Source organism: Rhodanobacter sp. 7MK24, assembly GCF_014842995.1.
In the GTDB taxonomy this organism is placed as follows: domain Bacteria; phylum Pseudomonadota; class Gammaproteobacteria; order Xanthomonadales; family Rhodanobacteraceae; genus Rhodanobacter_A.
The window spans coordinates 1-115,343 of the sequence record NZ_JACYXL010000004.1 but is presented as its reverse complement, the minus strand read 5'-3'; the positions used below and the strand labels follow the sequence as shown (position 1 = coordinate 115,343).

Below are 115,343 nucleotides of genomic sequence, written 5' to 3'. Positions count from 1 at the left end.
GTGCTCCAACCGCAGTACGAAGCGCTGCACGCCACCGTCCCGGATCGACAGGCAGGTGCACAGGTCGCCGATCATCCGGCGCAGCGGGAACAGCAGCGCGGTGTGGCTCTCCACCTCACACTCCAGCTCGATCCGGCTGTCGAAGCGGTCGGGTGGCGCGTAGTAAGCCAGCGGATCATCCGCATTGCCGTACAACCGATCGAGGTGCTGGAGCAGGAGCAGGCCGAATCGGCGGCGCACACTGTCGGCGGGCAGCGCCCGCACGGCGCGCAGCTCGCGCAGGCCCATCCGATGAAGCCGCTCGCCCGCGTCATCGGGCAAGAGCGCACGACGCGCCGGCACGCGATCCAGCAAGTCATGCAGGGCGGCGGGATCGACAACCGCCAATCCATCGCGGAGCCCGGCCAGCACGCGCGCAGCACGTGGCGTTGGCGCCATGGCGATGCGATGCGTGAAACCCAGCGCGTCGAGTTCCTCGCGCAATCGCGCCTCGATCCGCGGCCAGGGTCCGAGCAGGCCGAAGCTCGCACGCACCTCCAGCACGATGCAGCCCGGCCACTGCGCACTGACCTGCGAACTGTGGCGATAGGCCCAGGCGGCGAGGAATCGTTGCCAGCACGCCTCGGCCTGCGGATCGTGATCGACCATCGCGACATCAGGCAGCAAGGCGTGGGCCGCAGTCAGACGCATGCCCGCGCGCAGGCCGGCCGCGGCCGCGGCCGGATTGACCGCGTGCAGCGTACGCAGCTGTGCCGGCCCACCGATCAGCGCCAGCGGCGCGGAAGGATCAGGCAGACGGCGAAGGACAGCGTCCAGCGCCAGCTGCGGCAACAGTATGCAGGCCCACAACATGCGCGCGCCTCACCACGCCCCCGCGGCGAAGGCCTGCGCCGGCACCGGGCCGCCGCGGCACTTGCGCACATGCCAGGCACCGGTGCGCTGACCGTCGCGGCTGTATTCCAGGCGCAGTGCCGCAGGCGACGGGTTGTCCGCATGCGAGCGATCGCGCAGTGCGAAGCCCACGCAGCCACCGCTGTCGGCCGCCACCTGCAGGCGGCGCAGCGCCGCGGCGTCGGCCTGCAGCGGCCAGCCGACGACCGCTGCACAAGCGCCACTGCGCAGGCATTGCTCGAACGCCCATAGCGCATCGCGCGGTGTCGCATCGATCACTTCCAGTTGCAGCAGGTCCACACCGGCGGCCTGCCAAGCCGGGGCATAGGGCAGATACGGCGGCGCGACCAGGACGACTGTGGCGCCGGCCCGGGTGAAGCGCGCCAGCGTGGGCAGCAGCAGCGACAGCTCGCCGACGCCGTCGGCCGGCAGCAGCAACTCGGTGAGCGCGCGCCGCGGCCACCCGCGTTGTGGCAACAGCACGTCGAGATTCGCATGGCCGGTAGACTCGCCATCCGCGGTGCCGGCCGTGGCGCGACCGGCATGCCACAAGGTCTGCGTGGCCAACAGGGATTCGAGCACGGCAATACCCGCCATGTCAGCCCCGACGCACCAGGCCGCAGTAGATGCCTTCGATCGCGAAGTCCTGGCTGGGCGAGACCACGATGGGTGCATAGGCCGGATTGCGCGGCAACAGCCGGATACCGTCGCGCTTGCGCTGCAGGCGCTTGATCGTCATTTCGCCATCGACGCGGGCGACGACGACCTGCCCGTCCCGGGCTTCCGGCGTGCGGTGCACGCCGACGAGGTCGCCATCGAAGATGCCATCGTCGATCATCGAGTCACCCTGGACCCGGAGCAGGTAATCCGGGCGCCGGGCGAACAGGCGTCCATCCAGCCAGAGTTCCTGGCCCTGGCCGGGGTCCGGTCCGATCGGGGAACCCGCGGCGACGCGGCCCAGGATCGGCAGCGCCACCACGTCCGGCCGCCCCGCCCCAGGCAGGCGGATACCGCGCTTCTGATTCGGCACCAGCTCGATCAATCCGGCTTCGGCCAGCGCCAGCACGTGTTTCTGCGCGGCGTTGCGCGAGGCGAATCCGAACGTTTCGGCGATCTCCGCGAGGCTGGGCGGCTGCCCGACAGCGATCCGGCGCTGGATAAAGGCGAGGATCTGATGGCGTCTGGAGGTTTCGGGGGACATGGTGGACATTTGTACACCTCGCCGTGACGAATTGCGAGTCCCCTTCCGCCCGCGTCCACCTCATTCCACGTCGACACCGGATGGTTACGGTATCCCGTTGACCTCCTTGATCCCGACGTGGCGCTGCCGGACAAGAACGGATGACAGCTCGCCGGGCTGTTCCGCAAAAGGTATCCGTCCGTCCCGATTCTCTTCGTGACCGGACATGCGAATGCTCGTCCAGGATGGATGACTTGGATGGGTGACTTGGCATTTGGACGTCCATCCCATCGCCCGGCAAACGGCAGGCGCCCTATAACCAATGGCTATATGAACGGCCTGAATCTTCATGCCATCCGGCCTTTAAACCGATTCAAAGATGCGATTACATCGACATCCAGCCCGGCACCTCGCGACGTGACGCGAGGCAAGCCGGCAGGCCGCCAGGAACGGCTCCCTCCCCTCTTCCTGGCATGGGGTCATGCATTGCCAACCCAGCCTGCACCCTGCGCATGGATGCGCCGGGCGGCCCCCACGTCCCGTCCCCTCGAGAGAAATCAGCCCTTGAATCGCTCCAGCCTTCCCCGACTTCGTCTTGGCGCCCTTGCCGTGGCCACCTTGCTCGCGCTCAATGCTGCGCCCGTACTGGGCCAGTCCACCACCGGCAGCATCTTCGGCCAGGTGCCCGATGCCCGCGGCGACAGCGTGCTGATCAAGAGCAGCACCGGCATCAGCCGCACCGTGACGGTGGACAGCCATGGCCATTACAACGCGACGGAACTCCCCCTGGGCACCTATGCGGTGTCGCTGCTGCGTGGCGGCAACGTCGTGGACACGCGCAATGACATTTCACTGCGCGTGGGTGCGGGCACCGATGTGTCGTTCGAGGCGGCCAGGAACCTCGGCGCGGTCAACGTCACGGCCAATGCCACGCCCGCCATCGACGTGACCACCGTGGACTCGCGCACCGTCATCACCTCGCAGGAACTGGCCAGCCTGCCGCTGGCCCGTTCGGCCGAAGCGATCGCCCTGCTGGCGCCCGGCGTGGTCAACAACAGCGGCGGCTACACCGGCCCCACCGGCCAGTCGCTGGCGACCTTCGGTGGCTCGTCGGCCAGCGAGAACGCGTATTACATCAACGGTTTCAACACCACCGAGCCGCAACGCGGGCTGGGCGGCCTCACCCTGCCCTACGGCGCCATCGAACAGCAGGAAATCTATACCGGCGGCTACAGCGCGCAGTACGGGCGGTCGGACGGCGGCGTGATCAACGTGGTCGGCAAGCGCGGCACCGACGAGTGGCACTTCGGTGCGCAGGTGCTGTGGCAGCCGGAGTTCGCCCAGGCCAATGGCACCAACACCTACTACACCAACGGCCTGCCCGCCTCGCCCATCGCCGGCAGCCTGTACGACCCGAACAGCAAGAACCGCGAATGGACCACCACCTACGACGCCTACCTCGGCGGCCCGTTGATCAAGGACAAGCTGTTCCTGTTCCTGGCAGCCGAAGCATCGAGGCAGGAAGGCGACACGGTGAACAACGTGAGCAGCGCCTCGCCCTACGTGAGCTACCACTACGACCTGCCGAAGTGGTACGGCAAGCTGGACTGGAACATCACCGACAGCAACATCCTGGAAGTGACCGCCGCGTCCAACAAGGACGAGACCTCCGGCAGCATCTACAACTACGACTACAGCACGCTGGCGCGCGGCAGCTTCATCAACGACGCGGACAACACCAAGACCGGCGGCAACCTGTACACCGCCAAGTTCACCAGCTACGTCACCGACGACCTCACCTTTTCGGCGCTGTACGGCAAGATGAACCTGGCCAACTACGACGTGCCGGGCAACTACGACAGCGACCTCACCTACGTCACCGGCACGCAGAACCAGAACCCGGCCTACCTCGGCGGTGGATCGCCCATCGGCAACAGCCAGGTCACTTCCTCGCTGTACAACCCGAACCGCCACGACACCACCAACAACCTGCGCATCGACCTGAGCTACCAGTTGGGCCCGCATACGCTGTCGGTCGGCATCGACAACCAGAACTCGCGCGCCATCGACCAGGGCAGCCAGACCTCCGGGCCCGGCTATTACTGGGACTACGCCTACACCACGACACCCACCGTCGCGCTGATCCCCAATCTCGGCGTGGGCGCGCCGGCCAATTACCCGGGCGGTGCGTCGGGCTATTACGCCATCAAGTATGTCGACAGCTCCATCGCCAGCGTGCGCTCGGCACAGCGCGCGCAGTACATCGAGGACAAGTGGCAGCTCAACGACCGCTGGCTGCTCTCGCTGGGCCTGCGCAACGACCAGTTCACCGACTACAACGCCGATGGCCAGCCCTACATCCGCCAGCGCAGCGCGCAATGGGCGCCGCGCCTGGGCTTCAGCTGGGACGTGAACGGCGATGCCAGCTTCAAGGTCTACGGCAACGCCGGCCGCTACTACCTGGGGCTGCCGCTCAACCCCGCGTTGAACGCCGCGGGCGCCTATGTGGCGACCCAGCAATACTTCACCTACAGCGGCATCGCCGCCGACGGCACGCCCACCGGCGTCACCGCGTTCTCCAATCCGGTGTCGCCCAACAACACCTACGGCGTGCTGCCCGACCCGAAGACGGTGACGGCGCAGAACATCAAGTCGGAGTACCAGGACGAATTCATCCTCGGCTTCAACAAGACCCTCGGCGAGGCGTGGACCTACGGTGCCAAGCTCACCCGGCGCGTGCTGCGCAACGGCATCGACGACTACTGCGACGTGGCCACCATCGAAGCAAAGGCCGCGGCGCTGGGCTACGACGTCAGCGCCACCAATAGCTGCTATCTGATCAACCCGGGGCGCGCCAATACCTTCACCGTGGTGGATACCAGTGGCGCCTATCGCAGCGTCACGCTGTCCAATGCCGAGTTCGGCTTCCCGCAGCTCAAGCGCCAGTACGACGCACTGGAAACCTTCCTGGAGCATCCGTTCGACGGCCACTGGTACGGCAAGATCGACTACGTGCTCTCGCACAGCTACGGCGACACCGAGGGCCAACTGCGCTCGGACATCCAGCAGACCGCGGCGTCCACCAGCATCGACTGGGATTTCCCGGAACTGATGTCCTACAGCAACGGCGCGCAGAGCAACGACCACAGGCACCAGATCAAGCTGTTCGGCTACTACCAGTTCACGCCGGAATGGCTGGTGTCGGGCAACCTGTCGCTGGTGTCGGGCAACCCGCGCAACTGCCTGGGCTTCTACGGCCCGAACCAGACCGACCCGGACGGCTACGGCAGCTATTACCACTGGTGCGGCGGCCAGCCCTCGCCGCCGGGCACGCACCGCCTGCCGTGGAACAAGCAGGTGGACGTGGGGGTCACGTATCGCCCGGCCTTCGCCGACCACAAGCTCGGCCTGTCGCTGAGCGTGTTCAACCTGTTCAATTCGCAGGCCATACTCAACGCCTATCCGTACTACCAGATTTCGCCGAACACCCCTGACCCGCTGTATGGTTCGGCCGTGGTACGCCAGCAGCCCCGCTTCGCACGCCTGAGCGCCACCTATGATTTCTGACGCCACCACCCGCAAGGCCATTCCCATGCGCTTCCCAAGCTTGCTCCGCCAGGCGACGCTGGCGTTCTCCTTCGTACTGCTGGCTCCGGCGCTGGCCCACGCGGCCGACGAACAAGCGCCCGCCACCGTCGCCGACGCACTCAAGGAAGCCGCGCAGCAGCATCGTCCGGTCCTGGTCGATTTCTCCGCGGTGTGGTGCTACTCCTGCTACTACATGGCCAGTCACGTGCTGACCGGGCCGGAATGGAATGCGGTGAAGCACAAAGCCATCGTGGTGGAATCCGATGCCGATTCGCCTGATGCGCAACTCTGGATGAAGAAGCTCAACATCAGCTTCCTGCCCAGCTACGTGGTGCTCGATGCCAACGGCAACGAGCTTGGCCGCATCGCGGCAGAACAGCCGCGCGACAAGTTCTACGCACGCATCGACGCCATCCTTGCGCACGGCGATACGCTGCAGGACTTCGAGAAGCAGGCCAGGCAGGGTTCCGTCGATGACGTCGCCAACGCACTGGAGGCTTACCAGGCCCGCAACGACGGCGTGGCAGGCCTGGGCTGGTTCGCCAGCCTGCCGGCCGCCACGCAAAAAGCCGCGCGCAAGCAGCCCCGCGTCACGCTGGCGCTCGACCAGCTCACCCTGCTCAAGGCAAGCGACGCCAACAACGACCCGGCCGTGATACGCAGCGCGCAGAAAGTGCTGGCGCAGAATATCGGCTGCCAGCGTCCCTATGTGCTGGACAACCTGCTCGAAGCCAGCGCCAAGCTCCCCGAGGCCAGGCGCAAGGCGCTGCTGGCACCGCAGCGCGCGGCACTGGACGATTACGTCAACACCCAGGTGCTGGTCCCTTCACCCGCCTGCGCCGACCAGCGCAGCGCCGTGCTCACCAGCGCCGACGTCGACAAGCTGCTGGGCGACAGCGCCGCCGAAAAGGCCGTGCTCGACCGCGCCATCGCACTCACCCGCCAGCACCTCGGCACCAACCTCGCCAGCGATCGCAACCAGGCCGACAACCTGCGTGCCTATCTCGTTCGCGCCGGACGCAAGGACGAACTGGATGCCGTGCAGCGGCAGCTGATCGCCGCCTATCCCGACGATTACGTCTACGCCTACCGCTATGGCCGCAGCCTGCTGGATGGCGGCAACCCGGCGGAAGCGCTGCCCTATTTGAACAAGGCGGCGGACAAGTCCTACGGTGCCAACCGCCTGGCCGTAACCTTGCAGCAGGTACGCGCGCTCAAGGCACTGCACAAGGATGCCGAGGCCAGGAAGCTCGCCAGCGACGTGCTGGCTGCCAACGGCCCGTGGTACCCAAGGCAGGCAGCCGCACTGAAGGCGGAGCTCCAGTCGTAACGTGATGCCAACGGACAGCCACGTCGCATAGGCGTTTTCTCGTCTCCGCATGGGAGAGAAAGCGCCTTGGTCGTGGAAGCACCGGCCTCAGTTCTTGGGTGCGCGTAAGGCTGGCGCCAGGACCTTGAGTTCAGTCCATGACTGAGGCGTTCTCTCCGTCCATGCCGCCCCGCCCTTGTTCCAGGAGTCCGTTCAAAATCTTCTTTCCAACGTGCGGAAGAGGGTGTGGAGCCTTGCTAGCGGTGCGAAGTTCGTGACAGCCGTTGCGCCGACCTTGTTCTTGCACAGTACCCGCTTCCGAAGATCGACCATTCCGCGCAGAAACGCGCCGACGCCCGATTTTTCGCGCAACTACGCCCGCCGCCGACGTTGTCGCTCAACTTTCCGCGGGAGCCGGATTGAAGAAGATCTCCCGCACCTCGGCCACGCCAGGAATCACCTTGGCGCCTTTGCGCACCCACGCCAGCACGTCGTCCAGACTCTCGGTTTCCAGTATCGAAAGACCTCCCACGAACTCTTTCGCCTCCGCATACGGTCCATCGGTAACGACCACTTCACCGTCGGGCTGCGATCGGATTGTTACGGCCTTCGGGCTCAGGCCGCACGCGAACTTCCTGACGCCAGCCGCAATCATTTCCCGATTGAGCGCGTGGATGGCATCGATGGTCTCTTTGGTGACAAGCGACGGATCGAAGTCATCGGGAATGTAGGTAGAGATCAAATATTGCGGCATTTTCGTCTCCTGACAGGGCATCGACCGGACGGGTAACCAACCTTTGCCATAGCGACGAACGGCGCGGCCGGAATTCGACAAGCTGCCCGGAAAAATCTCAGCTATTTCGCATCAAAACGTGGATCGGCTGCCCGGCCATCTTTCCGATTGGCCATTGGGCTTCTCTGTCGCCTCTGGCGCCTTCAGGATTTCCCGTCGGCTCCTTGCAAGATTTCCGAACCGGGCGGTTGGATCACACGCCCGGACCTGCTCCGGAGAAGGCGCCTCGTCGCCGCTTCAAGCCACGTCCTGGACGCCGGTCTTCGTTGCGACCGGAAGAGCGTACTGCGCCGCCTCTTCCAGCAAACCGGTCACGGCATCGACATGCGGGCATTCGGACAAGTCGAGCGGGTTCGGGGCCAGCAACCCGGGGAGGCACAGGACAATGATGCGGGCCCCGGGCATGCGCTGGCGCAGTCTCGCGGCAAGCGCATCCACGCGCTCGCGCATCGCCTCGGTTCCGGTATCGACCAGATAGATCAACGCGACCGCACCGGGGGTGAGATCCGGGTGCGGCTCGTCGTCGAAGTTCTGCAGATCGTCGATTGCCAGATGGCGCGCATCGACACGCAATCCGCGCAACACGCGCGTTAGCAACTCCGTGGTCAGGTCGTCGTAAGCTGTTCCCATCCCCATGCAAATCGCGATCGAACCGGCGGGCACCGCCAGCGAGCCCTGCCAGCGCCCATGCGTCTCCTCGCGGCGTTGCCGGAGCTGGCGCCCGATATTCGCCTCGTTGAGGACACCCGGGCGACGCCGGCGCCATGACCGCGTCCGCCCTTCCCCGCTCAACGTCTCGATCACCGCCACGATGGTTTCGCGCAGGATCCTCAACTGCTCGGCGCGAATCACCCCGCGTTCGAGATCCATGCGACCGAACTGCAGGGCCGGCAGCACGATGGCGTCGCAATAGGCACCGAAGGTTCTGCTCCTGAGATAGCGGCGTGCCTCGTCCAGGATTTCCTGGGCGTCGCCGGAAAGCGCCCTCTGGTAGAGCCGCTGCGGCATCGTCAACGCAGGCGCGTCGCCCAGCAGAATGGTCAACAGATCCAGGGCTTTCACGTGCCGGCCTGCCGCCACCAGGCACAAGGTCAATGGCGTGGACATCACCAGCCCGATCGGCCCCCACAACCAGCTCCAGAAAATCGCGGCGACCACCACCGCCAGCGGCGACAGTCCCGTGGTGTGTCCGTAGAGCAGCGGCTCGATCACTTGCGACACGATCAGTTCCACGACGGCGAACAGGATCGCCGTCATCGCCACCAGCGACCAGCCCGGCACCACGGCGGCGGCAAACAGCACCGTCAATCCGGCCACCAGCCACACGCCCACATAAGGCACAAACCGGAATATCGCCGCCAGCGCCCCCCACAGCAGCGCATTGGGCAAGCCGATCCACCACAGGCCGGCCCCGATCGCCACGCCGACGGCCGTATTCACCGAGAACGTCGATATGAAGAAGCGGGAAAGGCGCTCCGCCGCATCGTTGATCGCCATGGTGGTGGCGCGCAGGTCGGCGCCCCCGGCCAGGCGGATGAAGCGGTCGCGCAAGGATTCGTGTTCCAGCAGGACGAACGCCAGAACCACCAGCACGATGCCGCCCGTCTGCAACGGCACCCATGCCACCGTCAGCAGGTGCGAAAGCATGGTCAGCGACGTGCCCGGAATGGCGGCCGATGCATCGGAAGTGACGACCGCTGGGCTAGGGGCTGTCGCGACGGCAGCAGTCTGCTCCGGTCCGGCAGGCAAGGTCGCCGGCTCGATGACGCGGCCCAATTCGCCTTGCATGCTTTCGAAACGGTCTACCGTCAGGCCACGCAGGGTTTGCAACTTGGCGTGGATGGTGGACTGATACTGCGGCAGGCTTCGCGCCAGGTGCGTCGCCTGCGAACCGAGCACGAGAGCCATACCGAGCGTGATGCCCAAGGTGACGAGCACCACCAGAAGGACGGAGAGGCCATGCCCGAGCCCAAGCCTCAAGCCAAGCCGCACCCATGGGTTCAGCAGCGCGCCGAGAAACAAGGCAAGCATCACGGGAACCAGCACTTCGCGCCCGAAGTACAGCAGAGCAAGCATCGCGGCGGTGGCCAGTATCCCCATCGCCTGCAACCTGGGTGCGGCAACCTCGTTCGTTGACATCTTTGCCCCTTTGGCCGGACACCGAGAGCAGCTTAGCCTCCGCCAGCGCCGTTTGCTTCAATCGCGCCTTTACTTTCCCCCGGTTCCCAGACGCGGCGCAGCGCATCGTCTGTCGCACGGGCGAAAGCAATCCCCAAATCCACGACACAACGCGCCGGCAGTCCCGGCGGCTTGAAGCCAAGCCGCTTCTCCGGCTTGCTTCTCTTTGGTCAGAGCATCCTGCTCTCGACCCATCGGCCTGCCTCGCCGTTCGCCATCGCGCCCGCGGCGGCATGGGCCAGCAAAGAGAAGAAAACCTGACGCCGGTAGGCATCTGAAACCACCTTGTTCCTTGCAATGACACAGACGTCCGCGCCGCAAGCTCGAAAGAATGGACAGGAAAGGACGGCTGGATACCCGCCCCATCGCGATGGCCCCACCGCAAGAAAATTCATCGTTGCCGCGCCTGCCATGAGGGAATATCTTCAGCGACTTGTGCTCGCTCGAGGTGCCTGCGACAAGCAGCGCCGGGAGCTTGCACCTCTTGATCCGGTCCTGAGCTTTCTGCCGCACGCAATGCATCCAAGCGATGTCCGCGCGGCGGCGGCGTCCAGAGTCGAAGCATGAGGGGACGCGGAGTTCGTCTTTCGCCAAATTCAAGCGGCCATGCCGCTTGGCAGAACAATGCATGAGGAGAGTACGGGTTCGCCATGGTTGCCTTGCCGTTTGTCCGCATCCCCGTGGCGCAAGCCCTGCGATTCACCGTGCCGGCCGCCGCCATGCTGCTTGCGGCTTGCGCGGTGGGCCCGAATTTCAAGGCGCCTGCGCCACCAGCCGTCAGCAGCTACACCCCGCATCCCGTGGCGGCGACGGCTGCCACGCCAGGCGTGGCAGCCGGCTCGGCCCAGCATTTCGAATCGGGCGCGGACATTCCCGGCGACTGGTGGACCCTGTTCCATTGCGCGCCACTCGACGCGCTGATCAAGCAGGCGCTGGCGCACAACCCGGACCTGAAGGCCGCGCAGGCAGCCCTGCGCGTGGCGCACGAGAACATGCTGGCGCAACGCGGCGCATTCTTCCCCAGCGTGTCGGCGAACCTGTCGGCCAGCCGCCAGCGCCAGGCCGGTTCGCTGGCTCCCGTGCCGGATTCCAATGCCTTCCTGTACAACCTGTACACGCCGCAGCTCTCGATTTCCTACACGCCCGACGTGTTCGGCGCGAACCGGCGCTCGGTCGAGTCGCTCAAGGCGCAGGAGCAGTCCGCACGCTTCCAGATGATCGCGGCCTGGAACACGCTGGCCTCGAACGTAGCAGTGGCGGCGATCCAGTTGGCCGCACTGCAGGCGCAGATAGACGCCACGCGGCAATTGGTCGACGAGAACACGAAGATGCTCGACATCCTGCGCTACCAGTTCGCCAAGGGTTACGCGAGCCGGGTCGATCTGGCCGCGCAGGAATCCCAACTGGCGCAGACCGAGGCAACACTGCCGCCACTGGAGAAGCAACTGGCGCAACAACGCGACCTGCTGGCGGTGCTGGCGGGCCGCTTCCCGTCGCAGGCAGCCGGCGACCAGATCACGCTGGACAGCCTGCACCTGCCCGAGGCTCTGCCGCTCTCCCTGCCTTCGGCCCTGGTGGCGCAACGGCCGGACGTGCGCCAGGCGCAGGCCAACCTGCATGCCGCCAGCGCCGAGGTCGGCGTGGCCACGGCTGCGCGGTTGCCTAACCTCACGCTCACCGCCGACACCGGCAGCACCTCGCTGGAGTTTTCCAAACTGTTCACCGGGGGCACCGGCTTCTGGGACATGGCGGCAGGCATCACCGCACCGATCTTCGAGGGCGGCACCCTGTTGCACCAGCAGCGCGCGGCGAAGGCCGCCTTTGTCGAGGCCGACGAGCAATACCGCAGCACCGTGCTTGCGGCGTTCCAGAACGTCGCCGACACGCTGGTCGCACTCGATCAGGACGCGAAGGCACTGCAATCCGCGGCAAAGGCCGAGCAGGCCGCGAAGCTGACGCTGGACCTCACCGAGCACCAACTCAAGGCCGGTTATGCCAGCAACCTGCAATGGCTGACCGCCGAACAAACCTGGCAGCAGGCACGAATCACCCTCGTGCAAGCCCAGGCCAATCGCTTCGCCGACACGGCCGCGCTGTACCAGGCGCTGGGTGGCGGCTGGTGGCACCACTCCGATCTGAGCACGCAGTGACGATGAATAAACCTGCCTCGCCCTTCCCTGCCTCCATGCGCCATGGCGCTGCGCTCGCGGTCCTGCTCGCGGCTGCCGCACTTGGCGCCTGCTCGTCCAATACGGGCGAACCGGAGTCCGCTGCGACGACGCCGCAGAACGTCACCCTGACCCAGGCGCAGCAGCAGAGCATCCATCTGTACACGGTCGAACCCTCGTCCTACCAGACCGTGATCAACACCACCGGCATGGTGGATTTCGACCACAACCGCTCGACCGACGTGCTCGCGCCGATCTCGGGGCCGGTCGCGAAACTGCTGGTGACGCTGGGCCAGACGGTGAAGCAGGGAGAGGCGCTGGCCCTCGTGGATTCGCCCGACTTCGCCGCCGCGATAGACACGTACCGCAAGAACCTGGCCGCGGCCAAGGCGGCCGACCAGATCGCCTCGACCGACCGCGACCTCTACGCACACCAGGCGGTGTCGCAGCGCGAATACGCGCAGGCGCAATCCGACGCGGCCGGTGCCGATTCCGACCGCGACGCCGCGTTGCAGGTGCTGGTCGGCTTGCACGTCGACCCGAAAACCATCGCCGACATCCAGGCCGGCCGGCCGGTCACAGGCGGCTCCGGCGTGATCCGCGCCCCGATCGCCGGCACCGTCGTCGTCAAGTCGATCACGCCCGGGCAATTGCTGTCGGCGGGAACCACCGACTGCTTCACCATCGCCGATACCTCGAAGATGTGGGTGATGGGTCAACTGTTCGACCGCGAATTCGGTGCGGTGAAGGTAGGTGATCCCGCCGAGGTCGAAATCGGCGACGGCGACAAGCCCATCGCCGGCAAGGTCACCAACGTCGGCTCGGTGATCGACCCGAATACGCGTTCGGCGACCGCCCGCGTCGCGGTCGACAATGCGGACGGCGTATTGAAGCAGCAGATGTACGTCTCGGTGCGGATCCGGTCGCGCGACGCACGGACGGGCATCCTGGTCCCCGTGTCGGCGGTGTTGCGCGACGACGAGAACCTGCCCTTCGTCTACGTGGTCGCGCAGGACGGCGGCTATGCACGCATGCCCGTTACGCTGGGCGAGCGGATCGACGACCGTTACGTGATCCCGCAAGGTCTCCATACCGGCGACAAGGTGGTCATGGACGGCGCGATCTTCCTCAATTTCATCCAGACCCAATGATCGCCGCCCCGCCCCCCGACGCAGCGAAGCGCGACGCTTCGATCATCAACCGCATCGTCGCCTTCGCGTTGCAGCAGCGCTTGCTCATCGTACTGCTGTCGTGCGCGCTCACGGTCGCCGGCATCTGGGCCTACAACTCCCTGCCGATGGATGCGTATCCGGATCTGTCGCCACCCATGGCGGAAATCATCACCCAGTGGCCCGGCCATTCGGCTGAGGAAGTCGAACGCCTGATTTCGGTGCCGGTGGAACTGGGAATGAACGCGATCCCGGGCCTGGTGACCAAGCGCTCGATCTCGCTCTACGGGCTGTCGGACGTCACGCTCACCTATGCCAACGGCGTCGACGACTATTTCGCGCAGCAGCAGGTGTACAACCGCCTGCCTGGCATCACCCTGCCCAGCGGCGTCACGCCATCGCTCTCGCCGATGTCGCCGCCATCTGGCCTGGTCTACCGCTACGTGCTGCAGAGCTCCGACCGCTCGCCGATGGAGCTGAAGACCCTGGAAGACTGGGTGATCGCGCCGCAGTACCGGTCGGTGCCGGGCGTCGCCGACGATTCCGCGTTCGGCGGCGGCAACATGCAATACCAGGTGCTGCTCGACCCGGTGAAGGTCGCTGCGCTGGGCCTCAGCGTGACGCAGATCGAAGCCTCGCTCACCGCGAACAACAGCAACGCCGGCGGCGGCTTCTACCAGCAAGGCGGCCAGTTCTTCTACGTGCGCGGACTCGGGCGGATGGTGACGCTGGAGGACATCGGCAACGTGGTGCTGGCCGTGCACAACGGCACACCCGTGCTGGTGAAGGACGTGGGCAAGGTCGAGATCGGCATTGCACCGCGCCTGGGCGAGTTCGGCTACATGGGCCAGGACGACGCGGTCGAGGGCGTGATCCTGACGCTGACCGGGGCCAAGACCCAGAACGTGCTGCAGCGTGTCGAGGCCAAGACCAAGGAACTCAACGACGAGATCCTGCCGAAAGACGTCAAGATCCATCCGTTCTACGACCTCACCGACCTGATCCAGCAGACCAAGGAAGTGGTGCGGCACAACCTGCTGGTCGGGATGCTGCTGGTGATCGCGGTGCTGGTGTTCTTCCTGTACGACTTGCGCGCCGGCCTGATCGTCGCGGTCACGATCCCGCTGGCCCTGATGTTCGCGTTCTGCGGGCTGCACCTGCAGAACGCCTCGGCGAACCTGCTCTCGATCGGCGCGGTGGACTTCGGCATCCTGGTGGATGCCGCGGTGGTGATGGTGGAGAACATCTACCGCCAGCTCGCCCTGCGCCAGGGCACCTCGCTGGACATCGGCGGCGTCATCCGCGACGCGGCGGCCGAGGTCGATCGCCCACTGTTCTACGCAGTGGGCGTCATCGTGGCCGGCTTCCTGCCGATCTACGTGCTGAGCGGGCCGTCCGGCACGCTGTTCAAGCCGATGGCCGACACCATGATCTTCGCGATCGTCGGCTCCCTGATCGTCACGCTGACCCTGCTGCCGGTGCTGTGCGCGTGGTTCATGCGCAAGGGCGTGCGCGAACGCCGCAACGCGATCTTCGAGTCCATCAAGACGCGCTATGCGAAATGGCTGGATACGTGCCTGGCGCATCCGTGGCGCATCACGATCGCCACCCTCGCGCTGCTCGGTCTGTCGCTGCTGCTGGTGCCTTTCATGGGCGCGGAATTCATGCCGCAGCTCGATGAAGGCGCCTTGTGGGTGCGCGCGACGATGCCCTACACGATCTCGTTCGACGAGGCCGCGAAAATCTCGCCGCAGATCCGCGAAGTTCTGCGCTCCTTCCCGGTCGTCACCACGGTGGCATCGGAACTGGCGCGTCCCGATGACGGCACCGATTCCACCGGCTTCTTCAACGACGAATTCTTCGTCGGCCTGAAGCCGTATTCGGAATGGCATGGCGCCTACCGCGACAAGCAGGCGCTGATCGCCGCGATCGACGCCAAGCTGCAGAAATTCCCCGGCATCCAGTTCAACTACACCCAGCCCGCCGAAGATGCGGTGGACGAGGCCGAGACCGGGCTGAAGAGCGCGCTGGCGGTGAAGGTGTACGGGTCGGACCTGCGCACGCTGCAGGCCAAGGGCAAGCAGATCAAGGCGGTGATGGAGAAAGTGCGCGGCATCACCGATGTGACGCTGGTGCACGAGCTGGGCCAGCCCAATCTCGCAATCAAGATCGACCGCGCCAAGACCGCGCGCTACGGCATCAACGTCGACGACATCAACAATCTGATCAATACCGCGGTCGGCGGCGACGTCGCCACCGAGGTGGTACAGGGCGAGAAGCAGTTCGACCTGGTGGTACGCCTGCTCCCGCAGTACCGCAACAACCCGCAGCAGATCGGCGACATCCCGGTCGCGACACCGGGCGGCCAGCAGATCCCGTTGAAGGAATTCGCTGACATCACGGTCGAGAACGGCGCCTCCTTCATCTACCGCGAGAACGATTCGCGCTATATCGGCGTGCAGTTCTCGGTACAGGGCCGCGACCTCGCCGGCGCGGTGGAGGATGCGATGGCGCAGGTTACGAAGCAGGTGAAACTGCCCCAGGGCTACCGTCTCGACTGGGGCGGCGAATACAAGGAATACACGGCCTCGCACCGGCAGCTGAACATCGTGTTGCCGCTCACGCTGGCCGTCATCTTCCTGCTGCTGTTCGCGCTGTACGGCAACTTCAAGTTCCCGCTGATCACCGTGCTTGGTGTGCTGCTGTCGGCGCCGGTGGGTGGCATCGTCGCTCTATGGCTCACGCACACGCCGTTTTCCGTGTCATCCGGCATCGGCTTCCTGGCGCTGTTCGGCGTGTCGGTGCAGACCGCAGTGGTCTACATCTCCTACGTCAACGAGTTGCGCCTGGGCGGCACGCCGATCGACGAGGCCATCCGCGAGGGAGCGATCCTGCGCCTGCGCCCGATCATGATGACCGCGCTCGTGGCCGCGCTGGGCCTGTTGCCGGCCGCCATCGCGGTCGGCGTCGGCACCGACACGCAAAAGCCGTTCGCGCTGGTGATCGTCAGCGGCCTGTTCACGCGGCTGGCAATCAGCATCTTCCTGATGCCCGCCCTGTACAGCCTCGTCGCGCGCAAGGACGACCGCCTGCAGGTGTGATCCTTCGTCCGAGGCGGACTGCGCCGGCATCGGCGAGCCGGCCTGCAGGCTTAGGTTCGGCCGTCGGAGCGACGTGGCATCCGCTTTGGAGAAGCCTATCGACACGGAACGGTACGCACGCGTACCGTCCGCGGTCGAGCGTTCCGCGCTCAAGCTTCGCTCGCAACGACCGATACGCATGGCAGCAACGCGCGCGCTATTCGGAGTCATACATGCTGGTTCTCGTCGGATCGTTAGTCGTCATCGGTTGCGTGCTGGGCGGCTACGTGCTGTCGCATGGCCATCTGTTGGCACTGTGGCAACCTTACGAACTGCTGATCATCTTCGGTGGCTCGATCGGCGCCTTTCTCACCGCCAACTCCAGCAAGGTGGTGAAGGCCGCGCTGCACGACATGGCGGCCCTGTTCAAGGGGCCGGCCTACCGCCGGCAGGATTTCGTGGACCTGCTTTCGCTGCTGTACGACATCTTCAGCGCCATGCGCAAGGAAGGCCTGCTCGGCATGGAGGCGCACATCGAGGACCCGCAATCGAGCCCGCTGTTTGCGGCCTACCCGCGGCTGCTCGGCGAACGGCACATGGTTGAATTCATCACCGACTGCCTGCGCCTGATCGTTGGCGGAAACATGGAGGCGATCGAGCTGGAGTCGCTGCTCGACGCCGAGGTGGAGACCCACCACATGGAGGCCGAGGTACCCGCGATGGCCGTTTCGAAGATGGCCGACGCGCTGCCGGGCTTCGGCATCGTGGCGGCCGTGCTCGGCATCGTCACCACCATGTCCAATCTCTCTGGCGATACCTCCAAGATCGGCGAGCACATCGCCGGCGCGCTGGTCGGCACCTTTCTGGGCATCCTGCTGTGCTACGGCTTCATCGGCCCGTTGGCGGCAGCCATGGAGGCTCGCGTGCGCGAGGACGGCAAGGCCTTCGAATGCGTGAAGGTGGGCCTGATGGCCAACCTGCGCGGCTACAACCCCAAGGTCTCCGTCGAGTTCGCCCGCAAGGTGCTCTCCGCGCACGCTCGCCCGAACTTCCAGGACCTGGAGGAGCATCTCGGCAAGGTGCATTCCGGAGCCGGCGCGTGAGCGACGCCGCCCCGCCAATCATCATCAAGCGGGTGAAGAAGCGCGGCCACGGTCACCATGGCGGTGCCTGGAAGGTCGCCTACGCCGACTTCGTCACCGCGATGATGGCGTTCTTTCTGGTGATGTGGATCATCGGCGTCGGCACGCGCGAGCAGAAAGCCGCGATCTCCGAATATTTCCGCAACCCCAGCGCCACGCCAGGCACTGCCACGGTGGCGCCACCCGGCAAGGCTGGGCCCGGCGGCGCCAGCGACTCCCTGATCCAACTGGGCGGAGCGATGGATCTCTCGCACGGCCCAGGCAAGGATAGACACAACGGTCCGGTTGGCGCTCCCTCGAAGGACGAGATCGAAAAGCGCGCCCGCGAACTCGATCGTGCCCACCTGGAAGAACTGAAAGACGAACTGAACGCAGCGATCCAGAAGAGCCAGGCACTGGCGCCGTTCAAGGACCAGTTGCTGCTGGACATCACATCCGAGGGACTGCGCATCCAGATCGTGGACAAGCTCAACCGGCCGATGTTCGACCTGGGTAGCGCGCGGCTGCGGGACTACACGCAAACGCTGCTGGCGGAACTGGCCAAGTTCATCAACCGCGTGCCCAACCACATCAGCATCACCGGCCACACCGACGACGCCTCCTACGACAACAACAATGGCTACAGCAACTGGGAACTGTCCACCGACCGCGCCAACGCCGCGCGTCGGGCCCTGATCGCCGGCGGCATGCTGGACGACAAGGTGACCCGGGTGGTGGGCCTGGCCGCCTCGGTACCGCTGGACAAGGCCAACCCCAGTGATCCGATCAACCGGCGCATCAGCATCATCGTGATGACCAAGGAAGCCGAGGCCGAGGCGCTTTCACGCGGCATGGTGGACAACGCTCCGCAGTCCAACCGCGATACTCCGGCTTCGCCGACACCGGCGCCTTCTGTTCCGCCCGTGTCAGCAAATGATGCACATGTGCCGCTGGCGTCGCCCGGACCACCGTCCGCGGCCATCGCCACGTTGCCTGAACCGCCAACCTTGCACGCCGCGGGAAGCAAGCAAGGCGCCGGTTGAACGGGACCCGTCGCGGGCCGCCGCTTCCGCGGGCTGACATGCGCATCCTGGTCAGCTGGTTTGCCGCTGGAAGAACGACTGCCGGAGCTTCTTCAGTGCATTGTGATCGTGGGCCAATTCACCGTCGTGCAGAAGTCCAACGACGGCTCGGCCCTGACCAGCGAGGCGCAACGGCTCAGCGCCGGGCTTTGAAGAATTCCCGCAACATGGCCGACGACTCTTCGGCCAGCAGGCCACCCTGCACGGCGAGGCGGTGGTTGTGGCGCGGATCGATCAGGGTGTCGAACACGCTGCCGGCGGCACCGGTCTTGGGGTCGGTAGCCGCGTAGACCACGCGGCCGATGCGGGCGTGTATCAAGGCCATCGCGCACATCGCGCATGGCTCCAGCGTGACATAGAGCGTGGCGCCGACAACGCGGTGGTTGGCGAGTCTTTCGCCGGCCGCGCGCAGAGCCATCACCTCTGCATGGGCAGTGGGATCGTGCAAGGTGATGTTGCGGTTCCAGCCCAGCCCGACGATTTCGCCGCCCAGCACCAGCACCGCACCTACCGGCACCTCGCCCTCGGCGTCACGGGCATGCGCGGCGAGCTGCAGCGCGCGGCGCATGTGGGCCTCGTCTTCGGCGGTGAAAGGCTGGCGGGTTTCTTCGGTCATGTCGACAAACGGTAAACGATCACGAGAAAGCCGGCACTGTGCCGGCTTTCGGGGGCAAGCCAGAACCTATAAATAGACTCACTCCCACTCGATGGTCGCCGGCGGCTTGCCGCTGATGTCGTAGACCACGCGGGAAACGCCGCGCAGTTCGTTGATGATGCGGTTGGAGACCTTGCCGAGGAAGTCGTACGGCAGGTGCGCCCAGTGCGCGGTCATGAAGTCGATGGTTTCCACGGCGCGCAGTGCGATCACCCATTCGTAGGCGCGCGCGTCGCCCACCACGCCCACCGATTTCACCGGCAGGAACACGGCAAAGGCCTGGCTGGTCTTGTCGTAGAGATCCCAGGCGCGCAGCTCTTCGATGAAGATGGCGTCGGCGCGTGCCAGCAGTTCGGCGTACTCCGGCTTCACTTCGCCGAGGATGCGCACGCCCAGGCCCGGGCCGGGGAACGGATGGCGATAGACCATCGCGCGCGGCAGGCCGAGTTCCACGCCGATGCGGCGCACCTCGTCCTTGAACAGTTCGCGCAGCGGCTCGACCAGCTTGAGCTTCATGTGCTCGGGCAGGCCGCCCACGTTGTGGTGGCTCTTGATGACGTGGGCCTTGCCGGTCTTGCTGCCGGCCGACTCGATCACGTCGGGATAGATGGTGCCTTGTGCCAGCCACTTCACCTGGCCGTGGCCGGCGGCGGTGACTTTGGCGGATTCCTCGTCGAAGATCTCCACGAACAGGCGGCCGATGATCTTGCGCTTGGCTTCCGGGTCGGCCACGCCTTCCAGCGCCTTGAAATAGCGCTCGGCGGCATTGACGCGGATGACCTTGACGCCCATGTGCTCGGCCATCGTGGCCATCACCTGGTCGCCCTCCTGCCAACGCAACAGGCCGGTGTCCACGAACACGCAGGTCAACTGCTCGCCGATCGCGCGGTGCAGCAGCGCGGCGACCACCGAGGAATCCACGCCACCGGAAAGGCCGAGCAACACGTGGTCGCTGCCCACCTGCGCGCGCACGCGGGCGATCTGGTCTTCGATGATGTTGGCCGCGGTCCACAGCGTGGCGCAGCCGCAAATGTCGGTGACGAAGCGCTTGAGCAGCGCGCTGCCCTGCTTCGTGTGTGTCACTTCGGGATGGAACTGCACGCCGTACCAGCGACGGGCCTCGTCCTCCATCACCGCGACGGGAATGCGGTCGGTGCTGCCGGTGATGGCAAAACCCGGCGGCGCCTTGCTGACGTGGTCGCCATGGCTCATCCAGACGTCGAGGCGGTGCGCATCGCCGTGATCGGAGAGACCGTCGAACAGCCGGCTTTTCGCCACGATGTCCACTTCCGCGTGGCCGAACTCGCGCTGGTCGGCGGCTTCCGTGGCGCCGCCCAACTGCGCGGCCAAAGTCTGCATGCCGTAGCAGATGCCGAGGATGGGCAGACCGGAGTCGAACACTTCCTGCGGCGCGCTTGGTGCATCTGGCAGCGTGGTGGATTCCGGGCCGCCGGAAAGGATGATGCCCTTGGCGCCGAACGCGGCGATCTCGGCCGGGTCGTGATCCCACGCCCAGATTTCGCAGTACACGCCAAGCTCGCGCACGCGACGCGCGATCAGCTGCGTGTACTGCGCACCGAAGTCGAGGATGAGGATTTTGTCGCTATGGATGTTGGTCATGGCGGCGTTGATCGGAAATCGAGAGAGAAAGGCCGGAACGCCGCAACGCTCTGACCTGCGAATGTCTTCATGACCGTCATCCCGGCGAGGGCCGGGATCCAGTGACTTTTTTCGCGGCACCTGAGGCACTGGACTCCGGCCTGCGCCGGAACGACAAGAGGGAGCGCAAGCGCCCCCGCATTCGTCAGGAATTCAGCCGGTAGTTCGGCGCTTCCTTGGTGATCTGGATGTCGTGCGGATGCGCTTCGGTCACGCCGGCCGAAGTCACCTTCACGAACTGCGCCTTGTTGCGCACGTCGTCGATGGTGGCAGCGCCGAGGTAGCCCATCGAGGCACGCAAGCCGCCGATCAGCTGGTGGATGATGTTGCGCAGCGAACCGCGGTACGGCACGCGGCCTTCGATGCCTTCGGGCACCAGCTTGTCGGCGTCGGCTTCGTTGTCCTGGAAGTAGCGGTCCTTGGAGCCCAGCTGCATCGCGCCGATGGAGCCCATGCCGCGGTAGCTCTTGTACGAACGTCCCTGGAACAGCTCCACCTCGCCCGGCGATTCCTCGGTGCCGGCGAACATCGAGCCGAGCATGACCGAGCTTGCGCCCGCAGCCAGCGCCTTGGGGACGTCGCCGGAATAGCGGATGCCGCCGTCGGCGATCAACGGAATGGAATCCTTCAGCGCCGTGGCCACCATGTCGATGGCCGTGATCTGCGGCACACCCACGCCTGCCACCACGCGGGTGGTGCAGATCGAACCGGGGCCCACGCCCACCTTCACCGCATCGGCGCCGGCGTCGCGCAGCATCAGCGCGGCGTCGCCGGTGACGATGTTGCCGGCCACCACCTGCACCTGCGGGAACTGCTTCTTCACCCAGGCCACGCGATCGATCACGCCCTGCGAATGGCCGTGGGCGGTATCCACCACCAGCACGTCCACGCCGGCCTCGACCAGCGCCTCCACCCGGCGCTCGGTGTCGCCGCCCACGCCCACCGCGGCGCCGACCAGCAGCGCCTCGTTGCGGTCCTTGACCGAATTCGGGTTGTCACGCGCCTTCTGGATGTCCTTCACGGTGATCAGGCCGCGCAGTTGGAAGTCGTCGTTGACCACCAGCACCTTCTCGATGCGGTGCTTGTGCAGCAGCTGCAGCACCTCATCCTGGCTGGCGCCTTCCTTCACCGTCACCAGGCGCTCCTGGCGGGTCATGATGTTGCGCACCGGGTCGTTGGGCTTGCGCTCGAAACGCATGTCGCGGCTGGTGACGATGCCGACCAGCTTCTCGCCTTCCACCACCGGCACGCCGGAGATGTTGTGCGCACGGGTGAGCTTGAGCACCTCGCTGATCGAGGTGTCCGGGCTCACGCTGAAGGGGTTGCGGATCACGCCCGCCTCGAACTTCTTCACCAGGCGCACTTCGGCGGCCTGCTGCTCAAGCGTCATGTTCTTGTGGATGATGCCGATGCCGCCCTGCTGCGCCATGGTGATGGCGAGGCGCGCTTCGGTCACGGTGTCCATCGCCGCGGAGACGATCGGGATGTTCAGGCGCAGATTGCGGGTGAACCGGGTGGAGGTGTCCACGTCGCGCGGCAGCACGGTGGAATGGCCCGGAACGAGGAAGACGTCGTCGTAGGTGAGAGCCTCGGCGAGAATGCGCATGGTATGCCCCGCTGCAAAGAGAGGATTATACGCGGCACTGCAGCATGCCGCCAGCGCGGCAGCTGAATCTCAACGCGCTTCGGCGGCTTCCAGCGTATTTTCCATCAGCGTGGCCACGGTCATCGGGCCGACGCCGCCGGGTACCGGCGTGATCCAGCTGGCACGTTCGGCAGCCGGTGCGAATTCCACGTCGCCCACCAGCCGACCGTCGTCGAGGCGGTTGATGCCGACGTCGACCACCACGGCGCCAGGCTTGATCCATTCGCCCTTCACCAGCCCCGGACGGCCCACGGCGACGATCACGATGTCGGCCTGGCGCACATGGCCTTCCAGGTCGCGGGTGAACTTGTGGCAGCAGGTGGTGGTGCAGCCGGCAATCAGCAGCTCCAGCGCCAGCGGACGGCCGACGTGGTTGGAGACGCCAACGACCACGGCATGCTGTCCGCGCACCGGTCGGTCGGTGTGGCCCAGCAGGGTCATCACACCTTTGGGCGTGCACGGACGCAGGCCGAAGCGACGCAGCGCGAGGCGCCCCACGTTCACCGCCTGGAAGCCGTCCACGTCCTTGGCCGGATCGATGCGGTCGACCAGCGCATCCTCGTCGATGTGCTCCGGCAACGGCGACTGCACCAGGATGCCGTGCACCTCCGGATCGGCGTTGAGCCGATCGATCAGCGCGAACAGTTCTTCCTGGGTCGTGCTGGCCGGAAGGTCGTAGTCGAACGAGCGGAAACCCACCTGGTGGCAGGCCTTGCGCTTGTTGCGCACGTACACCGAGGACGCCGCGTCGTCGCCCACGAGCACCACGGCCAGCCCGGGTGCAGGACGGCCCTGGGCCTTGCGCTCGGCGACGCGCCTGCCGATCCGGTCCAGCAGTTCCTGCGCGATGCGTTTGCCGTCGAGGATGCGTGCGCTCATGGGGCTTTTCTGTTTGCAAAGCGCAACATTATCCTGACTGTCCGCCACCCGCACAAACCTACTTTGCCCATGCCCTTACCAAATCCCCCTGGACCCGCGGAGCTCGCTATCCCGCCACTCGCCTTGCGTCCCTGGCGGGACGATGACGCGCAAGCCTTGCACGAGGCCATCCGGGAGTCGCTGGACAGCGTGGGGCGATGGCTGCAGTGGTGCCACGTGAACTATGACCTGGACGCCGCGCGCCAGCGCATCGCCGCCTGCAAGCAGGGCTGGGATGCAGGCGGCCAGTACGCCTTCGCGGTATTCGACGCGACCGGGCGGCTGGCGGGTGGTGTTGGCCTCAACCAGTTGGACGAACGCAATATGCGCGGCAATCTCGGCTACTGGATGCGCACTTCCGTCAACGGCCGTGGGTATGCCGCGCACGCTGCACGCGCTGTTGCGGTATTCGGCTTTGAAACGCTGGGATTGCAGCGGATCGAGATCGTCGCGGCCACAGGCAACCTCGCCAGCCAGCGCTGTGCCGAGCGCATCGGCGCCAGGCGCGAAGGTATTGCAAGAAGCCGCGTGTTGATGCACGGGCAATCCGAAGATGCCGTGGTCTACGGGTTGGTGCCGACCGACCTCGATCAGCCGGCCGCGGCGCAGAATGCGGCGACGTCTTCGTAACCCGTGAAACATGCGCCCACTCCGCAGCCCGGGCAAGCCGGATCACGCGGCAGGCGCGTCTCGCGGAAACGCATGCCCAGCGCGTCGAAGGACAGCAGGCGGCCGACCAGGGAGTCGCCCAACCCGAGGATCAGCTTGAGCGCCTCGGTGGCCTGCAGCAGGCCCACGATGCCGGGCAGCACGCCGAGCACGCCTGCTTCGCTGCAATTCGGCGCATCGGCCGCCGCCGGCGGCTCGGGAAACAGGCAGCGGTAGCACGGCGAATCCGCCCGGCGCGGATCGAACACGCTGACCTGGCCGGTGAAGCGCTCCACCGCGCCGTAGACCATCGGCAGCTTCAGTCGCTGCGAAGCCGCGGCGAGCAGGTAACGTGCGGGGAAATTGTCGGCGCCATCGATCAGCACATCGTGGCCTTCGAGCAGACGTTCCACGTTGCCTGCATGCAGGCGTTCGTTGCATGTCCGGATGCGCGCGCGCGGGTTCAATGCACTCAGCGCGATACGTGCCGATTCGGTCTTGGCCATGCCCACGCGCGCGTCGGCGTGGATCACCTGCCGGTGCAGGTTGGAACGTTCCACGCGGTCGTCGTCGATCAGCGTGAGTTGCCCCACGCCAGCCGCGGCGAGATACAGCGACGCCGGCGCACCCAGGCCGCCGGCGCCGAGCAGCACGACCTTCGCTTCCGCAAGCCTTGCCTGCCCCGCTTCGCCCACTTGCGGCAGGCGCAACTGGCGCGCATACCGCTCGGCCGCATCGGCATCCAGTGCCCCAGTAACGATGGGCAAGCCCTCACTTTTCCAGCGCTCAAAGCCGCCGGCCACAGAACGCACGTCGCGATAGCCCATGCGTTGCAGGGTTTCCGCTGCCAGCAACGAACGCACGCCGCTGCCGCACAAAGTGAGGATGGGACGTGCGCGATCCGGCTCGGCCTGCTCGATGCGCAGTTCCAGGAAGCCACGCGACAAGCCCAGCGCATCCGCCGGCATGCCGATGGCGCGTTCGCCGTCCTCGCGCACGTCGACCAGCAAGGCGCCTTGCGTCTGGCACGCGAGCGCATCGGCAGGAGACAGCTCGGGAATGCGACCGCGGAGCTCGGCCAGCAAGGTGTCGCGATGGGTATGGGGAGGCATGCGCGAAGTGTAGCGCGCCGCCCCCCCCCCACTCCCCAGCGGGGAGAGGGGGGGAGAGGAGACGGGCTGGCGATGAAGGAGCTACGAAGCGTGCTTCGATGGTGTGCTTTTGCGAGCCCCCCCTCACCTCAATCCTCACCCCGGCAGGGAGAGGAGGCGAACGGGCCAAGCGGGTTTGTGCTTTCCGCGAAGTGGCGACCTGCAACCGGCACGGGTGCCATGGATGCCGGTTCGATCGAAGCGGCCTATTTCTTGCGCTTCTTCATCTCGCGGATCATGCGCTGGCGCTTGCGCATCTGGCCTTCAGTGAGCACGTTCTTCTTGCCGGCATAGGGATTCTCGCCTTCGCGGAACACGATGCGGATCGAGGTGCCTTCGAGCTTGTAGCGCTTGCGGAAGAAGTTTTCGAGGTAGCGCTGGTAGGCCGGCGCGATGTGCTTGGTGCGGCTGCCATGGATCACGATAGTCGGCGGATTACTGCCGCCGGGATGGGCGAAGCGCAGCTTGGGTGCGTGCCCGCGCACCAACGGCGGCTGGTAGTTCTGGTAGGCCTTTTCCAGCGAACGGGTGAGGTCGGACGAATTCAATTCCTTGGTCGCGGAAGCATGCGCGCGCACGACGGCCCGCATCAGCTCGCGCAGACCGGAGCCGTGCAAGGCGGAGATGTAGACGTGCTTCGCCCACTCCACGAACTGCAGGCGGCGCGCCAGCGCTTCCTGACAGCGTTCGCGCTGGTAGGCATCGAGGCCATCCCACTTGTTCACCGCGATCACCAGTGCCCTGCCCTCGTCCAGCGCGTGGCCGATCAGGGTGAGGTCCTGGTCGGCGAGGTTTTCGCGCGCGTCGATCAACATCACCACGACCTGCGCGGCGGCCATCGACTGCAGGGTCTTGATGACGCTGAACTTCTCCACCGCTTCCTCGACGCGCGCGCGGCGACGGACGCCGGCGGTGTCGATCAGGGTGTACTTGCGGCCGTCGCGCTCCAGCGGCACGCGGATCGGGTCGCGCGTGGTGCCGGCGACGTCGGAGACGATGAGCCGGTCTTCGCCGAGCAGGCGATTGATCAGGGTGGACTTGCCCGCGTTCGGTCGGCCGACGATGGCGACGCGGATGCTGTCGCTCTCGTCCGGCGCAAGTTCCCCGTCCGTGTCCTCCGGCAACAGCGGCTGCAGCGTGGCGAGCAGGCGATCGGTGCCGCGGTTGTGCGCGGCGGACAACGGCAGCGTGGCGGCGATGCCGAAGGCGGCGAACTCGGCCAGCGCGGCCTGCTCGTCGAGGCCGTCGGTCTTGTTGACCGCGGCGATGATGGGCTTGCCGCTACGGCGCAGCTCGTCGAGGATGGTGCGATCCTGCGGCAGCAGGCCGTCGCGCGCGTCCAGCACGAACACCAGCGCCTGCGCTTCGTCGATGGCGAGGCGCACCTGCTGCGCAGTGAGCGCATCGAGACCTTCTTCCACGCCGGAAAGACCGCCGGTATCGACCACCACGAATGGTCGCTCTTCTACGAGATGGCAGATACCGTAATGGCGATCGCGCGTGACGCCCGGCAGGTCGGCCACCAGGGCGTCGCGGCTGCGCGTCAGCGCGTTGAAAAGGGTCGATTTACCGACATTGGGGCGACCGACCAGGGCGACGACGGGCAGCATGACAGCGCATGGTTCCCGGCGATCAGTGCGCAGCGAGGCGGTAAGCGCCGATATGGCCCTTCACATCCTCGACGTACACAGTGTCGCCCACTACCAGCGGCTGGGCCTGGATCGGCTTCTTGGACAGGCGGATGCGCGCGGCCAGTGCGCCGTCGCTGGTCTGCAACCAATGCACAAAACCGTAGGCGTCAGCGACCACCACATAGTTGCCCTGCACCGCGGGGCCAGTGAGCCAGCGGTACTTGAGCTTGGCGTCCTTCCACATGTCGGAGCCGCTGCTGCGGTCGAATGCCCACACTTCGCCCTGGTCGTCCACGCCATAGAGGGCACTGCCTCCCAGGCTCAGCGAGGTGTAGGTGGAGAACGGGTGCGACCACAGCGGGCGGCCGCTGGGGCCGTCGATCGCGGTGAGGTCGCCATGATAGGCGGAACCATACAGCGTGCTGCCATCGAGCAGGATCGTGCCGTCCGCGTCGTCGAGACGCTCGATATCGGTACGACCGTCGCCATTGGCCAGCCGCTGTTCCCACAGCTTCTCGCCGTTGTCCTGGCGCAGCGCGACCAGCTTGCCGTCGTCGCTGCCGATGAATACCACGCCGTTCGCTGCCAGCGGCGTACCGTAGCCGCGGAGGCTGAGCGAGGGCACGGTACCCTGGTCGTAAACCCAGCGGCGCTTGCCGGTGGCGGCGTCGAGGCCGTACACGCGGCCGTCCTGGGTGCGCGCGATCACCAGATCCCCGCTGATCGCCGGTGCGGCGGTCACTTCGGAATCCAGCTCGGACGACCACAACGGGCTGCCGTCCTTCGGGTTCATGCCGTAGACATACCCGTCCAGTGTTCCCACCGCGAGCAGGTTGCCGGCCACGGCAGGGCTGCCGGCATAGGAGCCGTCGGGAATCGCCTTCCCTTTCTTGCCGCCGAAGCCGAACCAGCCCTTCTTGACCTTGGTGGTCTTTTCCCACAGCTGCTTGCCGCTGGCGGCGTCGAACGCGGCAATCTTGCCGTCGGTGCTCACCGCATACAGCACGCCGTCAACCACGGTCGGACGCAGGCGCACACCGCTGATGCCGGCGCCATCGCCAATGCGCGCCGTCCAGACCTTGCTGACCTGTACGGTGGGCGTGAAGTGCTTGTCCAGCGGGGTCGGCGGCTCGATGTTCTTCTTCTTGAACGAATTACAGCCAGCCAGCAGCGCCAGCGAACCCAAAGCAAGCAGCCATGCGCTCTTCTTCACCACGTCTTTCATGCACCCTGCTTCCCGGCCACGGCCAGATCGTCGATTTTCATCTGCAGGACGGCGTGTTGCGGCGCGTCCTCACCCAATGCCGCCATCGCCGCCTGGTATGCCCTGCGTGCGTCGTCGGCGCGTCCCAACTTGACCAGTGCGTCGCCGCGGAGTTCCTGATTCAGGCCGGTGTAATCGCCGGCCGGCATGGCTTCCAGCGTGGCCAAAGCGGCCTGACCGTCGCCCTTGGCCAATTGCACGCGAGCCATGCGCAACTGCACCAACGACTTCAGCGCCGGACTGGCGGCATGCGCCGCAGCCCACTGCAGCGAAACGATGGCTTTGTCGAACTGCTTGTCCTGCACTTGCTGCTTCGCACGGTCGCTGACTGCAAACAGTGCATAGGGCGACTTGGCGTAGTCCTTCATCAACTCGTCGACGAAGGCCGTTGCAGCATCCGGCTTGCCGCTGGCGATCGCCACATCGGCCTGCTGGTACAGCGTGGCCGCAGCGGCCTCGCTATTGGCCTGGTGCTTGCGCCACTGCTGCAGACCGAAAATGCCGACCAGGCCGATCGCGATGCCAACGGCGATGGAGAGGCCGTTTTCGCGCAGCCATTTCTGGACACGTTCGCTTTGTTCGTAATCGTCGTATGCGTCGAATGCCATGCTTCACCGTTCGTGGGTGCCGCGCGCTATGCGCACGCCGGCCGGAGGCGAGAAAACGGCTCGCCTTCACCCTTCGCCCGAAGTCGGACGAAGAATGGGCAAGCATAACCGAAATGAATGGTTCGCAGGCGCGGCAGCGCGCGTCAGAGAACGGCTGCAGTAGCCTTGCCGGCAGCAATCTGCATGCGGAAATGCGCCACGTTGGCATGGCGCAACGCATCGAGTGCCACGGGTTGGCCATCGATGCTCATCTGCGCACCATCGGCATTGCCGATGCGCACATCCAGCGGTTGGTCGCTGCGCCATGTCTTGCTGGTTCCGGCGGGCAGCAGACCGTATTCCAGCCGCGAGCCATCCTGCCCGACCACCTCGACCCAACTGGCAGCAGTCAGGCTCAGCGTGATGCTGTGGCCACCCGTACCGACGGTAGCCGCCGCGGCGCCTGCACTCTCCGCTGGCGCTGGTACGCTGGCCTTCGGCGATGCCAAGCTGCCATTGTCCATGCTCGGGAACGGCGCCATCGAAGCCATCAGCGGCTGGTCGTCCGAAGGTTGCGCATCTGGGGCTTTTGCCACCAGGGTCGGCGCAGTCGACTTGGCTGGCGCCGCAGCCTGTTGCGTGTCCTGCTGGGCCACCGGCGAGGCGTCCAGCGGAGTCAGGTGGCTGAGGTCGCGATCCAGCGTGCTGCGCACACCAAACCAAACCGTGGGTACCGCGATGACCAGGGTCAGCACCACATAGGTGGCAGCGGTGGCATAACGGTCGAACAGGAAACGCGAGTGCGAAATGCCGCCAGTGGCGACAAGTGCCGGCTCGACATGGTGGGCACGCGCCAGTTCGGCCTGGATCGCCGTATCGTCGATGCCCAGGTACTGGCTGTACTTGCCGATATAGCTGGCCAGGTAGACCCGCGAATCGATGCCGTCGTGCTCGCCATGCTCCAGCTTGCGGAGGATGCGCAGCGGCAACCTCAAGGCATGCGCGCAAGCCCCCAGCTCAAGCCCGCGAGCTTCGCGCGCCGCGCGCAGGCGATTGCCGAAGGCGACATCGGGGTCGGCTTGCACAACCATTGCAAAGCTGGCTTCCGTGTTTCCATCCTGCTGGGCGAACAGATCGGGCGCGGCCGGATCTTGGCCGGACTGGGAAGGCTGCATGTTGTTCATGGACGACTGGCGGTGGCTTTCAGGGCGCGGGCCTGTTCCGAGTCCGGGAACTGGCCCTGCAAACGCCCGAGATAAGACTGGGCTGCATCCGTATTGCCCAAGCGCGATTCGATATCGTAACCAAGCTTGAGGGAGGCCGCAGTCGGCTTGCCCAACGCATCGAAGCGCTGGATGAAAGCCCTGGCACGAAATGCATCCCCTTGCGTATAGAGTACTTCGGCAAGGTGGAAAAGTGCATCGCCATTGCCCGGATTTCGCGCGATTGCGTCACGAAAACTCGCTTCTGCGCCGGCCTGATCACCCATCTTCAACTGGCAGATACCGGCGTTGGTAAGTGCCATATCCGGCGTGGCGTAGAACGGGTCGGCCACGGCCTTCCTGAAATAGCCGAGGGACTCCTGCTCCTTGCCGGTGCTGCACAAGAACTGGCCCAGATTGTTGTTCACATCGCCCTTGTCCGGGGCGAGCGCAACCGCTTGGCGGTAATTGGTCTCCGCCTCGGGGAGCTTGTTGATCTTCTCGTAGACGAACGCGATCACGGTGTGAGCAGGGATGTAGTTCGGGTCGAACTGCAACGCCAGCTTCAGTTTGTCCAGCGCCCCTTCCAGATTGCCCGCGGCCAGGTAGTGCTGGGCCAGGTCGGTATGGATACGGGCTGCATCCTCGCGCTGATCGGCTTTGCTGGCCTTGGGGATATGGTCGGTCGGCCCGGGGCCGTTGCCGTCGTTGTGCACTGTCACGCAGCCGGCCAGCGCCAGCATGAGGCTGAGTCCAACCAGCGATTTACAGCGCATGCGCCTCCCCTTGTTCCACGCGTTGGCGAATCCCCGCACTGCGGCGGGTGCGATCGTTCACTTGCCCGGCCAGCTGGCCGCAGGCGGCGTCGATGTCGTCGCCGCGGGTGCGACGCAGCATGGTGAGAATGCCGGCATTGAGCAACTGGGTCTGGAACGCTCGGATGGTTTCGGCATCGGAGCGCTCGAAGCGCGTGCCCGGGAAGGGATTGAACGGGATCAGGTTGACCTTGCAGGTCGGCAGCTTGCGCATGAAGCGGATCAGCTGCTTCGCATGCTCCGGCTGATCGTTCACGCCCTTCATCAAGGTGTATTCGAAGGTGATCGAGGTGCGTGGCTTGCGCGCGATCCAGCGCTGGCAGGCCGCAGTGAGCTCGGCCAGTGGATAGCGCTTGTTGAGCGGCACCAGCTCGGTGCGCAGCTCGTCATTGGCCGCGTGCAGCGACACCGCCAGCGACACGTCGATGACTTCCGACAGCTTGTCGATCATCGGCACCATGCCGGCGGTGGACAGCGTGACACGCTTGGATGCAAGGCCGAAGCCCAGGTCATCGCGCATCAGGCTCATCGCCCGCACCACGTTGTCGAAGTTCGCCAGCGGCTCACCCATGCCCATCATCACCACATTGGTGATGCGGCGGTTCTGGTGGGTGACGTTGCCCAGCTGCTTCGCCGCCACCCACATCTGGCCGATGATCTCGGCGGTGGCGAGGTTGCGGTTGAAACCCTGCGCGCCGGTGGAGCAGAACTGGCAGTTCAGCGCGCAACCGATCTGCGAGGAGACGCACAGCGTGCCGCGGGTGGGTTCGGGGATGTACACCGCCTCCACCGCGTTGCGGCCGTCCATGCCCAGCAACCACTTGTGCGTGCCGTCGGCAGCAGCCTTGTCCACCAGGGTCTGCGGAGGGCCGACGTGGCAGCTCGCTTCGAGCTTGGCGCGCAGCGCCTTGCCCACGTCGGTCATGTTGCCGAAATCGGACTCGAGGTGGTGGTAGATCCACTTCATCACCTGCTCGGCGCGATACGGCTTCTCGCCAAGCTGCGCGAAGAAATCGCGCAGACCCTGACGATCGAAGTCGAGCAGGTTGACCTTGCCGGCGGCGCCGGGCTGATCGGATGGAATGGCGGCTACCTGGTTCATGTCCTTGTTTCAGAGTGCGGCCATGGATGGCCGCTTTTTGATTTTCGCGTTCACGGATGAACGCTTTGGTTTAACTCGTGCGGCCGTGGACGGCCGCTTCTTGATCTTTGCGTTCTAAAGATGAACGCATTACCTCGCGTGCACTTCGGTAGAAGCGAAGAAGTAGGCGATCTCGACTGCAGCCGTCTCGGCAGCGTCGGAACCGTGCACGGCGTTCGCGTCGATGGAGTCGGCGAAGTCGGCGCGGATCGTGCCGGGCGCGGCTTCCTTCGGATTGGTGGCGCCCATCAGCTCGCGGTTCTTGAGGACGGCGTTCTCGCCCTGCAGCACCTGGATCATCACCGGGCCGGAGATCATGAAATCCACCAGCGCCTTGAAGAACGGACGCTCCTTGTGCACTGCATAGAAACCTTCGGCTTCGGCGCGCGACAGCTGCTTCTGCTTGGCGGCGACAACCTTGAGACCGGCCTTTTCGAAACGGGCGTAGATCTCGCCGATCACGTTCTTGGCGACGGCGTCAGGCTTGATGATGGAAAGGGTGCGCTCCAGCGCCATGGGTGTGCTCCGGTAAAGGGGATCGAAATGTGAAGCCGGCATCGCGCCAGGAATGGCCAAAACCGACTTGGAATGCGGGTTTAGAACGCGAAGTTTGACAGATTCTATTCCATTCGCAAGCCGAAGTAGGGCCGGCGCCCCTCATGGTTTGACGCCGACCAATCCGCACGCGTATGCTCAAACGATCGTTTGAATCCTTCCCTTGGCCACGTGGATTGACCCGACCCGTGAACCGCACCGGCTCCACCAAGGAACGCATACTCGGCGCCGCCGAGACCCTGTTCGCTCAACGTGGCTTCGATGGGGCCTCGCTGCGCCAGTTGACCAGTGCCGCCGGGGTCAACCTCGCGGCGGTCAACTACCATTTCGGCTCCAAGGAAAAACTGGTCGAGCAGGTGTTCCGGCGCCGGCTGGACGCGCTGAACGCCCAGCGCCTCGCCGCACTGGCCAAGGTCGCAGGCAAACCCGACACACGGTTGGAAGATGTGCTCGATGCCTTCATCCGCCCCGCCCTGGAGCTGTCGCACGAGGACGAAGGCTCGCTGTTCATGCGCGTGCTGGCGCGAGCCTTCGCGGAGCACGACGACGGCCTGCGCAAATTCCTGTCCGAGAACTATGGGCATGTGATGCGCCAGTTCACCGCCGAGTTCGCCCGCCTGCTGCCGCGACTGAGCAAGGAGGAACTGTACTGGCGCATCGACCTGGCGACCGGCGCGTTGACTCATGCCATGTCCGGCTTCGGCATCATCCAGCGCAAGAGCGACGTCAGCGAACGCGCCCATCGCGAGCAGACCGTGCAGCACCTGATCCGCTTCGCTGCCGCCGGACTCAACGCCACCTGACTTATCGCGCCGCCACGGCTGCGCCGCCGCTTCGATCAACTTCGTTTCGCATGCTGTCCTTCATCCGGAGACTTCCATGACCGCTTCATCCACCACCACCCCGACGCTGCGCATCCACAAGGCGGCCGTGCTCGGCGCCGGCGTCATGGGTGCGCAGATCGCCGCGCATCTGACCAACGCCGGCGTCGAAACCGTGCTCTTCGACCTTGCCACGAAGGAAGGCCCCAAGAGCGGCATCGCGCTGAAGGCCATCGAACACCTGAAGAAGCTCTCCCCCGCCCCACTGGCCGACGCCAACCTCGCCACCGCCATCATCCCTGCCAACTACGACCAGCATCTCGCCCTCCTGGAAGGCTGCGACCTGATCGTGGAAGCCATCGCCGAACGGATGGACTGGAAGCTGGATCTCTACAAAAAGATCGCCCCACACGTCTCGCCCACCGCGGTGCTGGCGTCGAACACCTCGGGCCTGTCCATCAATGGCCTCGCCGAGGCACTCCCGGAAGAAATGCGCCACCGTTTCTGCGGCGTGCATTTCTTCAACCCGCCGCGCTACATGCACCTGGTCGAAGTGATCCCGACCCGCCTCACTGACCCGAAGGTGGTCGAAGGCCTCGAGGCCTTCCTGGTCACTACCGTGGGCAAGGGCGTGGTGATCGCCCGCGACACGCCCAACTTCATCGGCAACCGCATCGGCGTGTTCTCGATGCTGGCCACCATGCACCATACCGAACAGTTCGGCCTGGGCTTCGACGTGGTGGACGCGCTCACCGGCCCCGCCGTGGGCCGCCCGAAGAGCGCCACCTACCGAACCGCCGACGTGGTGGGCCTGGACACCATGGCGCATGTCATCAAGACCATGGCCGACACCCTGCCCGACGACCCGTGGCATGCCTACTTCAAGGCGCCCGCATGGCTCTCCGCGCTGATCGAAAAGGGTGCGCTGGGCCAGAAGAACGGCGCCGGCTTCTACAGGAAGGCCGGCAAAGACATCGTGGTGCTCGACGTCGCCAAACAGGATTACCGCGCCTCCGAGCAGAAGGCTTCGGACGAAGTCGCCGCCATCCTGGCGATCAAGAACCCCGCCGAGAAATTCGCCAAGCTGCGCGCCTCGCAGGACAAGCAGGCGCAGTTCCTGTGGGCCACCTTCCGCGACCTGTTCCACTACACCGCCTACCATCTCGCTAACATTGCCGACACCGCGCGCGACGTGGACTTCGCCATTCGCTGGGGCTACGGCTGGAAGCTTGGCCCGTTCGAGACCTGGCAGGCCGCCGGCTGGCAGCAGGTGGCGCAGTGGGTGCAGGAAGACATTGCCGCCGGCAAGGCCATGAGCAGCGCGCCGCTTCCCGCATGGGTGCTGGACGACCGCGACGGCGTGCACGGCAAGGACGGCTCCTGGTCGGCCGCCGACGGCAAGTACAAGCCGCGTTCCGCGCACCCGGTCTACCAGCGCCAGCTGTTCCCCGATCCCATCCTCGGCGAGAAGTTCGACCAGGGCAGCACGGTGTGGGAGAACGACGGCGTGCGCCTGTGGACGCTGGGCGACGACGGCGTCGGCATCATCTCGTTCAAGACCAAGATGCACACGGTCAACGACCAGGTGCTCGACGGCATCCAGCACGCCATCGGCGTCGCCGAGGAAAAGCTCAGGGCCGTGGTGATCTGGCAGAACGGCGAGCCGTTCTCAGCCGGCGCGGACCTGAAGGGTGCACTGGGCCTGCTGCAGGCGGGCAAGTTCGACGACTTCGAGCAGATGGTCGCCAACTTTCAGCGCACCAGCATGCGCATCAAGCATGCGCTGGTGCCGGTGGTCTCCGCCGTGCGCGGGCTCGCACTGGGCGGCGGCTGCGAGTTCCAGATGCACTCCGCGCGCACTGTGGCCGCGCTGGAAAGCTACATCGGCCTGGTCGAGGCCGGCGTGGGCCTGCTGCCTGCCGGCGGCGGCCTGCATGAGCTGGCCGTACGCGCGGCCAAGGCCAATCCGGCCGATCCGTTCGAGTCGCTGAAGAAGGTGTTCGAAACCGTGGCGATGGCCAAGGTCTCGCCCAGTGCCATCGAGGCGAAGAACATGGGCCTGCTGCGCGACAGCGACGTCATCGTGTTCAACGCCTACGAACTGCTCTACGTGGCGAAGAGGATCGCGTTGTCCCTGGCCGAATCCGGTTACCGACCGCCGCTGTATCAGCGTTCCGTGCCGGTCGCCGGCGACGTGGGCACCGCCACCTTCAAGGCCTCGCTGGCCAACCTACAGGCCGGCTACTTCGCCTCCGAGCACGACATCGCCATCGCCACCCGCATCGCCGACTGCCTGTGCGGCGGCAACGTGGAGCGCGGTTCGCTGGTGGACGAGGAGTGGCTGCTGGAACTGGAGCGCAAGCACTTCGTGGAGCTGGCCAAGACCGAGAAGACCCAGGCCCGCATCGCGCACACCATGACCACCGGCAAGCCGCTCAGGAACTGATCGCATCCCACCAGTGCGTCATCCCGGCGCAGGCCGGGATCCAGTAGCGAAGACCGATCGTTGCTGCGACTGGATTCCGGCCTACGCCGGAATGACGAACAAGACAACCCAAGACGCGTCGCCGCACACCCGCGCGACGCCACGGAGCAAGCACCATGAGCAAGCAAATCCAGGACGCCTACATCGTCGCCGCCACCCGTACCCCGGTCGGCAAGGCGCCGCGCGGCGTGTTCCGCAACACCCGCCCCGACGACATGCTGGCCCACGTCATCAAGGCCGTGATGGCCCAGGCGCCGGGTATCGATCCGCACCGCATCGGCGACGCCATCATCGGCTGCGCCATGCCGGAAGCCGAGCAAGGCATGAACGTGGCACGCATCGGCGTGCTGCTGGCCGGCCTGCCCGACACCGTGCCCGGCGTCACCATCAACCGCTTCTGCTCATCAGGCCTGCAGGCCGTGGCGATGGCCGCCGACCGCATCCGCCTCGGCGAAGACGACCTGATGCTCGCCGGCGGCACCGAGAGCATGAGCATGGTGCCGATGATGGGCCACAAGATCGCGATGAACCCCGCGATCTTCAGCAACGAGCACATCGGCATCGCCTACGGCATGGGCATCACCGCCGAGAACGTGGCCAAGCAGTGGAAGGTCAGTCGCGAGGCGCAGGACGCCTTCGCCGTGGAAAGCCACCGCCGCGCGCTGGCCGCGCAGGCAGCCGGCGAGTTCAATGACGAGATCAGTCCCTTCCAACTCGACGACCGCTACCCCGACCTCGCCACCCGCGGCATCGCCACCGACAGCCGTACCATCGCCGCCGACGAAGGCCCGCGTGCCGGGACCACGGCCGAGGTGCTGGGCAAGCTCAAGACCGTGTTCCGCAACGGCCAGTTCGGCGGCACCGTCACCGCCGGCAACTCCTCGCAGATGTCCGACGGCGCTGGCGCCGTGCTGCTGGCCAGCGAGAAGGCGATCAAGGAATACAACCTGCAGCCGCTGGCCCGCTTCGTGGGCTTCTCCGTGGCCGGCGTCAAGCCCGAGATCATGGGCATCGGCCCGAAGGAAGCGATCCCGAAGGCGCTCAAGCAGACCGGCATCACGCAGGACCAGCTCGACTGGATCGAACTCAACGAAGCCTTCGCCGCGCAGGCCCTGGCCGTGATGGGCGACCTCAAGCTCGACCCCGCCAAGGTCAATCCGCTGGGCGGCGCCATCGCTCTGGGCCACCCGCTCGGCGCCACCGGCGCGGTACGCATCGCCACCCTTCTGCACGGCCTGCGCCGCCGCAGGCAGAAGTACGGCATGGTGACCATGTGCATCGGCACCGGCATGGGCGCGGCAGGCATCTTCGAAGCGGTTTGACGGGTGCCATTGAGCTTGGCGACCTTCGTCAGGCTGCAAAAGTCAAAGAAGGCCACGCTTGGCTGCACTCTTCGAAAGCGAAAACGGCGCCCATCATCGGGCGCCGTTTTCGTGTCGGGAAGATCAGTTCCGCAGCTTGTCCACCATCCGTTTCCAGAACGAAGGTTTGGTCTGCAGCGACTGACTATCGGAGGGCTTCGGGGGTATATATCCGGGCTGCATGGCCTGGCAATCCGACAAGAAGGGTTGTGTGAGTTTTTGGACTTGTGCCGGGGCAACCCAGAAACCCACGCGAATCGGACTACCGGTGATCTCGAACCATATGCCCAGTGACATCGCCTGTAACACCGGCGTGAGCTGGGTGAACGGCATCTGGCGCGAGAACACCAATGCGTCGCCATCCGCATGGGGGCGGTCACCCTGATGCTGTTGCCACGCCTGGTCGCCCACCTGGAAGTAGGCATACATGGCGCGCGCAGCCAGCAGCTCCGTGCGCTCGGAACCCACGACGTAGCGGGCAGTCAACGTGACCTGCCCGGGCGAGCATTGCAGCGTCACCTGATTCTGCCTGCCGTGCACCATCTGTGACAGCAGCAACGAGGGCGGCGCGCCCGGTGCTTTTTGATAGGACGCCTCCAACGGCAAGCGACCGTTGTTGGCCACCTGTGTGGCAACCAGCTTTTCCGTGTTCCACCATGCAACGCCATTCACCACCAGACCGGCCACCTGTGCGAAATCGGCCGGACGCACGCCCATCGACTCTACATAGCTGTCCGTGTCCGCCGCTTGCGAAGAAGGATCGGTGGCACGGTTCGCCTGCAGGTTGTCGTGCAGACCAATGCGGTCGGAGCCGCTGGGCGACCAACGGTACACGCCGCCCAGGTAGGCATAGGCGCAGGCGTCAAGGCAGGTGGCCGGAAGCGCCGGCGAATTGCCGGTATGCCAGGTTCCCAAATGCGTGTTGAAGCGCGAAGTGCGAAACAGCTTGCCTAGCTCCATGCCAGCCGCAATGTCGCCTGCAGACGAATCCAGATACACGTCCGAGCCAGGCATCAGCTTCCCCGCGTCCAGCAGTTGCCGCACCTGCGCCACGGCCGCGTCGTTGATGGTACCGGCGAGATAGGCTTGCGGCGCCTTGGCCACGCGCAGCGTCATGCTGTCGTTGCGCACATGTACGTTGAGCGGACCTGCCGCCGTCGGCGGAGATTTCGCGAAAAGCGGAAGCATCAACAGGCTTCCGGCCGCGATCAACAGAAATCTCGTGCCATGTTTAGCAATGGAATCGGGCAAGTGGCTCGCCTCGTCTGGAACAAAGAGGCGAAGTGTCGCCCAATCGCACTTGGCCTTGCATGAATGCAGACCACGCAGGTGTTCAGCGCAACTGACTGTCCTTGCTGGCGCGGCGGTTGTAGAGATTGGCAGCATGCTCGGCGTCGTGGGCCTGCTGGCAGCTCACACACAGTCGCACGCCGGCTATCGCAGTACGTCGTGCCTCTGGAATCGACGCGCCGCATTCCTCGCAATGGCTGAGACTGGGACCGCGCTTCAATTGATTGCGGGCACGCTGCACCGCATCGGCGACTGTGGCGTCGATCTGATCCTGTACGGCGCCATCGCCGGCCCATCCGGTCGCCATGGGAACCTCCGCGAGTTATGGCTGATTACACGATATGCGGGTGCCGCGCTCGGATTTCCAGCCGTTTCGGGGTCGCCGCCAAACGACGGATGATGCACCCGCTCGCCTCTTTGTCGTGTGAATCACTCACGCTGGAACTTGCGGAATAGCCGCGAACCGCGTGATTACGTCAACTGAACAGATAGCTGACGCCGCACTCCGCTTGCTGCTCGCTTCCGGCACAGCTGTGCCGGAGCTCCTCGTAGGGCACCAATTGCTGTTGCAGCCATTCGCGCATCTGCGGCCCGAACAGGCCCTCGGCCTTGCGCTTGGCCTTGCCAGGCAGACCACTCACCGCGTCGTGCTTCCACGGTTCGTTGCGCAGGTCGGCAATGGGCTGGTTGCAGCTGGCGCCAAGCTTGGCTCTGGCGTCGATGTGCAGGAAGGCGCACAGGCGCTGCCACTCGTGGTGCATGTCGCGGGTAAGGTCGTCCAGGAAAACGAAATGGTGGTGCGGCTGCTGCGCGTGCCTGGCATGGATCTGCGCGGCACGGTTCCAGCGACGCGACCAGGGCACGAGGCCAATGCCCATGGTGTTGAAACCTGCGTAACGCAGGCTCGCATCCGTGATCGAAGCCAGTACGTCCTCGCCAGGGCGGATCACGTGCACGAAACGCGCGTCCGGCACGTGTCGCTCGATCTCCGGAATGTAAAGCAAGTGGCTCGGCGTTTTTTCAACCCAGGCCGTACGTCCCTCGGCCTGCGCCCGTGCATCGAGCGATCTTATAAAACCGCGCACGCAACTGCCGGTGCGCAACGGCCACTCCGGGAGAGCGAACATGTCTGGATCGATGTCGCGCAAGGGTTGCAACGCCCCGCGCGCCTGCTTGCGTGCGAAGCCGAGGTGCTGTCGCAAGCGGCGTCGCTGCGGCTTGGCATCAAGATCGCCCCAACGCCACGCCAGATCACCATACAGGTGCTCGAAAAACGCTGTTTCCGGCATGGTCAGAATCGTCGGATGCCGCGCCAACATCGCCTGCACGAGTGTAGTGCCGGAACGAGGGCAGCCGACGATGAAGATGCGCTGCATGTTGATGCATACCTCTTTTTAACGGCCGTACACAAACCTGACTGTACGCCAACGAGCAAGATCGTACGCGGTTGACTGCGTCATGTCACTTTACAAAACGCAACATATAACGTATCGGCCAAGAGCCGAAGGGATTGGCTGGTGTGTTTGCTAGGCTGCAGCCTTCACAGCGACGGAGCCTGCCATGACGCAAGGCATCCACACCATCGATACCGGCTTTGTGCGACCGCGCTTCGACGCGGCTTATCTCATCGTGGAAAACGGGCGTGGCGCATTCGTCGATTGCGGCACCAATCATGCAGTGCCGCGCATGCTGGCTGCTCTGGAGGACGCCGGTCTCCGACCAGAGGATGTGGACTGGCTGATCCTTACCCACGTACATCTGGATCATGCGGGCGGCGCTGGCGAACTGATGGCATGCCTGCCGAACGCAAAACTGGTGGTGCATCCGCGCGGTGCGCGGCACATGGTCGATCCATCCCAACTATGGGCCGGAGCCAGTGCGGTATACGGCGAACAGGTGATGGAATCGACCTACGGCCGGCTGCGCCCCGTGCCCGTCGAACGGGTGGTCGAAGCACCGGACGGTCACAGCGTCGATCTCGCCGGCCGGAGCCTGCACTGCCTCGACACACCAGGCCACGCCAAGCACCACCTTGCAGTGCATGACGCACGCACCAACGCCTGCTTTACCGGCGACGTGTTCGGCCTTTCCTACCGTGAGTTCGACACGGCGAACGGTCCCTTCGTGCTTCCCACCACCTCGCCGGTGCAATTCGATCCCGAAGCACTGCACGCTTCCTTGCGCCGCCTGGTTGCTTTGAACCCATCGGCGGTATACCTCACCCATTACGGCCGCGTCGAAGAAGTTGGCCGTCTGGCCGGCGACCTGCATGCACAGATCGATGCCATGGTGGCAATTGCGCGTGCCGCACATGGCAAACCAAACCGGCACGCGAGTTTGGTCGAGGCGCTCACTGCACTGTATGCGGCGCGCGCCATCGCGCATGGCTGGACCGAAGGGCGCGATGCGCTCGCTTCATTGCTGGCCATGGATATCGAATTGAACGCGCAGGGTCTGGAAGTTTGGCTGGATCGCGCTTGACGACACACCACGCCTGAAAGCCGCGAGCCTTACTTCAGTACCTTGCGATATACGTGCTGCGTCTTGACCCGCGCATACCCGAGATTTTCGTAAAACGGGTGCGAACGCTCGCGCGCCACGTTGGAACGCACGCCGATCGACTCGAAGCCCTGCGCGTGTGCCCATCGCTCGCCATCGGCAACCAGTGCGCGCCCGATGCCCGTGCCGCGCGCCGCCGCATCCACCACCAACCCGACGATCTCGATACGTTCGCCCGATTCCAGCGTGAGACGGCGCTCGATCGCGATCCAGCCGAGCAGCCCACCATTCCCGTCTTGCGCCACGGTCACGTGGTGTTGCGGCAACGGCAGGATCGCGCGCAATCGATCTTCCATAGCGGCCACGCCCAGCGGATAACCCAATTCGCCGGCCAACCGCGCGATTTCCATAGCGTCATCGACGCGCGCGGTGCGCAGCGCGGCCATCTCAGGCCAGCCGCGTGCCGTTCGGTACCGGGCGTTCGATGGCGGTGAGCACCACGCCATCCGAGGTTGGGAATCCGGTCAGCAGGAACTGCGAACGGAACGGGCCGATCTGTTTCTCAGGGAAGTTGATGATGCCAACGATCTGCCGACCGATCAGGTTCTCGGACTTGTACAACGCCACGATCTGCGCACTGGTCTTCCTTTCGCCGTAGGGCCCGAAATCGGCCCACACTTTCCATGCAGGTTTGCGTGCCTCCGGGAACGCCTCGACCTTGGTGACCGTGCCGGCCACGATCAGCACTTTCTCGAAGTCCGCCCAGGTTATTTCCGTGGTCTCGCTCATCCTTCCAATCTCGTCTTCAATCCGTCGCGTGCTTGCTGCCACCAATAGTTGAGTTGTGCAGCAAGCAAGCCGAAGGGCTTGTGGGTATTGGCCAAACCGTAGTCGGCAAACTGACGCCAGCCATCGTCGCCCTCGGCGATGGCGGCGGCCAGCAATTCACCGAGCGCGCAGGTGGGCGCCAGGCCGTGGCCGCCGAAGGCTTGCGCCCACCATAACCCCGCATCGTCGCCTTCGCCACGGCCGAGTTGCGGCATCTGGTGGCGCGCATAGCTCATCAGACCCGACCACGCGTATTCGATCTTCGCGCCTTTGAGTTGCGGGAACACCTGCGCCAGATCGTGCCGGAGAAGGCGCTGCACCGCTTGCGGCGACCGGTTGCGGATGGAGATGCGGCCGCCCCACAGCAAGCGCTTGTCGGGCAGCGGCCGGTAGTAGTCGAAGGCAAAACGGCTGTCGTACACCGCCGCGCGCGTGGCGAGGCATTCGTCGAGCCGTTCACCCAGCGGCTCGGTAGCCATCACATAAGTGGCGATGGGCAGCACGGCGCGGTCGATGGGCTTGTACAAGTCGGCGAGGTAGCCGCCGCAGGCGAGCACCACCTGCTCGGCAAGCAGCTCGCCCTGCGCCGTGCCAAGCAGCCAACGCGAACCTTCGCGCTTGAGTCGCCGCACTTCGCTCTGCTCGTGCACGCGCACACCCTGCCCAGCAGCGGCCGAGGCAAGACCGATGGCGTAGTTGAGCGGGTGCAGGTGCAATGCATTGTGCTCGTACAGGCCGTCGCTGTAGCGGGGACTGCGGACGCGTTCGCGCAGTTGCTCCTGCGGCAGCCAGTCCCAACCTACGCCATAGTGCTCGGACAGCAACTGTTGCCGACGGCGCAGCACCTCGGGATCGCGGAACCAGTTGGCCCAGATCACGCCTTCGTCGACCGCATCGCAGGCAATGGCGTACCGCGCAATGCGTGCGCGAATCCGTTCGACGGCCGCCGTCGTGAGGCCGAACAGCGCACGTGCACGCGTTTCGCCAAGCTGATCAAGCAACGCCTGTTCGCCCAGCGAATACCCGGCGAACACGAAGCCGCCGTTGCGTCCCGATGCTCCGAAGCCGACGCGTTCGCGCTCCAGCAACACCACATCGCGCACGCCGCGTTCGGCCAGGCCCAGCGCTGTGTTGAGTCCGGCGTAGCCGCCGCCGACAACGGCTACACGTGCTTCCTGTCGCCCTTGCAGCGGCGCATACGCTTCGTATGGCGATGCCGTGGCTGCGTAGTACGACGAAACCGATGGTTGCTTCATGCGCGAGCGCCCCTGTGCGACGGCAAGGCGAGCGAGCATAGCCTATTCATTGCGCCAGCCTCATTGAACCAGGCTCGCCTGCAGCGGCCGCTCATCGCTGCGCCCGTGGTCGTCCACCACGCGCACGCGGTAATCGCCTGCGTTGTGCGCTTGCCAGAACAGGCTGCTGCCGGGCCTGCCCTGCCCTACGTAGGCATCGTCCACGAACCAGTACAGTGCGTGCACGTCGGCATCAGCGTTAGCCGTGAACGCAATCGCCGTCCTGTCCCGCTGCCCGAGACGCATCGCATAGGTGCTGGCGCGCAGCGGCGAGGTGATCTGCGGCGGCGAGCCGATCGGGCGTCCTGCATCGACGCAAGCCGGATTCTGCGGCGGCTTTCGCCGCGGGATGCCGGCCTGCGCGAACACCTGCGCAAGATCGGACGGCCAGAACTCGAACACTTCCACGTGGGTGTGCTTGTCTGCGTACGGCGGGCAAGCGGGCAAGCCGGTCGCATCGTCGATCACCAGCGGACGGTGGATGGTGTCCACGCGGATCGGCGACTTGCCGGGAATGAACCACGTCCAGCCGCGCTGCGGACACCATTGGCTGGGCAGGTCACCGCTGGCGAGGCAGATTTCCACGCGCTTGAGATTGGCCGGCATGTGCCGCGACGGTTCCTGCATATGCGGGCGTTCCGCCCGCAGCGCATCGACCACCTGGAAGAACAGCGGCGCAGCGGCGTCCACGCCGACGAAGGCGGGGTTCGCCGAGCCATCGAAATTGCCCACCCACACCACCAGCACGTAGGGACCGAAGCTGCCCGCCGTCCACGCATCGTGGAAGGCCCACGAGGTACCGGTTTTCCAGTACACCGGCAGGCGCGTGTTCTCTGCACCGAAGGCCGCATCGGGACGCGGGTTCTGCCGCAGCATGTCCATCACCATGAAGCTGGATGCATCGCTCAGCAAGCGCGTGCCGCCCACCTGCGGGTCGCTCTCGCGCAGGCGCAACGGCTGCAGCACGCCGCGGTTGGCAAGCATCGCGTAGAGGTCGCCCAGTTCCTGCATGGTCACCTCGCCGCCGCCCAGCACAAGGGCAAGACCGTAGTGCTGTTCGCTGGCGAGGCGGCTGATGCCGGCTTCCCGCAGGAAATCGTAGAGGCTGGGCTGGTGCAGCTGCGAGGCCACCCACACGGCGGGGATGTTGCGGCTGCGGATCAACGCCTGGGTGGCGGTGATCGGTCCGAGGAAATGCCCGTCGAAATTTTCCGGCGTATAGGGACCGAACGAACTGGGTACGTCGCGCAGCACCGTCTGTGGATGCAGCACACCCTGATCGAAACCCAATGCGTAGATGAAGGGCTTGAGTGCGGAGCCTGGCGAGCGCTTCGCGTTCGTGCCGTTGTTCTGCCCTTCGATGCCGGGGTCGAAATAATTGGACGAGCCCACCATCGCCTTGATGCCCATATCGCGGGTATCGATCAGCAGCGCAGCCGCATTGCGGATGCCGCGCGGGGCATTGCGCTGCACATAGTTGGACAGTTGCCGTTCTAGGCTGTGCTGCAAATCGAGATCGATGGTTGTGACTACGCGCGGCGGCAGGCGCTCGCCGCTCACGCGTTGCGCGGCGATCAACTGGTCCACCGCATGCGGCGCCTCGAATGGCAACCTGGCCAGGGGGTGCAATGTGAGCGGCAGGTCGAACAGCGGCTTGAACGAGGCATCGCGCGGATGCTCTTGCAGCCAACGCGCATAGAGATCGTTGCGTGCCCGCGCCAAGGCGGGATTGATGAGCACGCCGCCCTTCTGCAGCGGACGCGAAGGCTCCTGCGGAATCACCGCCAGCGTCAGCGCTTCCGGCAGGGTGAGGTCGCTGGGTGGCTTGCCGAAATACACGAGGCTGGCCGCGCCCACGCCTTGCACGTTGCTACCGTAGGGCGCGTCGTTGAGATAAGCCTCGAGGATCTCGCGCTTGGAATGGAACAACTCGAGCTGCAACGCATGCGCGATCTGGCGCAATTTTCCCGACGGTGTACGCGTATCCAGACCCCAAAGCAGGCGCGCAAGCTGCATGGTGATGGTAGAGCCGCCTTGCGGATGGCGATGCCGCACATAGGTGACCCACCCGCCACGCAGCAGGCCCCATGCATTGAAGCCCGGATGCCACCAGTACCAGCGATCCTCGTGCAACAGTACGCCTTCCACGAGTTGCGGCGAGACCTGTTTCAACGGCACCCATTGGCGGTATTGCTCGTCGCTGGCAAGCGTCAATCGCAGCAGGTGGCCGCTGTCATCGTAGAACGCAGTGGAACTGGGCAGGCGCTCGCGCAATGGCTGGTGCGGCCATAGGCGGCAAGCCACGAGCACAGCCGCCAGCAGCGCAAAGCCGACCAACCCGTTCTGCCAGCGGATGAGCAGGCGCTTTAGCAAGCGTATGGCGAACACCCGCTCCTCGCCCCACCCGTCGCCTCGCTCCCCGGTACCACGGCCATCCATGGCAGCTCTCCGCGTGCCCCGGCAAGGAAGGGGTGTTCACGGTTGTGGATCACGGCTGTACCACGTCGAGCACGGCGCCTCCGGGAGCCTGTGCCTGGATGGCACGGTCGTACATCTGCTCGGCATAAGCCGGAGCGACCTGGAACTTGCCGGCGTTGGTGGCCTTGATGCGATAGACGAACTCACGCACGTCCGGCGTGGCCGTGCCGTAGATCACCACGCGATCCTCGCGAATGTCCGCGTACTCGGGCTGCCAGGTCGATGAGTCAAGACCGATGGGCGAACGCCACGCGGCAGGCTTGGGCGTGTCGCTGCCATCGCTGTTGCTGTTGTCGTCGCCACTGCCGTTGTCGCCGGCCGTATTGCTGTCCGCCTGTACCGCAGGTGGCGGCTGGATCACCGGATCGAACCCGCCCGGCAGCAGATCGACGATGGCCACGTTGCCCACGCCCTCGTCGCCGGTGGCGCGGATCTTGATGTGCACGTCGATTTCCTCGCCCACCGTGATCTTGTCCAGTGCCTTGCCGTCGGTGCTGGTGTACTCGCGCACGATCTCGATGCCGTTCTTGATCGCCTCCTTCGAGCTGCTGCGGTCATAGCCGCCCTGCGTGGCGATGCGCCATGCCGGCAGGCTGCCCTGGTTAGTGAAGCGCAGCGCCTTCGCCACACCGTCCCAACTACCGCCCAGCAACATGCCGCCTTGCGCCTGGCCGATGGGCTTGGCGCTGCCGTCGGCCAGCACTTCGGCGATGCCCAGCTTGTCCAGGCCGGCGGCGGTGTCGTGCGCGTAACTGTCCAGCGCCAGTACGGTCATCGCGGACGACAAGGTGTTGTAGTCGTTGTGCGCGAGCGGCCACGAGACGTTCTCGAACACGCGCGAGGGCAGCGACTTCGCCTCCTGCGGGAAGTGTTTGGCGATCAGGTAAAGCACACTGGCATCGCGGGTCAGCGGGTCGTAGTAGTAGCCATAGTCGAAGTCCTCGGCGGCCTTGGCGCGGGTGAGCAGCTTGAGCGGCCCTGCCATCAGGCGATTCGCCTCGGCATCCTGCTTGAGCAGCTTGTACGAAGCAGCCAGCCATGCGGCGGCCAGGTCATTCGTCCAATCCTTCGGATACTGGTCCTGCAGACGCTTCTGCACCGCGGCCAACTCATTGGTGGTGACGTTGCCCTGGCGGGTCAGCAGGTACACGGCGTAGGCACGCTCGCGCAGCTGGTCCAGCGTGTCCATGCTGTCGTTGGCGGCCAGTTGCCTGAGGTACTGGTTGCCGGCGTCGAGCATATCCTGCGGCACCACCATGCCGCGTTCGCGCGCCTCGATCAGGAAGTTCATCGCGTAATCGGAGACGAACGGTTCGGCATCCGGCGTGGCCGACCAGAGGCCGAAACCGCCAGCACCGTTCTGCCGCGAGTGCAGCACGTCGAGGAAGTTCGCCAGTGCCTGGTCGTTGCTGATGGTCTTGTCGCCGAAGGCCGGCTGCAACGCGTGCGCGAACACCGGCACCACCGGCCACTTCGACACCACCAGCCGCGGCATCGCCGAACTCACGATCTGCTCGCTGCAGTAGTTCTGGTAGTTCACCAGATAGCTGGTGATGCCTTGCGCCAGCACGACTGGCAAGGAGGAGATCGCCGCATCACGCGAGGCGTAGGCGTCGTACAGCGGACGCAGCGGCTTCAGGTCGGCCAGGCTGCCCGATTCCACGCGGCCCACGTCGACCTGGGTGCGATAGGCCGATGCCGGCCGCACCGACACGTCAATGCCCTGCTGTGCCGACTTGCCTCCATAGCTGGCGGCGAAGCCCAGATGGCCGGAACCCAACTTGTCGGTTGCCCTGACGCGGAAGCGCAGCACGCCTTCGCGCATCGAGGCGAGGCTCACGTCCTGCGTGGCCGGCCCCAGCACCTGCAGCTGTGAACCGGTCTGCAGCGTTACTGCCACCGGTACCGCCTTCGTGCCGATGTCCGTGAGGTTGTTGGCCACGCCCACGCTCACCTCGGCCTCGTCCCCTGGGGCCATCGTGGTCGGCACGTTGGGCGAAAGCACAAAGTCGCCGCGCACCGTGGTGGCGCCCTCCCACGTACCAATGCGGTCAGGCGACACCGCCACGGCCATCACACGCACGCGGCCGTTGAAATAGTCGGGAACCGTGTAGCTGAAGTCCTTCTCGCCATCGACGTCGACGATGCCCGACCAGTAGGCCACCGGCTTGTCGCGCTTGCGCTTGAACGGGTTGAGCTGGCGGCTGATCGCCGCGTCGGCATCGCCACCGGCAGCGGCGGACAGCGCCATCAGCTTCTCGAACTCGGGCAGGATCAGGTCGAGGATCTGCGAGGTCTTCACCTCGAGCATCTTCTTTCGGAAGAAGTACTGCAGCGGGTCGCCCAGCTTGTAGCGCGCCACCTGCAGGATGCCTTCGTCCACCGCGAACAGCACCACCCTGGCCGGTTGCGCCGCGTGCAGCTTGAAGGTCACGGTGTCGCCCGGTTTCACCAGCGCGGGCGTGTCCACCGTCAGTGCATCGCGCCGCGCGTCGAGGTTCACGGAGAACGGCTCCACGCCGTAGGACAGCGGACTCATGAAGACCTCGTCGGAGGACGGGTCGCGCACGAACTGCACGTTGACGTAGCCGTTGCCTTCGAAGTCCTTGGGCAAGGTGATGCTCTGCACCGAACTGGTGGTGTCGGCATGGAACCACGCGTGTGCGTAGACCTTGTCGCGCTCGATGGTGATCAGGCCGCTGCCCGCGTACGGCGCGTGCACGGCGATATGGATGGTGTCGCCAGGCTTGTAGTCCTGCTTGTCCAGGCTTAGTTGCAGTTCGGCATTGCGATCCAGCGAACGCGACAAATTGGCGTTGCCAGCCACCGAATAGCTGACGCGGTTGACCTCCTTGCGGTCGTTGCCACGCAGGATCAGCAGTGCGTAGTCGCCGGGCTTGTCCGTGGCGAGCGCGTAATCCATGCCGCCCGCGGGAATCGCCAGCGGCTTCTCGTCCACCGGGATTTCCTTGAGCTTGGACTCGTACTTGTAGACGCCGGAGTCCTGCTTGGTGAGTATCGAGACGTAGCGGCGCTCGACCAATTGCGCCTTGAGACCGTCCAGCGCGATGGATTTCGCATCGGGGCCGATCGCCACCAGGCGCACCTTGCGCTCTGCATTGCGGCTCACGTAGTCCAGCGCGTCGTCGCTCTTGTAGCCCACCAGCCAGTCGTTCGAGGACACCAGGGTCTGCGTGGCAGCGGCCACGCTACGGCCGCCGTCCGCTTCGTGCGCTTTGGCGAGGAAGTAGAGCTGGTAGGTGGCGTCGGCGTATTTCTTGAGGTCGAGGTCGAATTCGGCATGGCCCTTGTCGTCGGTCTTGCCGTCGGCAAGGTTCTCCTCGTAACCCTCCTTGGCACGGCGGATGTCGTAGAAGTGGTAGTCCGGCCAGCTGTGGAATGCCGGCCACGCCGGACGCAGCGTGAGCGAGGCTTCCACGCGGCGATCCGCGGCGGGCGTGCCGAACAGGTTCTGCGCATCGACCAGGCCCTTGAGCTGGTCAGGCTTCACCCAACCCTCGGCGACCTGCTGAGAGAGCTTGGCGCTCACCTTCATGCGGTCGGGCAGGAATTCCTTCACCTGCACCGTGGTGCTGCCGATCTGCGTATCGGCCTTACCCCCGCGCACGATGTAGAGGTTCACCGCCCACGTGCCGGTGGGCGCGGTTTCCGCCGGCGTGTAGCTCAATTCGCCGAAGCCGCTGGAGTCCATCGCCAAGGGCTGCTGCTTCACCGTGACGCCGCGCGGGTCGACGATCTCGGCCTGCAGCGGAATGCCCGCCACGTTGCGCGCCCATTCCGCGGCGCGCACGATCAGGCCGATGTGAAAGGTATCGCCGGGACGATAGATGCCGCGGTCGGAAAACAGATAACCGCTGAGCTGGCCGGCGTTTGCCGCATTTGCCTCGCCACCGATGTCGAAGCGCGAGAAGTCGAGCTGGCGGTCGGAGCTGCCTACCGGCAGGAAGGAAAGATCCTCGCCCTTGCTCACCACGTAGAGCGCGGGCTTCTTCTCGCGGTCCAGCCCCTTGAGGCTGGGGAAATGCACCACGCCTTCGGCGCCGGTGGTCTGCGTGAAGAGCGTCTGCCCGTTTACCGCAAGCACCGACACGCTGGCGCCTGCCACCGGTTGGCCGTTGCCGATGGATTGCACGAACACATCCTGGCTCCCGTCCAGCGCCTGCTTCACCAACATGCCGAGGTCGGTGACCACGATGAGGCGGTTGTCGCTGGGCGAGGCATCGTTGTTGCCATCGCCGTTGTCGCCTTCATTGTTGTCACCTGCGTTGTCTGCAGCGTCGTCGGCTGCCGCTACCGTGGTTGCAGCAGCCGGCGCCGCCGCGGATCGACCGGGTGCAGGCGCCAGGCCCTGCTGCGCGAGCGCGCGTGCCTTCACCGCCTCGTCCGCGCGCTTGGCAGCGGCGGCCGGGTCGTAACTGGAAAGGTGCAGCCAGAACACGCCGCGACGTCCCGGCTTGAGGTATTGACCGAGGTCGACACCCTCGTAATGCGCCTGGCTCGGGCCGCCTTGCGGAAACGAACGCTTGATCTCGTAACGTTCGACGATGTGACCCTCGTCGAAGTCATAAGGCAACTGCGGATGGCTGTAGTCGCCCGAATTGAGGCTGACCAGATGCTGCAACTGGTCGGGCAGCACGCGGCCGATCTCCACGCGCATGCCAGGCATGTTGCGCGAGACCACCGAGACGCGCTTGCTGCCACCCAGTGACAGCAGCGAACCGTCCGCCATGAAGCGCAGCAGCTTGGGATAATCCGGCACGGTGAACACGCGCGCCACCGGCCGGCCCAGCACGTAGCCACCGAAGGACTTCACGTCCTTGCCAATGCGCACGTAGACGCGCTGCCCCGGCGTGGCCTGGTATTTGAAGCTCTGCAACTCCTGATAGTCGTTCTCGGTGGGCACCACGTCGAGCTTGAGCACCTGCGACTTGCGCAGCACGTCCTCGCCAACCTCGGATACATCCCACTCGTAAGGCTTGCCATCGTAGGAAGCCCGCTCACCCGGCTTGTTCGCCGGCAACACCCAGGCCTGGGTCACGTCAGCCACGTCGCTGCTGCGTACCGCGCCGCTGAAGTTGGCCACCATCACCTGTTCGGGTTCGTACTTGTCGTTGTTCACCAGCGTGGGTGAAATATCGTCCACCGTGAGGCTGTAGAGGCCGGGGATGCGCACACTGGCCTTGAGCGGATCCTTGGTGCCCATGCCGCCACGCGTGCTGCGCACGCCGCTGTCGATCGTGACCGCCACCGCGCCGTCGTCGTGCGGCAAGGCCAACGGCTGCGAGTGGATCCATGCATGCAGGCGGGTCTGGTCGTAGGTCACGGTGTACTTCAGCGTGTCGCCGCGCTTGCCATCCTTGTCGGCCAGAGCCAGCGCGATGCGCCGTTCGAATTGCGCGGCATCGATGGGATAGCTGAAGTCCACCGGCATGATCACCTGCTTGGCGGTGGCGTCCTGCGGGTCCTGGTAGAACTCGCCCCGTCCCAGCGTGGCGGTGAAGGGTGCAGTGTCGAACTCGAAGCCGTCATCCGCCATCAAGGCCTGCGGCGCGAAGGTCTTGCGCACGTCGAAGCGCACCTTGTAGTGCTGGCCGATCGGCCAGTCCGCCGCGGGCGTAAAGCGCAAGGTATGGTCGTCCACCCAGGTCCATTGGCCCTTGGTGTCCGGGCTCATGGCAATGCCTTCGGTCACCGGCTTGCCGACGCGCTCGATCGGCGCCGCCGATCCCGAGAACGCGAGCTCCAGCGGATGCACCACGACCGGTTGCTTGCCGTAGTCGGTGAGCGCCGGTGCCTGCACCGTCCAGGTGATCTGCTGCGGCTGCGGCGGACGCGGTCGGTTCTGGTACCAGCGCCAGCCGTACCAGCCACCGCCAGCCAACACGACTGCCGCCAGCAAGGTACCGGCCGAACGCAACGGATTGCGGCGCACGACATGCATCCAGCCGGGCGCCGACCATTGCACGTTGCCGAGCAGCGGCCGCAAGATCCAGCCAAGGACATGCCCCGCCATGCGCAGCAGGCGCACTGGCAACAGGAGCAGGAAACGCAGCAGATCCATGATGCTTCCCTCGATTCATCCGTCGAATGACGCCGGCCCTTGCGGCCGGTGTCGGGGCTCCTGCCACATGATCAGGCCCCGCACGGCATGCGAGGCCTGATTGGATGGATTTCCCCATGCGCATCCTGCACCATGAATATGGCAGGACGCAGCCGCGATTCTGGCACGGCCATGCCGCGCCAACCAGCGACGGCGGTCAGAGCGTAGCGGCGATCTCGCGCACCACCGGCGCCAGGCTCGGATCCTGCAGCGCCATGTGCATGGTGGCGCGTACCAGCCCTGCCTTGTTGCCGCAGTCGAAACGCGTGCCCTCGAAGCGGTACGCCAGCACCTTGCCCTGTTCCTTCAGCAAGGTATCGATCGCGTCGGTGAGCTGGATCTCGCCACCCGCGCCCGGCGTGGTCTGCTCCAGCAACTGGAAAATCCGGCCCGGCAGCACGTAACGCCCCACCACGGCCAGGTTCGACGGCGCATCGGCCGGCTTGGGCTTTTCAACCATGTGGCGGATCTGCGCGCTGCGCTCGTCGATTCGCGTGGCGTCCACGATGCCGTATTTGTCGGTTTCGTTCTGCGGCACTTCTTCCACCGCGATCACGCCGGCACCTTCGCGTTGGCCCAATTCGGCCATCTGGCGCAGCGCGCCCTTGCCGGCACCGTTCCAGATGAGGTCGTCGGGCAAGACCACGCCGAACGGCTCGTCGCCCACCACGGGCTTGGCGCACAGCACGGCATGCCCCAAGCCCAGTGCCTCGGGCTGGGTGACGAAGATCGCGCGCACGTGTTTCGGAAGCGTGCCCTGCACCAGCGCCAGAAGCGCGTCCTTGCCCTTCTCCTGCAACTTGGCCTCCAGTTCGTAGGCTTTGTCGAAGTAGTCGGCGATGGCGTGCTTGTAGCGGTTGGTGACGAAGATCAGCGTATCGGCACCGGCATCGACCGCTTCGTCCACCGCATACTGGATCAATGGCTTGTCCAGCACCGGCAGCATTTCCTTGGCCACCACCTTGGTGGCGGGCAGGAAGCGCGTGCCCAGGCCGGCCACGGGGAAGACCACTTTGCGCAAGGGCTTGCTCACTCACTTCTCTCCTGTTTCGTGGCGGCGGATCGACACCACGTTGTCGGGTTGCGGCGCTTCGCTCCAGCGGAACGACGGCAACAAGCCGGACACGCATCGCCGCAACTCTTCGTCGTTATCTGTTGCGACCATGTCGGCCGCCTTGTGCATCGTGGCTTGCAACAGCTCCCACGGTACTTGGCGATGCTGGGCCAGGAAGATCTTGGCGTGCGTGGTGGCGCTGTACTGTTCGAGCGGATGGAACAGTTCCTCGAACAGCTTCTCGCCTGCCCGCAGGCCGGTGAAAACGATGGGCACCTCGCTGCCCGGCTTCTTGCCGGCCAGCCGGATCATCTGCTCGGCAAGATCGCGAATCTTCATCGGCTCGCCCATATCGAGCGCGAAGATCTCGCCGCCCTTGCCGAGGCTGGCCGCCTGCAAGATCAACTGGCAGGCCTCCGGGATGGTCATGAAGTAGCGCGAAACTTCCGGATGGGTCACGGTGACCGGGCCGCCATCGCGGATCTGTTTGCGGAACAACGGCACGACCGAACCAGCCGAATCGAGCACGTTGCCAAAACGCACGGTCATGAAACGGGTGCTGGCGTGCGCGTCGAGGTTCTGGCACCAGATTTCGGCAATGCGCTTGCATGCGCCCATCACGCTGGTGGGATTGACCGCCTTGTCCGTGGAAATCAGCACGAAGCATTCCACGCCCGCCTCGCATGACAGGTCGGCCATGGCACGCGTGCCCAGCACGTTGTTGAGGAAGGCTGCGCGCAACTGGTGCTGCAGCATGGGCACATGCTTGTAGGCCGCGGCATGGAACACCACCTGCGGCCGCGCCTCGGCCAGTACCCTGCGCATCTGCACGCAGTCCACGCAACTGGCGAGTACACCCTCGAGCAGCAGTTCCGGATAGTTGGCGCGCAACTCCCGCGTGATCTGGTAGAGGTTGTATTCGCTGTGATCGACGACGACCAGCGACAGCGCTCCCAGGCGCGCCACCTGACGGCACAGTTCCGAGCCGATCGAGCCACCGCCGCCGGTGACCAACACACGGCGGCCGCCTATCGTCTCGCGGATCGCCGTCCAATCCAGCTCCACGGCATCACGCCCGAGCAGGTCCTCGATCGCCACTTCCTTGATCTCGCCAGGCTGCGCACGTCCTGCGACCACGTCGTCCAGCCTTGGAACCGTCCGGTACGGTAGATCGGTGGCGTCGCACAGGCTCACCACACGGCGCATCTCGCCCACCGTGGCGCTGGGCAAGGCGATCAATATCATCTCGACCGCCGCTTCGCGCGCGATGGCAGGCAATTGCTCGAACTGGCCCAGCACCGGATGTCCGTTGATGCTGGCGCCGCGCAATGCGGGACGATCATCGAGAAAGCCGACCACCGCGTAACCGCCGCTGCGGAGCAAGTCGCGCGAAAGCACCTCGCCGGCGTGGTCTGCGCCCAGAATGAGCACACGGCGCGTGGAGTTCAACCCGGATATTCCGCGGCGACTGTCCTTCCAATAGCGGTAGGCAAGCCGAGGCAGCCCCAGCGCCAGCGCCAGCACCACCGGATACAACAGCAACATCGTGCGCGGCACGCCCTGCAAGCGGTTGAACATCGACATCAGCAGCCAGATTGCCGCCGAACCCAGCGCCACGGCGCGCAGGATGTTCCACAAATCGGGCAGGCTGGCGAAGCGCCATACGCCCTTGTACAGGCCGGTCAAGCGGAAGACCAAGCCTTGCGCGAGCAGCACGATCGGCAGCTCGAACCAGCGAAAATGCACGACATCTTCCGGCCGCACCGCGTAACGCAACAACTTGGCGACCCACCAGGCGATCGCGGCCATGGCCAAGTCGTGCAACATGACCGCCACGCGAGGATGGATGAAGCCGACAAGCCTACGCAGCGACATGGCGGTCCTTGGTCGGGTGGCGCCGCAGGCAACGTCGCTTGAGCATCAACCAGAGCGCCGCCGCAGCCAGGTAGGCGACGATGCTAATCGGCAAAGCCAGCCGTGGATGACTCCAAGCCAACCAAGCCATCGGCGCAGCGAACAACAGATTCCATGTCATATAGACCGTCCCTCCCCAGGCATGCGTCAAACCGCGCCTGACCAGCCACTGGTACAGGTGCTCGCGGTGCGCACTGTACCAGCGTCGCCCCCGGAAATAACGCGTCAGCAAGGTCAGGCTGGCATCGGCGACGAAGGCCGAGGACAGGATCAATGCCGGCCACAACAGGCTCGCATCGACCCGCCACAGCATCGCTGTGAACGCGAAAATCAGCAGCCCTACGCTGCCGCTGCCCACATCTCCCATGAAAATACGCGCCGGCGAACGATTGAGGCACCAGAAACCCAGGCTGGCCGTGGCAAGGCAGCTGGCAGCCAGCGCCAACGGCCATTGCCCGGCGTTCCACGCCAGCCACGCCAACCCGGCTCCCACGAACATGGCCTGCTGGGCCAGCAGGCCATCGATGCCGTCCATGAAGTTGTGCAGGTTGATGCTCCACACACCGGCCAGCAGCAGGGGCAGCAACCACCACCGGGACATGCCGCTTGCGCCCAACGCAACGGCAAACAGCAGTACGGCCAGCAACTGTGCGCCGAAACGCGGCAGGATCGGCAGGGAGCGATGATCGTCCCACCAGCCTGCCAGCGCCACCAACAGCAGGGCCGCCAGCAAGGCTGCCACCACTGGCCAAGACCATGGCGCCCAGGTGCCAAGCAAGGCGCCGGGAAGACAGACCAAGTTGGCCAGGACGATACCGATGCCGCCGCCGCGCGGCGTGGGGATGGTGTGGGAACGTCGCTGACCCGGGCGATCCAGCATGCCGCGGCGATGCGCGTAACCAATCGCCACGCGTGCCGACATCCAGGCGATGGCGAAGGAGAGCAGCAACCATCCGATAACCCAAGCCACCGGCGTCACTCGTTCGCAACGCCATGGATGGGTCGGATCGTGCTCCAGCTCTTGCAACTGGGGCATTGCCAGTGGTGCGCTTTTGCGCCGAAGCCGCAACGGCTGCAGCGATACATCGCCTGCCCCTCCAGCAATTTCTTGGTGAGATCGCGCAGGATCAAGAAGTTCTCGCGCGCCTCGCCTTCGATCCGATCCATCGTGGCATCGATCAGCGCCATCAGGCCGCGCACCGAAGGACGCAGGCGCAATTGCCCGGTCAGGAAGCCTACCGCCTCGCGCTGGCCGTCACGCTGCTGGTACAGCCTGGTCAATGCCAACACCGGCGAGATGCCGTGGTAGCGCTCCAGCAGCTCGCGCAAGAAACGCTCGGCGCGATCCATCTGCTGCGAGCAGGCGTAGCTGTTCAACAATGGCGGCAGGATTTCCGGTACGAAGGCGATATCCGCTCCGACCGCTGCTTCATAGGCCTGCACTGCTTCGGCATGCTGCCCATCCTCGGCGTGCAAACGCCCCGTCAGCATCCAGGCACGCACGCAATCGGGCTGGCACCGGAAGGCATGCTCCAGGTAATCGCGCGCTTCGATCCGCGCGCCGTGCTGACGCGAACGCTCGGCCAATTCGCAATAAAACTGGGCGATCATCGGCGACTCGTCCTCGCCGGTCATCGCCTCCAGACGGCGCGCATGCTCGATCGCCTTGTTCCAGTCGCGCTCGTGCTGGTAGATCGCGATCAGGTGGCGCAACGCCGACGGCGCGTGCGCATCCATCGCCACCAGGTCGTCGAACAGTGCTTCCGCGCGGTCGAGCAAGCCCGCGCGCATGTAATCCTCGCCCAGTTCCAGCAGGGCTACGGTCTTGGTCGGCTCGGACAGGTTCGGCCGCGAAACCAGGTGCTGGTGCAACCGGATCGCGCGATCCACCTCGCCGCGGCGGCGGAAGAGGTTGCCCAGCGCAAGATGCGTCTCCACCGTGTCGCGGTTGTATTCGGCCAGGCGCAGAAACACCTCGATGGCCTTGTCCTGCTCCTCATTGAGCAGGTAGTTCAAGCCGCGAAAATAGTCGGACGAGAGCTCATTGACCGCCGCACCGGAACGCCTAGCGCTGGCGAATCGCGACGCCCACCAGCCCAGCCCAAAGGCGAGCACCGCCAACGGCAGCAACACGTACCAGGACATCATGCACGCGCCTGCTTCTTGCCGGCTTTCAGTCGGCGGCGATGCCGCAGGCTCACGCCGAGCCAAGCGGTGAGGCCACCCAACAGCCAGCCCAGCACCAACGCGGCCAACAGCGCAGCTCCCTTGGGCATGGACACGCGCGCGAAGGCGAAGTCGTAGTCGACCAGGCCGGCATTGAGTGCGCCCACTACCACGCCGGCGGCAACGAAGAAGATGAGGACGAAGATCACGATCAAGCGCATCCGAGGACTTTACCCCATCGTCCGCGCCCGGCACAGCAAGCAGACTGAGGCATGTTGCTGCAATTCAGCCGTAAAGACAGATGGAAAACGCAGTTTCGAAGAGCCGTCGTTGATCTCTTCGATCAAGGGGCATCCCAAAAACAAAAAGGCAGGATCGGCTCGCGCCTACCTGCCTTCATGAACTCACTTGGCGTTCCGCCTCAGCCGGTCGCGGCTTCTTCCAGCCGCAGGTTGACGCGTTCACGCAGTTCCTTGCCGGGCTTGAAGTGCGGCACATGCTTGCCGGGCAGCGCCACGGAATCGCCGGTCTTCGGATTGCGTCCCATGCGAGGCGGCCGGTAATGCAGCGCAAAGCTGCCGAAACCACGCACCTCGATGCGTTCGCCCTGCGACAGCGCCTGGCTCATCTGCTCGACCACGCTTTTGACCGCCAACTCGACATCGGCGAACGCAAGATGGGTCTGGCGCCTGGCCAGCGCCTCGATCAATTCGGATTTGGTCATGTTCCCCCAGTCCGCGAATGTGTTGCTGCGCTGCTGACCCGAGGCGGCTCATGCCGCCCCGGACCATTCTTGCAACGCCTTAGTCGGCCTTGTTCATCTGCTCCTTGAGCAGAGCGCCGAGCTTGGTGGTGCCACCTGCCGCCGAGGAGTACTCGGCCAGCGCTTCCTGCACGTCTTCCTCGTCCTTTGCACGGATCGACAGCGACAGCTGGCGGCCCTTGCGGTCCATGCCGGTGAACTTGGCTTCGACCTTGTCGCCCACCTTCAGGTGCTGGGTGGCGTCGTCGATGCGCTCCTTGGCGATGTCGTTGGCACGGAGGTAACCCTCCACGCCCTCGCCCAGGTCAATCACCGCACCCTTGGCGTCCACTTCCTTCACCGTGCCGGTGACGATGGTGCCGCGCGGGTTGTTGCCCATGAACTGGCCGAACGGATCCTGCTCCATCTGCTTGATGCCAAGCGAAATGCGCTCGCGCTCCGGATCGACAGCCAGCACCACGGCCTCGATCTCGTCGCCCTTCTTGAAGTTGCGTACGAGGTCTTCGCCGGACATCTGCCAGGAGATGTCGGACAGGTGCACCAGGCCGTCGATGCCGCCGTCCAGGCCGATGAACACGCCGAAGTCGGTGATCGACTTGATCTGGCCGGAAACCTTGTCGCCCTTCTTGTGCATGGCGGCAAACGCTTCCCACGGGTTCGAGCGGGTCTGCTTGATGCCCAGCGAAATGCGGCGACGCTCTTCATCCACGTCCAGCACCATCACTTCGGTCTCGTCGCCGACCTGCACCACCTTGGCCGGATTGACGTTCTTGTTGGTCCAGTCCATCTCGGACACGTGGACCAGGCCTTCGACGCCCGGCTCGATCTCGACGAAGCAGCCGTAGTCGGTGACGTTGGAGACCTTGCCGAACAGGCGCGAACCCACCGGGTAACGACGCGAGATGTTCACCCACGGATCGTCGCCCAGCTGCTTCAGGCCCAGCGAGACGCGGTTGCGCTCCTTGTCGAACTTCAGCACGCGCACTTCCAGCTCGTCGCCGACGTTGACGACTTCGCTCGGATGGCGCACGCGCTTCCACGCCATGTCGGTGATGTGCAGCAGGCCGTCGATGCCGCCCAGATCCACGAACGCGCCGTAGTCGGTGAGGTTCTTGACCACGCCCTTGATGATGGCACCTTCGACCAGACGCTCCAGCAGTTGCTCGCGCTCGGCGGAGAACTCGGTCTCGACGACGGCGCGGCGGCTGACCACCACGTTGTTGCGCTTGCGGTCGAGCTTGATGATCTTGAACTCGAGTTCCTTGCCCTCAAGGTAGGTCGGTTCGCGCACCGGGCGCACGTCGACCAGCGAGCCCGGCAGGAAGGCGCGGACGTCCTTGATGTCGACGGTGAAGCCGCCCTTGACCTTGCCGGAGATCATGCCCTTGATGGTCTCTTCCTTGTCGAACGCCTCTTCGAGGTCGTCCCACACCATCGAACGCTTGGCCTTCTCACGCGACAGCTTGGTTTCGCCGAAGCCGTCCTCGAGCGCTTCGAGGGCCACCTTCACGTGGTCGCCGACATTCACTTCGAGGGTGCCGTCTTCGCTCTTGAACTGCTCGATCGGGACGATGCCTTCGCTCTTCAGGCCCGCGTTGATCACGACGACGTCGTTGCGGATTTCCACCACGATGCCGGTGACGATGGCGCCGGGCTTCAGCTTGGCGATGGCCTGCTGGCTCTGTTCAAACAGTTCGGCAAAACTTTCGGTCATGTTGATTCCAGAATGGGAAAGGACGGTTGCGGCGCTCCGGACTGGAAACGCAACGGCAACGGCCCACCGGTTGGGGTGCCTTCGGAGCGCCCTTGCGGGGCACGCCTCGTCACCATGGCTGAGCCCCGGCCGTCATTGACCGGGGAACGAAAACCGCCGCACAACCCGTTCAGGGCTGCACGACAGCAAGAACTTTTGCGACGACCTCGTCGATACCCATGCCGGTGGTGTCCACCAGTACGGCCTCCGGCGCGGGTTTGAGCGGCGCGACCGAACGCGACGCATCGCGATGGTCACGCGCCTCGATCTCGCGCTGCAGACTCGACAGTGTAACGCTGAGCCCCTTTTCCTTCAACTGCTTATAGCGCCTTTTGGCCCTCTCGGCGGCGCTGGCGGTAAGGAACACCTTGAACGGGGCATCGGGAAAGATCACCGTGCCCATGTCACGCCCGTCGGCGACCAGGCCCGGCTGCTTGCGGAAGCCCAACTGCAGCTCCACTAGGGCCTGCCGCACCGGGGCAATCGAGGCGATCGCCGAGGCTGCCGCGCCGGCGGTTTCGGTACGCAGTTCGGCGGTGGCGTCATGGCCGTTGACCAGGATGTGGGTATCGCTGCCGTCGGCACTGGCCTGGAAACGGATCTTGGTGGTCTGCGCGCAGCGGGTCACCGCCTCGACATCGGACAGATCCAGACCCGCTGCCCCAGCGGCATAGCCCACCGCCCGGTACAACGCACCGGAGTCCAACAGCCGCCAGCCCAGATGCTCGGCCACGCGCCGGCTGATCGTGCCCTTGCCAGAGCCCGAGGGACCGTCGATGGTCAACACGGGGACGGCGGCTGTTCGGCTCATGGCAGCTCCTGATCAAACGGGACGGGCATGGTATCGCGCCAGCCCCAGCGGCATCGCGTACCATGGCGAAATTCCGGGCCATTCCCCCGCCGATCCGCCATGAACGATCTCCGCCACGCATTCGAGCAGGCCGCCGAGGCCGTGAAACGGCTGGATTACCGCCCCGACAACGACACCCTGCTCAAGCTGTACGCGCTGTACAAACAGGGTTCGGAGGGCGACGCGCACGGCGACCAGCCCGGGTTCTTCGATTTCGTGGGCACCGCCAAGCACGAGGCATGGGCGCAATTGCGTGGCCTGCCGCAAGACGAGGCAATGCGCCGCTATATCGCACTGGTGGATCAGCTGCAGGCCTGAACCATGCAGGTGCCGCTTGCGTCCGAGTGTGGCAACAGGCACATTCATACGATCGTTTGAACACGGTCGTGCCATGAACTATCCCCATTTGTTCGCCCCGCTCGATCTGGGCCACGTCGTCCTGCCCAACCGCATCCTGATGGGTTCGATGCACACCGGCCTGGAAGACAAGGCGGCTGACTACGACAAGCTGGCCGCCTATTTCGCCGAACGCGCCCGCGGCGGCGTGGGCCTGATGGTCACCGGTGGCATCGCGCCCAGTATCCGCGGCTGGTTGAAGCCGTTCGGCGGCCGCCTCTCGATGCCTTGGCACGTGGCGCGCCATCGCAGACTCACCGACGCCGTGCATGCCGAAGGCGGCCGCATCTGCATGCAGATCCTGCATGCGGGGCGCTATGGCTATCACCCGTTGTCGGTGGCGCCATCGAAGATCAAGTCGCCGATCACCCCCTTCACGCCAAAGGCGCTCTCGGCGCGAGGCGTAGACCGCACCATCCGCGACTTCGTACGGAGCGCCGAGCTTGCCCGCGAGGCGGGATACGACGGCGTCGAGGTGATGGGTTCGGAGGGTTACCTCATCAACCAGTTCATCGCTGCCCGCACCAATAAGCGCAACGACGCATGGGGCGGGGACGCTGAACGGCGCATGCGCCTGCCCGCGGAAATCGTGCGCCGTACGCGCGAGGCGATAGGCCGCGACTTCATCATCATCTACCGGCTGTCGATGCTGGACCTGGTCGAAGGCGGCCAAAGCTGGGATGAGATCGTCACTCTGGCCAAGGCCGTGGAAACCGCCGGCGCCAGCATCATCAATACAGGCATCGGCTGGCATGAAGCGCGCGTGCCAACCATCGTCACCAGCGTGCCGCGAGCCGGCTTTGCGTGGGTGACGAAAAAGCTCAGGGGCGAAGTTTCCATTCCGCTGATCGCCACCAACCGCATCAACATGCCCGAAGTGGCCGAGCGTGTGCTGGCCGAAGGCGACGCGGACATGGTTTCGATGGCACGTCCGCTGCTGGCCGACCCCGAATGGGCGAACAAGGCCAGGGCTGGTCGCAGCGAGCACATCAACACCTGCATCGCCTGCAATCAGGCCTGCCTCGACCACGTGTTCCAGAACAAGCGCGCCAGTTGCCTGGTCAATCCGCGCGCCTGCCACGAAACCGAGCTGGTGGTCGCGCCGACAGAGCGACCAAAGCGCATCGCCGTGGTCGGCGCAGGCCCCGCCGGCATGGCTTGCGCCGCCACACTGGCCGAACGCGGCCATGCGGTTACCCTGTTCGACAAGTCCGCGGAAATCGGTGGCCAGTTCAACTACGCCAAGCGGATTCCCGGCAAGGAAGAGTTCCACGAAACCCTGCGTTACTTTCGCCATCGTCTTGCCGATGCAGGCGTCGAGCTGAAGCTAGGCCAGTTGGCCGATGCCGCCTCGCTCAAGGCAGCCGGCTATAGCGAAGTAGTGATCGCCACTGGCGTGATGCCGCGCAAGGTGCGGTTTCCAGGCAGCGATGACCCGCGCGTCCTCGGCTACCTCGACGTGCTGGCACACAACCGGCCGATCGGGCAAAGCGTGGCGATCATCGGTGCCGGCGGCATCGGCTTCGACATGGCGGAATTCCTGGTCGAACACCACCCCTCCCCCGCCACCGACGTGGAGCGCTGGTCGCGCGAATGGGGCGTGGACATCCGGCAGTCGCACCGTGGCGGCTTGCTGAAACCGCAACCGGAAGCGCCGCTGCGCCAAGTCTGGCTGCTCCAGCGCAGTGAAGGCCGCCCCGGCGCACGACTCAACAAGACCACCGGCTGGGTGCACCGCGCCACATTGAAGGCAAAGCATGTGACCATGCTGGGCCAGGTTGGCTACGAACGTTTCGACGACCAAGGCTTGCACATCACCGTCGATGGCCAGCCGCAACTCCTGCCCGTCGACAACGTGGTGATCTGCGCCGGCCAGGAGCCGGATCGCCGCCTGGCCGACGAACTGGCCAGCATGGGCATGACGGCGCACCTCATTGGCGGTGCCGACGTGGCTGCCGAACTCGATGCGAAGCGGGCCATCGACCAGGGAACACGACTGGCCGGCCAGCTCTGAGCGTAAGCAAAGGCGGCCGCGAGGAAAATTTGAAAGTGCGACCATGAGTGGCCGCCCGTCAGATCTTCGCGATCATGGATCGATCGCACAAGAACACCACCCAAAAAAACGCCTCGCAGTGCGACGCATCGAAAGGGCCAGGGAGGGGGATGGCCGTTCGAATCCAGCGTCGCCGCGAGGCGTGGGTCGCCACCATCGGGGGAGGGGGGAGGATGGTGGGACGGGGGCATTTTATGAGCGACACATTCAAGTATCCAATATATATTTGGATCGATATTTATATGCGATCCCTATATGTTTGACTTCCGCCAGCTGCGCTACTTCGTCACGGTCGCCGAGGAATTGAGCTTCACGCGTGCGGCGCTCCGCCTGCACATCTCCCAGCCCCCGCTCTCGCAGCAGATCCAAGCCCTGGAGCGGGACCTCGGCGTCCTGCTGCTGGAACGAAGCAAGCGCAAGGTGGCGCTGACCGAGCCCGGCAAGGTTTTCCTTGAGCAAGCACGCCAGATCCTCGCCCAGGCCGAGCTGGCTCGCACTCGAACCGCTGATGCCGCAGCCGGCCACAGCGGCCAGCTGCGGCTGGCTTACACGTTGTCGGTATCGTTCCACCCCGCCCTGCCCCGTACCTTGCTGCGCCATCGCCAGATGGCGCCAGGCGTGGACGTCCAGTTGCGTGAAATGAACAACGCGCCGCAATTCGCCGCCCTTCTGGCCAACGAGATCGACGTCGGCTTCGTGCGCACCGAACCCCGCCACCTGCAAGACGCCCGCAAACTGCGGCTGCGCATGATCGACCGTGAGCGACTGATGCTCGCCCTGCCATCAAGCCATCCGCTGGCCGCCCGCGACAGGTTGCACATGAGCGAAGTGGCCGGGGCGGCCTTCGTCACGCAGCCACGCGAGATGGCCGCCACCCTGCACGACAAGCTCACCACGCTGGCCAACGCCGCCGGTTTCCAGCCCCGCACCGTGCAGCAGGCCCAACAGGTCAGCGGCCTGCTGGCATTGGTGGCCGCCGGCCTGGGTGTGGCGCTGGTGCCGGCGACGATGCGCGCGGTGCATCTGGCAGGGGTCAGCTACGTACCGCTGGCCGACCACGGGGCCGAACTCCTGCTGGCCGTCGCCAGCAGAGCCGACGAGGCATCGCCGGTGCTGACGCAATTCCTGTCCACGGTGGACGAATTCGCCCGCGATTCCGGCAACTTGTGACTGGCGATTCAGCAGGTTATACTTGCCCGCTGATTTTTTCCGTTTGGTATCAGGAGCTCGCCGTGAAGGTGCTTAACTCGTTGAAGTCCGCCAAGGCGCGGCACCGCGACTGCAAGATCGTGCGTCGTCGCGGCAAGGTGTTCGTGATCTGCAAGAGCAATCCGCGTTTCAAGGCTCGTCAGCGCTGAGCACAGCATGACGTGTCGATAAGAAAGGCCGCGTCGATGCGGCCTTTTTTGTGGCCGCATCCCTGGCAGCCACCCTTCGGCCAGCGCTAGCGCGATGTCAAAAATCGCTCCCGGGGATATTTTGTTCCCGACTACGAGGCGGGAGCCAGGGAGGCAGACCGCCCGTTCTTCAGGTCTTCAACTTCGGTCGCCGGCACGACAACCAGAACAGCACTGCGGATATGGACAACGACACCCAGTAGTCACTGGGTGCCGGTCCCCACCAGTGGATATGCCATGGAATATAGCGCCGCGCGAAATGCGCTACGCCATAGGCCGGGTTCAGCACGAACCACAAGAAGTCCTCGGTGATCCAGAACAGCATGATGCAGGCGAACACGCGCGCCTCGGCACGCCAGTTCCAGCGGCCGGTGAAGATCAGCGGGAAATGGAAAAACAGCCCCATGCAGGGAAACAGCCACGCGTGATATCCGGTCATGGGCCGGCCGCCCCAAAAGATATCCAGCAGCCAGTGATGCTCGATGCGCCAGGTCGGCAGGTTCGCCGCCCAGCCGGCGGCGCCTTCGATCTGGATCTCCACGTTTGCGAAGAAGAAAGCCAGCAGCACGGTCCAACCCAAGGTCAGCACCAGCACCAGCGGACGCATGGAAACAGAGTCCTCTCCTGCATGCAGGAATCGTTGATCCATCTGGCGCATGCTCAATGCTCCACTGACCCGGTTACTGGCCGCCGGCCTTCGAGTTGGGCCTGCACGATCTGCAGTACACGCTGCGCCGCCTGCGGCTGGCCGAGGCGACGTGCATGCTCGCGCATCCGCGCCAGGCGCTGGGGCTCGGCCAGCAGCTGGCGCACGCGGTATTCGAGCGAAACCAGATCTATCGCTTTCAACGCCGCCCCCTGCTCCAGCACATAGTCCGCGTTGCGCTCTTCCTGGCCCGGGACCGGCGCATACACCACCATCGGCACGCCCATCGCCAGGCACTCTGACGTGGTCAGCCCGCCCGGCTTGGTGATCACCAGATCCGAGCAGGCCATCAGCTGCGGCACTTCATTGGTGAAGCCGAATGGGAACAGGCGTCCCGGATGTTCCGCGGCAAGCAACTTCAACTTGGCCAGCGCCGCCTCGTTGCGCCCGGCCAGCACGACGAGCTGGAAGTCCTCTTCGAGCCGCATCAGGGTGGCAGCCACCTCATCGAGCTTGCCGACCCCGGCCCCGCCGCCCATCAGCATGATCGTCTGCCGCGCCGGGTCCAGGCCGAAGCGCCCGGCGCAGGTCCGGCGGTCCTGTGGCTGGGTGAACGCCGGCATCACCGGAATGCCGGTGGTGTGGATGCGCTCCGTCTCGATATGGTTGGCCTGCATGCGGAAAGCGATCTCATCGCTGGCGGCAAAAAAGCCCGTCATGCGCGGAATCACCCACATGCCATGCAAATCGAAATCGGTGACCTGGACCCACACCGGCACCGTGAAGCGCTCGCGCCGGATCTCATGCATCAGCATTTCGGCGGGAAGGAAGTGCGTGCAGACGATGGCGTCCGGCGCAAACACATTGATCGCCTTGCGCAGATCGCCCGTGCCCAGCCGCTCGATGGCCCGCCGCAGCTTCTGCATCGGCCCGTTCGGATCGGCCTCCGAACTGCGCTGGTAGAGCAGCCCCCACAGGGTTGGGTAACTGCTTATCAGCGTGATGTAGAAATCGGTATAGAGCTTGCGGAATGCGGACGGCACGTAGTCCATCGCATCCAGGTGCCGGGTCTCGACATGCGGCAGCACCGCTTCGGCGCTCAGGCGCAAGGCCTCGGCGGCCCGCATGTGGCCTGCTCCGGCGGAAACGCTGAGAAACAGGATTTTCTGCTGCGGCATGGGGCGAACCGTTGTCAGGTGACCGTCGGCGGGAGCGGCCACGCCCCCGGTTGGCTTGCCAGGCTGGCCACCTCGGTGGCCAGCCGTTTCGCACAAACCCGCAGCCTAGCATTCAGGAATAGCGCACGCCTGTGATTTCGTAATGCTTGACGCCGTTCGGTGCGGTGAACTCGAAACTGTCACCTTCACTCTTGCCGATCAGGGCGCGCGCGATCGGCGAAGACACTGCGATCAGGCCCTGTTTGATGTCGGCTTCGAGGTCGCCCACGATCTGGTAGGTCACCTCGGCGCCGCTGTCCTCGTCCGCCAGGTCCACGATGGCGCCGAACACCACCTTGCTGCCCGGGTTGAGGCGCGACACGTCGATCACCTCCGCGGTGGAAAGCAGCGCCTCGAGCTGGCCGATGCGGCCTTCGATGAAGCTCTGCAGCTCGCGTGCGGCGTGGTATTCCGCGTTCTCCTTCAGATCGCCGTGCGCACGCGCCTCGGCGATGGCCGCGATGATGCGCGGGCGATCTTCCGACTTCAGCCTGTCCAGCTCGGCGCGCAGGCGTTCCGACCCTGCCTTGGTGATGGGGGCGCGATTGCTCATGCGCTCAATTCCTTGTGAAGTTCCTGCAGGCTGTGCACGTCCGCGCTGTTGTGGAAGTCCAGCGAATGGACCAGCGCACGCGCGCCTGCAACGGTGGTGGAATACGTGACGCGCTGCTGCAGGGCCTCGCGCCGGATCGAGAACGAGTCGGCGATGGCCTGCTTGCCCTCGGTGGTGTTGACGATATAGACGATCTCGCCGTTCTTGATCAGGTCGACGATGTGCGGGCGGCCCTCGGCCACCTTGTTGATGCGCTCGCAGGCCACGCCCTGCTCGGCCAGGTATTTCGCCGTGCCTTCGGTGGCGACCAGGCTGAAGCCCTTCGCCAGCGCCTCGCGCGCCACCGGCAGCAGGCGATCCTTGTCCGCGTCGCGCACCGACACGAACACCTTGCCCTTCGGCGGTGTCTTGATGCCGGCGGCGTCATGGCCGCGGGCAAAGGCTGCGCCAAAGCTGCGGCCCACACCCATCACCTCGCCGGTGGAGCGCATTTCGGGGCCGAGGATGGGATCCACGTTCTGGAACTTCAGGAACGGGAAGATCGCTTCCTTCACGGAGTAGTAGCTCGGAATCACTTCCTTGGTCGCGCCCTGCGCCTTGAGCGAACGTCCAGCCATGGCACGCGCGGCGATCTTGGCGAGCGGCACGCCCGTGGCCTTCGATACGAACGGCACCGTGCGCGAGGCGCGCGGGTTCACTTCGAGGATGAACACGGTGTCGCCCTGGATGGCGAACTGGGTATTCATCAGGCCGATGACCTTCAGTTCCTTCGCCATCGCGGTGACCTGGCGACGCATCTCGTCCTGCACCTCCGGCGTCAACGAGTAAGGCGGCAGCGAGCAGGACGAGTCGCCCGAATGCACGCCCGCTTCCTCGATGTGCTCCATGATGCCGCCGACCAGCACATTGCCTTCGGCGTCGGCGATGATGTCCACGTCCACCTCGACCGCATGATCGAGGAAGCGGTCCAACAGCACCGGCGAATCGTTCGACACCTGCACCGCGTCGCGGATGTAGCGCGAAAGATCGGCATCGCTGTAGACGATTTCCATGGCGCGGCCGCCGAGCACGTAGCTCGGACGCACCACCAGCGGATAGCCGATCTCGCGCGCCGAGGCCAGCGCTTCTTCCGGCGTGCGTGCCGTGCGATTCGGCGGCTGCTTCAGGCCGATCTTTTCGATCATCTGCTGGAAGCGCTCGCGGTCTTCCGCCAGATCGATGCTGTCCGGCGAGGTGCCGATCACTGGCGCGCCGGCAGCTTCAAGCGCACGTGCAAGCTTCAGCGGCGTCTGGCCACCGTACTGCACGATCACGCCCTTGGGTTTTTCCAGATCCACGATTTCCAGCACATCCTCGAGCGTGAGCGGCTCGAAATACAGGCGGTCGGAGGTGTCGTAGTCGGTGGAAACGGTTTCCGGATTGCAGTTGACCATGATGGTTTCGAAACCATCCTCGCGCAGCGCGAGTGCCGCGTGCACGCAGCAGTAGTCGAACTCGATGCCCTGACCGATGCGGTTGGGACCGCCGCCCAGCACGATGATCTTGTCGCGGTTGGTCGGGTTGGCTTCGCACTCTTCCTCGTAGGTCGAGTACATGTAGGCCGTGGTGGTGGCGAATTCAGCCGCGCAGGAATCCACGCGCTTGTAGACCGGACGCACGCCAAGCGTGCGACGCAGATGGCGCATGGCGGCTTCGTTGGTGTCGAGCAATTCGGCCAGGCGAGCGTCGGAGAAGCCCATGCGCTTGAGCTCGCGCATGCGCGGCGCGTCGAGCGCGGTGACTCCCTGCTGCTGCACTTCCTTCTCGGTCAGCACGATGTCTTCGAAGGCGGCGAGGAACCAGGGATCGACACGGCTGAGGCCATATACGTCTTCCAGGGACAGGCCGGCGCGGAACGCGTCAGCCAGATGGAATACGCGATCCGGACGCGGCTCGCGCAGCTCGCGCTTGAGCGCGTTGATGCCTTCGTCGGAGGTCAAATCCAGACCGGTCGGGTTGAGGCCCGTCTTGCCGATTTCCAGTCCTCGCAGCGCCTTCTGCAGCGACTCATGGAAAGTGCGACCCATCGCCATCACCTCGCCCACCGACTTCATCTGGGTGGTGAGGCGCGCGTCAGCCGACGGGAACTTCTCGAACGCGAAACGCGGGATCTTGGTAACCACGTAGTCGATGGTCGGCTCGAACGACGCCGGGGTCAGGCCGCCGGTGATGTCGTTCTTGAGTTCGTCCAGCGTGTAGCCCACGGCCAGCTTCGCCGCGATCTTGGCGATCGGGAAGCCGGTGGCCTTGGAGGCGAGCGCGGACGAACGCGACACGCGCGGGTTCATCTCGATGACCACCACGCGGCCGTTCTCGGCATTGATGCCGAACTGCACGTTGGAGCCGCCGGTGTCCACGCCGATCTTGCGCAGCACCGCGATCGAGGCATCGCGCAGGCGCTGGTATTCCTTGTCGGTGAGCGTCTGCGCCGGCGCGACGGTGATCGAGTCGCCGGTGTGCACGCCCATCGGGTCGAGGTTTTCGATCGAGCACACGATGATGCAGTTGTCCGCCTTGTCGCGGACCACTTCCATCTCGAATTCCTTCCAGCCGAGCACGGATTCCTCGACCAGCACTTCGCCCACCGGCGAAAGATCGAGTCCGCGCTTGACGATCTCTTCGAATTCTTCGCGGTTGTACGCGATGCCGCCGCCGGAGCCGCCGAGCGTGAAGCTCGGACGGATGATGGTGGGATACCCCACCTTCGCCTGCGTCACCAGCGCCTGCTCGAACGTGCGGACCACCTCGGCCTTCGGGCATTCCAGCCCGATTTCCTTCATGGCGACGCGGAACAGCTCGCGGTCTTCGGCCATGCGGATGGCTTCGCGCGACGCACCGATCAGCTCGACGTTGTACTTCTCCAGCACGCCGTTGTCGGCGAGGTCGAGCGCGCAGTTGAGGCCGGTCTGTCCGCCCATGGTGGGCAGCACCGCATCCGGGCGCTCCTTGGCGATGATGCGCTCCACCGTCTGCCAGTTGATCGGCTCGATGTAGACGGCGTCGGCCGTCTCCGGGTCGGTCATGATCGTGGCGGGGTTGGAGTTCACCAGGATGACGCGGTAACCCTCTTCCTTCAGCGCCTTGCAAGCCTGCGCGCCGGAGTAGTCGAACTCGCAGGCCTGGCCGATGACGATCGGGCCGGCACCGATGATGAGGATGCTCTTGATATCGGTACGCTTGGCCATCTCAGCGGGCCTCCTGCATCAGCTTGTCGGACATCATCTTTGCAAACCTGTCGAAGAGATAACCGATGTCGTGCGGTCCGGGACTCGCTTCCGGGTGACCCTGGAAACAGAAGGCCGGACGGTCGGTGAGCGCGAAGCCCTGCAGCGAACCGTCGAACAACGAGGTGTGGGTGACGCGCACGTTGCCCGGCAGCGTGGCCGGGTCGACGGCAAAGCCGTGGTTCTGCGAGGTGATCAGCACGCGGCCGTCGTCCATGTCCTTCACCGGATGGTTGGCACCGTGGTGGCCGAACTTCATCTTCAGCGTCTTCGCGCCCAGCGCCAGACCCATGATCTGGTGGCCGAGGCAGATGCCGAACAGCGGGATCTTCGCGTCAAGGAAAACCTTGGTGGCGGCGATCGCGTAATCGCAAGCGGCCGGGTCGCCGGGACCGTTGGAGAGGAACACGCCATCGGGCTTCACGGCCAGCACCTCGGCGGCAGGCGTCTGTGCAGGCACCACGGTGATGTCGCAGCCCTGCTCGGCCAGCAGACGCAGGATGTTGTGCTTGGCGCCGAAGTCGTAGGCCACGACCTTGAAGCGCCTGGCTGGCTGGTTGAAGCGGGTGTGGTCGAGGTCGTAGACCCCCTCGTTCCACGGATACGACTGGGTGACACTGACCACCTTGGCCAGGTCCATGCCGTTGAGGCCGGGGAAGGCGCGCGCCTTCGCCAGTGCGGCCTCGGCGTCGATCGTCTCGCCGGCCAGGATGCAACCGCTGAGCGCGCCCTTGTCGCGCAAGATGCGGGTGAGCCGGCGCGTATCGATGCCGGCGATGGCGACGATGCCGTGGCGCTTCAGGTAATCCGGCAGAGTTTCGCTGCTGCGCCAGTTGCTGGCGCGGCGCGGCACGTCGCGCACGATCAGGCCGGCGGCATGCACGGCAGTGGACTCGGCGTCCTCGGCATTGATGCCGGTATTGCCGATGTGCGGATAGGTAAGAGTGACAAGCTGGCGTGAGTACGAGGGATCGGTGAGGATCTCCTGGTACCCCGTCATGGCGGTGTTGAAAACCACCTCACCGACGGTTTCGCCGGTGGCGCCCACGGCGTGGCCGTGGAACACGCTGCCGTCTTCGAGGGCAAGCAGAGCAGGAATGGGCATGGGGAACCGCCTTTCAGGTGCAGCAAAGTCCGCAAGCCGCGAAAAGCAGGCTTGAGAACCTTGGAGGGGAGGACGTTCGGGCGGGTAACAATGATAGGCGTCAAGGCGCTTGCTGTCCACTTTGGCAGAGGCAGATCTCGCACTCTCGTCAACGTCACAACTCCTCACGACGTTACACTGCCAGGACGTTTTCCCAAGGAAGCTAAAGCCCAACCATGAGTCCGGACGCCCTGCTCGATGCCGCACGTTTCGATCGCCCGGACACGCTGGTGCAGCGGGAGCCGTTTCCCTTCATGGTGGCCCATGGCCAGTTGCCCGATGACGCGCGCGGTGACCTGGGTCGCGATTTCCCGCGCTACCCCAGCGCCGGTTTCTTCCCGTGGGATCCGACCGATTGCGGCCCCTCGATCAATGCACTGGTCGAACAGCTCACCACGCCGGACTTCGCCACCCTGGTCGGCAAAAAGCTGGGCATCGACAATCTCGGCCAATATCCGACCCTGGTGACGCTGTGCCGCCTGCTCAACAAGCGGCACGGCACTATCCACACCGACAGCAAGTCCAAGGTGGCCACTGCCCTGCTCTACCTCAACCCGCAGTGGCCCGACACCAGCGATGGCTGCCTGCGCTTCCTGGGCAAGATCGACGATATCGACTCCACCGTGGCCCCCGAGCTGCCGCCGCTGTACGGCGAGTTCGCCGTGTTCAAGCGCTGCGACAACTCCTTCCATGGCCACCTGCCCTACGAGGGCGAGCGCCGGGTGATCCAGGTGGCCTGGCTTACCAGCGAGGAGGAAAAGCTGCGCAAGACCAAGCGCGGCAAGTTCTCGCGCCTGTTCAAGAAGCTGTTCGGCAAGCTGGACACGCAGTACGGCGCCGGCCGCGACCGCAACGCCGCGCACCGGGACTGATCACCCCTCAACGGGTGAAATGCCAGATCACATAGGCGGCGAACACGCCATACAGCAAACCTACGGGCAACAGCCGGCGCGCGTCCGCGCGACCGCGCCGGAACAGCCACCACAGGTAGGCAATGGCGGCGGCAGTGAGCGCACCGGACACGATCAGCGAGGCATCGAACAGCCACGGCGTGGCAAAGATCGCCAGTGCGCTGGGGATGGTGGCCTGGATCATCATGGCGCCGGAGATGTTGGCCAGCGCCAGACGCTCCTTGCCCTGGCGCACCCAGATCAGCGCATTGAGCGTCTCCGGCAACTCGGTCGCCACCGGGCTCAACACCAGCGCCACTAGATGCGGCGGCCAGGCGAGCAATACGCCGATGGCTTCCAGTTGGCCCACAAACACACGCGAGGCCGCCGCGATCACCACGAGCGCGGCCACCGTTTGCAGCAGCGCCCACGCCAACGAGGGCTCCGCCTGACCCGGGCGCAACTTAAGCGGCTCCAGCTCCTCTTCAACGGGTGCCGTGTCCCCGCTGCGCACTTCGCGCCACACGTAGAGTGCATAGGCCAGCAGGAACACCCCGCCGAACGCAGGCTTGAAGGCAAAAGCCACCAGGCCAAGGCCGACCTTGAGCGCGAAGATCGCCAGGAACCATCCCTGGTCGCGGGCCAGCCGTCGATGATCGACCCGCACCAGCCCGTCAGTGCGTTGCAAGCGCCTGCGATGCAGCCACAACGCGACACCGACCACGGCATAGGCGATGGTGGCCAATACCAGCGGCCCACCCATCGCCGCACCCACGCCGATGTCACGCACTGCAGGCGTCTTGCCGAAGACGACCGCGACGAAGGTGACGGCGCTCTCCGGCAGGGCGGTGCCGAACGCAGCCAGCACGGTACCGGTAGCCGTGGCGCCTAGCTTGAGCCTGCGACCCAGCCATTCGACGCCATTGACGAAGTATTCGCAGGCGAGATAGATCGCGCCCGCCGAGGCAAAGAACAGGATGAAGATAAGCAGCATGGGATGCACAGGCCGGGCGAACAGGTGAACCCATGGCGCAACGACACGCGTTCGCCCGGCCGGGTGAACGCATCGCTGGCCAAAGGTCTCGCCGGGCAACGCGTCGAAGGCGACGCCTACCGTTCGCACCATGGCGCCGCGAGGGCAACCAAGTCTGTTGACGCGAACGCCTCGGGGAAGAGGCTGGCTACTCCCCAATGACAGGCTGGCGATGCTAGCGACCGCCGCTGGACATGGCAAGTTTTTGCGTGGTCAAACCGGCGGAGCGAGCACGTCTTCCAGCCGCCAGTGTCCGGAGGCGCGACCGATCAGCCACCGTGCCGCCTGCAGCGCCCCACGGGCGAAGATCGTGCGGTCGGTCGCACGATGCCCCAGCTCCAGCCGCTCGCCCGGCCCCACCAGCAGCGCCTGATGCTCGCCTACGATGTCACCTCCGCGCACCACGGCAAAACCGATGCTTCCGGGAATGCGCTCGCCCGTGCGACCTTCGCGGCTGTATACCGCCGCGGCTTCCAGTGTGGTGCCGCGCGCGGCAGCAGCAGCCTGCCCCAGCGCCAGCGCTGTGCCCGAAGGCGCATCCTGCTTGCGCCCATGATGGGCTTCGACGATTTCCAGATCCCATTCCGGCACCGCAGCAGCGGCCTCGCGCAGCAGACGCGTCAGCAGTGCCACGCCCAGGCTGAAGTTCGCCGCGCGCAGCAGCGCGATGCGTGCCCCGGCGGTGTCCAGTCGTGCCAGCAGGGCAGCGTCGAGTCCAGTGGTGCCGCTCACCAGGGGAATGCCGTGCGCGAGACAATGGTCCAGCGCTGCCGCCAGACCGACGGGGCCGCTGAAGTCGACCACCACGTCGAGGACAGGCGCGCGCGACCAATCGTGCGCATAGCGCAAGCCCTGCCCCAGCCAGACGGGCTCGCCGTCATGCACCGAGCCCGGCGACACCACCGCATGCGCCAGCTCGTACCGGCCATCGGCATGCAACAGCGACAGCAAGGCCTGGCCCATGCGGCCGGAGGCGCCGCTGATGGCGAGGCGGATCGGCGAACTGGTCATGATGGACATCCCGGCAGAAACGGCAAACGGACGTCCAAAGTTAGCTTACGAAGTCACCTTCGACCAGAACTGTTTCACGCCGTCGAACCAGTTGTGCGCGCGCGGCATGTGTTCTTCGGCCTTGCCGTCGTTGAAGCTGGCTTCGAGCTGCTCGAGCAATTCGCGCTGCTGCTTGGTGAGGCGGACCGGGGTCTCCACCACCACGCGGCAGATCAGGTCCCCGGCGCGGCCGTTGCGCACCGACTTCACGCCACGCCCGCGCAAGCGGAAGCTCTGGCCGGTCTGCGTCTCCGGCGGAATGGTGATCGGCACCTCGCCTTCCAGCGTGGGCACCGGCAGTTCCGCGCCCAGCGCCGCCTGCGAGAAGCGGATCGGCACTTCGCAGTAAAGGTCGTTGCCCTCGCGCTGGAAGATCGAATGCTCGCGCACGCGCACTTCCACATATAGGTCGCCCGCCGGCGTGCCTGCCGGGCCGGCTTCGCCCTGCCCGGTAAGGCGGATGCGGTCGCCGTTGTCCACGCCGGCGGGGATCTTCACCGACAGCGTGCGGGTTTCTTCCAACCGGCCTTCACCGTGGCACTTCTTGCAGGGCTTCTCGATGACCTGGCCGCTGCCGCCGCAATGCGGACAGGCCTGCTGGATCGAAAAGATGCCGTTCTGCATGCGCACGCGGCCGTGACCGTGGCAGGTCTTGCATTGCGTGGTCTTGCCATCGTCCGAGCCGCTGCCGTTGCAGTGGTGGCAGTTGACCTGTGACGGAATCTCGATCTTGCGCTCGATGCCGAACACGGCTTCTTCGAGGTCGAGTTCCATGATGTAGCGCAGGTCTGCGCCGCGTCGCGGCTGACGACTGCGCCCACCGCCGAAGATGTCGCCGAAGATGTCGCCGAAGATGTCGCCCATGTCCCCGAAACCGCCGCCACCGCGGCCGCCCATGCCGCCCTCGAAGGCCGCATGTCCGTACTGGTCGTACATGGCGCGCTTCTGCGCGTCGGAAAGCACCTCGTAGGCCTCCTTGGCCTCCTTGAACTTCTCCTGCGCCGCGGGATCGTCGGGATTGCGGTCGGGGTGGTACTTCATCGCCAGGCGGCGGAAGGATTTCTTCAGCTCGACCTCGGTGACGGTACGTTCGACACTCAGGACTTCGTAGTAATCACGCTTGCTCATTGCTTGATCCGCGATTCGATGCGCCGATCAGGAATGAACCAGATCGCTGCCACCGTGGCATAAAACAGACACGACACCCACGGCGCCACGAAGGCCAGCAGGATGCCACCCAGATACATGGCGACGGCGACCTTGCCTTTCCAGTCGCCACCCACCGCTTGCGCCAACAGCGAGGTCTTGCCGCCGTTGGCGCAGATCAGGCTGTATTGCAGCGGCAGCCAGGCGATGGCGCACATCAGCAACACGAAACCGTAGACCGCCACCGGCAACCGGGCGAACTGGTTTTCGCCCATCCACCCCGTGGTCACCGGCATCAGGGACAACCAAAACAGCAGATGCAGGTTGGCCCACAGCACGCTGCCGTCCACCCGCTTCGCCGCATGCAGGAAATGGTGGTGGTTGTTCCAGTAGATGCCCACGTAGACGAAGCTCAGCACGTAACTGAGGAACACCGGCCATTGCGCGGCCAGCACGTCCCAGCCTGCGCCGTGCGGCACCTTCAGCTCAAGCACCATGATGGTGATGATGATGGCCAGCACACCGTCGCTGAAGGCTTCCAGGCGCCCCTTGTCCATCACCTTCCCCTCGAGAAAGCTTGTGCGCTCATCCATGAACGCGAAAGTCAAACGGGCGCCACCTTGGCCGCACTTTCAAAAACGAGCGCCGCTCGCGCGGCGCCCGTTCCGGTTCTAGGTACGGTTACTTCTTGTCGTCCTTCACTTCGGTGAACTCGGCATCGACCACGTCGTCGGGCTGGGCCGACCCGTGCGGGCCGGGCTGCGCACCCGCATCGGCCGGGCCCTGACCCTGGGCGGCCTCCTGCAGCGCCTGGGCAGCCTGCTCGAGCTTGGAGATCTTCGACTCGATCAGCGCCTTGTCATCGCCGTCCTTGACCTTTTCCAGCTCCGACAGCGCCTCTTCGATGCTGCCGATCTGCGCGCCGACCTTGCCGCCGTGTTCCTTCAGCGCACTGCGGGTGGCGTGCACGAGCTGATCGGCCTTGTTGCGGGTGCTCACCAGCTCGTGGAACTTCTTGTCTTCTTCCTTGTTCGCCTCGGCGTCGGCCACCATGCGGGCGATCTCCTCCTCGGAAAGGCCCGAACCGGCCTTGATCTCGATCTTCTGTTCCTTGCCGGTCTTCTTGTCCTTGGCCGACACGTGCAGGATGCCGTTGGCGTCGATGTCGAAGGTCACCTCGATCTGCGGCATGCCGCGCGGCGCCGGCTCGATGCCTTGCAGGTCGAACTTGCCCAGCGACTTGTTGGCGTTGGCGCGCTCGCGCTCGCCTTGCAGCACGTGCACGGTCACTGCGGTCTGGTTGTCGTCGGCGGTGGAGAACGTCTGCGCCGCCTTGGTCGGCACGGTGGTGTTCTTCTCGATCAGCTTGGTCATCACGCCGCCCATGGTCTCGATGCCCAGCGACAGCGGGGTGACGTCGAGCAGCAGCACGTCCTTGACCGAACCGCCCAGCACGCCACCCTGGATCGCGGCGCCCACAGCGACGGCCTCATCCGGGTTGACGTCCTTGCGCGGCTCCTTGCCGAAGAAGTCCTTCACCGACTCCTGCACCTTGGGCATGCGGGTCTGACCGCCGACCAGGATCACCTCGTCGATGTCGGACACGCGCAGGCCGGCATCGTTGAGCGCGGTGCGGCAGGGTTCGATGGTGCGCTTGACCAGGTCTTCCACCAGCGCTTCCAGCTTGGCGCGGGTGAGCTTGATGTTGAGGTGCTTGGGGCCGGAGGCGTCGGCCGTCACGTACGGCAGGTTCACCTCGGTCTGGTGCGACGAGGACAGCTCGATCTTGGCGCGCTCGGCGGCATCCTTCAGGCGCTGCAGGGCCAGCGGATCCTTGCGCAGATCGATGCCCTGGTCCTTCTGGAACTCCTCGACCAGGTAGTCGATGACGCGCATGTCGAAGTCTTCGCCACCGAGAAAGGTATCGCCGTTGGTGGCCAGCACTTCGAACTGCTTCTCGCCGTCGACCTCGGCGATCTCGATGATCGACACGTCGAAGGTACCGCCGCCCAGGTCGTACACCGCAATCTTGCGATCGCCGCCCTTCTTGTCCAGGCCGTAGGCCAGCGCGGCCGCGGTCGGCTCGTTGATGATGCGCTTCACTTCCAGGCCGGCGATGCGGCCGGCGTCCTTGGTCGCCTGGCGCTGGCTGTCGTTGAAGTAGGCGGGCACCGTGATGACGGCTTCGGTGACCGGCTCGCCGAGATAGTCCTCGGCGGTCTTCTTCATCTTCATCAGCACCTTCGCGGAGACTTCCGGCGGCGCCATCTTCTTGCCGTCGGCGGTCGCTACCCAGGCGTCGCCGTTGTCGTTGGCGACAATGGAGTACGGCACGATGTGGATGTCCTTCTGCACCTCGGCATCGGTGAACTTGCGGCCGATCAGGCGCTTCACCGCGTAGAAGGTGTTCTTGGGATTGGTCACGCCCTGGCGCTTGGCCGGCGCGCCGACCAGCACCTCGCCATCCTTGCTGAAGGCCACGATGGACGGCGTGGTGCGATCGCCCTCCGAGTTCTCGATGACCTTGGTGGTGCTGCCGTCCATCACGGACACGCAGGAATTGGTCGTGCCCAGGTCGATGCCGATGATCTTGCCCATGTGTTAGCTCCCGAATCTCGTATGCGGCCCCATGGCCGCGCAATGGTTTTCCAGATGGGGCCCGCGTACGGCGAATCAATACCGACGGAGCTCCGGATGTGTCGCGTCCGGTGACGCGTTGTTCAGTCCTTCGCCACGGCCACCAGGGCGGGGCGCAGCAGGCGATCGTTCAACACATAGCCCTTCTGCAGCACGCTGACCACGGTGCCGGCCTCCGCGCCAGGCGACTCGACCATGCTCACTGCATGGTGGCGCTCGGGGTCGAGCGGCTGACCCAGCGGATCGACCTGTGCCAGGCCATGGTTTTCGCCCACCTTGAGCAGGGACTTCAGGGTGAGGCCGAGACCCTGGCGCATCGCCGCGACATCGGCGGTTTCCACCGCCAGGCCGCCTTCCAGGCCATCGAATACCGGCAGCAGCTCGTTCAGCAGCTTCTCGTTGGCGAAGCGGCGGGCCTGTTCCAGATCGCGGTGCAGACGGCGGCGCTGGTTTTCCAGCTCGGCCTTCTCCCGCAGCACGGACTCGCGCTGCTCGATCTTTTCCGCCTCCAGTTCGGCCACGCGAGCCTTTAGCGCTTCCACGTCGGCACTGTTCGCCGCGCTGACGGCATCGGCGTCCGGTGCCGGGTGCTGGTCGTTGTTCTGCATGAGTGACTCCAAACCTCGTCCGTGGCCGGCCATCTGCGCCGACCCATCCAAAAAATGCGGGCAAACCCGCTCCCGTGGCGACTTATGAGGCCGTCGCGGCTCGATTCAAGGCATCGCTGAGCAGCCCGGCGGTGGCCTGCACCACCGGGATCACCCGCTCATAGGCCATGCGCGTGGGGCCGATCACGCCCACCGCGCCCAGCACCCGCCCCGGCGTGCCATAGCTGGCGGTAACCACGCTGCAACCGTCGAGCGCGGCGAAACCGGATTCCTCGCCGATGAACAGCCGCACGCCGGGCGCCCGCGCGCACGACTCCATCAACTGCAGCAGCCCGTTCTTCTGCTGGAACGCTTCGAACAGCTCGCGCAGTCGTTGCAGGTCGGCCAGCTCGGCGCAAGCCATCAGGTTGGTCTGCCCGCTGACCAGCACGTCGTCGCCGTCGGCGTGTGGCGCGAACGAGGCCGTGGCCAGCTCGGTGGCATTCGCCACCAGCCGGTTCAGCTCGCTGCCCGCGGCACGCAGTTCGGCCAGCAGGTGGGCGCGGATATCGTCCACGCGCAGGCCGACGAAATGGGTATTGATGTAGTTCGCCGCCTGCTCCAGCTCGCGACCCTCCAGCGGCTTGGCCAATTGCACCACGCGGTTCTGCACCTGGTTGTCGGAAAACACCAGGATCACCAGCACCCGTGCGTCCGGCAGCGGCACGAAATCGAGGTGGCGCAGCGGGAAATCCACCTGTCGCGGCACGGTCACCACGCCGGCGAAACGGGTCATCGCCGACAACAGGGCCGAGGCATTGCCCAACAGGTCGCGTGTGGTGGTCTGCCCCGGCGGCAATTCACGCTGCAGGCGAGCCATTTCCTCGTGCGGCAACGGCTGCAATTCGATCAGGCTGTCCACGAACAGGCGCAGGCCGCGCGGCGTGGGAATACGCCCCGCCGAAGTATGCGGCGAGGCGACCAGGCCAGCCTCCTCGAGGTCGGCCATGATGTTGCGGATGGTCGCCGGGCTCACGTCCAGACCCGACGATCGCGACAGCGTGCGCGACCCCACCGGCTCGCCATCGACCAGATACTGCGCGATCAGGCTGCGCAGCAGGCGCCGGGTGCGTGCATCGAGTTCATGGGAGTGGAGACGGGACATGCGCAGTAGCAATCGGTGAGACGACCAAGAGATAGGGTCTGCGCGCCTGTCATGCAAGCGCCGCGGCATTGTAGCGGGAGGCATGGAGCCTGCGGGGCCGAAGCCGTCTGTGGCGAAAGGGCTGCTGCGCGAGCCTCGCTTTTCGACAGTTCACCAGGAACGTGGCGGAAAGATGGATCGCGCGGCGGTCTTTGCGGCCCTTGCGGCATCTGCCGCGCAGGCTCCTATTACAATCGCCCGATCCCATACGGACTGCCGTCAGCCCGCCATGCTCATCTCGCTCCATGTCCGCCAATTCGCCGTCGTTGAACAGGCCGAAGTCGATTTCGGCGCCGGCCTCACCGTGGTCAGCGGCGAAACCGGCGCCGGCAAGTCGCTGCTGGTGGATGCGCTGCTGCTCCTCGCCGGCGCCCGCGCCGACAGCGGGATGGTGCGCGCCGGCAGCGACCGCGCGGAACTGTCCGCCGAATTCGATCTTGCCGCCCTGCCCGAGGCCCGCGCATGGCTGGCGCAGGAAGAGCTGGACGATGGCGAAGCCTGCCAATTGCGGCGGGTGATCCGCGCCGAAGGCAGCTCGCGCGCATGGATCAACGGCCGTCCCGCCAGCGCCGGCCAGCTTTCCGAACTCGCCACCCTGCTGGTGGAAATCCATGGCCAGCACGAGCATCAGGCCCTGCTTTCGCGCGCGCACCAGCTCGCCCTGCTCGACGCCTGCGCCGGCCACGGCTCGCTGGCCGGCCAGGTGCGCGAGCTGGCCACGCAATGGCGCGACCTGGGTGCGCGTATCAGTCGCCTCAGCGGTGGCGCGGATCGCGAACAGCGGCTGGAACTGTTGCGCCACGAGCTGGCCGAACTGGAGCAATGGACGCTACCGTCCGCCGCGCTGGCCGAACTCGAAGCCAGCCACAAGCGCCTCGCCAACGCCGGTCGGCTTGCCGAAGGCGCCGCCGGCGTGGTCGAGCTGCTGGACGGCGACAGCGAATTCGCGCTGCGCCGCGCCCTGGGTCGCGCCCATGCCGAACTGGGCAGGCTGGCCACGCTGGACGAAGCGCTGAATCCCGCGCTGGAGCTGCTGGACAACGCCATGATCCAGTTGGGCGAAGCCGCCGACACGCTGGGCCGCTACGCGCAGGACGTCGATCTCGACCCCGAGCGCTTCGCCGAAGTCGACGCTCACCTCGCCCGTCTGCATGAACTCGGCCGCCGTCACCGCCTTCCCATCGCGGAATTGCACGACAAGGCCTCCGCGTTGCGCACCGAACTGGCCGAGCTGGAAGGCGCCGGCGAAGCACTGGAACGACTCGCCGTCCAGCGGGAGCGCGCCCGCACTGACTACGTGCAGGCAGCAGACAAGCTAAGCAAGTCACGTCGCAAAGCGGCAGACAAGCTGGGCAAGGAAGTCGGCGCATTGATGGCCGAGCTGGGCATGGCCGGCGGCGTGCTCGTGGTTGAACTGGAACCTGTCGAAGGCGAGGAGCCCGACCCGCAAGGCCGCGAACGCTGCGAACTGCTGGTCAGCACCAATCCCGGACAGCCGCCGCGGGCGCTGCGCAAGGTGGCTTCCGGCGGTGAACTGGCACGCATCAGCCTCGCCATCGAAGTCGCCACGCTGGGCAACGACAGCGTGGGCACCATGGTGTTCGACGAAGTGGACAGCGGCATCGGCGGCGCAGTGGCCGAGGTGGTGGGCCAGAAGCTGCGTGCACTGGGCGGCCAGCGCCAGGTGTTGTGTGTCACTCACCTGCCCCAGGTCGCCGCTCAAGGCCACGCGCACCTGTTCGTGAGCAAACACAGCGACGACGGCCACACCCGTACGCAGATCCAGCGGCTGGGCGCCGATGGCCGACGCGACGAACTGGCCCGCATGCTGGGCGGGGTGGAGATCACCCGCGAAACGCGGGCTCACGCGAAGCAGATGCTGGAACGCGCGCAGGCCTGAGAGCACGAAACTCGTGACGCTAGCCGCCGGGAAATGCCGAGCAGATTCTAGCCGCTGGCGGGCAGCAGCCCACGCTCGCTGGCCATGCGATACAACTCCAGTTCCGAACCGGCATTGAGCTTGCCCATCACGCTGGCGCGGTGGATGTAGACAGTCTTCTGGCCGATGCCCAGCTCGGCCGCCACCTGCTTGGGCGTGCGCCCGCAGGCCAGCAGCAGGAACACCTCGTGTTCGCGGGTGGTCAGGCGATGCAGCGGATCGAGCGCGGATTCCGGCTGCTCCGCACGGCGCTGGCGCAGGTCGGAACTCAAGAACTGCTCGCCCTGCATCACCGCGCGCAAGCCCGCCACCAGTTCCTCCGGCGCCACGCCCTTGGTCACGTAGCCGCTGGCACCGCGGCGCAAGGCTTCGGACACGTAGGGTTCGCCATCGTGCATGCTCAACACCACGATGCGCGTGCCGGGCGACACGCTGCCCAGGTGTTCGATCAAGGGAAGGCCGCTGCCGTCGGGCAACGACAGGTCCAGCGCCACCAGGTCGGGCCGGTGCTGCGCCACTGCCTCCACCGCGTCGTCGGCGCAGCGGCACTCGCCCACCACCTGGAGATCGGGCTCCAGCCCGATCAGCCGCTTGAAACCTTCACGCACGATGGCGTGGTCGTCGACCAGGACAATGCTGTACATGGCCCTACTGTATATGGACGGGCGCCGGTCTGCGCCGGCACTGCCAAACGCCCGTGTACCATCCGCGGATGCGCCTGAAACCCTTCCGCCCACTGCACTCCGGCCCGCTGCTGGGGGCGATCTACGTCCTGCTATGGCTGCTGCTGTGGCCGACGGAGCAACCCTATTGGGCACTCCCCTACGGTTTGCGCTTCGGCGCGTTGTTGCTGCTGCCCGTGCGTCGCTGGGGCTGGCTGCTGGGCGCCGAACTGATCGCCTCGGCCGGCATGAGCATGCACGATGGACTGCCGATGGGCTGGAGCGGCTTTTTCCTCGGCGACCTGCCCGAACCGCTGGTAACCGCGGCCAGCCTGTGGCTGCTGCGCAGGCTGAATCCGCATGCCGGCACCAGCCTGCACAACCCTCAGGAAACGGCCCGCCTGCTGCTGGCCGCGATGCTTGTGGTGCTCGCCACCACGGCGGTGGACATCGGCCTGCTCACGGTGATCCACACGGCCGCGGCCGAAGACGCGCTGATCCACATGTTGGGCAACGAATTGCTGGGCGGCTATCTGGGCGTGCTGCTGATGGTGCCGGTGATGGTGCTGCTGCTGCGCGCCCCTCCCAGCCGCCATGCGTTGGCGGAATTGGCCCTGGACGGCCTGCAGGTGATGCTGCCGGCCATGGCCATCCTGCTGCTGCTTTCCGAACAGGCCACGTCGCAGCCGCAGTTCGCCCGTGCGCTATCGCTGGCCCCCGTGCTGTTCTTTGCATTCCGCCATGGCTGGCGCGGCGCCAGTCTGGCCATCACCATCTCCAGTTTCGGGATGACGGTGCTGGATCAGCGCCTCGGCCACGCCCCTTCGGCGGCCGGCTATCTGTTCCTGGCCGTGGCCGGCACCGGAACGCTGATGCTGGGCTCAGCCACGGATGCTCTGCGTCGCAGCAAGCTGCAGGTAGCCGAGCAGAATACCCACCTGGCGGCAGTCAACCGACGGCTGGACCAACTGGCGCGGCAACTGCGAGCCGCTGCGCGCGGCAATCTGCAGGCGGAGGAAAACCAGCGCCGCCACATGGCCGCCGAGCTGCACGACGAGCTGGGCCAGAACATCACCGCGATCCAGACCCACGTGAAACTGGTGCAGGCGCGCCTGCAACAGGCCGGACTGGAAGATATCGGCACCTCGATCAACAGCATCCTCGCGCACATGCGTCGCGCCCTGCATCGCCTGCTGGACGACCTGCGTCCCGCCGTGCTGGACGAGTTCGGCCTGCTGCGCGCGCTGGACGAAGGTCCGATCCGCGACCTGCTGAAGGCTGCTGGCATCCACTATGTCACCGACCTGCATGGCGACCCGCGCCTGCTCGATGACGACACCCGCACCGCGATCTATCGACTGGCGCAGGAAAGCGCCACCAATGCAGTGAAGCACGCCAGGGCCAGCGAATTCCGCCTGCGCCTGCGCATCGGTGAACGCCACGGCGCAATACTCGCCCTGCTCGACTTGCGCGACGACGGCGTCGGATTGCCCGAGCGGCCGCCACGAGGTGGCCGCGGCCTGCAAGGCATGCGCGACCGTGTCACCTCGCTGGGAGGCCTGTTCCAGTTGCGCCCGGCACCGCGCGGCGTGCATCTGCGCGTATTGCTGCGCAGCAATAACGACTTGCCCGTCACATTTCGGCCTGTCTAGGAATTTTTCCGATACACAGGACGTGAAGGCTTCGTTAGCATCGATCCATCGATGTGGGGGAGCCGCCATCGTGAGATGGCGTACCGGAGTCCTCGTGGGGACGGTGACTCCGGAGAGACGGCAGGAGGCCGTCTGGTCGTTACCTTGGACACAGGCCTGGACGAGCAACTCGCCATGCCGAAACCCAGAAGGTACGAGGCAATCGCGAGGTGGACAGGAGTCCTCCCTCGCGATTTTTTTGTGCCCAAGAAATGCCCGGATGCCCGGATGGCGGTGATCAGCCCTTGCGCGTACCGCGGTTCTTGGGACGGACGTACAGCACCAGGCTGTGATCCTCGATCACATAACCATGGCGCGCCGCGACCTCGCGTTGCAGACGCTCGATCTCTTCGCTGACGAACTCGATCACCTTTCCGCTGTCCACATCGATCATGTGGTCATGGTGCTTGCCGCGATCGAGTTCGTAGACGGCCTGCCCGCCCTCGAAGTTGTGCTTGACGACAATGCCGGCTGCCTCGAACTGGGTCAGCACGCGATACACCGTCGCCAGGCCGATGTCTTCCTGATGGGCGAGCAGCTTCTTGTAGACGTCCTCGGCAGTGAGGTGGTTGCCCTCCTCCTCGTCGAAGATCTGCAGAATGCGCATGCGCGGATGGGTCACTTTGAGACCGACCCGACGCAGTTCCTGAGTTTCCTGTTCCATCGTTTGCCACCTCACGCCGGCGCGGCGATGCCGAACCGGTAGTGTATCATCCGCTCTTCCACGATCTGGACGTTTCACGCATGCAAAAGCTGATCACCCTGCCGGTTGTCGCGTTGTTGGCGCTTGCCGTTTCCGGCTGCCACCTGGTCTACACGCAGGACGTGCGCCAGGGCAACCTGCTCGACAAGACCATCGACCAGAAGGCGGTGGATCAGCTCAAGCCCGGCCTGACCAAGCGCCAGGTGATGCTGTTGGTCGGCACGCCTTCGGTCGCCTCCCCGTTCAACCAGAGCCGCTGGGACTACGTGTCCACCTATTCGCACCGCGGCGGCCCGATGCAGGTCAGCACCATGACCCTGTACTTCAATGACGACATCCTGGCGCGCATCGAGGGCAGCCCTTACCTCGAAAACAACAAGAACCTGCTCAAGGAAAGCAAGAAGTACAACGTCGATTACCCGGTCAACGACACCAAGGGCGACAAGGACACCAGCGGCAAGGACAGCAAGGATTCCGGCGGCGGTTCGGACTCCGGCAACGACTCCGGCAGCAGCAACAACTAAACTGCGGGTAGCGCCTGCGTCAGCCTTGGCCGGCACGGCGCCGGCGCGAGGCCATGGGATCAAGGGTCAGCGGCCGGTAAATTTCCACCCGGTCGCCGTCGCGCAGCACATGATCGGCGTCTATCCTGCGCGAGAAGATGCCCAATCGCAGCGGCTCCGCCACCTCGGCAGGAAGCGACGGCAAAAAACCTGCCGCCACGACTGCCTGCATAGCAGTGCTTCCATCCGGCAACGAAACGCGGCTGCGCCGTATGCGCTGCGCGCAGGCATGCACTACTTCCACCGTTATGGTCGGCTCAGCCATGCAGGTGGTCCGCGGCAACGCAGAAATCGTCCACCATGCGGTTGGCGAGTCCCTGGAAACCCAGCTTGAGCACGCTGCCGCCGATGCCGGCGTATTCGAAATCCAGCGCCAGCGCCACCTTGCAGCCGTCGTCTCCCAGCGCGGTGAAACTCCAGTGACCGTCCAGCGAACGGAACGGGCCGTCGACCAGATGGATGTCGATGCGATGCGGCCGCTCGGCAGTGTTGCGGGTGGTGAAGCTGTGCCGCAAGCCCATGAAATGCAGGTCGAGGCGCGCCACCAGTACATTGTCGCTGCGCTCGACCACCGCGGATGCCGAGCACCACGGGAAACGCTTTGGGTATGCTTCCACACCATCGACCAGATCGAACATCTGTTCCGGGGAATGGCGTACCAGCGCGCTGCGGCGTATCTCGATCACGGTAGCCTCTATCCTGGTGCATTCATGCTTGAATGCGAGAATCAAACGAGCGCCCATCTATGGACGCACTCGGTGGTTACTGCATTCTTCCGTGAATGCGAAGATCAAACGGGCATCCAGAGTAGTTACTGCATTCATCCATGAATGCGAGAGTCAAACGGGCGCCCATCCATGGGCGCACTCTAAATATAAAAGCACCGCTCCGATGGGAGCATGCAGTCACTGAAGTTTAGCGGACATGGCCAAGAGCAAGGACAAGGACACCACCAAGGGCACGGGCACCATCGCGCTCAACAAGCGCGCGCGGTTCGAGTACCACATCGACCAGCGCTATGAGGCCGGCATCGCCCTGCAAGGCTGGGAGCTGAAAGCGCTGCGTGCGGGTCGGATCAACTTCGGCGACGGCTATGCCATCGTCATCAGGGGCGAAATCTTCCTGGTCGGCGCCTCGATCCCCCCTCTGATCAGCGCTTCCACCCACGTCATCGCCGAAGACCGCCGCACGCGCAAGCTGCTCCTGCACCGCAAGGAGATCGACCAGTTGATCGGCGCGGTGGAGCGCAAGGGCTACACGCTGGTGCCCACCGCGATGTACTGGAAGAACGGCAAGGTGAAGGTGGAAGTCGGCCTGGCCCGCGGCAAGCAGGAACACGACAAGCGCGACACCGAGAAGCAGCGCGACTGGCAGATCGAAAAACAGCGCACGATGCGCTCGCACAATCGGGCGTCCTGACCGCGTTCTGCCTGTTCGGCTTGCGGGCATCGCAAAAAAACTTCGTGCAAGGTGTCGATCCGGCACCCCGCCGTTCGTCGCACCTTTGAAGGCGGATTCATCCCGGCCACAGGAGGCGAACCGATGCGCTGCATAGTGATCGTGAAGGCGACCAAAGACACCGAGGCCGGCCTGATGCCGAGCACCGATCGGCTCGCCGCGATGGGCCAATTCAACGAAGAATTGGTGAAGGCAGGCGTGATGCTGGCCGGCGAAGGCCTGCATCCCAGTTCGCGCGGCGCCCGCATGCGTTTCGACGGTGCACAGCGCACCGTGATCGATGGCCCGTTCACCGAATCCAAGGAACTGATCGCCGGCTTCTGGCTATGGCAGGTGAAGTCGATGGCCGAAGCCATCGAATGGCTGAAACGCGCGCCGTTCGACACCGGCGCCGAAGTCGAGATCCGCCCGGTATTCGAGGCCGAAGACTTCGGCGACAAGTTCACGGATGCCTTGCGCGAGCAGGAAGCAAACCTGCGCGCGCAGATCGGCAACCGCCCATAAACCCCACCCTGCAAGGAGTACCGCCATGCAATTCGTCGCCTACCTCAACTACGACGGCAATGCCGAGGCCGCCTTCGATTTCTATGCCGGCTGCTTCGGCGGCAAGGTCACCATGCGGGCACGCTACGGCGACGCGCCGCCTGAAATGCCCATGCCTGCGGAGATGCGCGACAAGATGATGCACGTGCGGCTGGAAGTCGGCGACCAGGTGCTGATGGCCTCGGACGCGATGGCGCCGCAATGTCCCTATACGCCGATCAAGGGCTGCTCGGTGTCGATCCAGCTCGACTCGCCGGAACAGGCCGAGCGGATTTTCCACGCGCTGGCCGAAGGCGGCACGGTGCAGATGCCGATCCAGCAGACCTTCTGGGCCGCGCGCTTCGGCTCGCTGGTGGACCGCTACGGCGTGCCATGGATGATCAACTGCCCGCCCGCTGCATGATGCCTTGCTCCCACGGAGCGATGATGGTCTGATCGGTCGCCATGACGGCGACCGACATCCCCCGCAGCATCGAGGCCATCTGGCGCATCGAATCGGCGCGCATCATCGCCGGCCTCGCCCGCATGCTGCGCGACGTGGGCCTGGCGGAGGAACTGGCGCAGGACGCGTTGGTGACTGCGCTGGAACAATGGCCGCAGACCGGCGTGCCGGACAATCCCGGCGCGTGGTTGATGACCACGGCGAAACACCGCGCGATCGACCGCCTGCGCCGTCATCAGCTGATGGAGCGCAAGCACGAGGAAATCGCCCGCGAACTGGAGGCCGAACAGGCCGATGCCATGCCCCGCTTCGACGCCATGCTGGACGACGATATCGGCGACGACCTGCTGCGGCTGATCTTCACCGCCTGCCATCCCGCGCTGCCTGCCGAGTCGCGCGTGGCGCTCACCCTGCGCCTGCTGGGCGGCCTCAGCACGCCCGAGATCGCCCGCGCCTTCCTGCAGCCGGAGCCCACCATCGCCCAGCGCATCGTGCGCGCGAAGCGCACGCTGGCCGAGAAACAGGTGCCGTTCGAGGTTCCGCGTGGCGAAGAGCTCGCCGAACGCCTGGACGCGGTGCTGGGCGTGATCTACCTGATCTTCAACGAGGGCTACACCGCCACCGCCGGCGACGACTGGATGCGGCCCGCGCTGTGCGAGGAAGCCCTGCGGCTGGGCCGCATCCTCGCCGGACTGATGCCGCAGCAGGCCTCCGTGTTCGGCCTGCTCGCACTGATGGAACTGCAGGCCTCGCGTACGCATGCGCGCAGCGCACCGGACGGAACGCCGATCCTGTTGCTGGAACAGAACCGCGCGCGCTGGGATCGGCTGCTGATCCAGCGTGGCCTAGCCGCGCTGGATCGCGCACAACGGCTGGGCGACCACGAAGAGCCGTACACCTTGCAGGCAGCAATCGCCGCTTGCCACGCCCGCGCCAATACCGCGGAGCAAACCGACTGGCACCGCATCGCGGCGCTGTACGCCACATTGGCTGGCGTCACGCCATCGCCCGTGGTGGAACTCAACCGCGCGGTGGCCGTGGCGATGGCCAGCGGGCCAGCAGCAGGCCTTGCGCTCGTCGATACGCTACGCGACGAACCGGCACTGGCGAACTATCACCTGTTGCCGGCAGTGCGCGGCGATCTGCTGCAGAAGCTCGATCGCCACGGTGAGGCCCGCACGGAGTTCGAACATGCCGCGGCGCTCACCCGCAACGCCCGCGAACGCGAACTGTTGCAAGCACGCGCCAAAACCTGTGCGCAGCACACCACCACCGGTTGACGGCGCGAAAAGCGGGGCCACCCGATAGGCGGCCCCGTCAGCGTGAACGGAACTCAGGACTGGCTGTCGTCAGCCGGCGCGGCATCCGCCTCGTCTTCCTTCTTGCCTACCATTTCTTCCAGCGCACCGGCGCCCTTGAATCCGGCGATGGCCGCAATGCCCTTCGTCAGCAGGCCCGCATTCGGATCGAGCTTCTCGGCGCCTTCGACTGCCGCCACGGCGCCGGCAACTTCACCCAAGGTATCGAGGATTCCCATGACGTTCTCCGCTTTGGAATGGAGCGGCCAGCATGCGACTAGTCGATTACCGGTGAATGAATCCCGACGCAAGTTTCTTCGCCGCGAATTTGCGGGATCCGCCGCCCACAGGCGGTCACGAGCCGCAAACGGGCGGCTCCAGGTAGCGTCAAAGCCTTGCACGGTCAAGATCCGGGCCTGCAGGCCGATAGAAACCCGACGCCCAAACCTTGCAAAGCCACGCTACGATCAGGCCACCTTCGTGCGACATGCAAGGCCTAAGGACTCAAGGGTTCGTTGAATGCTGGCCAGTTCGTACAACCCGTTGCTCGTCGTGTGTTCCCTGCTCGTGGCGATCTTCGCCTCCTACACGGCACTGGGCATGGCCGGCCGCATCACCACGGCACGTGACTCCGGCGCGCGCTGGTGGCTGTTTGCTGGCGCCTGCGCGATGGGATTGGGCATCTGGTCGATGCATTTCGTCGGCATGCTGGCTTTCAGCCTGCCGATTCCGCTGGGCTATGACCCGCTGATCACCCTGCTGTCGTTGCTGATCGCCATTGCCTCTTCCGCATTCGCCTTGTGGCTGGTTTGCCGGCAAACGCTGCCTTGGACGCACCTGGTCGGCGGCGCCCTGCTGATGGGGCCGGCCATTGCCGGCATGCATTACACGGGCATGGCAGCGATGCGCATGAGCCCGGGCATCCAGTACGACGCGTGGCTGTTCGCACTGTCGGTGGCGATCGCCATCATGGCAGCGGGTGCAGCTCTGTGGATCGCCTTCCAATTGCGCAAGGACTCATCGCACGTATGGCGGAAACGGCTCGGCGCGGCCGTCGTCATGGGCCTCGCCATCGTCGGCATGCATTACACCGGCATGAGCGCCGCGCAATTCCCGCTGGGCAGCATCTGCGGGGCAGCACATCATGGCGTGAACACGAACTGGCTGGCCGTCGTCGTCATCGTCGTCACCCTGGCAGTACTGGCGGCGACGCTCACCGTCTCTGCGTTCGACGTGCGCATGGAGTCGCGCACGGCAGTGCTGGTCAGCTCGCTCGCCGAGGCGAACGAGGAACTCACCTATCTCGCCCTGCACGACAGCCAGACCAAGTTGCCGAACCGCGTGTTGCTGCACGATCGCCTCGAACATGAAATCCTGATCGCCGATCGCGACAAGAGCCGTTTCGCGCTCATGTTCCTGGACCTCGACGGCTTCAAGGCCGTCAACGACGTGTTTGGACATCGCTCCGGCGACATGCTGCTGGTCGAAGTTGCCCAGCGCATACGCGCCAACGTGGGCAACGAGGATACCGTCGCCCGCATCGGGGGCGACGAATTCGTATTGCTGGCCCGTATCGAAGAACCGACGGATGCTGCCCGTATCGCCGAGACCCTGATGAAGGCGATCGGCGAGCCCATCCTCATCGCCAAGCACGAGCTGCATGTGACTTCCAGCATCGGCATCGTCCTCTACCCTGGCGACGGCGCCACCCAGCAGGAGCTGATGACCAATGCCGACGCGGCGATGTACCACGCGAAGGCGTCGGGACAAAAAGGCTATGCTTTTTTCGAAACCTCGATGAACTCCGATGCGCACGAACAGATGCAGATCGCACGGGAACTGCGCGTAGCCTCTGCACGCGGTGAACTGACGCTGCACTATCAGCCGAAATTCGACGCGCCGAACGGTCCCGTCATCGGCGCAGAGGCCTTGCTGCGATGGTCGCACCCCACGCTCGGGATGATCCTGCCCGGCCACTTCATTCCCATCGCGGAGAAAACCGGCCTGATCGTGCCGATTGGTGAATGGGTGCTCGACGAAGCATGTCGGCAAATGCGCGCGTGGCATGACGCCGGGCATCCGCAATGGACGATTGCGGTGAACCTGTCGGCAGTGCAGTTCGGCCACGATGGACTTATCGAGCTGGTGCGCGGCACGCTGGCGCGCCATGCGCTCGCCCCGCGCTTTCTGACGCTGGAAATCACCGAGTCCACCGCCATGTCCGATGTCGAGGCAAGCCTGGCGACGCTGCAGCAGCTGAAGGACATGGGGGTGAACATCTCCATCGACGACTTCGGCACCGGCTACTCCAGCCTGCTCTACCTGAAACGTCTGCCGGCCACCGAACTGAAGATAGACAAGGGCTTCGTGCGCGACCTTGCCATCGGCACCGAGGACGCCGCCATCGTGTCGGCCATCGTCGCGCTGGGGCAGACGCTCAACCTCAAGATTGTCGCCGAAGGCGTTGAAACCGCCGCGCAGAAAGCGTTCCTCACCCGCATCGGTTGCGACAGCCTGCAAGGCTTCATGCTTGGCGAACCGATGCCGGCCAAGGAATTCATTGAAGCGGTAGCGCAGGATCCGGTTTCCACCGAGGCTCCGAAGTAAAGCGCCCGACTCGATTCTCCCGCAACGCGCTGTGCTGCGAGCCCGCCAGCCGCGATCCGGTCACGGAGCAGCTCCCGCACGTCGAGACCCGGTGGAGGCGCTGAAGGCATGCCGCCGCACACCCTTTCCCACGCGACCAACGATTAAGGAGTATGGTCGCCGTATCCCTCTCGCCACGAGTCGCCCCAATGAGCAAATCGCCTCCGGTTCTGACGGTCGCAGCCATCCACTCCGTGTATTCCAGCAAGAAGATCGGTTCCGTCGTAGAGCACGCAACGAAGTTCCAATCGACAAAACGCTTCGCGCGCGATCCCGAACACACTGGCCAAGCACCGGTGAACCCCAAAGATCCAAAGGGCACCCGCCACCGTTGACAAGGGCGGTTGGCCGCTGCGTCCCAGCACTCACACGCCGACCGTGTAGCATCCCGGCAAACTGACGCAGCATGGAACGGTTGCCGTTGCCGCTGCGAGCCATAGCCTTTCGAAGTTGTGAAGGCCTCGGCCGCGGCACGACTCCGAAGCCTGACGGCCATCGAGAGATGGCCCACGCATTGCATGTGTTGCCAAGCTCGCGCCTCGCGAAGGTGGATCCCTGTCGCCGTCCCGCGGACGGCCCGATGCGCACGCATCGATCGACCGGATTCCCGACCATAGATTCAGACAAGGTTCGATCCACGGTCTCTACGATCCAGAACGCATGACGTGAAGTTCCGCATTCATGCCGCTGTACACGCGATGCAGGCGCCAATTCAGTGCCCGCAACTGATTCAACGCAACCGGCCGGATCATTTGGCTGCTGTTCACTGACAAGCAATCCGGACGTGCAATGATCGATGCTCTTATTTCGTTCAATGACGACAAACGAACTCCGGAATCCGTTCGACACGTCGACATATTCGTGTGACGACGGATGCGAATAATAAGCAGGCATACGCCCTGCGTGTCGCCGCTTTTCGGTCTCTTTTTGAGACTCGCGATTTACATTCAAAACAGGGCCACGAAACTCACACAATATTGTGGGTTTTCCTGAAATTTGACAGGAGGCCGTACCGCCATTTCTAGCATCCTTGGATCGACGCTGACTTAGGATTCGGGAGTATGACGGCGCTGTGTTTGAGCGGATATTGATTGTCTGCATGGGTAATGTTTGCCGCAGTCCCACGGCAGAATACCTGTTTCGACAGCGCACGAGATCACGCCACGTTGCATTCAGCAGCGCGGGGCTCTATGCGCCTGCCGGAAGACCCATGGATGCGACTTCCCTGCAATTGCTCGCCGAAAGCGGCATTGACGGCACGTTGCATCGTGCCCGCCAGTTGACACCCGCCATGCTGCACGAGGCCGATTTGGTGCTTGGCATGGAAAAGAGTCATGTCGCGGCGATGATCCAACTTGCCCCCGAAATTCGCGGCAAGGTTTATCTGCTCGATAAATGGTTGAATGAAAACGATATACCCGACCCTTATCGCCAAGAGCGTATTGCATTCGAATACGTACACGAAATGATCACAAAAGGAGTGGATAGCTGGCAGCTTTATCTGTGATCCCTGTTCTCATGTCACGAGATGGTAATCCATATGACCGGCACCCTGGCCCCTCTGCAACGCGATAACGAAATCGATCTGAGCGAATTGCTTGGCACGCTTCGCGACAACAAGTGGCTTATCTGCCGCATTACCGTGATTTTTGTCGTACTCGGCATCATCTATGCTGTAGTTGCAACACCGATCTATCAAGCCACGTCGACAGCGCAGGTGGAACAGAAGGTTCCGGATCTGCCCGGCTTGAGCGCACTCAGCCAGACGCTGGGGGCGGAAGATCCCGAAGCGAGCACCCAATCGGCCTTGATCACTTCGCGCATGGTGGTCGGCGCAGTGGTCGACAAGCTCAAGCTCGCGGTCGAAAGCAGCCCGGAACGCTTTCCCCTGTTCGGCAATTTCATCGCCCACCTCTACGCCTCGCACAATGCCGGCAAGGTGGCGACGCCTTGGTTCGGGATGACCGGCTACGACTGGGGCGGCTCGAAGCTGGACATTTTCCAGCTGGACGTACCCGATAATCTCCTGGACAAGCCGCTGACCCTGATCGCAGGCGAGAACGGCGGCTACATCCTGGTCGACGAGAAGGGAAACCTTCTGGTCACCGGCCATACGGGGGAATCCTCCACTGGCCAGGGCATAACCATCCAGGTCAAGACGCTGGTTGCCAATGAAGGCACCCACTTCCGCGTGTTCCGCCATCGCCGACTGACCGTGACCAACCGGCTTCGCAAGGCCATCAAGGTCAACGAAGAGAGCAAGGATTCGGGCATCCTCGACATGACCTACGCCAACACCGATCCGGTGTTGGCGGCGAATGTGCTGCGGGAGGTGGGCGAGCTCTACGTGCGCCAGGACGTGGATCGCAATTCCGCGGAGGCGGCGAACAGCCTGGAGTTCGTGCGTGAGCAGCTCCCCAAGGTCCGCAGTCAGCTTGAAACGGCCACAGCGGCGCTTAACGCATACCAGCTCCGCGCTCGCTCGGTCGACATCAGCATGCAGACCCAAAGCCTGCTGGACCAGGAGGTCTCCATCCAGACCAACATCCAGCAGTTGCGCCTGCAGCAGGCGGACATGCAGCGCCAGTACACACCCGAGCATCCGGCCTACAAGGCCCTGATGAAACAGATAGGCCAGTTGGAGGCGCAGAAAGGCGGGATAGACAAGCAGGTCGGCAACCTGCCGAATACCCAGCAGGAGCTGTTGAAACTGACCCGCGATGTGCAGGTGAGCAACGACACCTACACCGGCCTGCTCAACCAGGCCCAGCAACTCGACATCGCCCGCGCGGGCACGGTCGGCAATGTACGGATCATCGACAGCGCGGCGGTGGACGTCACACAGCCGATATGGCCGAAGAAGACCATCGTGGTGCTCGGCAGCGCGTTCCTCGGTGGCTTCGTGGCGCTCTTGTGCGTCTTCATACGGCAGGCGCTCAACCGTGGCATCGAAGATCCGGCCGTCATCGAAAACATCGGCCTGCCCGTGTATGCCTCCATCCCGGTCAGTCTGCGAGAGCAGGCATTGCACGACAAGCGCGTCCGCGGATACGGCAAGCAACGCCTGCTGGTCATGGACGCGCCGGCTGACATGGCCACCGAGGCCTTGCGGAGCTTGCGCACCAGCCTGCATTTCGCCCGCCTGGAGGCGAAAAACAACGTGCTGATGATCACCGGTTCCAGTCCGGATGTCGGCAAGACGTTCGTCTCCGCCAACCTCGCCACCCTGGTCGCCCAGGGCAACCAGCGCGTGTTGCTGATCGACGGCGACATGCGCATGGGGTCGCTGCACAGGATCGTGGGCTGCCAGGCCGGGGTCGGCCTTTCCGAATTGATCTCGGGCCAGACCGACCTGGAAGCGGCAATACAACCGGTCGCTCCGTCTTCGCACCTGCACTTCATCGGCCGCGGCAAGATTCCGCCGAACCCTTCCGAGCTGCTGATGAACTCCCGTTTCTCCACGCTGCTCGACCACGTGAAGAAGGTGTACGACCTGGTCATCATCGACACCCCGCCGATCCTGGCGGTAACCGATGCGGCCATCATCGGCCACCATGCCGGCACCGCCCTGATGGTGGTGCGCTTCGGGCTCAACCAGGTGCGCGAAGTCGCCTTGGCACGGCAACGCTTCGAGCAGAACAACATCCACCTCCGGGGCGCCATCTTCAACGCCGTGGAGAAGCGCAGCAGCGGCTACTACTCCTACGCCTACTACGGCGTCGGCAAGGCGACCGCATGAGAAAAGGCCGCCTCGAAGCGACGACAACCGATGTCAGGTACGGCCAGCCGCGCAGGCGCACAACGACACAGGGTCGGGCGCGCTGCAACTGCGCATGGCGACCGCCGCAAACCCGCCGCCCGTGGACAGAAGCATCCATCGCATATGGGCCGGCAGAGACCGCGCAGCCCCAGGACCCGTTTTCATGACCACTCCGTCGAAGAACTTCGCCCTTATCGGTGCAGCCGGCTACATCGCTCCCCGCCACATGCAGGCCATCAAGGCCACCGGCAACCGGCTACTGGCCGCCTTCGATCCGAACGATTCGGTCGGCGTCATCGACAGCCACTTCCCCGATGCCGATTTCTTCACCGAGTTCGAACGCTTCGACAGGCACGTCGATCTGCGCCGGCGCGCCGGCGATGGCGGCCAGATCGATTACGTCTCCATCTGTTCGCCGAATTACCTGCATGACTCGCACATGCGCTTCGCCTTGCGTTCCGGCGCACATGCGATCTGCGAGAAGCCGCTGGTACTCAATCCGTGGAACATCGATGGTCTGCGGGAAATTGAGCGAGAGACCGGCAAGCGCGTCAATACGATCCTGCAATTGCGCCTGCACCCGGCGATCATCGCCCTGCGCAACCGGGTCCGGCATGGACGACGCGGCACCAAGCACGAAGTGGACCTTGCCTACGTCACCTCGCGCGGCCACTGGTATCTGCAAAGCTGGAAAGGCGATCAGAAGAAGTCCGGCGGCATAGCCACCAACATCGGCGTGCACTTCTTCGACATGCTGCACTACATCTTCGGCGCGTTGCAGGCCAACGTCGTGCACCTGCGCAGCGACACGAAGGCGGCGGGCTACCTGGAATACGAAAACGCCCGCGTGCGCTGGTTCCTGTCGGTGGACGTCGAAGACGTGCCCATTCCGGTGCGCGAAAGCGGGCAACGCACCTATCGATCGATCACGGTGGACGGCGAGGAGATCGAGTTCTCCGGCGGCTTTGCGGACCTGCATAACCGCAGCTACGAAGAAATCCTTGCAGGCCGTGGTTTCGGCCTCGATGAAAACCGCGTCGCCATCGAAACCGTGTCGACGATCCGCACCAGCGGCATCGTTTCCGCAGCGAACGACGGCCACCCTTCTCTGCAACGGCGAGCCTGAAGAGCGAACAGCATGGACCACTACCAGCACCCTTCTGCCATCGTCGACGAAGGCGCCCGGATCGGCGCGGGCTGCCGCGTATGGCACTTCGTGCACGTCTGCGGCGGCGCCCGCATCGGCAGGGACGTCTCGCTCGGCCAGAACGTGTTCGTCGGCAACAAGGTAATTATCGGAGACCGCTGCAAGATCCAGAACAATGTGTCGGTATACGACAACGTGACGCTCGAGGAAGGCGTCTTCTGCGGTCCGAGCATGGTCTTCACCAATGTCTACAACCCACGCTCGCTCATCGGGCGCAAGGACGAATACCGCGACACCCTGGTCAAACGGGGCGCCACGCTGGGTGCGAACTGCACCATCGTCTGCGGCATCACCATCGGCGAGTTCGCCTTTGTAGGCGCCGGAGCGGTCGTCAACCGGAACGTGCCCGCGTATGCCCTGATGGTAGGCGTGCCGGCACGACAAGTCGGGTGGATGAGCGAGTTCGGCGAGCAGCTCCCCCTGCCGCCGGACGGACGTGGCGAAGCCATCTGCGCGCACACCGGCGCACGTTATGTGCTGAGGGGGCGGGTGCTGCACAAGGAGGAGCCCGCCGCGTGATCGACTTCATCGACCTCAAGGCCCAGCAGGACCGCATCAAGGATCGCCTCGATGCCGGCATCGCCCGCGTGCTGGCACATGGCCAGTACATCCTCGGGCCGGAAGTGACCGAACTGGAAGTGAAACTTGCCGCCTTCGTGGGCGCCAGGCACTGCATCAGCTGCGCAAACGGAACGGACGCGTTGCAGATCGCGCAGATGGCGTTGGGCGTCGGCGCCGGCGATGAGGTCATCATGCCCGGCTTCACCTACATCGCCACCGCGGAGACGGTTGCGCTGCTGGGCGCGCGGCCGGTCTACGTGGACATCGACCCGCGCACCTACAACCTCGATCCGATCGGGCTCGAAGCGGCGATCACCCCGCGGACGCGCGCGATCATTCCCGTTTCGCTTTACGGGCAGTGCGCGGATTTCGACGCCATCAACACGATCGCGAACAAGCATGGCATCCCGGTGATCGAAGACGCCGCGCAGAGTTTCGGCGCGCTCTACAAAGGGCGTCATTCGTGCAACCTGAGCACCGTCGCCTGCACCAGCTTCTTCCCCAGCAAGCCGTTGGGTTGCTACGGCGACGGCGGCGCGCTTTTCACCAACGACGACCGACTTGCCCTCGTGATGCGGCAGATCGCGCGTCACGGCCAGGATCGCCGCTACCACCACATCCGCGTCGGCGTGAACAGCCGGCTGGATACGCTGCAAGCGGCCATCCTGCTGGCCAAGCTGGAAGTATTCGAAGACGAAATCGGCATGCGGCAGCAGGTCGCAGCCCATTACGATGCGCTGATCGCGCGATCCGGCATCGCCGCTCCGCCCCATGTCGAGCCGCACAACTCCAGCGTCTACGCCCAATACACCATCTGCGTGGACGAACGCGAATCACTGCAGGCGCAACTGAAGGACGCGGGCGTTCCCACCGCGGTGCATTACCCGATTCCGATCAACAGACAACCGGCGGTCGCGGACGCCGGCGCGCGCCTGCCGGTGGGCGACGACGTGGCCGCACGGGTACTCAGCTTGCCCATGCACCCGTATCTGACGGAACCGCAGGCAAACCTGGTCGTGGGAAAGCTCGTCGCGGCATCGATGAAACAGGTCCGGACATGCTCGATCTCCTTGCCAGGTTGATAAGCGGCTCGGTCGATTGGGCCCAGCGCAGGAGCCACGCCCGACGGATGCGCGGGTACGGCGGCATATCGCCGCGCGCCACGATCGGCCTGGGCTCGAAACTGATCGGCCCCAAGCAAAATTTCCTGGTCGGCGAGATGAGCTATCTCAACCAGGCGCATCTCTCGTGCGGACCGCATTCCAGGGTCGTCATCGGCCGCAGCTGCGCCATCGGCTACAACGTGTCGATCAAGGCGATCACCCATTCGCTGGGCAAGCCGACCAACAACGCAGCGGGCCCGATCATCCATCTGGAGCGCGACATCGTCATCGGCGACGACTGCTGGATCGGCGACAACGTCTATATCCGTGAAGGCGTCACGCTGGGCAACAACGTGATCGTCGGCGCCAATTCCGTGGTCACGCGATCGGTACCGGACAACCGGGTGATTGCCGGCGTCCCTGCGCGAGTCATCAAGGAGCTGTGACATGCATGCAGCGTTCACCCCACCCGCGCCCCCGCTCGAGCCTGGCGATATCAGCGGCAGCTTTCCGGACGAGCAAACGCAAGCCGTGGTCGCGGAAAAGGCGGAATCGGCACGCATGAAGAAAATCATCTTCGGCAAATGCTATGCGTTTTCCGGCGATGCGGACCTGGAAATTCTGCTCGCGGAAACCCTGAATCTGTACGCGGACGCCGGCAGCCGGAGGCCCGACGTAAACATCCGCATCGGCAAGACCGTGCCCGCGCACAAGCCCTTCGCGATCAACCCGAAGGCCCACGAGACATTCGCGCACGGGATGCTGACCTCGTTCCCCGCGGTCGACGTCTACTGGAAACGCGACGACGGCGAGTCCCTGGAGGTGGACGTCGTCATCAAGGCGCGGCACGGCATCCGGCGCATGCTGCACAACCTGCTGTCGATGGAGTACTCGCGCAAGGTCGAGGACTTCGAGCAGATGTTGCATGAGTTCGTGCTCGCGCCCTCATCCTATTTCTTCAAGGATGTGGCGCTGATCCACGCCGCGTCCGTGACGATAGGCGGAAAAGCCTGCCTGCTCGCCGGCACCAGCGGGGTCGGCAAGTCTTCGCTCGTGCTTGCGCTGAGGAATCGCGAGGATGTCGGTTTCGTCAGCGACGACATCGTCGTCGTGTCCGACGCCGCCCAGGTCACCGGCAACATGGCGTGGCCGAAGATCTACGGCTACAACTGCAGCAGCCCTGCGATGAAGAAGGAAGTTCTCGCGGGTCGCGGATGGATCGACCGCATCCATTTCAATATCAAGAACCGCATGAATTCCGCCAAGGTGCGACGCAAGATGTCGCCCGACCGGCTGTATCGCCATGTGGATCCCGCTTCGGCGCCGCTGTCCTGCCTGTACTACGTGATACGCGAAGACGTGCCCGCGATATGCATGTCGGAGCTGAGCCTGGCCGACAGCGTCGACATGACGATCGCCGTCATCAGCGCCGAATACAGCGTCTTCCACGACCATCTCTACTGGGAGCACTACAACGCGCTGGTCACGGCGCACCCGCCGATGCTGACGATGGAAGAAGTCACCGCGAACTGGCGGCGGGTGCTGACGGCAAGCCTTGCCACGGCCGGTCGCTTCAAGATCAGCATTCCCTTCAAGGTGGACCACACGGTCTACCAGAGCAGCGTGACCGACATCGTCGTGGCGGACATGGTTGCGCGGCCATGAAGATCGTCATCCTGACCAACGCCTACCCCTATCTTCCCGGTGAGCAGTTCATCGAGGACGAGATCGGCTATTGGGCCACGTGCGCCGGCGTCAGCGTGACGTTGCTGCCCGCGCTCGCGGCGGGGACGCCGCGCCCGATACCTGCCGGCATCTCGATCGATCTTGGCATGGCGCGCTCCACGAAACTCGGGCGGCTGTGGTTCATGCTGCTGGCGCTGTGCTCCGCGATCTTGCGACGCGAGCTGGGTTACCTGCACCGGTTGCGGAAGACGAGCCCGCACACCGTCGCACGGGCTCTGCTGCATACGTCGAAGGTGCTGGAGCAGGCGGCGCAGCTGCGGCGATACGCCCGGGCGCACGGTCCGGCAGACGTGGCCTACTGCTACTGGAACGAAACGCAGGCCTACGCAGCCGTGCTTGCCAGGGATGCAGGCGCGGTGCGCAGGGTCGTCTCCCGCGTGCACGGTTTCGATCTGTACGAAGCGCGCCGCAGGGACGGCTACATGCCGCTGAAGCGCCAGTTCATTGCCGCCTACGACGCGATCTTCGCACTGTCGAGCGAGGCACGCGCCTACCTGCAGCAGACCTACGGCGCAGCGCCGGGGAACGTCCGCATCGCACCGCTGGGCGTGCCGCTGGCCGATGGGCTTGCGCGCCCGAGCGCGGCGGGGCGCCTGCATGTGGTGTCGGTTTCCTTCTGCCTGCGGGTGAAACGGCTGGACAAGATCGTGGGAGCCGTTGCTCTGCTTGGCCGCCGTCACCCGGAGATCAGCCTGACCTGGACGCATATCGGCGGCGGCCCGTTGCTGGAAGAGATCACGGCGCTGGCGAAGGCGCAGTTGAACAGCCTGAAAAACATTGTCTGCGCTTTCCTCGGCGAACTGCCCAACCATGCCGTCAAGGTGTATTACCTCGATACCCCGGTGGACATGCTGATCAACGCCAGCGAATCCGAAGGTGTTCCGGTTTCCATCATGGAAGCCATGAGCGCGGGGGTGCCGGCCGTCGCCCCCGACGTGGGCGGCATTTCCAGCCTGGTATCCGATCGCTGCGGCGCGCTGCTGGGGCCCTGCCCCGACGTGCAGGAAATCGCCGAAGCGATGGAGCGGGTGGCGTTCGCGGACGGACGCGATGCCCGGCGCGCGCATGCGCGCCAGATGATCGAGGCCGGTTTCGATGCCGCCCGGAACTACCGGGATTTCGTCGCGGACGTGATCGCCATCGGCGCATCCGGCGACAGGCAACCGGCGCCGCCGCTTCGCCCGGCTGCATACCGGATCCGACAGGCGACAAGACGGTGATCGTGACAACAGCTCAACTACACAGGTCGACGGGTGAACATACGAACCGTACTGGCATTTGCCATCGGCCCCATCGCCACCGCCGGGCTTGGCCTGGTGACGGTGCCGGCGATTGCCTGGGTCTTTCCTCCCGCCGACGTGGGGCGATTGAACATCGTGCAGATCGCGGTGTCGTTCGGCGTCCTGCTGTTCAACCTCGGGCTCGATCGCGCCTATGTGCGGGAATACCACGAATGGAGCGATCGCGGGGCTTTGCTGAAAGCCTGCTTCGCTCCGGGATTCGTGCTGTTGCTGCTGGCGGTGCTGGTCACGCTGCCGTTCGACGCGCGTCTGACCGACTGGCTGTTCGGCCTTGGGCATGCCGCGTATTACTGGACGCTCGTGGCCTGCGTGATCGTGAGTTTCATATCCCGGTTTCTGTCGCTCATCCTGCGCATGCAGGATCGCGGGATAGCGTTCTCCCTGAGCCAGGTATTGCCCAAGGTGGTCCTGCTGCTGGCGGTGGGCATGCTGGCGCTGCCGGCCTTCTCGAAGTCGTTCGGCGCCCTGGAGGCGGCCTATCTGGCTTCCTTGCTGTCCGTCCTGCTCGCCTACAGCGTGAATACCTGGCGCGAGTGGAGTCCGGCCTTGCTGGCCCCGGTTTCCCGCACACAGGTCCGCGGCCTGGTCGGCTACGGCGTGCCGCTGATCTTTGCCGGTGTGGCCTACTGGGGGCTGGATGCCACCAGCACGCTGGCCCTGCGTTCGCTCTCGACCCTGCCGGAACTGGCGATCTATTCGGTATCCATGAGCTTTGCCGGCGTGGGCGTGGTCTTCCAGACGATCTTCACCGTGCTGTGGGCGCCGATGGTCTACAAATGGGTGGCCCGTGGCGTGGACATGCGACGGGTCGATCACATCGCCCAGCAGGCACTGGCGGTGGTCTGCACCATCTGGGTCCTGAGCGGCGCCTTGTCGTGGCTGACCGACTTCGTGCTGCCAGCGCATTACTCCCAGGTGAAGTACCTGATGCTGTGCTGCATCGGCGAGCCGCTGCTCTACACCCTCTCCGAGGTGACCTGCGTGGGCATCGGGATCACCCGCCGGTCCATGCTGTCGCTGTGGTCCACCGTCGCCGGACTGGTCGTCAATGTCGCCCTCAGCGTGTGGCTGGTGCCGGGCCATGGCGCTGCCGGCGCCGTCGTGGCCAACGCCATCGCGTTCCTGGTTTTCTTCGTGGCGCGGACCGAAGCTTCGGCCTACGTCTGGCGGCCCTTCCCGCGAGCGCGGCTGTATGCGTTCGTCACCGTCGGCGTGGGCCTTTCCATCGCCACGCTGGTGTACGGCCCTCGCGTCGCCGTCCATTTCAGCCTGGTCTGGGTGGCGCTGCTTCCGGTCGTCGTCTGGTGCTTCCGCAACGAATGGAACTACATGTACCGCTCGTTGCTCGATGCGCTCAAGGCGAAGCGCAGCTACCCGCAGCCGAGCGAAGAACCCGAGGCTCTGTCATGACCAGGCCCGCGCACCGTTGCGTGCCGCGCTGCCACGACGGGTCACGCCGGCTTCCTGCAGCAATGCTGCCGTGCGGCCTTGCCACTGCGCGTGGCGTGACCACCACGGCTAAGTCGAGGCCACGATGATGGCGAAGATCAATGTGTTCGTCTTTGCGGCGCATCACCTGGCCGGCAACATCGCCGCGCAACGGTTCAAGGGTCTGTTGAAGTATCTGGACCCGGCGAAATACCGGATCTTCGTATTCGCCCGCGAACCCGCAGCGGGAGTGAGCGCGAGCGCGTCCACGACAATGTCGACCGCCGACATCACCGTCTTCCCGTTGCCGGGACACTGTGTGGGCAGCGAGTCTTCTACCGCGGCCTCGCTGCTCACCATGGCGTCGGCCTTCCTGCGCCCGCTGCCGTTCCTGCTTTCCGGGAGCGCCGAACGCGGGCAGCCGTGGCTGGTCAACGCACTGGCGGCGGCCGATCGGCTCTGCGTCGAAAAACGCGATGCGGGCGAGCGCTGCGTGGCCATTGGCACGTATTCGCCGATCGACTCCCTGGTCGCCGCCGCGAGCCTGGCCAGCAGACATCGCATCGGCTGCCTGCAGGACTTCCGCGACGGGCTCGTATTCGAACCACTGGGCAAGCCCGGCTCGCTGCGGACCTGGGTGCGCAGCCTGGTCGAAGGGCGCGTGGTGGCCGCTGCCGACCTGATCACCTCGGTAAGCCCTCCCCTCGTCGCGGATTTCCAGCGGCGCTATCCAGGCAAGGCCGCGGCGATCCTGCCCAACGGCTACGACCCGGCCGACTTCGTCGCCGCGGACAAGCCCATCGATGACGATACGCGGGTCGCCGCCATGCTTGCCCGGCACGTCCCGGCCGGCGCACGACTGATAGGGCATTTCGGGCGCATCGGCGCCAGCGACGGATCGGCCTCGAAGAGCCTCGATTTCTTCGTCGACGCGCTCAACGAGTCCCCGGCAGTGGTGGCCGGCAATCACGTGATGTTCGTCGGCGAACTGACGGCGGCCGAGCGCGCGACGCTGGAACGGGCCAGATTTTCGGTCAGTGCGCCCGGGGCAGTCGAACGTACGCTGGCGCTCCAGCTCATGCAGCGCTGCGACAAACTGCTGCTGCTGACCGGCTCCCGTGCCAGCTGCGCCACCGGCAAGCTGTTCGAGTACCTCGCCGCCGGAGCGGACATCGTCTGCGTTTCCGGCGTGCGCAACGCGGCTACCGCCATCCTCGCCGAGACGGGAGCAGGCTGCAGCGTGCTGACCAGTGCGGGAGCATCGGCCGGCGAGGCCTTGCGCTCCGCGTTGTCGCCCCGCCCTGCCGACACGCACCGCGACATCAGTCCCTACAGCAAGCAGTCGCAGGCCGGCATGCTCGATCGCTGGATCTCGGACATGGTGCACTCATGAGCTATGCACACGATCCATCGTCGACATCGTCGGCAGATCTGTTCCTGCCACCGGCGGCGCTGTCCGGCGCTGGCAGATACCGGATCACCGTGGGCCACATGTTCCTGGGCACGGCTTTCCTGCTGTTGTTCCTTGCCGTGGTCATACCTAACTCCTTGCCGGTTCCCACCGCGGTGGTGATGGGCCTGGCGTTCCTGCTGGCGCTGCCGGGACTGCGCATCGGCAACGGCTTCAGGAACCTGCTGGCGATGTATGCCTGCACCGTGATCGTGACGATCGCCTACCTCGTCGTGGGCGGCATGCACGATGCGCCACTGCTCGCCATTGCCCAGGTGACGGCGATCTACATCCTTTCGCCCCTGGCGTGGACGGTCATTGCCGAAGCCTTGCTGAGGCGGCTCGGAGCCGAAAAGCTGATCGGCTGGTTCGTCCTGCTGAGCCTGCTTTGCGCCGTGAGCGTGGCCTTGTTCTTCTACCTCTACTTCAGCCGTGGCGCTGCGGCCGTGGCTTTCTTCTTCCAGGGCGCCAACATCAATCAAAACGAGGGGTTTTCCGGCGCCACCATGCATGTGTATGGCTCGCTGATCTTCCTGTGCGGCGGCTTCTTCAGTTCGCCCGAACTCATCAGGAGGCGATTGCTGCGGTTGACCCTGCTGGCGGCGCTGCTGATCTGCGCACTCACTTCCGGCCGCTCCGCGCTGATCCTCTCGGTGCCGATGGGCTGGTTGCTGGGCATGATGCTGGCATCGCGCACGACCGAAAGCCCGCATCGCTCGCCGCTCATCAGGATCATCCGCTATGGCCTGCCCATGGTGGTCGCGACGGTGGCCGCGCTTGCCCTGCTGCAGGCCTACACGAAAATCGACCTGAGCACAGTGTTGAACGTCGTCACGGACAAGCTCGCCTCGGGCGGCGGCATGGCCCGGGTGCAGATGGGGCATTCGCTGTTCGCGGGCGTTCTCGACAACGGCGGTCTGGGCTCCGGCCAGGGCGTCGGCGTCCCGTACGTCAGCGACCCCATCCATCCCTGGCGCTACGAACTGGTGTGGCTGGCCACGCTCTACCGGGTCGGAATACTCGGCACGGTGATCTACGCGTTGCCGTTTGTGCTCTATATCCTCATGGCGCTCCGGCTGGCGCTCATCCGTCGCCTTCCGACACGGCACAAGTTCATGTTCTGCGGCCTGGTCTGTGCGCTGCTCGCGACCAACACGAACCCCTATATCGAGGCCTTCGCCTTCCAGTGGATGTACGTCGTCCCGCTGGTGGCACTGTTCATCGAGTATCCGGAATGCCTCAGGAAGGCACCCGAATGAGGCGCCTCAAGGTGCTGCTGTTTTCCAGGTATTCGAGGCGGGGGCCAAGCACCCGGCTACGCAGCCTGCAGTATCTGCCCCTGCTGCGCGATCGCGGCATCGACGTGGAGGTGCATGCGCTGTTCCCCGACGCCTATCTCGAGAAGTTATATGGCGACCGCCCCGCCTCCGCACGGCGCATCGCCTGGCAATACTACGCCCGGCGGATCAGACAGACCCTGCGTCGCGACACGCACGATCTCGCCTGGGTCGAGGGCGAGCTCTTCCCCTATCTGCCGCACTGGCTCGAGTCGCTGCTCGCGCGCTCCGCCAGGCCGTACGTCGTGGACTACGACGACGCGCTGTTCCACAAGTACGACATGTCGTCCAGTCCGCTGGTCCGGCGCGTGCTGGGCCGCAAGATCGACCAGGTCATGCGCGGATCCGCCTGCGTGATCGCCGGCAACCACTACCTCGCCGCACGCGCCGCGCAGGCAGGTGCCACGCGGATCGAGGTCATTCCCACCGTCGTGGACGAGCATCGCTACACCGTGGTGAACCACGTCGACGAAGGGCGGCCGGTCATCGGCTGGGTCGGCTCGCCGGCCACCGAGGAATACCTGCTGGACAACCGCGACGTGCTGGAGCAGGTCTGCGCCAAACACAACGCCCGCCTGCTCCTGGTCGGACCGCGAACGGAGGTCGCGGGCCAGTTCGGCAGCCTGGTGCCAGAGGTGGTGGCGTGGTCCGAGGACAGCGAGGCCGACATGATCGCCCGGATGGATATCGGCATCATGCCGTTGCGCGACGGCCCGTGGGAGCGTGGCAAGTGCGGCTACAAGATCATCCAGTACATGGCGTGCGGCCTGCCGGTGGTCGCTTCAACGGTCGGCGCGAACGTCGACATCGTGCGGCACGGCGAGAACGGCTTTCTGGCGACGGGGACGGATGCATGGCGTCATGACCTCGAGCAGCTGATCCTCAGCCGGCGGCTGCGCACGCGCATGGGCCTGGCAGGGCGCGCGCGCGTCGAGAACGAATACAACGTGACCGTGCAGGCATCGCGGCTCGCGAACGTGCTGCACAGCGCGGGAGGCCACTGATGTGCGGCGTGGCCGGCTTCTGGCAGCCGGGTGGCGGCACGCGGGACTCCCTGCTGGAACAGGTGCGGTCGATGTCGACGCGCTTGATCCATCGCGGGCCCGACGACGGCGGCAACTGGTGCGACGAATCGGCGGGAATCGCATTGGCCCAGCGACGCCTGTCCATCCAGGATCTCTCGCCTGCCGGCCATCAACCCATGCTCTCGGCCTGCGGACGCTACGTCGTCGTGTTCAACGGCGAAATCTACAACCATCTCGACCTGCGCCAGCGGCTGCTTGCGGAAGGCGCGGCACCGGCGTGGCGGGGGCATTCGGATACCGAGACCCTGCTCGCATGCTTCGCCGCCTGGGGCGTCGAGCGAACCCTGCACGTCTGCGTGGGGATGTTTGCGTTCGCGCTGTGGGATCGCCAGCAGCGGGCCCTCACGCTCGCACGCGACCGCATGGGCGAGAAGCCGCTGTACTACGCATGGCAAGGCGATACCTTGCTGTTCGGTTCGGAGCTCAAGGCCCTGAAGGCGCATGCGGCCTTCCGGGCGGATGTCGACCGCGACGCACTGGCCTTGCTGCTGCGCCACGATTGCATCCCTGCGCCGTATTCCATCCACCGGGGCGTCTTCAAGCTTCGTCCCGGGCATCTGCTGCGCATCGCCGCCGATACGCCCCGAGATGCGGCACCCGAGGCGTATTGGCGCTACAACGATGCCGTTCGCGCAGGCCTCGGCAATCCGCTCCCGGGCTCGGACGCCGAAGCGATCGATGCGCTAGAGGAACAACTCGGCGCCAGCATCGGCGCGCAGATGCTGGCCGACGTGCCGCTGGGCGCGTTTCTCAGCGGCGGCATCGACAGCAGCACCGTCGTGGCCCTGATGCAGGCGCGCAGCAGCCGCCCCATCAGGACCTTCACCATGGGGTTCGGCGAGGCCGGCTACGACGAGGCCGCACACGCCAAGGCGGTGGCCAAGCACCTGGGTACCGAGCACACCGAGCTCTACGTGCGCCCCGACGATGCCCTGGCCGTCATCCCGAAGCTCCCTTCGATCTTCTGCGAACCCTTCAGCGACAGCTCGCAGATTCCCACCTTCCTGGTCAGCCAGCTGACCCGCCGCGAAGTGACGGTGGCCCTGAGCGGCGACGGCGGCGACGAGCTCTTCGGCGGCTACAACCGTTATCTCGGAGCCCGCACGACCTGGGAACGGATGCGGCGCCTGCCGCCGTTCGCGCGGACCGCCGGCGCCGGGATCCTGCGCTCCGTATCGCCGGATGCATGGAACCGGTGGTTCGAGCGCATCAAGCCGTTGCTGCCGAAGCGTTGGCACGTAGCCACACCGGGCGACAAGGCGCAGAAGCTGGCCGGCGTGCTTCCGCTGTCGAGCGGCCACGCTTTTTTCCTCCACCTCGCCAGCCAGTGGAAGAACCCGGGCGGCATCGTGATCGGCGCGCACGAACCGACAACCCTGCTGACCGATCCCGATGCATGGCCGGACACCAAAATCCTGGCGCAATGGATGATGGCGATGGATGCGCAGAGCTACCTCCCCGACGACATCCTGGTGAAGGTCGATCGGGCTGCGATGGCCAATAGCCTGGAGACCCGCGTGCCCATGCTCGACCACCGCGTGGTCGAACTGGCATGGCGCGTCCCCTTGCACCAGAAGATACGCGACGGCGAAGGCAAATGGCTGCTGCGCCAGGTGCTGTACCGACACGTGCCCAGGGAGCTGGTCGAACGGCCCAAGATGGGTTTCGGCATCCCGCTCGACAGCTGGCTGCGCGGCCCGCTGCGCGACTGGGCGGAAGCACTGCTCGACGAGAATCGACTGCGCCAGGAAGGTTATTTCCATCCGACACCGATCCGGCAGAAATGGAACGAACACCTGAGCGGCCGCCACAACTGGCAGCACCATCTATGGCCGGTGCTCATGTTCCAGGCATGGCTGGATGAAAACCGGGGGACATCGCCATGACGTCGCCGCGCACAAACCGCGCGCCCCGCCCTCCCGTTCGCGGACTGCCCGGTGCGCCCGCCGTCCTGCAGGAGACACACCCGTGAAAGCTGTCCTGTTCGCCAATACGGACTGGTACCTGTACAACTTCCGCCGCTCGCTGGCGATGTCGCTGCGACGGCAGGGATACGACGTCCTGCTGATTTCCCCGCCGGGGCCTTATGGAGCGAAGCTCCGCGCCCTGGGCCTGCGGTGGGAGCCCTTGCCGATGGCGCGACGCAGCCTCAATCCGCTGCGCGAAGCGGCGCTGCTATGGCATCTTGTCCGTCTGTTGCGGCGCGAACAGCCGGTACTGGTGCACGGATTCACCATCAAGTGCGCCGTATATGGCTCATTGGCGGCGCGGCTTGCCGGTGTGCCGGCCCGGGTGAATGCGGTGGCAGGCATGGGCTATGTGTTCACCAGCTCGCAGATGAAGGCGCGATTGCTGCGCCCGGTGGTGCGTGGCTTGCTGCGCCTCGCGCTTGGTGGTCGCGGCGCGCGGCTCATACTGCAAAACGCGGACGACGTCGCGTTGTTCCAGCAGGCCGGCCTGGTCGATCCACAACACATCCGCCTGATTCGCGGCTCGGGGGTGAATTGCGCGCAGTTCGCCCTGGCAACGCGTACGCGAAGCGCGGACGACGAACACCCGCGTGTACTGCTGGCATGCAGGCTGCTCTGGGACAAGGGTCTCGACGAATTCGTCAACGCCATCCGGCAGCTACGCCTCCAAGGCTGTTCCCTCCATGCCCTGCTCGCCGGCACGCCGGATCCCGGCAACCCTGCCACGGTTCCGGAAGCAACGATACGAGGCTGGGTAGCAGAGGGGCTGGTCACCTGGCTCGGTCACGTCGATGACATGGCCGGCCTGCTCGCTTCGGTCGATGTCGTGGTACTGCCGAGCTATCGGGAGGGATTGCCCAGGACGCTGGTCGAAGCCGCCGCCTGTGGACTCCCCTTGATCACCACGGACGTACCGGGCTGCCGCGAAGTGGTGACCGATGACGTCGACGGTTTGCTGGTCCCCAAGGGCAACAGCGAAGCGCTGGCGCATGCCATCCGACGAGTGCTGGAAATCCCCGGGCTCGCGCAGCGGCTGGGCGAGGCGGCCCGCCTCAAGGCGCGGACGCAGTTCGATGAACACATCGTCATCGAGCACACCTTGGAAGTCTATGCCGAATTGTGCGATCCGCTGGCGGCGCCGGCCGAGTCGTCCCCATAGAAATCCACCTTCGTGCCGTACGCATCCCGCCGCGACACAGCACATGCGCCGTTCGGAGAACCGCATCCCCGCCAAGGAATCGACTGCCGAGTTTGGCCGGGACACGCCTGCCTTCCCGCGGCCATACGCGATCGGAGACTCTGCCATGCCATCCTCGCCGCAAGTGACGAATGTCCTGGACTTCCTGCCCGCGACGGAACACGCCGCCCTCCGCACGGGCAACAGCTCGTACGATTGCACCAGCGGCATCCAGGCGGCCATCGACAAGGGCGGCAGCAAGGTCTTCGTACCCGCCGGGATCTATCCCGTAAAGCAACTCAACCTCAAGTCGGACATCGAGCTGTACGGCGATGGACAGACCAGCGAGCTGCGGGCGTACGACAGTTCGCTGGCCTGCGAATTCATGCTCGCCACCTATGTCCGCGATGGCGGCAGCGCCAATGTCGCGGACAACATGCGAAACATCCGTCTGCACGATCTCAAACTCAACGGACGCGTGGCGGAGTTCGGCTACCAGCAGTACTTCTATCTGCTCGCCGTCAACGCCACTTCGGACCTGACCGTCGAGCGGGTGAGCTTCTATGGCTTTCGCGGCGACGGCATGTATGTCGGCTCGGGCACGCTCCGCAGCACCGAACGCCACAACCAGCGCATCACCGTACGCGACTGCGTGTTCGACGGCGCGGTGAAGGACAACCGCAACGGCCTCTCCATCATCGATTGCGATCAGCTGACGGTGGAGAACTGCCTGTTCCAGAACATCGGCAACGCGAAACTCTCCCACTCGGTGGGCGGCATCGATTTCGAGCCGGATCACCCGTGGAGCGTGTATCGGCACGTGACCATCGCGCAATGCAGGTTCATCGATATCGACACCGTGAACACGGCAGGCATCACGTTTTTCAACGGCCGTCAGGCCGGAGACAACATCCACGACTGGGTCGTGTCCGACTGCCAGTTCAAGAATTGCTACTGGGGCATCGATACCGCGACGAAAGCCAAGACTATCGCGGATGTCGCCGACAACCTCTCCGTGCGCAACTGCCACTTCCTCAATTCGATCCGCGTCGACATCGCGGTCAACGGCCTGAGCGGCACGCAGGTCAGCGGATGCACCTTCCAGCGCTCGCCAGCGGGATCCGGACCGGGCGGCGATGCGGTCAGGCTGGGATCCTTCGCTTATCGGACCAGCGAAAACGCCATCAACACGGTGATCACGGGCAACACGTTCATCGGCATACGCCCGCAGATGGGAGCGATCGGCGTGCTTGGCGCCAACCGGGTGGTATGCGCAGGAAACGTGTTCATCGACATCTACGGCTCTTGCATCAACTTCGCCGAAGACAATACCCCGGACAACAGCCGGGACATCGAAGCGGTGATCATCTCCGGAAACAAGGTCAGGCGCGGCAGGGGCTCAGCACCCGGTGCCGCCGTGATGTCATTCCTCAGCACGAGCAGGCAGATGCGCATCACCCGCGGCAATCTGGTGGTGAAGCATTCCATCGAGTACGCCAACGACATCGAAAGCGGCGTAACCACGATCGCGGACGGGGCATCGATCCAATTGGTCGGACTCAAGTGAGCGCGGCCGTCCGATAGCCGCCGCCGCATGGTGCGGCGCCTCATCCACCCCAGCGCAGCAGATTTCGAGGCCCGATTGCCCGCGCAAGATCAACGCCGGTCGGCGCGCTCTACCGCGCGGCGGAATGCCTCTGTTTCGCTGCCTCCGTTCTCCGCCCGGTGGTCCCTGCCTCGCGCAGCTAGGCCGGAGGCCGCGGAGTGCCGCTCTGCCTCCAGCGAATGGATCTTCGCCCCCGGTCCCGGACGCGGGGCAAATGCGCCTTGCCGACGCGCCTCCTGGCGCAGCCACAAGCGCATGACTGTCGCCATGTAGACGCCGAGAATCAGGCAAAACGCCATGAGATTCGCGCCCGCCGAATGATCCACGCTGCTGACGATCGCACCGATCGACGCCAGGCCCGCCGCAAGCATGACGAGCGTGGCCAAGGTGGCGCGCGGCCCCAGGCCCGCCCCCAGCAGGATATGGTGGATATGGCCACGGTCCGGCTTGAACGGCGAGCGGCCCTCGCGCATGCGCCGGCACATCACCGCAAGCGTGTCGAACACCGGCAGCGCCACGCACCACAACACGTCGATCGGCGACAAATGCGTCTGCGGCAGCTGGCTCAAGCGGATGAGCGCCCAGGCCAGCAGGTAGCCGACCAGTGTGCTGCCCGCGTCGCCCAGGAAAACCTTTCCGCCCAGGAGACCGAGGTTGACGGCCAGATAGGGCAGCGTTGCCGCAGCCAGCAGGGCCAGCAACATGATGATCCCACGCAAGGAAGTAGGAGAAGCAAACAGGACGACGGCGGCAATGCTGACCAGGGTCAGACTGCCGGCAAGACCGTCGATGCCGTCCATCATGTTGAACGCATTCACCAGGCCGATGACGGCGACTACGGTCATCGGTACGCCAAGCCAGCCAAGCACCACGTCGTGGCCGAAAAGATGCCCCAGCGTGTGGATGTACACGCCAGTGCTGGAGATCACCGTCAGTATCACGATGGTCTGCGTCAGCAGACGATCGCGAACGCTGAGTCCAAAGCGATCATCCAGCGCGCCAAGCAGGGCAAGCACCGCGGCGGTTCCGAGCAAGACTCCCTCGAACCCGTGGAAGGCACCGTAGCAGGCGGCTCCTGCGACCATCCCGATGAAAATCGCCAGACCGCCCACCAGCGGTATTTCGCCAAGATGCTGCTTGCGGTGATCCGGGTGATCGACCAAGCCAAGCACTATGGCAAACGGACGCATAACAGCAATGGCTACCGCAGATGTGGATGCGGCTACCAAACCATCGAGAACCAATCGCAGTTCCAGCATGAGACCTTCGCCTCCTACCCATCTCGAGCGGTCCCCCAAGGTCCGCGCAAGTTCATGTTGTGGATGGTCCAGCCGGCGAGCGGCAAAGGCCTTGACAGCCTGCTATCTACGAACCGCGAATACGACTGGCCGATATTTCATGCATGCCTGGATCAATCCAGTAAAAATAAATGACACGACAGCAACTGCTATGAAAAAGGAAATGGCACTCACGCCGGGCCTTCGAACCTAGCATCTTTAAGATGACAAATCTTGTACAGCGTGAATGTCTTATTCAGACAAAACCGGTTTATATAAGCGCCGCATGAACCGCTTGTTCAAATGGTGTTTCGGGAGATCCAGCTCTTCCGTGATTTAGCGACCCAGATGCACGAATTGCCATGAATTCCTTAATCTCCAGACGGCTCCGCAAAAGCTAAAAAAAATTCGCCAGGGCCAAGATGCGATCAGGCCACGCCGTATAAGTGACCCATCCATGCCTCTTCAGGAAAGGTGGTGCAACACGCATTTCGATGCGATTGGAGCATCGGATTCCGTATGCGCCTCGCCCGTGGCCTCGACTGCGCCCTCGAACCTTGGCCATCAACACGCGAACGGCGGTGATGACCAAGGTTCGAGTCCAACCCGACGATGACCCGGCAGATTCAGGATCGCCTTAATGGGTCGCGCTGTAATTCGCAGCGGCAGCGCTGGTAACCAGAGTCGCCGAAGGCAGCAGCTGGCTCAGGAAGCGGTTCCAGCGGGTAATGCCGGCCGCGCCGACGAATACGACGTCGCCCGGCTTCAACTTGAAGCCGTCTCCGAGGGCGAATGCCGCCGGCGAACGTGCATCAAGCTGGAAGACCTTGGCCGGAGCGTTCTTCAGATCGTCCGCACCGCGAACGACATAGACTGCCCGGCCATTGGCCGTGACCGGATTGAGCCCCCCTACACGACCCAGTGCCTGGGTCAGCGTGATATAGGGAAGCGACCTGAAGGTGACCGCCTGAGGGCGCATCACTTCGCCCATCACGTACACCTCCTCGGAATCGTTGTAGGCAAGCAACAGACGATCTCCGGCCTTCAGGTAAATGTCTTTCGCCAGACCCCGGCTGTCGTACAAGGCGGCAAGATCCAGGTGGTAGTTCTGCCCATCGCGGTTGAGTATCAGACCCGACATGTTGGCCTGATCGGAATTGATGGTTGCCGTTCCGAGCGCCTGCCCCAAGGTCAACGGAACCGCTGTGATCGACTGTGGGTCGGTCTTCATGAAGGCGCCCTGGAACGTCACATGTTGGCTGTTGTAGCCGACGATGCTGACGTCCACCTGCGGCTTCTCCACATACTTCCCTATCTTCGATTCGATGGCCTGGCGCACCTCTTCGATGGTCATGCCAGCGACCTTGATGGAGCCCACATAGGGATAAAACAGGGTGCCGTCCGAGCGCACCAGGCGACCATTGGCCGCGGTCTGCTGTTGCGTGCCCGCCGGTGAAGTCAGTTCCGGGTGATCCCAGACGGTGATGTAAAGCGCGTCTCCCGGCCCGATGCGATAAGGACCCGGTTGATAAGACAGCAGCGCCTCCGGCACCGATGCAGTCAACATCGGCGATTGATTCTCCGCCAATAGCTGCGGAGTAATGGTTACCAGCTGTATTTGGCTGTTATCGGTCGGCGTGCCGCGAACCAGGCCCTGCCCGGACATATTTTGCCCTGGCGACCATACACAACCGCTGGCCAGCAACGCGAAGCCAAGAACGGTAAAGGCACAAGTCTTTTTCATGATCAACATGTCCTCGAATATTCGATTTGCCGGGAATAACTGAACAGTCAGCTGGCGGCGCTGCATAATCCCGCACTTGTATTTTTCGCCCGCACAGAAGCTCCTCGGAAGGCGAAAATCCGCCTTTCGATGGCAACCAGCCGAATCCGATCACTTAAATCAATTGCCGCGTAGAAAACCAGCCGCTGCGGGTGAAAGATCACAGCGCCACATTCCGTGATGCCATACAGGACGTGAAAGAAGCATCACAATCGCCAATCACATTTAGAAGCCGTACACCTAATTACGCCGTCAACCAAAAATCCCTTTATATCGGTCCCAACCTATTCCCTATTACAAAATATCGTGCACCCGGCGTCACCGTCATGACTACCTCGTCTGTCGGCTCCAGGACGTCGAGAACAGAATTTTCCAATTGCCCCGAACTTGCATGCAGCTGACCGCAAGCCGAGCGGGACGAGCCCTCTATTCCGGGCATCCATGTTGCTGACAAATTTTTGTCCCTAGATGACTCGCAGTGCCACCGCGCGCTCGATGCCCACGATGTGCCGAGAAGCCTGCCGTGCCATTTGAGGATCGGCGCGCCGAACCAGGACGGGTGCCACTCGCCGCAATTCACCGGTATTCGAACCCGATCGCGATGCCCGACGGCAAATTCCTGCCCTGTATCACATGGCGTGAAGTCCAGGCGCGCATATGCTGCGGTTTGGCACGATACTGGCTTCACGCAAGCACCCTCAGCAGCCCGTCCAGCCAAATCATTGCGGATGCAAAACACTATGGAAAACAACGAGAAGAAGCCGTTCTGGGGGAAAAATTCCCGCGGATTCTGGCTCATTGTTTGCCTGACGATCAGTGCGGTGGCGGGCTGGGCAATGTTTCAAATGGGCATTCTCCATTGATCCTGGATTAGGGCTCGGGCCGCAAAGCCGTTGCAAGCCGGTTCGTCGCGGCGCCAGGCGCTCGCGGGCGCACATCGAAGGATGGTCTGTGACGCATCGGCTCGATGGTCGAAGCGCGCTACGCATCCCGGCAGTCGCAAGTGCGGTGGATATGCGGCAATGACGCGCGCAACGAATTGAAGTAATTGCCGCCCAATCGAACGACATTGCACATTAACTCGAGATGACTTCATCTCGGCCGCAGGATCCTACACGTCCTCCGCACGATATACCTTCGCATAGTCGGCACCGCGCTCGCCCCAGCGCAAGCGTGCGTCCCCGTCGATCGGCCGACACGCGCTGCATGCGCATCAGACGCTACCCAAAACACCTCGGGATGACTGTATGCGGAAGCTGGAAAACACCCGACTCGCCATCGTG

General features: G+C 64.7%; 93 protein-coding genes and 1 riboswitch (1 of these 94 running past the window's edge). Of the genes, 41 read left to right on the top strand and 52 right to left on the bottom strand.

The genetic code is table 11. The features are described 5' to 3' along the window. The 3 genes in view from IHE49_RS09695 to lexA are tightly spaced (at most 9 nt apart) and all read right to left on the bottom strand, a layout consistent with a single transcriptional unit that may run on beyond the window. Positions 1–852, bottom strand: partial view of a DNA polymerase Y family protein gene (locus tag IHE49_RS09695; RefSeq protein ID WP_192157304.1) — the 5' portion only. 567 nt of this gene lie to the left of the window's left edge; only the first 852 of its 1,419 coding nucleotides appear in the window; the start codon lies at positions 850–852; the stop codon falls past the left edge of the window. A 9-nt stretch (positions 853–861) separates the two neighbouring features. Then, positions 862–1,488, bottom strand: coding sequence for a translesion DNA synthesis-associated protein ImuA (gene imuA / locus IHE49_RS09690; protein WP_192157302.1), 627 nt, complete (start codon positions 1,486–1,488; stop codon positions 862–864). Between the two features lies 1 nt (position 1,489). Next, positions 1,490–2,101 (bottom strand): transcriptional repressor LexA, encoded by a 612-nt coding sequence (gene lexA / locus IHE49_RS09685; protein WP_192157300.1) that lies wholly within the window; start codon positions 2,099–2,101, stop codon positions 1,490–1,492. 486 nt (positions 2,102–2,587) lie between these two features. Between lexA and IHE49_RS09680 the strand changes: the two genes are divergently transcribed. Both IHE49_RS09680 and IHE49_RS09675 read left to right on the top strand, forming a co-directional pair. Beyond that, entirely contained in the window at positions 2,588–5,638 is a 3,051-nt protein-coding gene (locus IHE49_RS09680) for a TonB-dependent receptor (RefSeq protein ID WP_192157483.1), read from the top strand. Further along, positions 5,628–6,989, top strand: a complete 1,362-nt coding sequence (locus tag IHE49_RS09675; RefSeq protein WP_192157298.1) for a thioredoxin family protein — start codon at positions 5,628–5,630, stop codon at positions 6,987–6,989. Before IHE49_RS09680 ends, IHE49_RS09675 begins: the two co-directional genes overlap by 11 nt. Positions 6,990–7,365: 376 nt before the next feature. On the opposite strand, the gene IHE49_RS09670 is transcribed toward IHE49_RS09675, so the two are convergent. Both IHE49_RS09670 and IHE49_RS09665 read right to left on the bottom strand, forming a co-directional pair. Beyond that, positions 7,366–7,722: a YciI family protein gene (locus tag IHE49_RS09670; protein WP_192157296.1), complete on the bottom strand. Its 357-nt coding sequence runs from the start codon at positions 7,720–7,722 to the stop codon at positions 7,366–7,368. Positions 7,723–7,998: 276 nt separating this feature from the next. Then, complete coding sequence (locus tag IHE49_RS09665; protein WP_225578329.1) at positions 7,999–9,861, bottom strand: AI-2E family transporter; 1,863 nt, start codon at positions 9,859–9,861, stop codon at positions 7,999–8,001. A gap of 728 nt (positions 9,862–10,589) precedes the next feature. Here IHE49_RS09665 and IHE49_RS09660 point away from each other — a divergent pair. From IHE49_RS09660 to motB, 5 genes are all read left to right on the top strand, one after another. Next, a complete protein-coding gene (locus IHE49_RS09660) occupies positions 10,590–12,089 on the top strand; it encodes an efflux transporter outer membrane subunit (RefSeq protein ID WP_192157292.1) in 1,500 nt (499 codons plus the stop codon). A gap of 2 nt (positions 12,090–12,091) precedes the next feature. Next, positions 12,092–13,258 (top strand): efflux RND transporter periplasmic adaptor subunit, encoded by a 1,167-nt coding sequence (locus IHE49_RS09655; protein WP_192157290.1) that lies wholly within the window; start codon positions 12,092–12,094, stop codon positions 13,256–13,258. Beyond that, on the top strand, positions 13,255–16,377 hold the full coding sequence (locus IHE49_RS09650) for a CusA/CzcA family heavy metal efflux RND transporter (RefSeq protein ID WP_225578328.1): 3,123 nt from the start codon (positions 13,255–13,257) through the stop codon (positions 16,375–16,377). Before IHE49_RS09655 ends, IHE49_RS09650 begins: the two co-directional genes overlap by 4 nt. A 212-nt stretch (positions 16,378–16,589) precedes the next feature. Next, positions 16,590–17,459, top strand: a complete 870-nt coding sequence (gene motA / locus IHE49_RS09645) for a flagellar motor stator protein MotA (RefSeq protein WP_192157288.1) — start codon at positions 16,590–16,592, stop codon at positions 17,457–17,459. Next, complete coding sequence (gene motB / locus IHE49_RS09640; RefSeq protein ID WP_192157286.1) at positions 17,456–18,520, top strand: flagellar motor protein MotB; 1,065 nt, start codon at positions 17,456–17,458, stop codon at positions 18,518–18,520. Before motA ends, motB begins: the two co-directional genes overlap by 4 nt. 175 nt (positions 18,521–18,695) lie before the next feature. Here the strand turns inward: motB and tadA are convergent, their stop codons facing one another. From tadA to folD, 4 genes are all read right to left on the bottom strand, one after another. Further along, entirely contained in the window at positions 18,696–19,175 is a 480-nt protein-coding gene (gene tadA, locus IHE49_RS09635; RefSeq protein WP_192157284.1) for a tRNA adenosine(34) deaminase TadA, read from the bottom strand. Positions 19,176–19,253: 78 nt separating this feature from the next. Further along, positions 19,254–20,834, bottom strand: coding sequence for a glutamine-hydrolyzing GMP synthase (gene guaA / locus IHE49_RS09630; RefSeq protein WP_192157282.1), 1,581 nt, complete (start codon positions 20,832–20,834; stop codon positions 19,254–19,256). Positions 20,835–21,018: 184 nt separating this feature from the next. Beyond that, on the bottom strand, positions 21,019–22,479 hold the full coding sequence (gene guaB / locus IHE49_RS09625) for an IMP dehydrogenase (protein WP_192157280.1): 1,461 nt from the start codon (positions 22,477–22,479) through the stop codon (positions 21,019–21,021). Positions 22,480–22,548: 69 nt separating this feature from the next. After that, positions 22,549–23,397: a bifunctional methylenetetrahydrofolate dehydrogenase/methenyltetrahydrofolate cyclohydrolase FolD gene (gene folD / locus IHE49_RS09620; RefSeq protein ID WP_192157278.1), complete on the bottom strand. Its 849-nt coding sequence runs from the start codon at positions 23,395–23,397 to the stop codon at positions 22,549–22,551. Positions 23,398–23,520: 123 nt separating this feature from the next. Between folD and IHE49_RS09615 the strand changes: the two genes are divergently transcribed. Further along, a complete protein-coding gene (locus tag IHE49_RS09615; protein ID WP_255523420.1) occupies positions 23,521–24,066 on the top strand; it encodes a GNAT family N-acetyltransferase in 546 nt (181 codons plus the stop codon). Here IHE49_RS09615 and moeB read toward each other — a convergent pair. From moeB to ndk, 8 genes are all read right to left on the bottom strand, one after another. Beyond that, entirely contained in the window at positions 24,027–25,196 is a 1,170-nt protein-coding gene (gene moeB, locus IHE49_RS09610) for a molybdopterin-synthase adenylyltransferase MoeB (RefSeq protein ID WP_192157274.1), read from the bottom strand. The two genes, IHE49_RS09615 and moeB, sit on opposite strands and share 40 nt — an antisense overlap. A 245-nt stretch (positions 25,197–25,441) precedes the next feature. Beyond that, on the bottom strand, positions 25,442–26,845 hold the full coding sequence (der, locus tag IHE49_RS09605; RefSeq protein WP_192157273.1) for a ribosome biogenesis GTPase Der: 1,404 nt from the start codon (positions 26,843–26,845) through the stop codon (positions 25,442–25,444). Between the two features lie 22 nt (positions 26,846–26,867). After that, positions 26,868–28,091: an outer membrane protein assembly factor BamB gene (gene bamB / locus IHE49_RS09600; RefSeq protein ID WP_192157271.1), complete on the bottom strand. Its 1,224-nt coding sequence runs from the start codon at positions 28,089–28,091 to the stop codon at positions 26,868–26,870. Beyond that, the gene (locus tag IHE49_RS09595) at positions 28,088–28,738 is read right to left on the bottom strand and encodes a tetratricopeptide repeat protein (protein ID WP_192157269.1); all 651 of its coding nucleotides are present in this window, start codon (positions 28,736–28,738) and stop codon (positions 28,088–28,090) included. Before IHE49_RS09595 ends, bamB begins: the two co-directional genes overlap by 4 nt. Positions 28,739–28,881: 143 nt before the next feature. Beyond that, positions 28,882–29,901 (bottom strand): helix-turn-helix domain-containing protein, encoded by a 1,020-nt coding sequence (locus IHE49_RS09590; RefSeq protein WP_192157267.1) that lies wholly within the window; start codon positions 29,899–29,901, stop codon positions 28,882–28,884. Then, positions 29,898–30,662, bottom strand: coding sequence for a type IV pilus biogenesis/stability protein PilW (gene pilW, locus IHE49_RS09585; protein ID WP_225578327.1), 765 nt, complete (start codon positions 30,660–30,662; stop codon positions 29,898–29,900). Before pilW ends, IHE49_RS09590 begins: the two co-directional genes overlap by 4 nt. Before the next feature lie 22 nt (positions 30,663–30,684). Next, positions 30,685–31,836 (bottom strand): 23S rRNA (adenine(2503)-C(2))-methyltransferase RlmN, encoded by a 1,152-nt coding sequence (gene rlmN / locus IHE49_RS09580; protein WP_192157263.1) that lies wholly within the window; start codon positions 31,834–31,836, stop codon positions 30,685–30,687. Positions 31,837–31,965: 129 nt separating this feature from the next. Further along, complete coding sequence (gene ndk, locus IHE49_RS09575; protein WP_192157261.1) at positions 31,966–32,391, bottom strand: nucleoside-diphosphate kinase; 426 nt, start codon at positions 32,389–32,391, stop codon at positions 31,966–31,968. A 173-nt stretch (positions 32,392–32,564) separates the two neighbouring features. On the opposite strand from ndk, the gene IHE49_RS09570 reads away from it, so the two are divergent. The 3 genes from IHE49_RS09570 (at position 32,565) to IHE49_RS09560 (ending at position 37,058) form a co-directional block, all read left to right on the top strand. Beyond that, positions 32,565–33,233 carry a TetR/AcrR family transcriptional regulator gene (locus IHE49_RS09570; RefSeq protein ID WP_192157259.1) on the top strand — a complete coding sequence of 223 codons (669 nt, stop codon included), beginning with the start codon at positions 32,565–32,567 and terminating at the stop codon, positions 33,231–33,233. 76 nt (positions 33,234–33,309) lie between these two features. Further along, positions 33,310–35,697 carry a 3-hydroxyacyl-CoA dehydrogenase/enoyl-CoA hydratase family protein gene (locus IHE49_RS09565; RefSeq protein ID WP_192157257.1) on the top strand — a complete coding sequence of 796 codons (2,388 nt, stop codon included), beginning with the start codon at positions 33,310–33,312 and terminating at the stop codon, positions 35,695–35,697. A 155-nt stretch (positions 35,698–35,852) separates the two neighbouring features. Next, on the top strand, positions 35,853–37,058 hold the full coding sequence (locus tag IHE49_RS09560; RefSeq protein ID WP_192157255.1) for an acetyl-CoA C-acyltransferase: 1,206 nt from the start codon (positions 35,853–35,855) through the stop codon (positions 37,056–37,058). A 123-nt stretch (positions 37,059–37,181) separates the two neighbouring features. Here IHE49_RS09560 and IHE49_RS09555 read toward each other — a convergent pair whose 3' ends face one another. The 3 genes from IHE49_RS09555 to IHE49_RS09545 form a co-directional block, all read right to left on the bottom strand. Next, complete coding sequence (locus IHE49_RS09555) at positions 37,182–38,285, bottom strand: hypothetical protein (protein WP_192157253.1); 1,104 nt, start codon at positions 38,283–38,285, stop codon at positions 37,182–37,184. 145 nt (positions 38,286–38,430) lie between these two features. Continuing rightward, a complete protein-coding gene (locus tag IHE49_RS09550; protein ID WP_192157251.1) occupies positions 38,431–38,694 on the bottom strand; it encodes a DksA/TraR family C4-type zinc finger protein in 264 nt (87 codons plus the stop codon). A 169-nt stretch (positions 38,695–38,863) separates the two neighbouring features. Beyond that, a complete protein-coding gene (locus IHE49_RS09545) occupies positions 38,864–39,763 on the bottom strand; it encodes a sulfotransferase (RefSeq protein WP_192157249.1) in 900 nt (299 codons plus the stop codon). A gap of 184 nt (positions 39,764–39,947) precedes the next feature. On the opposite strand from IHE49_RS09545, the gene IHE49_RS09540 reads away from it, so the two are divergent. Next, positions 39,948–40,868, top strand: a complete 921-nt coding sequence (locus tag IHE49_RS09540) for an MBL fold metallo-hydrolase (protein ID WP_192157247.1) — start codon at positions 39,948–39,950, stop codon at positions 40,866–40,868. 29 nt (positions 40,869–40,897) lie between these two features. On the opposite strand, the gene IHE49_RS09535 is transcribed toward IHE49_RS09540, so the two are convergent. The 13 genes from IHE49_RS09535 to cmk form a co-directional block, all read right to left on the bottom strand. Next, positions 40,898–41,332 carry a GNAT family N-acetyltransferase gene (locus tag IHE49_RS09535; protein WP_192157245.1) on the bottom strand — a complete coding sequence of 145 codons (435 nt, stop codon included), beginning with the start codon at positions 41,330–41,332 and terminating at the stop codon, positions 40,898–40,900. A gap of 1 nt (position 41,333) precedes the next feature. Then, the gene (locus IHE49_RS09530) at positions 41,334–41,675 is read right to left on the bottom strand and encodes a tRNA-binding protein (protein ID WP_192157243.1); all 342 of its coding nucleotides are present in this window, start codon (positions 41,673–41,675) and stop codon (positions 41,334–41,336) included. Beyond that, positions 41,672–42,970 (bottom strand): FAD-binding oxidoreductase, encoded by a 1,299-nt coding sequence (locus IHE49_RS09525; protein ID WP_192157241.1) that lies wholly within the window; start codon positions 42,968–42,970, stop codon positions 41,672–41,674. Before IHE49_RS09525 ends, IHE49_RS09530 begins: the two co-directional genes overlap by 4 nt. Positions 42,971–43,030: 60 nt before the next feature. Then, positions 43,031–45,448 carry a penicillin-binding protein 1C gene (gene pbpC, locus IHE49_RS09520; RefSeq protein ID WP_192157239.1) on the bottom strand — a complete coding sequence of 806 codons (2,418 nt, stop codon included), beginning with the start codon at positions 45,446–45,448 and terminating at the stop codon, positions 43,031–43,033. 49 nt (positions 45,449–45,497) lie between these two features. After that, entirely contained in the window at positions 45,498–51,569 is a 6,072-nt protein-coding gene (locus tag IHE49_RS09515; RefSeq protein ID WP_192157237.1) for an alpha-2-macroglobulin, read from the bottom strand. Between the two features lie 196 nt (positions 51,570–51,765). After that, positions 51,766–52,641 carry a UTP--glucose-1-phosphate uridylyltransferase GalU gene (galU, locus tag IHE49_RS09510; RefSeq protein ID WP_192157235.1) on the bottom strand — a complete coding sequence of 292 codons (876 nt, stop codon included), beginning with the start codon at positions 52,639–52,641 and terminating at the stop codon, positions 51,766–51,768. Further along, the gene (locus tag IHE49_RS09505; RefSeq protein WP_192157233.1) at positions 52,642–54,537 is read right to left on the bottom strand and encodes a nucleoside-diphosphate sugar epimerase/dehydratase; all 1,896 of its coding nucleotides are present in this window, start codon (positions 54,535–54,537) and stop codon (positions 52,642–52,644) included. Beyond that, positions 54,524–55,546, bottom strand: coding sequence for a glycosyltransferase family 4 protein (locus IHE49_RS09500; RefSeq protein WP_343227564.1), 1,023 nt, complete (start codon positions 55,544–55,546; stop codon positions 54,524–54,526). Before IHE49_RS09500 ends, IHE49_RS09505 begins: the two co-directional genes overlap by 14 nt. 5 nt (positions 55,547–55,551) lie before the next feature. Continuing rightward, positions 55,552–56,724, bottom strand: a complete 1,173-nt coding sequence (gene lapB / locus IHE49_RS09495) for a lipopolysaccharide assembly protein LapB (protein ID WP_192157229.1) — start codon at positions 56,722–56,724, stop codon at positions 55,552–55,554. Next, positions 56,721–56,963: a lipopolysaccharide assembly protein LapA domain-containing protein gene (locus IHE49_RS09490; RefSeq protein WP_192157227.1), complete on the bottom strand. Its 243-nt coding sequence runs from the start codon at positions 56,961–56,963 to the stop codon at positions 56,721–56,723. Before IHE49_RS09490 ends, lapB begins: the two co-directional genes overlap by 4 nt. Before the next feature lie 200 nt (positions 56,964–57,163). Then, positions 57,164–57,466, bottom strand: a complete 303-nt coding sequence (locus tag IHE49_RS09485; RefSeq protein ID WP_192157225.1) for an integration host factor subunit beta — start codon at positions 57,464–57,466, stop codon at positions 57,164–57,166. Between the two features lie 79 nt (positions 57,467–57,545). Then, the gene (rpsA, locus tag IHE49_RS09480) at positions 57,546–59,219 is read right to left on the bottom strand and encodes a 30S ribosomal protein S1 (protein WP_192157223.1); all 1,674 of its coding nucleotides are present in this window, start codon (positions 59,217–59,219) and stop codon (positions 57,546–57,548) included. Positions 59,220–59,388: 169 nt separating this feature from the next. Continuing rightward, the gene (cmk, locus tag IHE49_RS09475) at positions 59,389–60,069 is read right to left on the bottom strand and encodes a (d)CMP kinase (protein WP_192157221.1); all 681 of its coding nucleotides are present in this window, start codon (positions 60,067–60,069) and stop codon (positions 59,389–59,391) included. 99 nt (positions 60,070–60,168) lie between these two features. On the opposite strand from cmk, the gene IHE49_RS09470 reads away from it, so the two are divergent. The 4 genes from IHE49_RS09470 to ykgO all read left to right on the top strand — a co-directional run bounded on the left by IHE49_RS09470 (position 60,169) and on the right by ykgO (position 63,915). Next, a complete protein-coding gene (locus tag IHE49_RS09470; protein WP_192157219.1) occupies positions 60,169–60,426 on the top strand; it encodes an acyl-CoA-binding protein in 258 nt (85 codons plus the stop codon). 73 nt (positions 60,427–60,499) lie between these two features. Further along, the gene (locus IHE49_RS09465; protein ID WP_192157217.1) at positions 60,500–62,518 is read left to right on the top strand and encodes an NADPH-dependent 2,4-dienoyl-CoA reductase; all 2,019 of its coding nucleotides are present in this window, start codon (positions 60,500–60,502) and stop codon (positions 62,516–62,518) included. A gap of 294 nt (positions 62,519–62,812) precedes the next feature. Continuing rightward, on the top strand, positions 62,813–63,727 hold the full coding sequence (locus tag IHE49_RS09460) for a LysR substrate-binding domain-containing protein (RefSeq protein WP_192157215.1): 915 nt from the start codon (positions 62,813–62,815) through the stop codon (positions 63,725–63,727). 62 nt (positions 63,728–63,789) lie between these two features. Beyond that, the gene (gene ykgO / locus IHE49_RS09455; protein ID WP_007080705.1) at positions 63,790–63,915 is read left to right on the top strand and encodes a type B 50S ribosomal protein L36; all 126 of its coding nucleotides are present in this window, start codon (positions 63,790–63,792) and stop codon (positions 63,913–63,915) included. A gap of 169 nt (positions 63,916–64,084) precedes the next feature. On the opposite strand, the gene IHE49_RS09450 is transcribed toward ykgO, so the two are convergent. The 5 genes from IHE49_RS09450 to carA all read right to left on the bottom strand — a co-directional run bounded on the left by IHE49_RS09450 (position 64,085) and on the right by carA (position 70,738). Continuing rightward, positions 64,085–64,561, bottom strand: a complete 477-nt coding sequence (locus IHE49_RS09450; RefSeq protein ID WP_192157213.1) for a hypothetical protein — start codon at positions 64,559–64,561, stop codon at positions 64,085–64,087. A gap of 53 nt (positions 64,562–64,614) precedes the next feature. Further along, positions 64,615–65,778 (bottom strand): glycosyltransferase, encoded by a 1,164-nt coding sequence (locus IHE49_RS09445; RefSeq protein ID WP_192157211.1) that lies wholly within the window; start codon positions 65,776–65,778, stop codon positions 64,615–64,617. 112 nt (positions 65,779–65,890) lie between these two features. Next, positions 65,891–66,370, bottom strand: coding sequence for a transcription elongation factor GreA (gene greA / locus IHE49_RS09440; protein WP_192157209.1), 480 nt, complete (start codon positions 66,368–66,370; stop codon positions 65,891–65,893). Beyond that, positions 66,367–69,594, bottom strand: coding sequence for a carbamoyl-phosphate synthase large subunit (gene carB, locus IHE49_RS09435; protein ID WP_192157207.1), 3,228 nt, complete (start codon positions 69,592–69,594; stop codon positions 66,367–66,369). The genes greA and carB overlap by 4 nt, the downstream gene beginning before the upstream one ends. 1 nt (position 69,595) lies before the next feature. Beyond that, positions 69,596–70,738, bottom strand: coding sequence for a glutamine-hydrolyzing carbamoyl-phosphate synthase small subunit (carA, locus tag IHE49_RS09430; RefSeq protein WP_192157205.1), 1,143 nt, complete (start codon positions 70,736–70,738; stop codon positions 69,596–69,598). Positions 70,739–70,953: 215 nt separating this feature from the next. On the opposite strand from carA, the gene IHE49_RS09425 reads away from it, so the two are divergent. After that, on the top strand, positions 70,954–71,649 hold the full coding sequence (locus IHE49_RS09425) for a 2OG-Fe(II) oxygenase (protein WP_192157203.1): 696 nt from the start codon (positions 70,954–70,956) through the stop codon (positions 71,647–71,649). A 7-nt stretch (positions 71,650–71,656) separates the two neighbouring features. Here the strand turns inward: IHE49_RS09425 and IHE49_RS09420 are convergent, their stop codons facing one another. From IHE49_RS09420 to hrcA, 7 genes are all read right to left on the bottom strand, one after another. Next, positions 71,657–72,661 (bottom strand): sodium:calcium antiporter, encoded by a 1,005-nt coding sequence (locus tag IHE49_RS09420; protein WP_192157201.1) that lies wholly within the window; start codon positions 72,659–72,661, stop codon positions 71,657–71,659. Positions 72,662–72,680: 19 nt separating this feature from the next. After that, a riboswitch (yybP-ykoY riboswitch) is annotated at positions 72,681–72,869 on the bottom strand. Positions 72,870–72,913: 44 nt separating this feature from the next. Then, positions 72,914–73,711: a 4-hydroxy-tetrahydrodipicolinate reductase gene (dapB, locus tag IHE49_RS09415; protein ID WP_192157199.1), complete on the bottom strand. Its 798-nt coding sequence runs from the start codon at positions 73,709–73,711 to the stop codon at positions 72,914–72,916. 45 nt (positions 73,712–73,756) lie between these two features. Further along, positions 73,757–74,878: a molecular chaperone DnaJ gene (dnaJ, locus tag IHE49_RS09410; protein WP_192157197.1), complete on the bottom strand. Its 1,122-nt coding sequence runs from the start codon at positions 74,876–74,878 to the stop codon at positions 73,757–73,759. Further along, complete coding sequence (locus IHE49_RS09405) at positions 74,875–75,453, bottom strand: TMEM175 family protein (RefSeq protein WP_192157195.1); 579 nt, start codon at positions 75,451–75,453, stop codon at positions 74,875–74,877. Before IHE49_RS09405 ends, dnaJ begins: the two co-directional genes overlap by 4 nt. A 124-nt stretch (positions 75,454–75,577) precedes the next feature. Beyond that, positions 75,578–77,494: a molecular chaperone DnaK gene (dnaK, locus tag IHE49_RS09400; RefSeq protein ID WP_192157193.1), complete on the bottom strand. Its 1,917-nt coding sequence runs from the start codon at positions 77,492–77,494 to the stop codon at positions 75,578–75,580. Positions 77,495–77,616: 122 nt separating this feature from the next. After that, a complete protein-coding gene (grpE, locus tag IHE49_RS09395) occupies positions 77,617–78,141 on the bottom strand; it encodes a nucleotide exchange factor GrpE (RefSeq protein ID WP_192157191.1) in 525 nt (174 codons plus the stop codon). Positions 78,142–78,223: 82 nt separating this feature from the next. Beyond that, positions 78,224–79,285: a heat-inducible transcriptional repressor HrcA gene (hrcA, locus tag IHE49_RS09390; protein ID WP_192157189.1), complete on the bottom strand. Its 1,062-nt coding sequence runs from the start codon at positions 79,283–79,285 to the stop codon at positions 78,224–78,226. A 268-nt stretch (positions 79,286–79,553) separates the two neighbouring features. On the opposite strand from hrcA, the gene recN reads away from it, so the two are divergent. Further along, on the top strand, positions 79,554–81,224 hold the full coding sequence (gene recN, locus IHE49_RS09385) for a DNA repair protein RecN (protein ID WP_192157187.1): 1,671 nt from the start codon (positions 79,554–79,556) through the stop codon (positions 81,222–81,224). Between the two features lie 47 nt (positions 81,225–81,271). Here recN and IHE49_RS09380 read toward each other — a convergent pair whose 3' ends face one another. Further along, a complete protein-coding gene (locus IHE49_RS09380) occupies positions 81,272–81,907 on the bottom strand; it encodes a response regulator transcription factor (protein ID WP_192157185.1) in 636 nt (211 codons plus the stop codon). Between the two features lie 68 nt (positions 81,908–81,975). Here IHE49_RS09380 and IHE49_RS09375 point away from each other — a divergent pair, with 68 nt between their 5' ends. Next, positions 81,976–83,577 (top strand): MASE1 domain-containing protein, encoded by a 1,602-nt coding sequence (locus IHE49_RS09375; protein WP_192157182.1) that lies wholly within the window; start codon positions 81,976–81,978, stop codon positions 83,575–83,577. Positions 83,578–83,854: 277 nt separating this feature from the next. On the opposite strand, the gene fur is transcribed toward IHE49_RS09375, so the two are convergent. Further along, positions 83,855–84,280 (bottom strand): ferric iron uptake transcriptional regulator, encoded by a 426-nt coding sequence (fur, locus tag IHE49_RS09370; protein ID WP_192157180.1) that lies wholly within the window; start codon positions 84,278–84,280, stop codon positions 83,855–83,857. Positions 84,281–84,360: 80 nt separating this feature from the next. Between fur and bamE the strand changes: the two genes are divergently transcribed. Then, on the top strand, positions 84,361–84,843 hold the full coding sequence (gene bamE / locus IHE49_RS09365; RefSeq protein WP_192157178.1) for an outer membrane protein assembly factor BamE: 483 nt from the start codon (positions 84,361–84,363) through the stop codon (positions 84,841–84,843). Between the two features lie 19 nt (positions 84,844–84,862). Here the strand turns inward: bamE and IHE49_RS09360 are convergent, their stop codons facing one another. Both IHE49_RS09360 and IHE49_RS09355 read right to left on the bottom strand, forming a co-directional pair. Next, positions 84,863–85,147 carry an RnfH family protein gene (locus tag IHE49_RS09360; protein ID WP_192157176.1) on the bottom strand — a complete coding sequence of 95 codons (285 nt, stop codon included), beginning with the start codon at positions 85,145–85,147 and terminating at the stop codon, positions 84,863–84,865. Then, positions 85,140–85,568 (bottom strand): type II toxin-antitoxin system RatA family toxin, encoded by a 429-nt coding sequence (locus IHE49_RS09355; RefSeq protein ID WP_192157174.1) that lies wholly within the window; start codon positions 85,566–85,568, stop codon positions 85,140–85,142. Before IHE49_RS09355 ends, IHE49_RS09360 begins: the two co-directional genes overlap by 8 nt. A 238-nt stretch (positions 85,569–85,806) precedes the next feature. Between IHE49_RS09355 and smpB the strand changes: the two genes are divergently transcribed. The 4 genes from smpB (at position 85,807) to IHE49_RS09335 (ending at position 88,605) form a co-directional block, all read left to right on the top strand. Beyond that, positions 85,807–86,301, top strand: a complete 495-nt coding sequence (smpB, locus tag IHE49_RS09350) for an SsrA-binding protein SmpB (protein ID WP_192157173.1) — start codon at positions 85,807–85,809, stop codon at positions 86,299–86,301. A gap of 123 nt (positions 86,302–86,424) precedes the next feature. Then, positions 86,425–86,844 carry a YciI family protein gene (locus IHE49_RS09345; RefSeq protein ID WP_192157171.1) on the top strand — a complete coding sequence of 140 codons (420 nt, stop codon included), beginning with the start codon at positions 86,425–86,427 and terminating at the stop codon, positions 86,842–86,844. 25 nt (positions 86,845–86,869) lie between these two features. Further along, positions 86,870–87,286 (top strand): VOC family protein, encoded by a 417-nt coding sequence (locus tag IHE49_RS09340; RefSeq protein ID WP_192157169.1) that lies wholly within the window; start codon positions 86,870–86,872, stop codon positions 87,284–87,286. Positions 87,287–87,327: 41 nt separating this feature from the next. Beyond that, positions 87,328–88,605, top strand: coding sequence for an RNA polymerase sigma factor (locus IHE49_RS09335; protein ID WP_192157167.1), 1,278 nt, complete (start codon positions 87,328–87,330; stop codon positions 88,603–88,605). A gap of 53 nt (positions 88,606–88,658) precedes the next feature. Here IHE49_RS09335 and IHE49_RS09330 read toward each other — a convergent pair whose 3' ends face one another. Next, the gene (locus IHE49_RS09330) at positions 88,659–88,862 is read right to left on the bottom strand and encodes a hypothetical protein (RefSeq protein ID WP_192157165.1); all 204 of its coding nucleotides are present in this window, start codon (positions 88,860–88,862) and stop codon (positions 88,659–88,661) included. Between the two features lie 283 nt (positions 88,863–89,145). Here IHE49_RS09330 and IHE49_RS09325 point away from each other — a divergent pair, with 283 nt between their 5' ends. The 16 genes from IHE49_RS09325 (at position 89,146) to IHE49_RS09250 (ending at position 110,961) form a co-directional block, all read left to right on the top strand. Next, on the top strand, positions 89,146–91,230 hold the full coding sequence (locus IHE49_RS09325) for a bifunctional diguanylate cyclase/phosphodiesterase (protein WP_225578354.1): 2,085 nt from the start codon (positions 89,146–89,148) through the stop codon (positions 91,228–91,230). 1,111 nt (positions 91,231–92,341) lie between these two features. Then, positions 92,342–92,776, top strand: a complete 435-nt coding sequence (locus IHE49_RS09320) for a low molecular weight protein-tyrosine-phosphatase (protein ID WP_192157162.1) — start codon at positions 92,342–92,344, stop codon at positions 92,774–92,776. Positions 92,777–92,809: 33 nt separating this feature from the next. Further along, complete coding sequence (locus IHE49_RS09315) at positions 92,810–95,008, top strand: polysaccharide biosynthesis tyrosine autokinase (protein WP_192157161.1); 2,199 nt, start codon at positions 92,810–92,812, stop codon at positions 95,006–95,008. A gap of 184 nt (positions 95,009–95,192) precedes the next feature. Then, positions 95,193–96,155, top strand: coding sequence for a Gfo/Idh/MocA family oxidoreductase (locus IHE49_RS09310; protein ID WP_192157160.1), 963 nt, complete (start codon positions 95,193–95,195; stop codon positions 96,153–96,155). A 12-nt stretch (positions 96,156–96,167) separates the two neighbouring features. Further along, positions 96,168–96,755: a UDP-2-acetamido-3-amino-2,3-dideoxy-D-glucuronate N-acetyltransferase gene (wbpD, locus tag IHE49_RS09305; protein WP_192157159.1), complete on the top strand. Its 588-nt coding sequence runs from the start codon at positions 96,168–96,170 to the stop codon at positions 96,753–96,755. Beyond that, a complete protein-coding gene (locus IHE49_RS09300; protein WP_192157158.1) occupies positions 96,752–97,879 on the top strand; it encodes a DegT/DnrJ/EryC1/StrS family aminotransferase in 1,128 nt (375 codons plus the stop codon). The genes wbpD and IHE49_RS09300 overlap by 4 nt, the downstream gene beginning before the upstream one ends. Before the next feature lie 47 nt (positions 97,880–97,926). Next, positions 97,927–98,346, top strand: coding sequence for an acyltransferase (locus tag IHE49_RS09295; RefSeq protein WP_225578324.1), 420 nt, complete (start codon positions 97,927–97,929; stop codon positions 98,344–98,346). A gap of 1 nt (position 98,347) precedes the next feature. Continuing rightward, positions 98,348–99,565: a hypothetical protein gene (locus tag IHE49_RS09290; RefSeq protein WP_225578323.1), complete on the top strand. Its 1,218-nt coding sequence runs from the start codon at positions 98,348–98,350 to the stop codon at positions 99,563–99,565. Then, complete coding sequence (locus IHE49_RS09285; RefSeq protein WP_192157154.1) at positions 99,562–100,866, top strand: glycosyltransferase; 1,305 nt, start codon at positions 99,562–99,564, stop codon at positions 100,864–100,866. Before IHE49_RS09290 ends, IHE49_RS09285 begins: the two co-directional genes overlap by 4 nt. 33 nt (positions 100,867–100,899) lie before the next feature. Further along, positions 100,900–102,357, top strand: a complete 1,458-nt coding sequence (locus IHE49_RS09280; RefSeq protein ID WP_192157152.1) for a lipopolysaccharide biosynthesis protein — start codon at positions 100,900–100,902, stop codon at positions 102,355–102,357. 127 nt (positions 102,358–102,484) lie between these two features. After that, positions 102,485–103,768, top strand: a complete 1,284-nt coding sequence (locus IHE49_RS09275; protein WP_192157150.1) for a glycosyl transferase — start codon at positions 102,485–102,487, stop codon at positions 103,766–103,768. Further along, positions 103,765–105,084 carry a hypothetical protein gene (locus IHE49_RS09270; protein WP_192157148.1) on the top strand — a complete coding sequence of 440 codons (1,320 nt, stop codon included), beginning with the start codon at positions 103,765–103,767 and terminating at the stop codon, positions 105,082–105,084. Before IHE49_RS09275 ends, IHE49_RS09270 begins: the two co-directional genes overlap by 4 nt. A gap of 11 nt (positions 105,085–105,095) precedes the next feature. Next, on the top strand, positions 105,096–106,166 hold the full coding sequence (locus tag IHE49_RS09265; RefSeq protein WP_343227563.1) for a glycosyltransferase family 4 protein: 1,071 nt from the start codon (positions 105,096–105,098) through the stop codon (positions 106,164–106,166). Further along, positions 106,166–108,133 carry an asparagine synthase (glutamine-hydrolyzing) gene (gene asnB / locus IHE49_RS09260; protein ID WP_192157146.1) on the top strand — a complete coding sequence of 656 codons (1,968 nt, stop codon included), beginning with the start codon at positions 106,166–106,168 and terminating at the stop codon, positions 108,131–108,133. The genes IHE49_RS09265 and asnB overlap by 1 nt, the downstream gene beginning before the upstream one ends. A gap of 82 nt (positions 108,134–108,215) precedes the next feature. Further along, entirely contained in the window at positions 108,216–109,376 is a 1,161-nt protein-coding gene (locus tag IHE49_RS09255) for a glycosyltransferase family 4 protein (RefSeq protein ID WP_192157144.1), read from the top strand. A 145-nt stretch (positions 109,377–109,521) separates the two neighbouring features. Beyond that, positions 109,522–110,961, top strand: a complete 1,440-nt coding sequence (locus IHE49_RS09250; RefSeq protein ID WP_192157142.1) for a glycosyl hydrolase family 28-related protein — start codon at positions 109,522–109,524, stop codon at positions 110,959–110,961. Between the two features lie 89 nt (positions 110,962–111,050). On the opposite strand, the gene IHE49_RS09245 is transcribed toward IHE49_RS09250, so the two are convergent. Then, positions 111,051–112,259, bottom strand: a complete 1,209-nt coding sequence (locus IHE49_RS09245) for an undecaprenyl/decaprenyl-phosphate alpha-N-acetylglucosaminyl 1-phosphate transferase (RefSeq protein WP_192157140.1) — start codon at positions 112,257–112,259, stop codon at positions 111,051–111,053. 655 nt (positions 112,260–112,914) lie between these two features. Beyond that, complete coding sequence (locus tag IHE49_RS09240; RefSeq protein WP_192157475.1) at positions 112,915–113,943, bottom strand: polysaccharide biosynthesis/export family protein; 1,029 nt, start codon at positions 113,941–113,943, stop codon at positions 112,915–112,917. Between the two features lie 857 nt (positions 113,944–114,800). Between IHE49_RS09240 and IHE49_RS18595 the strand changes: the two genes are divergently transcribed. After that, a complete protein-coding gene (locus IHE49_RS18595) occupies positions 114,801–114,923 on the top strand; it encodes a hypothetical protein (protein ID WP_255523419.1) in 123 nt (40 codons plus the stop codon). Positions 114,924–115,343 lie beyond the last annotated feature (420 nt).

Bases quoted from the DNA above. Each gene is read 5' to 3' on its own strand.
- tadA (WP_192157284.1), bottom strand. From the start codon at position 19,175: ATGACCGAAGAAACCCGCCAGCCTTTCACCGCCGAAGACGAGGCCCAC.
- hrcA (WP_192157189.1), bottom strand. From the start codon at position 79,285: ATGTCCCGTCTCCACTCCCATGAACTCGATGCACGCACCCGGCGCCTG.
- imuA (WP_192157302.1), bottom strand. From the start codon at position 1,488: ATGGCGGGTATTGCCGTGCTCGAATCCCTGTTGGCCACGCAGACCTTG.
- IHE49_RS09275 (WP_192157150.1), top strand. From the start codon at position 102,485: ATGGCGAAGATCAATGTGTTCGTCTTTGCGGCGCATCACCTGGCCGGC.
- bamB (WP_192157271.1), bottom strand. From the start codon at position 28,091: ATGAAAGACGTGGTGAAGAAGAGCGCATGGCTGCTTGCTTTGGGTTCG.
- IHE49_RS09535 (WP_192157245.1), bottom strand. From the start codon at position 41,332: ATGGCCGCGCTGCGCACCGCGCGCGTCGATGACGCTATGGAAATCGCG.
- IHE49_RS09460 (WP_192157215.1), top strand. From the start codon at position 62,813: ATGTTTGACTTCCGCCAGCTGCGCTACTTCGTCACGGTCGCCGAGGAA.
- IHE49_RS09310 (WP_192157160.1), top strand. From the start codon at position 95,193: ATGACCACTCCGTCGAAGAACTTCGCCCTTATCGGTGCAGCCGGCTAC.
- grpE (WP_192157191.1), bottom strand. From the start codon at position 78,141: ATGCAGAACAACGACCAGCACCCGGCACCGGACGCCGATGCCGTCAGC.
- IHE49_RS09660 (WP_192157292.1), top strand. From the start codon at position 10,590: ATGGTTGCCTTGCCGTTTGTCCGCATCCCCGTGGCGCAAGCCCTGCGA.
- asnB (WP_192157146.1), top strand. From the start codon at position 106,166: ATGTGCGGCGTGGCCGGCTTCTGGCAGCCGGGTGGCGGCACGCGGGAC.
- guaA (WP_192157282.1), bottom strand. From the start codon at position 20,834: ATGACCAACATCCATAGCGACAAAATCCTCATCCTCGACTTCGGTGCG.
- IHE49_RS09250 (WP_192157142.1), top strand. From the start codon at position 109,522: ATGCCATCCTCGCCGCAAGTGACGAATGTCCTGGACTTCCTGCCCGCG.
- IHE49_RS09570 (WP_192157259.1), top strand. From the start codon at position 32,565: ATGCTCAAACGATCGTTTGAATCCTTCCCTTGGCCACGTGGATTGACC.
- IHE49_RS09360 (WP_192157176.1), bottom strand. From the start codon at position 85,147: ATGGCTGAGCCGACCATAACGGTGGAAGTAGTGCATGCCTGCGCGCAG.
- IHE49_RS09420 (WP_192157201.1), bottom strand. From the start codon at position 72,661: ATGCTGCTTATCTTCATCCTGTTCTTTGCCTCGGCGGGCGCGATCTAT.
- greA (WP_192157209.1), bottom strand. From the start codon at position 66,370: ATGAGCAATCGCGCCCCCATCACCAAGGCAGGGTCGGAACGCCTGCGC.
- IHE49_RS09380 (WP_192157185.1), bottom strand. From the start codon at position 81,907: ATGTACAGCATTGTCCTGGTCGACGACCACGCCATCGTGCGTGAAGGT.
- carB (WP_192157207.1), bottom strand. From the start codon at position 69,594: ATGGCCAAGCGTACCGATATCAAGAGCATCCTCATCATCGGTGCCGGC.
- IHE49_RS09540 (WP_192157247.1), top strand. From the start codon at position 39,948: ATGACGCAAGGCATCCACACCATCGATACCGGCTTTGTGCGACCGCGC.
- IHE49_RS09650 (WP_225578328.1), top strand. From the start codon at position 13,255: ATGATCGCCGCCCCGCCCCCCGACGCAGCGAAGCGCGACGCTTCGATC.
- IHE49_RS09555 (WP_192157253.1), bottom strand. From the start codon at position 38,285: ATGCTTCCGCTTTTCGCGAAATCTCCGCCGACGGCGGCAGGTCCGCTC.
- IHE49_RS09295 (WP_225578324.1), top strand. From the start codon at position 97,927: ATGCGCGGGTACGGCGGCATATCGCCGCGCGCCACGATCGGCCTGGGC.
- IHE49_RS09670 (WP_192157296.1), bottom strand. From the start codon at position 7,722: ATGCCGCAATATTTGATCTCTACCTACATTCCCGATGACTTCGATCCG.
- pilW (WP_225578327.1), bottom strand. From the start codon at position 30,662: ATGCTGGCGCTGGCCGGCTGCGTGACAGTGCACAACGACGGCAACGGC.
- IHE49_RS09240 (WP_192157475.1), bottom strand. From the start codon at position 113,943: ATGTCCGGGCAGGGCCTGGTTCGCGGCACGCCGACCGATAACAGCCAA.
- dnaJ (WP_192157197.1), bottom strand. From the start codon at position 74,878: ATGAGCAAGCGTGATTACTACGAAGTCCTGAGTGTCGAACGTACCGTC.
- folD (WP_192157278.1), bottom strand. From the start codon at position 23,397: ATGAGCGCACGCATCCTCGACGGCAAACGCATCGCGCAGGAACTGCTG.
- guaB (WP_192157280.1), bottom strand. From the start codon at position 22,479: ATGCGCATTCTCGCCGAGGCTCTCACCTACGACGACGTCTTCCTCGTT.
- IHE49_RS09335 (WP_192157167.1), top strand. From the start codon at position 87,328: ATGACGGCGACCGACATCCCCCGCAGCATCGAGGCCATCTGGCGCATC.
- IHE49_RS09290 (WP_225578323.1), top strand. From the start codon at position 98,348: ATGCATGCAGCGTTCACCCCACCCGCGCCCCCGCTCGAGCCTGGCGAT.
- IHE49_RS09330 (WP_192157165.1), bottom strand. From the start codon at position 88,862: ATGGGAATCCTCGATACCTTGGGTGAAGTTGCCGGCGCCGTGGCGGCA.
- IHE49_RS09425 (WP_192157203.1), top strand. From the start codon at position 70,954: ATGAGTCCGGACGCCCTGCTCGATGCCGCACGTTTCGATCGCCCGGAC.
- motA (WP_192157288.1), top strand. From the start codon at position 16,590: ATGCTGGTTCTCGTCGGATCGTTAGTCGTCATCGGTTGCGTGCTGGGC.
- IHE49_RS09665 (WP_225578329.1), bottom strand. From the start codon at position 9,861: ATGGGGATACTGGCCACCGCCGCGATGCTTGCTCTGCTGTACTTCGGG.
- IHE49_RS09315 (WP_192157161.1), top strand. From the start codon at position 92,810: ATGACCGGCACCCTGGCCCCTCTGCAACGCGATAACGAAATCGATCTG.
- IHE49_RS09505 (WP_192157233.1), bottom strand. From the start codon at position 54,537: ATGTCGCTGCGTAGGCTTGTCGGCTTCATCCATCCTCGCGTGGCGGTC.
- IHE49_RS09490 (WP_192157227.1), bottom strand. From the start codon at position 56,963: ATGCGCTTGATCGTGATCTTCGTCCTCATCTTCTTCGTTGCCGCCGGC.
- IHE49_RS09340 (WP_192157169.1), top strand. From the start codon at position 86,870: ATGCAATTCGTCGCCTACCTCAACTACGACGGCAATGCCGAGGCCGCC.
- carA (WP_192157205.1), bottom strand. From the start codon at position 70,738: ATGCCCATTCCTGCTCTGCTTGCCCTCGAAGACGGCAGCGTGTTCCAC.
- IHE49_RS09375 (WP_192157182.1), top strand. From the start codon at position 81,976: ATGCGCCTGAAACCCTTCCGCCCACTGCACTCCGGCCCGCTGCTGGGG.
- pbpC (WP_192157239.1), bottom strand. From the start codon at position 45,448: ATGGATGGCCGTGGTACCGGGGAGCGAGGCGACGGGTGGGGCGAGGAG.
- recN (WP_192157187.1), top strand. From the start codon at position 79,554: ATGCTCATCTCGCTCCATGTCCGCCAATTCGCCGTCGTTGAACAGGCC.
- IHE49_RS09270 (WP_192157148.1), top strand. From the start codon at position 103,765: ATGAGCTATGCACACGATCCATCGTCGACATCGTCGGCAGATCTGTTC.
- IHE49_RS09565 (WP_192157257.1), top strand. From the start codon at position 33,310: ATGACCGCTTCATCCACCACCACCCCGACGCTGCGCATCCACAAGGCG.
- IHE49_RS09515 (WP_192157237.1), bottom strand. From the start codon at position 51,569: ATGGATCTGCTGCGTTTCCTGCTCCTGTTGCCAGTGCGCCTGCTGCGC.
- der (WP_192157273.1), bottom strand. From the start codon at position 26,845: ATGCTGCCCGTCGTCGCCCTGGTCGGTCGCCCCAATGTCGGTAAATCG.
- lexA (WP_192157300.1), bottom strand. From the start codon at position 2,101: ATGTCCACCATGTCCCCCGAAACCTCCAGACGCCATCAGATCCTCGCC.
- ndk (WP_192157261.1), bottom strand. From the start codon at position 32,391: ATGGCGCTGGAGCGCACCCTTTCCATCATCAAGCCTGACGCCGTCGCC.
- IHE49_RS09530 (WP_192157243.1), bottom strand. From the start codon at position 41,675: ATGAGCGAGACCACGGAAATAACCTGGGCGGACTTCGAGAAAGTGCTG.
- wbpD (WP_192157159.1), top strand. From the start codon at position 96,168: ATGGACCACTACCAGCACCCTTCTGCCATCGTCGACGAAGGCGCCCGG.
- IHE49_RS09595 (WP_192157269.1), bottom strand. From the start codon at position 28,738: ATGGCATTCGACGCATACGACGATTACGAACAAAGCGAACGTGTCCAG.
- IHE49_RS09470 (WP_192157219.1), top strand. From the start codon at position 60,169: ATGAACGATCTCCGCCACGCATTCGAGCAGGCCGCCGAGGCCGTGAAA.
- dnaK (WP_192157193.1), bottom strand. From the start codon at position 77,494: ATGGGCAAGATCATCGGCATCGACCTGGGCACGACCAATTCCTGCGTG.
- smpB (WP_192157173.1), top strand. From the start codon at position 85,807: ATGGCCAAGAGCAAGGACAAGGACACCACCAAGGGCACGGGCACCATC.
- IHE49_RS09450 (WP_192157213.1), bottom strand. From the start codon at position 64,561: ATGCGTCCGCTGGTGCTGGTGCTGACCTTGGGTTGGACCGTGCTGCTG.
- IHE49_RS09545 (WP_192157249.1), bottom strand. From the start codon at position 39,763: ATGCAGCGCATCTTCATCGTCGGCTGCCCTCGTTCCGGCACTACACTC.
- IHE49_RS09675 (WP_192157298.1), top strand. From the start codon at position 5,628: ATGATTTCTGACGCCACCACCCGCAAGGCCATTCCCATGCGCTTCCCA.
- IHE49_RS09590 (WP_192157267.1), bottom strand. From the start codon at position 29,901: ATGAACAACATGCAGCCTTCCCAGTCCGGCCAAGATCCGGCCGCGCCC.
- IHE49_RS09285 (WP_192157154.1), top strand. From the start codon at position 99,562: ATGAAGATCGTCATCCTGACCAACGCCTACCCCTATCTTCCCGGTGAG.
- IHE49_RS18595 (WP_255523419.1), top strand. From the start codon at position 114,801: ATGGAAAACAACGAGAAGAAGCCGTTCTGGGGGAAAAATTCCCGCGGA.
- IHE49_RS09405 (WP_192157195.1), bottom strand. From the start codon at position 75,453: ATGGACAAGGGGCGCCTGGAAGCCTTCAGCGACGGTGTGCTGGCCATC.
- dapB (WP_192157199.1), bottom strand. From the start codon at position 73,711: ATGACCAGTTCGCCGATCCGCCTCGCCATCAGCGGCGCCTCCGGCCGC.
- IHE49_RS09550 (WP_192157251.1), bottom strand. From the start codon at position 38,694: ATGGCGACCGGATGGGCCGGCGATGGCGCCGTACAGGATCAGATCGAC.
- IHE49_RS09485 (WP_192157225.1), bottom strand. From the start codon at position 57,466: ATGACCAAATCCGAATTGATCGAGGCGCTGGCCAGGCGCCAGACCCAT.
- IHE49_RS09445 (WP_192157211.1), bottom strand. From the start codon at position 65,778: ATGCCGCAGCAGAAAATCCTGTTTCTCAGCGTTTCCGCCGGAGCAGGC.
- IHE49_RS09680 (WP_192157483.1), top strand. From the start codon at position 2,588: ATGCGCCGGGCGGCCCCCACGTCCCGTCCCCTCGAGAGAAATCAGCCC.
- IHE49_RS09525 (WP_192157241.1), bottom strand. From the start codon at position 42,970: ATGAAGCAACCATCGGTTTCGTCGTACTACGCAGCCACGGCATCGCCA.
- IHE49_RS09560 (WP_192157255.1), top strand. From the start codon at position 35,853: ATGAGCAAGCAAATCCAGGACGCCTACATCGTCGCCGCCACCCGTACC.
- rpsA (WP_192157223.1), bottom strand. From the start codon at position 59,219: ATGACCGAAAGTTTTGCCGAACTGTTTGAACAGAGCCAGCAGGCCATC.
- moeB (WP_192157274.1), bottom strand. From the start codon at position 25,196: ATGCCTCCCCATACCCATCGCGACACCTTGCTGGCCGAGCTCCGCGGT.
- cmk (WP_192157221.1), bottom strand. From the start codon at position 60,069: ATGAGCCGAACAGCCGCCGTCCCCGTGTTGACCATCGACGGTCCCTCG.
- fur (WP_192157180.1), bottom strand. From the start codon at position 84,280: ATGGAACAGGAAACTCAGGAACTGCGTCGGGTCGGTCTCAAAGTGACC.
- IHE49_RS09655 (WP_192157290.1), top strand. From the start codon at position 12,092: ATGAATAAACCTGCCTCGCCCTTCCCTGCCTCCATGCGCCATGGCGCT.
- IHE49_RS09245 (WP_192157140.1), bottom strand. From the start codon at position 112,259: ATGCTGGAACTGCGATTGGTTCTCGATGGTTTGGTAGCCGCATCCACA.
- bamE (WP_192157178.1), top strand. From the start codon at position 84,361: ATGCAAAAGCTGATCACCCTGCCGGTTGTCGCGTTGTTGGCGCTTGCC.
- lapB (WP_192157229.1), bottom strand. From the start codon at position 56,724: ATGATGTCCTGGTACGTGTTGCTGCCGTTGGCGGTGCTCGCCTTTGGG.
- rlmN (WP_192157263.1), bottom strand. From the start codon at position 31,836: ATGAACCAGGTAGCCGCCATTCCATCCGATCAGCCCGGCGCCGCCGGC.
- IHE49_RS09345 (WP_192157171.1), top strand. From the start codon at position 86,425: ATGCGCTGCATAGTGATCGTGAAGGCGACCAAAGACACCGAGGCCGGC.
- IHE49_RS09465 (WP_192157217.1), top strand. From the start codon at position 60,500: ATGAACTATCCCCATTTGTTCGCCCCGCTCGATCTGGGCCACGTCGTC.